The 113,688-nt window shown below is 73.1% G+C and carries 96 protein-coding genes and 1 pseudogene (1 of these 97 only partly in view); 35 read left to right on the forward strand and 62 right to left on the reverse strand.

The window, feature by feature from the left end; all coding sequences use genetic code 11:
• Positions 1-97 precede the first annotated feature (97 nt).
• Both ACIRS1_RS27980 and dapE read right to left on the reverse strand, forming a co-directional pair.
• Positions 98-907 carry a TIGR00730 family Rossman fold protein gene (locus ACIRS1_RS27980; protein ID WP_360213805.1) on the reverse strand — a complete coding sequence of 270 codons (810 nt, stop codon included), beginning with the start codon at positions 905-907 and terminating at the stop codon, positions 98-100.
• 123 nt (positions 908-1,030) lie between these two features.
• Positions 1,031-2,107 carry a succinyl-diaminopimelate desuccinylase gene (gene dapE / locus ACIRS1_RS27985; RefSeq protein ID WP_402844730.1) on the reverse strand — a complete coding sequence of 359 codons (1,077 nt, stop codon included), beginning with the start codon at positions 2,105-2,107 and terminating at the stop codon, positions 1,031-1,033.
• A 174-nt stretch (positions 2,108-2,281) separates the two neighbouring features.
• Between dapE and ACIRS1_RS27990 the strand changes: the two genes are divergently transcribed.
• Together ACIRS1_RS27990 and ACIRS1_RS27995 are read left to right on the forward strand one after the other, a co-directional pair.
• Positions 2,282-3,337 (forward strand): hypothetical protein, encoded by a 1,056-nt coding sequence (locus ACIRS1_RS27990; protein ID WP_360213801.1) that lies wholly within the window; start codon positions 2,282-2,284, stop codon positions 3,335-3,337.
• A 279-nt stretch (positions 3,338-3,616) separates the two neighbouring features.
• A complete protein-coding gene (locus ACIRS1_RS27995) occupies positions 3,617-4,384 on the forward strand; it encodes a hypothetical protein (protein WP_360213909.1) in 768 nt (255 codons plus the stop codon).
• A 75-nt stretch (positions 4,385-4,459) separates the two neighbouring features.
• On the opposite strand, the gene dapC is transcribed toward ACIRS1_RS27995, so the two are convergent.
• Positions 4,460-5,608: a succinyldiaminopimelate transaminase gene (dapC, locus tag ACIRS1_RS28000; protein ID WP_387904418.1), complete on the reverse strand. Its 1,149-nt coding sequence runs from the start codon at positions 5,606-5,608 to the stop codon at positions 4,460-4,462.
• Positions 5,609-5,628: 20 nt separating this feature from the next.
• Positions 5,629-5,955, reverse strand: coding sequence for a ferredoxin (fdxA, locus tag ACIRS1_RS28005; protein ID WP_030061559.1), 327 nt, complete (start codon positions 5,953-5,955; stop codon positions 5,629-5,631).
• 134 nt (positions 5,956-6,089) lie between these two features.
• On the opposite strand from fdxA, the gene ACIRS1_RS28010 reads away from it, so the two are divergent.
• On the forward strand, positions 6,090-7,121 hold the full coding sequence (locus tag ACIRS1_RS28010) for a GNAT family N-acetyltransferase (RefSeq protein ID WP_402844733.1): 1,032 nt from the start codon (positions 6,090-6,092) through the stop codon (positions 7,119-7,121).
• 67 nt (positions 7,122-7,188) lie between these two features.
• Entirely contained in the window at positions 7,189-8,061 is an 873-nt protein-coding gene (locus ACIRS1_RS28015) for a transglutaminase family protein (protein ID WP_402844735.1), read from the forward strand.
• Between the two features lie 23 nt (positions 8,062-8,084).
• Here ACIRS1_RS28015 and ACIRS1_RS28020 read toward each other — a convergent pair whose 3' ends face one another.
• From ACIRS1_RS28020 to ACIRS1_RS28040, 5 genes are all read right to left on the reverse strand, one after another.
• Positions 8,085-8,714 (reverse strand): response regulator, encoded by a 630-nt coding sequence (locus ACIRS1_RS28020; protein ID WP_402844737.1) that lies wholly within the window; start codon positions 8,712-8,714, stop codon positions 8,085-8,087.
• A gap of 55 nt (positions 8,715-8,769) precedes the next feature.
• Complete coding sequence (locus tag ACIRS1_RS28025; protein WP_402844739.1) at positions 8,770-10,026, reverse strand: sensor histidine kinase; 1,257 nt, start codon at positions 10,024-10,026, stop codon at positions 8,770-8,772.
• Positions 10,027-10,034: 8 nt separating this feature from the next.
• Positions 10,035-10,757: an ABC transporter permease gene (locus tag ACIRS1_RS28030; RefSeq protein WP_402844741.1), complete on the reverse strand. Its 723-nt coding sequence runs from the start codon at positions 10,755-10,757 to the stop codon at positions 10,035-10,037.
• A complete protein-coding gene (locus ACIRS1_RS28035) occupies positions 10,754-11,716 on the reverse strand; it encodes an ABC transporter ATP-binding protein (protein WP_387904426.1) in 963 nt (320 codons plus the stop codon). The genes ACIRS1_RS28030 and ACIRS1_RS28035 overlap by 4 nt, the downstream gene beginning before the upstream one ends.
• A 324-nt stretch (positions 11,717-12,040) precedes the next feature.
• Positions 12,041-14,194, reverse strand: coding sequence for a prolyl oligopeptidase family serine peptidase (locus ACIRS1_RS28040; protein WP_402844743.1), 2,154 nt, complete (start codon positions 14,192-14,194; stop codon positions 12,041-12,043).
• Positions 14,195-14,509: 315 nt separating this feature from the next.
• On the opposite strand from ACIRS1_RS28040, the gene ACIRS1_RS28045 reads away from it, so the two are divergent.
• The 5 genes from ACIRS1_RS28045 (at position 14,510) to ACIRS1_RS28065 (ending at position 20,581) form a co-directional block, all read left to right on the forward strand.
• Positions 14,510-14,704, forward strand: a complete 195-nt coding sequence (locus tag ACIRS1_RS28045) for a DUF2304 domain-containing protein (protein ID WP_360213783.1) — start codon at positions 14,510-14,512, stop codon at positions 14,702-14,704.
• A gap of 48 nt (positions 14,705-14,752) precedes the next feature.
• Positions 14,753-15,673: an N-acetyl-1-D-myo-inositol-2-amino-2-deoxy-alpha-D-glucopyranoside deacetylase gene (gene mshB, locus ACIRS1_RS28050; protein ID WP_402844746.1), complete on the forward strand. Its 921-nt coding sequence runs from the start codon at positions 14,753-14,755 to the stop codon at positions 15,671-15,673.
• Complete coding sequence (locus tag ACIRS1_RS28055) at positions 15,670-16,131, forward strand: DUF6113 family protein (RefSeq protein ID WP_360213779.1); 462 nt, start codon at positions 15,670-15,672, stop codon at positions 16,129-16,131. The genes mshB and ACIRS1_RS28055 overlap by 4 nt, the downstream gene beginning before the upstream one ends.
• Before the next feature lie 238 nt (positions 16,132-16,369).
• On the forward strand, positions 16,370-18,730 hold the full coding sequence (locus tag ACIRS1_RS28060; protein WP_402844747.1) for a peptidoglycan binding domain-containing protein: 2,361 nt from the start codon (positions 16,370-16,372) through the stop codon (positions 18,728-18,730).
• Between the two features lie 138 nt (positions 18,731-18,868).
• Positions 18,869-20,581, forward strand: coding sequence for an ABC transporter family substrate-binding protein (locus ACIRS1_RS28065; RefSeq protein WP_402844749.1), 1,713 nt, complete (start codon positions 18,869-18,871; stop codon positions 20,579-20,581).
• A gap of 93 nt (positions 20,582-20,674) precedes the next feature.
• Here ACIRS1_RS28065 and ACIRS1_RS28070 read toward each other — a convergent pair whose 3' ends face one another.
• The 23 genes from ACIRS1_RS28070 to ACIRS1_RS28180 form a co-directional block, all read right to left on the reverse strand.
• Positions 20,675-21,694, reverse strand: coding sequence for an ABC transporter ATP-binding protein (locus ACIRS1_RS28070; protein ID WP_402844751.1), 1,020 nt, complete (start codon positions 21,692-21,694; stop codon positions 20,675-20,677).
• On the reverse strand, positions 21,687-22,736 hold the full coding sequence (locus tag ACIRS1_RS28075) for an ABC transporter ATP-binding protein (protein WP_402844834.1): 1,050 nt from the start codon (positions 22,734-22,736) through the stop codon (positions 21,687-21,689). Before ACIRS1_RS28075 ends, ACIRS1_RS28070 begins: the two co-directional genes overlap by 8 nt.
• Positions 22,737-22,799: 63 nt before the next feature.
• Complete coding sequence (locus tag ACIRS1_RS28080; RefSeq protein ID WP_402844753.1) at positions 22,800-23,756, reverse strand: ABC transporter permease; 957 nt, start codon at positions 23,754-23,756, stop codon at positions 22,800-22,802.
• Positions 23,749-24,693 (reverse strand): ABC transporter permease, encoded by a 945-nt coding sequence (locus ACIRS1_RS28085; protein ID WP_360210804.1) that lies wholly within the window; start codon positions 24,691-24,693, stop codon positions 23,749-23,751. The genes ACIRS1_RS28080 and ACIRS1_RS28085 overlap by 8 nt, the downstream gene beginning before the upstream one ends.
• 122 nt (positions 24,694-24,815) lie before the next feature.
• Complete coding sequence (locus ACIRS1_RS28090; protein ID WP_360210806.1) at positions 24,816-26,462, reverse strand: ABC transporter substrate-binding protein; 1,647 nt, start codon at positions 26,460-26,462, stop codon at positions 24,816-24,818.
• 407 nt (positions 26,463-26,869) lie between these two features.
• The gene (locus tag ACIRS1_RS28095; RefSeq protein WP_402844754.1) at positions 26,870-28,111 is read right to left on the reverse strand and encodes an ABC transporter ATP-binding protein; all 1,242 of its coding nucleotides are present in this window, start codon (positions 28,109-28,111) and stop codon (positions 26,870-26,872) included.
• Positions 28,098-29,153, reverse strand: coding sequence for an ABC transporter ATP-binding protein (locus ACIRS1_RS28100; RefSeq protein WP_360210810.1), 1,056 nt, complete (start codon positions 29,151-29,153; stop codon positions 28,098-28,100). The genes ACIRS1_RS28095 and ACIRS1_RS28100 overlap by 14 nt, the downstream gene beginning before the upstream one ends.
• Positions 29,154-29,169: 16 nt before the next feature.
• Complete coding sequence (locus ACIRS1_RS28105) at positions 29,170-30,084, reverse strand: ABC transporter permease (RefSeq protein ID WP_360210968.1); 915 nt, start codon at positions 30,082-30,084, stop codon at positions 29,170-29,172.
• Between the two features lie 76 nt (positions 30,085-30,160).
• Positions 30,161-31,087: an ABC transporter permease gene (locus ACIRS1_RS28110; protein ID WP_360210812.1), complete on the reverse strand. Its 927-nt coding sequence runs from the start codon at positions 31,085-31,087 to the stop codon at positions 30,161-30,163.
• A gap of 102 nt (positions 31,088-31,189) precedes the next feature.
• Positions 31,190-32,809: an ABC transporter substrate-binding protein gene (locus ACIRS1_RS28115; protein WP_402844756.1), complete on the reverse strand. Its 1,620-nt coding sequence runs from the start codon at positions 32,807-32,809 to the stop codon at positions 31,190-31,192.
• Positions 32,810-32,988: 179 nt separating this feature from the next.
• Positions 32,989-34,005 (reverse strand): dipeptide ABC transporter ATP-binding protein, encoded by a 1,017-nt coding sequence (locus ACIRS1_RS28120; RefSeq protein ID WP_360210816.1) that lies wholly within the window; start codon positions 34,003-34,005, stop codon positions 32,989-32,991.
• Positions 33,998-35,047 carry an ABC transporter ATP-binding protein gene (locus tag ACIRS1_RS28125; RefSeq protein ID WP_360210818.1) on the reverse strand — a complete coding sequence of 350 codons (1,050 nt, stop codon included), beginning with the start codon at positions 35,045-35,047 and terminating at the stop codon, positions 33,998-34,000. The genes ACIRS1_RS28120 and ACIRS1_RS28125 overlap by 8 nt, the downstream gene beginning before the upstream one ends.
• Positions 35,048-35,066: 19 nt before the next feature.
• Complete coding sequence (locus ACIRS1_RS28130; protein WP_360210820.1) at positions 35,067-36,005, reverse strand: ABC transporter permease; 939 nt, start codon at positions 36,003-36,005, stop codon at positions 35,067-35,069.
• Positions 35,998-36,942: an ABC transporter permease gene (locus ACIRS1_RS28135; RefSeq protein WP_360210822.1), complete on the reverse strand. Its 945-nt coding sequence runs from the start codon at positions 36,940-36,942 to the stop codon at positions 35,998-36,000. Before ACIRS1_RS28135 ends, ACIRS1_RS28130 begins: the two co-directional genes overlap by 8 nt.
• Before the next feature lie 89 nt (positions 36,943-37,031).
• Positions 37,032-38,657, reverse strand: coding sequence for an ABC transporter substrate-binding protein (locus ACIRS1_RS28140; RefSeq protein ID WP_360210824.1), 1,626 nt, complete (start codon positions 38,655-38,657; stop codon positions 37,032-37,034).
• 429 nt (positions 38,658-39,086) lie between these two features.
• On the reverse strand, positions 39,087-40,991 hold the full coding sequence (gene typA / locus ACIRS1_RS28145; RefSeq protein ID WP_360210826.1) for a translational GTPase TypA: 1,905 nt from the start codon (positions 40,989-40,991) through the stop codon (positions 39,087-39,089).
• Between the two features lie 230 nt (positions 40,992-41,221).
• Positions 41,222-43,051 carry an ABC transporter family substrate-binding protein gene (locus tag ACIRS1_RS28150; protein ID WP_402844759.1) on the reverse strand — a complete coding sequence of 610 codons (1,830 nt, stop codon included), beginning with the start codon at positions 43,049-43,051 and terminating at the stop codon, positions 41,222-41,224.
• A gap of 84 nt (positions 43,052-43,135) precedes the next feature.
• Positions 43,136-45,628, reverse strand: a complete 2,493-nt coding sequence (locus ACIRS1_RS28155; RefSeq protein WP_360210970.1) for a SpoIIE family protein phosphatase — start codon at positions 45,626-45,628, stop codon at positions 43,136-43,138.
• A 388-nt stretch (positions 45,629-46,016) separates the two neighbouring features.
• Positions 46,017-48,752 (reverse strand): SpoIIE family protein phosphatase, encoded by a 2,736-nt coding sequence (locus ACIRS1_RS28160; protein ID WP_402844761.1) that lies wholly within the window; start codon positions 48,750-48,752, stop codon positions 46,017-46,019.
• Between the two features lie 201 nt (positions 48,753-48,953).
• Positions 48,954-49,370 (reverse strand): NUDIX domain-containing protein, encoded by a 417-nt coding sequence (locus tag ACIRS1_RS28165; RefSeq protein WP_387904450.1) that lies wholly within the window; start codon positions 49,368-49,370, stop codon positions 48,954-48,956.
• Positions 49,371-49,380: 10 nt separating this feature from the next.
• On the reverse strand, positions 49,381-49,590 hold the full coding sequence (locus ACIRS1_RS28170; protein ID WP_360210834.1) for an SPOR domain-containing protein: 210 nt from the start codon (positions 49,588-49,590) through the stop codon (positions 49,381-49,383).
• A 135-nt stretch (positions 49,591-49,725) separates the two neighbouring features.
• Positions 49,726-51,081, reverse strand: coding sequence for a DUF4190 domain-containing protein (locus tag ACIRS1_RS28175; protein ID WP_402844764.1), 1,356 nt, complete (start codon positions 51,079-51,081; stop codon positions 49,726-49,728).
• Between the two features lie 254 nt (positions 51,082-51,335).
• The gene (locus ACIRS1_RS28180) at positions 51,336-52,151 is read right to left on the reverse strand and encodes a methyltransferase domain-containing protein (protein ID WP_402844765.1); all 816 of its coding nucleotides are present in this window, start codon (positions 52,149-52,151) and stop codon (positions 51,336-51,338) included.
• Between the two features lie 158 nt (positions 52,152-52,309).
• Here ACIRS1_RS28180 and ACIRS1_RS28185 point away from each other — a divergent pair.
• Positions 52,310-53,439: pseudogene (locus ACIRS1_RS28185) on the forward strand (dihydrofolate reductase family protein).
• A 73-nt stretch (positions 53,440-53,512) separates the two neighbouring features.
• Entirely contained in the window at positions 53,513-54,178 is a 666-nt protein-coding gene (locus tag ACIRS1_RS28190; protein ID WP_402844767.1) for an HAD-IA family hydrolase, read from the forward strand.
• A gap of 18 nt (positions 54,179-54,196) precedes the next feature.
• Here ACIRS1_RS28190 and ACIRS1_RS28195 read toward each other — a convergent pair whose 3' ends face one another.
• The 3 genes from ACIRS1_RS28195 to ychF form a co-directional block, all read right to left on the reverse strand.
• Positions 54,197-56,026, reverse strand: a complete 1,830-nt coding sequence (locus tag ACIRS1_RS28195; RefSeq protein WP_402844769.1) for a caspase family protein — start codon at positions 56,024-56,026, stop codon at positions 54,197-54,199.
• A gap of 2 nt (positions 56,027-56,028) precedes the next feature.
• Complete coding sequence (locus ACIRS1_RS28200; RefSeq protein WP_402844771.1) at positions 56,029-56,478, reverse strand: hypothetical protein; 450 nt, start codon at positions 56,476-56,478, stop codon at positions 56,029-56,031.
• Positions 56,479-56,768: 290 nt separating this feature from the next.
• Positions 56,769-57,842, reverse strand: a complete 1,074-nt coding sequence (gene ychF / locus ACIRS1_RS28205; RefSeq protein ID WP_360210850.1) for a redox-regulated ATPase YchF — start codon at positions 57,840-57,842, stop codon at positions 56,769-56,771.
• A gap of 392 nt (positions 57,843-58,234) precedes the next feature.
• Here ychF and ACIRS1_RS28210 point away from each other — a divergent pair, with 392 nt between their 5' ends.
• Complete coding sequence (locus ACIRS1_RS28210) at positions 58,235-58,720, forward strand: DUF6542 domain-containing protein (RefSeq protein WP_402844773.1); 486 nt, start codon at positions 58,235-58,237, stop codon at positions 58,718-58,720.
• 29 nt (positions 58,721-58,749) lie between these two features.
• On the opposite strand, the gene ppgK is transcribed toward ACIRS1_RS28210, so the two are convergent.
• Positions 58,750-59,496, reverse strand: a complete 747-nt coding sequence (gene ppgK / locus ACIRS1_RS28215; protein WP_402844775.1) for a polyphosphate--glucose phosphotransferase — start codon at positions 59,494-59,496, stop codon at positions 58,750-58,752.
• 155 nt (positions 59,497-59,651) lie between these two features.
• On the reverse strand, positions 59,652-60,626 hold the full coding sequence (locus ACIRS1_RS28220; RefSeq protein WP_360210856.1) for a 4-hydroxy-3-methylbut-2-enyl diphosphate reductase: 975 nt from the start codon (positions 60,624-60,626) through the stop codon (positions 59,652-59,654).
• An 87-nt stretch (positions 60,627-60,713) separates the two neighbouring features.
• On the opposite strand from ACIRS1_RS28220, the gene ACIRS1_RS28225 reads away from it, so the two are divergent.
• The 4 genes from ACIRS1_RS28225 (at position 60,714) to ACIRS1_RS28240 (ending at position 64,429) form a co-directional block, all read left to right on the forward strand.
• Entirely contained in the window at positions 60,714-62,078 is a 1,365-nt protein-coding gene (locus ACIRS1_RS28225; RefSeq protein ID WP_402844777.1) for an APC family permease, read from the forward strand.
• Positions 62,079-62,154: 76 nt separating this feature from the next.
• Positions 62,155-63,378, forward strand: coding sequence for an exodeoxyribonuclease VII large subunit (xseA, locus tag ACIRS1_RS28230; protein WP_402844778.1), 1,224 nt, complete (start codon positions 62,155-62,157; stop codon positions 63,376-63,378).
• A 78-nt stretch (positions 63,379-63,456) separates the two neighbouring features.
• Positions 63,457-63,714, forward strand: a complete 258-nt coding sequence (locus ACIRS1_RS28235) for an exodeoxyribonuclease VII small subunit (RefSeq protein ID WP_360210862.1) — start codon at positions 63,457-63,459, stop codon at positions 63,712-63,714.
• A 112-nt stretch (positions 63,715-63,826) separates the two neighbouring features.
• Positions 63,827-64,429, forward strand: a complete 603-nt coding sequence (locus tag ACIRS1_RS28240; protein WP_402844780.1) for a malonic semialdehyde reductase — start codon at positions 63,827-63,829, stop codon at positions 64,427-64,429.
• A 147-nt stretch (positions 64,430-64,576) separates the two neighbouring features.
• Here the strand turns inward: ACIRS1_RS28240 and ACIRS1_RS28245 are convergent, their stop codons facing one another.
• Positions 64,577-65,113: a DUF4245 domain-containing protein gene (locus ACIRS1_RS28245; RefSeq protein ID WP_402844782.1), complete on the reverse strand. Its 537-nt coding sequence runs from the start codon at positions 65,111-65,113 to the stop codon at positions 64,577-64,579.
• 215 nt (positions 65,114-65,328) lie between these two features.
• On the opposite strand from ACIRS1_RS28245, the gene glpX reads away from it, so the two are divergent.
• The gene (gene glpX / locus ACIRS1_RS28250; RefSeq protein WP_360210868.1) at positions 65,329-66,369 is read left to right on the forward strand and encodes a class II fructose-bisphosphatase; all 1,041 of its coding nucleotides are present in this window, start codon (positions 65,329-65,331) and stop codon (positions 66,367-66,369) included.
• A 93-nt stretch (positions 66,370-66,462) separates the two neighbouring features.
• Here the strand turns inward: glpX and ACIRS1_RS28255 are convergent, their stop codons facing one another.
• Together ACIRS1_RS28255 and ACIRS1_RS28260 are read right to left on the reverse strand one after the other, a co-directional pair.
• Positions 66,463-66,870 (reverse strand): WhiB family transcriptional regulator, encoded by a 408-nt coding sequence (locus ACIRS1_RS28255; protein ID WP_387904535.1) that lies wholly within the window; start codon positions 66,868-66,870, stop codon positions 66,463-66,465.
• A 331-nt stretch (positions 66,871-67,201) separates the two neighbouring features.
• On the reverse strand, positions 67,202-67,945 hold the full coding sequence (locus ACIRS1_RS28260) for a DUF1707 domain-containing protein (protein ID WP_402844837.1): 744 nt from the start codon (positions 67,943-67,945) through the stop codon (positions 67,202-67,204).
• 205 nt (positions 67,946-68,150) lie between these two features.
• Between ACIRS1_RS28260 and ACIRS1_RS28265 the strand changes: the two genes are divergently transcribed.
• Entirely contained in the window at positions 68,151-69,818 is a 1,668-nt protein-coding gene (locus tag ACIRS1_RS28265; RefSeq protein WP_360210874.1) for a fumarate hydratase, read from the forward strand.
• A 175-nt stretch (positions 69,819-69,993) separates the two neighbouring features.
• Here the strand turns inward: ACIRS1_RS28265 and ACIRS1_RS28270 are convergent, their stop codons facing one another.
• Positions 69,994-70,752 carry a GntR family transcriptional regulator gene (locus ACIRS1_RS28270; protein WP_360210876.1) on the reverse strand — a complete coding sequence of 253 codons (759 nt, stop codon included), beginning with the start codon at positions 70,750-70,752 and terminating at the stop codon, positions 69,994-69,996.
• Between the two features lie 199 nt (positions 70,753-70,951).
• Here ACIRS1_RS28270 and ACIRS1_RS28275 point away from each other — a divergent pair, with 199 nt between their 5' ends.
• Complete coding sequence (locus ACIRS1_RS28275) at positions 70,952-71,284, forward strand: hypothetical protein (protein WP_402844784.1); 333 nt, start codon at positions 70,952-70,954, stop codon at positions 71,282-71,284.
• Positions 71,285-71,532: 248 nt separating this feature from the next.
• Here ACIRS1_RS28275 and ACIRS1_RS28280 read toward each other — a convergent pair whose 3' ends face one another.
• Positions 71,533-71,781: a hypothetical protein gene (locus ACIRS1_RS28280; RefSeq protein ID WP_402844786.1), complete on the reverse strand. Its 249-nt coding sequence runs from the start codon at positions 71,779-71,781 to the stop codon at positions 71,533-71,535.
• 220 nt (positions 71,782-72,001) lie between these two features.
• Between ACIRS1_RS28280 and ACIRS1_RS28285 the strand changes: the two genes are divergently transcribed.
• From ACIRS1_RS28285 to ACIRS1_RS28295, 3 genes are all read left to right on the forward strand, one after another.
• On the forward strand, positions 72,002-74,989 hold the full coding sequence (locus tag ACIRS1_RS28285; RefSeq protein WP_402844787.1) for an AfsR/SARP family transcriptional regulator: 2,988 nt from the start codon (positions 72,002-72,004) through the stop codon (positions 74,987-74,989).
• 470 nt (positions 74,990-75,459) lie between these two features.
• Positions 75,460-76,224, forward strand: a complete 765-nt coding sequence (locus ACIRS1_RS28290; RefSeq protein ID WP_402844789.1) for a class I SAM-dependent methyltransferase — start codon at positions 75,460-75,462, stop codon at positions 76,222-76,224.
• Between the two features lie 71 nt (positions 76,225-76,295).
• Entirely contained in the window at positions 76,296-78,137 is a 1,842-nt protein-coding gene (locus tag ACIRS1_RS28295; RefSeq protein ID WP_402844791.1) for a SpoIIE family protein phosphatase, read from the forward strand.
• A 128-nt stretch (positions 78,138-78,265) separates the two neighbouring features.
• On the opposite strand, the gene ACIRS1_RS28300 is transcribed toward ACIRS1_RS28295, so the two are convergent.
• A complete protein-coding gene (locus ACIRS1_RS28300; protein WP_402844793.1) occupies positions 78,266-80,446 on the reverse strand; it encodes an MMPL family transporter in 2,181 nt (726 codons plus the stop codon).
• A 154-nt stretch (positions 80,447-80,600) separates the two neighbouring features.
• Between ACIRS1_RS28300 and ACIRS1_RS28305 the strand changes: the two genes are divergently transcribed.
• Complete coding sequence (locus tag ACIRS1_RS28305; protein ID WP_360210888.1) at positions 80,601-81,227, forward strand: TetR/AcrR family transcriptional regulator; 627 nt, start codon at positions 80,601-80,603, stop codon at positions 81,225-81,227.
• A gap of 50 nt (positions 81,228-81,277) precedes the next feature.
• Here ACIRS1_RS28305 and ACIRS1_RS28310 read toward each other — a convergent pair whose 3' ends face one another.
• On the reverse strand, positions 81,278-82,228 hold the full coding sequence (locus ACIRS1_RS28310) for a LysR substrate-binding domain-containing protein (protein WP_387904476.1): 951 nt from the start codon (positions 82,226-82,228) through the stop codon (positions 81,278-81,280).
• A gap of 190 nt (positions 82,229-82,418) precedes the next feature.
• On the opposite strand from ACIRS1_RS28310, the gene ACIRS1_RS28315 reads away from it, so the two are divergent.
• From ACIRS1_RS28315 to ACIRS1_RS28325, 3 genes are all read left to right on the forward strand, one after another.
• Positions 82,419-82,970 carry a peroxiredoxin gene (locus ACIRS1_RS28315; RefSeq protein WP_030397082.1) on the forward strand — a complete coding sequence of 184 codons (552 nt, stop codon included), beginning with the start codon at positions 82,419-82,421 and terminating at the stop codon, positions 82,968-82,970.
• A 3-nt stretch (positions 82,971-82,973) separates the two neighbouring features.
• Complete coding sequence (locus tag ACIRS1_RS28320; RefSeq protein ID WP_360210892.1) at positions 82,974-83,516, forward strand: alkyl hydroperoxide reductase; 543 nt, start codon at positions 82,974-82,976, stop codon at positions 83,514-83,516.
• Positions 83,517-83,735: 219 nt separating this feature from the next.
• Entirely contained in the window at positions 83,736-84,056 is a 321-nt protein-coding gene (locus ACIRS1_RS28325) for a hypothetical protein (protein ID WP_360210894.1), read from the forward strand.
• On the opposite strand, the gene ACIRS1_RS28330 is transcribed toward ACIRS1_RS28325, so the two are convergent.
• The 4 genes from ACIRS1_RS28330 to ACIRS1_RS28345 all read right to left on the reverse strand — a co-directional run bounded on the left by ACIRS1_RS28330 (position 84,043) and on the right by ACIRS1_RS28345 (position 89,621).
• Complete coding sequence (locus ACIRS1_RS28330; protein WP_402844796.1) at positions 84,043-85,560, reverse strand: AI-2E family transporter; 1,518 nt, start codon at positions 85,558-85,560, stop codon at positions 84,043-84,045. The two genes, ACIRS1_RS28325 and ACIRS1_RS28330, sit on opposite strands and share 14 nt — an antisense overlap.
• 476 nt (positions 85,561-86,036) lie before the next feature.
• Positions 86,037-86,777: a transglycosylase SLT domain-containing protein gene (locus ACIRS1_RS28335; protein WP_402844797.1), complete on the reverse strand. Its 741-nt coding sequence runs from the start codon at positions 86,775-86,777 to the stop codon at positions 86,037-86,039.
• A 451-nt stretch (positions 86,778-87,228) separates the two neighbouring features.
• A complete protein-coding gene (locus tag ACIRS1_RS28340) occupies positions 87,229-88,563 on the reverse strand; it encodes a PhoH family protein (protein ID WP_360210900.1) in 1,335 nt (444 codons plus the stop codon).
• A gap of 263 nt (positions 88,564-88,826) precedes the next feature.
• A complete protein-coding gene (locus ACIRS1_RS28345) occupies positions 88,827-89,621 on the reverse strand; it encodes an isoprenyl transferase (RefSeq protein WP_360210902.1) in 795 nt (264 codons plus the stop codon).
• 381 nt (positions 89,622-90,002) lie between these two features.
• Here ACIRS1_RS28345 and ACIRS1_RS28350 point away from each other — a divergent pair, with 381 nt between their 5' ends.
• A complete protein-coding gene (locus ACIRS1_RS28350; protein ID WP_360210904.1) occupies positions 90,003-91,610 on the forward strand; it encodes a carbohydrate binding domain-containing protein in 1,608 nt (535 codons plus the stop codon).
• A gap of 177 nt (positions 91,611-91,787) precedes the next feature.
• On the opposite strand, the gene ACIRS1_RS28355 is transcribed toward ACIRS1_RS28350, so the two are convergent.
• Positions 91,788-92,498, reverse strand: coding sequence for a prepilin peptidase (locus tag ACIRS1_RS28355; RefSeq protein ID WP_402844799.1), 711 nt, complete (start codon positions 92,496-92,498; stop codon positions 91,788-91,790).
• A gap of 97 nt (positions 92,499-92,595) precedes the next feature.
• Between ACIRS1_RS28355 and ACIRS1_RS28360 the strand changes: the two genes are divergently transcribed.
• Both ACIRS1_RS28360 and ACIRS1_RS28365 read left to right on the forward strand, forming a co-directional pair.
• Positions 92,596-93,324, forward strand: coding sequence for a hypothetical protein (locus ACIRS1_RS28360; RefSeq protein ID WP_402844800.1), 729 nt, complete (start codon positions 92,596-92,598; stop codon positions 93,322-93,324).
• A gap of 99 nt (positions 93,325-93,423) precedes the next feature.
• The gene (locus ACIRS1_RS28365; protein WP_360210910.1) at positions 93,424-94,638 is read left to right on the forward strand and encodes a pyridoxal phosphate-dependent aminotransferase; all 1,215 of its coding nucleotides are present in this window, start codon (positions 93,424-93,426) and stop codon (positions 94,636-94,638) included.
• A gap of 232 nt (positions 94,639-94,870) precedes the next feature.
• Here ACIRS1_RS28365 and ACIRS1_RS28370 read toward each other — a convergent pair whose 3' ends face one another.
• Positions 94,871-96,697: a phosphoenolpyruvate carboxykinase (GTP) gene (locus ACIRS1_RS28370; protein WP_402844802.1), complete on the reverse strand. Its 1,827-nt coding sequence runs from the start codon at positions 96,695-96,697 to the stop codon at positions 94,871-94,873.
• Between the two features lie 276 nt (positions 96,698-96,973).
• On the opposite strand from ACIRS1_RS28370, the gene ACIRS1_RS28375 reads away from it, so the two are divergent.
• The gene (locus ACIRS1_RS28375) at positions 96,974-97,663 is read left to right on the forward strand and encodes a hemolysin III family protein (protein ID WP_402844804.1); all 690 of its coding nucleotides are present in this window, start codon (positions 96,974-96,976) and stop codon (positions 97,661-97,663) included.
• Here ACIRS1_RS28375 and ACIRS1_RS28380 read toward each other — a convergent pair.
• The 3 genes from ACIRS1_RS28380 to ACIRS1_RS28390 all read right to left on the reverse strand — a co-directional run bounded on the left by ACIRS1_RS28380 (position 97,634) and on the right by ACIRS1_RS28390 (position 100,039).
• Positions 97,634-98,209, reverse strand: coding sequence for a hypothetical protein (locus ACIRS1_RS28380; protein ID WP_402844805.1), 576 nt, complete (start codon positions 98,207-98,209; stop codon positions 97,634-97,636). The two genes, ACIRS1_RS28375 and ACIRS1_RS28380, sit on opposite strands and share 30 nt — an antisense overlap.
• Positions 98,210-98,521: 312 nt before the next feature.
• Positions 98,522-99,370, reverse strand: a complete 849-nt coding sequence (locus ACIRS1_RS28385; protein ID WP_402844806.1) for a hypothetical protein — start codon at positions 99,368-99,370, stop codon at positions 98,522-98,524.
• Positions 99,371-99,379: 9 nt separating this feature from the next.
• Positions 99,380-100,039, reverse strand: coding sequence for a papain-like cysteine protease family protein (locus ACIRS1_RS28390; protein ID WP_402844808.1), 660 nt, complete (start codon positions 100,037-100,039; stop codon positions 99,380-99,382).
• A 262-nt stretch (positions 100,040-100,301) separates the two neighbouring features.
• Here ACIRS1_RS28390 and ACIRS1_RS28395 point away from each other — a divergent pair, with 262 nt between their 5' ends.
• The gene (locus tag ACIRS1_RS28395) at positions 100,302-101,234 is read left to right on the forward strand and encodes a hypothetical protein (RefSeq protein ID WP_402844838.1); all 933 of its coding nucleotides are present in this window, start codon (positions 100,302-100,304) and stop codon (positions 101,232-101,234) included.
• Positions 101,235-101,380: 146 nt separating this feature from the next.
• On the opposite strand, the gene ACIRS1_RS28400 is transcribed toward ACIRS1_RS28395, so the two are convergent.
• Entirely contained in the window at positions 101,381-103,051 is a 1,671-nt protein-coding gene (locus ACIRS1_RS28400) for an alpha/beta hydrolase (protein ID WP_402844810.1), read from the reverse strand.
• 90 nt (positions 103,052-103,141) lie between these two features.
• On the opposite strand from ACIRS1_RS28400, the gene ACIRS1_RS28405 reads away from it, so the two are divergent.
• Positions 103,142-103,498 (forward strand): hypothetical protein, encoded by a 357-nt coding sequence (locus tag ACIRS1_RS28405; RefSeq protein WP_402844812.1) that lies wholly within the window; start codon positions 103,142-103,144, stop codon positions 103,496-103,498.
• 9 nt (positions 103,499-103,507) lie between these two features.
• Here the strand turns inward: ACIRS1_RS28405 and ACIRS1_RS28410 are convergent, their stop codons facing one another.
• From ACIRS1_RS28410 to mca, 4 genes are all read right to left on the reverse strand, one after another.
• Positions 103,508-104,377, reverse strand: a complete 870-nt coding sequence (locus tag ACIRS1_RS28410) for a GNAT family N-acetyltransferase (RefSeq protein ID WP_402844813.1) — start codon at positions 104,375-104,377, stop codon at positions 103,508-103,510.
• Between the two features lie 88 nt (positions 104,378-104,465).
• Positions 104,466-106,514, reverse strand: coding sequence for a thioredoxin domain-containing protein (locus ACIRS1_RS28415; protein ID WP_402844815.1), 2,049 nt, complete (start codon positions 106,512-106,514; stop codon positions 104,466-104,468).
• Between the two features lie 115 nt (positions 106,515-106,629).
• Positions 106,630-106,821, reverse strand: coding sequence for a hypothetical protein (locus ACIRS1_RS28420; RefSeq protein WP_360210928.1), 192 nt, complete (start codon positions 106,819-106,821; stop codon positions 106,630-106,632).
• 49 nt (positions 106,822-106,870) lie between these two features.
• Entirely contained in the window at positions 106,871-107,776 is a 906-nt protein-coding gene (gene mca, locus ACIRS1_RS28425) for a mycothiol conjugate amidase Mca (protein ID WP_402844818.1), read from the reverse strand.
• A 258-nt stretch (positions 107,777-108,034) separates the two neighbouring features.
• Between mca and ACIRS1_RS28430 the strand changes: the two genes are divergently transcribed.
• A complete protein-coding gene (locus ACIRS1_RS28430; protein WP_360210932.1) occupies positions 108,035-108,448 on the forward strand; it encodes a DUF4307 domain-containing protein in 414 nt (137 codons plus the stop codon).
• 266 nt (positions 108,449-108,714) lie between these two features.
• Positions 108,715-109,215, forward strand: a complete 501-nt coding sequence (gene greA, locus ACIRS1_RS28435; RefSeq protein ID WP_360210934.1) for a transcription elongation factor GreA — start codon at positions 108,715-108,717, stop codon at positions 109,213-109,215.
• A gap of 159 nt (positions 109,216-109,374) precedes the next feature.
• Here greA and ACIRS1_RS28440 read toward each other — a convergent pair whose 3' ends face one another.
• The 3 genes from ACIRS1_RS28440 to ilvA form a co-directional block, all read right to left on the reverse strand.
• Positions 109,375-110,232 carry an ABC transporter permease gene (locus ACIRS1_RS28440; protein WP_360210936.1) on the reverse strand — a complete coding sequence of 286 codons (858 nt, stop codon included), beginning with the start codon at positions 110,230-110,232 and terminating at the stop codon, positions 109,375-109,377.
• Positions 110,233-110,234: 2 nt separating this feature from the next.
• Positions 110,235-111,311, reverse strand: coding sequence for an ATP-binding cassette domain-containing protein (locus tag ACIRS1_RS28445; RefSeq protein WP_402844820.1), 1,077 nt, complete (start codon positions 111,309-111,311; stop codon positions 110,235-110,237).
• 295 nt (positions 111,312-111,606) lie between these two features.
• Positions 111,607-112,818: a threonine ammonia-lyase gene (gene ilvA, locus ACIRS1_RS28450; RefSeq protein ID WP_360210940.1), complete on the reverse strand. Its 1,212-nt coding sequence runs from the start codon at positions 112,816-112,818 to the stop codon at positions 111,607-111,609.
• 186 nt (positions 112,819-113,004) lie between these two features.
• Between ilvA and ACIRS1_RS28455 the strand changes: the two genes are divergently transcribed.
• Entirely contained in the window at positions 113,005-113,508 is a 504-nt protein-coding gene (locus tag ACIRS1_RS28455) for a MarR family transcriptional regulator (RefSeq protein ID WP_360210942.1), read from the forward strand.
• A gap of 82 nt (positions 113,509-113,590) precedes the next feature.
• On the opposite strand, the gene ACIRS1_RS28460 is transcribed toward ACIRS1_RS28455, so the two are convergent.
• Positions 113,591-113,688 carry the 3' end of a cystathionine gamma-synthase gene (locus ACIRS1_RS28460; protein WP_360210944.1) on the reverse strand. It continues 1,057 nt past the right edge of the window, so 98 of the gene's 1,155 nt are visible here — the last part of the coding sequence; its start codon lies beyond the right edge, outside the window — the gene reads right to left on this strand; it ends in the stop codon at positions 113,591-113,593.

Here is a 113,688-nt window from a genome sequence, read left to right on the forward strand (position 1 = left end):
CCCCTCAAACGCGCCCAACACCGCAACTGGCCACCACCACAACCAGCAACAGTCACGATCAGCCAGCGAGACACGAATTAAGTCACCGGCATTGGGCCTAGATCTCGTTCACCGGCCGGCGGGCGTCGGCGAGGATCTTCATGACCTCGTCGATCTCGTCGGTGATGTGGAAGAGCTCCAGGTCGTGCGGGGCCGCCTTGCCCTGGGCGACCAGGGTGTTCTTCAGCCACTCGTAGAGGCCGCCCCAGTACGCGCTGCCGAAGAGGATCACCGGGAAGCGGGTGACCTTCTTGGTCTGCACCAGGGTGAGCGCCTCGAACAGCTCGTCGAGCGTGCCGAGCCCGCCGGGCAGCACCACGAAGCCCTGGGCGTACTTCACGAACATCGTCTTGCGGACGAAGAAGTAACGGAAGTTCAGCCCGAGGTCGACGAACTCGTTGAGGCCCTGCTCGAAGGGCAGCTCGATGCCGAGGCCGACGCTCAGCCCGCCGGCCTCGGAGGCACCGCGGTTGGCGGCCTCCATGGCGCCCGGGCCGCCGCCGGTGATCACCGCGTAGCCGGCCTCGGCGAGGGCCCGGCCGATGGCCACGCCGGCCTCGTACTCGGGCGAGTCGGCCGGGGTCCGGGCCGATCCGAAGACGCTGATCGCGGGCGGGAGTTCGGCGAGGGCGCCGAAGCCCTCGACGAACTCGGAGGTGATCCGCAGCACCCGCCACGGATCGGTGTGCAGCCAGTCGGTCGGACCGGTGGTGTCCAGCAGGCGCTGGTCCGTGGTGCTCGTGCCGACCTGGTCCCGGCGCACCAGCACCGGCCCCTTCTGCTTCTCGGGCCAGGCCTTCTTCTTCCGCGGCGCGCCGACCTGCTCGGGGCCGTGTCCGTAGCTCTTCTCGTCTCCTGTGCCTGTCATGACGAAACCCTACGCCCGGAGATCCCCGTTTTCAGGCAACGGGGGAAGGTCGGTTGGACGACCGGAAGATGGCGTTCGACCGATGAGCGGCCGGTCCGACCAGCCGCTCGTCGGTCCGTCCGTTCAGCTGGTCAGCCAGGCCCGCAGCCGGTCCTCGACCTCGGCGATGGCGCTCAGCGAGCAGTGCTCCTCCCGCTTGTGCGCGAGGTTCGGGTCGCCGGGGCCGTAGTTCACCGCCGGGACGCCGAGCGCGCTGAACCGGGCGACGTCCGTCCAGCCGAACTTGGCCCGCGCCTGGCCGCCGGTGGCCGCCAGGAAGGCCTGCGCGGCGGGCTGGGACAGCCCGGGCAGGGCACCCGGGGCGAAGTCGGTCACGGTCAGCTCGAAGCCGTCGAAGACCTCGCGCACGTGCTTCTCCGCGTCCGCCTCGCTGCGGTCCGGCGCGTAGCGGAAGTTGACCGTCACCACGCACTCGTCCGGGATGACGTTGCCGGCCACGCCGCCGTCGATCCGCACCGCGTTCAGGCCCTCGCGGTACTCCAGGCCGTCGATCTCCACCCGGCGGGGCCGGTACTGCGCGAGCCGGGTGAGCACCTCGGCGGCGTGGTGGATGGCGTTGTCGCCGAGCCAGCTGCGGGCCGCGTGGGCGCGCACCCCGGTGAGCCGGACCTGCGCCCGCAGCGTGCCCTGGCAGCCGCCCTCGACGACCGCGCCGCTGGGCTCCATCAGCACCGCGAAGTCGGCCGCCAGCCAGTCCGGGTGCTCCTTGGCGAGGTGGCCCAGGCCGTTGCGGTGGGCCTCCACCTCCTCGCAGTCGTAGAACACGTAGGTCAGGTCGCGGTTGGGGTCGGTCAGGGTCGCGGCGAGGCGCAGCTGGACGGCCACGCCGGACTTCATGTCCGAGGTGCCGCAGCCGTAGAGCAGGTCGCCCTCGACGTACGAGGGCACGTTGTCGGCGATCGGCACGGTATCCAGGTGGCCGGCGAGCAGGACGCGCTCCGACCGGCCGAGGGTGGTGCGGGCCACCACGTTGTTGCCGTACCGGTCCACGGTGAGGTGCGGGTGGCCGCGCAGGGCGGCCTCCACGGCGTCGGCGAGCGCCTGCTCGTCGCCGCTCACCGACGGGAAGTCGACGAGCCGGGCGGTCAGCGCACCGCCGTCGAGGGTGAGGTCCAGGGGGGTCGGGTTCGAGCTGCTCATGCCGCCAGCCTAGGCCGTGCCGCGCGGCGGCCCCGTGCCCGTCCGTGGCCGTCCGTGGTCGTTCCGTGGTGGTTCCGTGACGCGCAACCGCGGCGGAACGGCAACCGGGGGCGCCGCACACCCGTCCGAGTGGGTACGGTGTCGGATCAAGGTGCAGGCGCGAGAGGGGCGACGGTGGCCAGGAAGAGGAGCAGCGAGGAGCCGGGCGACGAGGCGGCGCCCGCCCGCCGCGGGCCGCTGCGCGCGCTGCTGTTGGTGATCGTCGGACTGCTCGGCCTGGCGCTGGTCGCGGGCCTGGCCGTGGTCGGCATCTGGTGGTTCGGCTTCAAGCCGGGCGAGTCCGAGGGCTGCACGGTGAAGACCGCGGCCGGCAGCGGCACCCTGGAGCTGCCGCAGGCCGCCAACGCCGCGACGATCGCCGCGGTGTCGCGCTCGCGCGGGCTGCCGGACCGGGCCACCGCGATCTCGCTGGCGACCGCCATGCAGGAGTCCAAGCTGCGCAACCTCGCGGGCGGCGACCGGGACTCGATCGGCCTGTTCCAGCAGCGGCCGTCGATGGGCTGGGGCACCCCGGCGCAGATCGCGGACCCGGTGTACGCGACCAACAAGTTCCTGGACGGCCTGGTGAAGGTCCCCGGCTACACCCGGCTGCCGCTGACCGACGCCGCGCAGGCGGTGCAGAAGAGCGGCTACCCGCAGGCGTACGCCAAGCACGAGACCAAGGCGACCCTGCTCACCTCGGCGCTGGCCGGCCGGGAGCCCGCGTCGTTCTCCTGCATCGTGCACGACTACACCAAGCCCGACCCGGAGGACTCCGCCTCCCCCACGGCGGGCGCCTCCGCCACCCCGGCCGCGGCGCCGGACCGGGCCCAGGTGCTGTCCGACCGGGTGCGCCGGGAGTTCGGCCGCACCGTCACCCCGGCCACCGGCTACACCTCGACCATCAAGGGCGCCGAGAACGCCGTCTCGCTGACGCCGGACCCGGCCACCGCCGCGCTGACCTCCTCGGCGGACGCCGTGACGGACGGCGGGGTGAGCGCCGAGCGGGCGAGCGGCTGGGAGGTCGCCCACTGGGCGGTGGCCCAGGCCCAGCAGCTGGGCGTGGCGACGGTCGCCTACGACGGGAAGATCTGGCGCAAGAGCAAGTCGGCGGACGGCTGGCAGCCGCAGACCTCCGGGACGTCGACCAAGCTCGTTCAGGTCACCCTCGCCGCGCCGGACAAGGGTTGACGCACTGACGTACGGGTTGCCGCCGGACGGGTGAAGTTGGTCAACCCCGGTGGACCGGCTCCGCCCCCGGCGGGCCCCGGTGGAGAACCGTCACTCCCCTTGTCCGGCGCCGGGTCCACGGCCCCGCCGGGGCCCCACCGGGCCCGACCCACGCAGTCCTACGATCCGATGGTCAGCCAGAAACTTTCCTCACCCGGGCCGAAACCTTCCGGCTCCTCGAGCGGTAACACCGTCGTCCGCCCGGCGGACGGGACGGACCCAGACCCTTCGAGGAGCCCCATGTCTCACCCCCTCACGCGCCGGATCGCCCAGGCCGCGCTGCTCGTGGCGGCCGGCGCGACCCCGCTGGTCGCGGCCGGCTCCGCGTCCGCCCTGGGCGGCGACGCCCTGCTGCCCAAGAGCGACCTCGCCGCCCCGCTGGGCCAGCTGACCAACACCGACACCGGTTCCACGCTCCAGCACACCACCCACCAGCTGGGCCAGGCCGCGGGCACCACCGGCGCCGCCACCGTGGCCGCGGGCGTACCGGCCTCCGCCGACGCGGCCGGCAACATCGTCGCCCACCAGCTCCCCGAGGCGAACGAGAAGGCCAGCTCGCTGACCGCCCCGGTCGACCAGACCGCGGCCACCACCGGCCAGCTGTCCGCCGTCACCCCGAAGGTCGCCTCCGCACTGGCCGGCAAGCTCGGCGAGGCCGTCACCGGCAAGGGTGCGGGCACCCGCAGCGCCGCCGCCAGCCCGGTCGGCGGGCTCGCCCAGTCCGGCTCCGTCGCCCAGGGCCTGCCCGGCGCCGGCCAGCTCACCCAGGCCGTCCCGAGCACCAACGCCGTCACCGACGCGCTGCCGCTCGGCTCCGTCGAGCGCGCGCTGCCCGCCCTGCCCGCCACGGACGTCCTGGGGCTGGCCGAGCACGGCTCGGCGAACCGCCTGGGCGGCGCCGACCTCGGCCCGAACAACCCGCTCTCCGGCCTCACCAACGCCCTCGGCCCGGTCGGCGGCCTGCTCGGCGGCGTCAACGGCGGCAGCATCAGCGGCCTGCCGCTGTAGTCCGTCCCTCCGCACCGCGGGGGAAGCGCAGAGGGGGCCGGTGTCGGATCGACACCGGCCCCCTCCCGCGCGGGATCAGCGCGCCGCGTCCAGGCGCGCCACCGCGGCGGTGACCCGCTCGTCGGTCGCGGTGAACGCGACCCGGACGAAGCGCTCACCGGCCGGCCCGTAGAAGTCACCGGGCGCCACCAGGATGCCCAGCGCGGCCAGTTCGGCCACCGTCTCCCAGCACGGGCGGTCCTGCGTCGCCCACAGGTAGAGGCTCGCCTCCGAGTGCTCGATCCGGAAGCCGTAGGCCTCCAGTGCCGTCCGCAGCGCCGAGCGCCGGGCCGCGTAGCGCTCGCGCTGCTCGGCCACGTGCGCGTCGTCCGCCAGCGCCGCGACGGTCGCCGCCTGGACGGGGGCGGGCACGATCATGCCGCCGTGCTTGCGCACCTCCAGCAGCTCCCTGACCACCACCGGGTCGCCCGCCACGAAGGAGGCGCGGTAGCCGGCCAGGTTGGAGCGCTTGGAGAGCGAGTGGACGGCCAGCAGGCCCTCGTGGTCCGCGCCGCAGACGTCGGGGCGCAGCACCGAGACCGGGTCGGCGGACCAGCCCAGCTCCAGGTAGCACTCGTCACTGACCAGCAGCGCCCGGTGCTCCCGGGCCCACTCCACCGTGCGGCGCAGCTCATCCGCGGACAGCACCCGGCCGGTCGGGTTGGACGGCGAGTTCACCCAGATCAGGCGTACCCGGGAGCCGTCCAGCTCGTCCACCGAGTCGTACTCGACGGGCTCCGCGCCGCACAGCCGCGCGCCGACCTCGTAGGTCGGGTAGGCCAGCCGCGGGTAGGCGACCTGGTCGCCGGGGCCGAGGCCGAGCTGGGTCGGCAGCCAGGCCACCAGCTCCTTGGAGCCGACGGTCGGCAGGACGGCCTGCGGGCCGATCTCGGCGCCGCAGCGGCGGTGCAGCCAACCGGCGATCGCCTCGCGCAGCTCCACCGGGCCCCAGACCGTCGGGTAGCCGGGCGTGTCCGTGGCGGCGGCCAGTGCCTTCTGGACCACCTCGGGGACCGGGTCCACCGGGGTGCCCACGGAGAAGTCGCAGAGGCCGTCCGGGTGGGCCAGGGCGGTCGCCTTGTACGGCTCCAGCTTGTCCCAGGGGAAGACCGGGAGGAGGTCTGAAACGCGGCGCGCCGCCCCCGGGTGGCCCGGGAACGGCGCGCGCGTGCTGTTGGTGCTCACAGCTCAGTTGCCACCGATCGTCAGTGGTCGGCGTTCTGCGGCGGCAGAGCGGCGATGAACGGGTGGTCTCGCTCGATCAGGCCCAGCTTCGAGGCGCCACCGGGCGAACCCAGGTCGTCGAAGAACTCGACGTTCGCCTTGTAGTAGTCCTTCCACTCCTCGGGAGTGTCGTCCTCGTAGAAGATCGCCTCGACCGGGCAGACCGGCTCGCAAGCGCCACAGTCGACACACTCATCCGGGTGGATGTAGAGCGATCGCTCGCCCTCGTAGATGCAGTCAACCGGGCACTCTTCGATGCACGCCTTGTCCTTCACGTCGACACAAGGCTGCGCGATGACGTAGGTCACGCTGTCGTTCCTCCTCGGAAGGGCCGCCGTGGCGGCCCGTTCTGTTCTGCTCGCGTGCGCGGTGAGCGCGGCGTCGTCGATGCCCGCCCCTAGTATCGCGGGTCGGAGACGGCAAATGCACAGGAGGTGCCCAGATGACGGCAGGCGGCCCGGTCCAGGACCGTCCGGAGGTCCGGATAGACCGCTCTGACGTGGGACGACGCGTGTCCGTCCGGCGCCTCTCGGAGTTCGTCGACGGCCGCCCGGTGTTCCGGGATTCGATCGGCGTGCTCACATCGTGGGACGATCATGGACTGACGGTCGTTCCGCGCACCGGCGAGCCGGTCGCCTTCGCCGAGAAACTGCTGGTCGCGGGCAAGGTCGTGCCCCTCTTCCCGGCCCGCCGAGCCCCGCTGCCCGCCGCCGGCCCCATCGAACTCCAGCGGACCGCCGCACGCGGCTGGCCCGCCGTCGAACAGGAGCCGCTCGGCGAGTGGACGCTGCGCGCCTCGGCCGGGTTCACCCGCAGGGCCAACTCCGTCCAGGCCCTCGGCGACCCGGGGCTGCCCACCGCGGACGCGCTCGCGGCGGTCCGCGCCTGGTACGCGGCGCGCGGGCTGCCCGCCCACGTCGAGGTGGTCGAACCCGGCGCACCGCAGGACCTGCGCGCCGAACTCGACCGGCTGGGCGCCGGGCACGCGCCCACCCTGGTCCGCACCGTCCCGCTGGCCGGCCTCGCCCGGGCCGGGTCCGGGCACGACCGGGTGCGGCTCTCCCGGACCGCCGACGCGGCGTGGCTCTCGCTGTACCGGCGGGTGACCGGGGACCCGGCCCTGGAGGAGGCCGCGTCGCGGGTGCTGCACGGCGGCCCGTCGGTCTGGTTCGCCACCGTGCCCGGTGCCCCCGGGCAGCCGCCGCTGGCGATCGGGCGCTGCGTCGTCGACGGACCCTGGGCGGGCTTCGGCGCGGTCGAGGTCGCGCCCCGCGCCCGGCGGGCCGGGCTGGCCACGGCCGTGATGGCGGTGCTCGCCTCCCGGGCCGCGGAGGAGGGGGCCGCCGGCGGGTACCTGCAGGTCGAGGCCGACAACACCGGGGCGATCGCGCTCTATGACGGACTCGGCTTCACGACCAGTCACACTTACCACTACACCCTGCTCCCCGAGGGCCGGCACCACCCGTCCGAGTAGCCCGCGCCGTTCGACCCGCCCGTCCGTCCGCTTGCCCGCCCGCCGTACGAAAGCCGTCGCCGTCACCGTGACCGAGCAGAGCAGAGACCGCTTCCGGACCGTCGCCCGCTCCGAGCACCCCGACCCGGTGCTGCTCTGCCTGTTGGCCGCGGCCGAACACGGCCCGGTCCTCGACCCGGACGACCCCGGCGAACCGCCGAGCGTGGACGCCCTGCTCGCCGCCTGCGAGGCCGCGCTCGACCGGCACGCGAGCGCCGTCCGGCTCGCCGTCGCCCAGCGCGCCCCCACCGGGCCCGAGGAGACCGCCGCCCTGCTCGCCGCCGTCCTCGGCGGGCGGGAGCGGTTCCACGGACGGCAGTCCGACTACCGGCGGCTGGAGTCCTCCCTGCTGCCCGACGTGCTGCGGCGGCGGCGCGGACTGCCGATCATGCTGTCGCTGGTGTGGACGGCGGTCGGGCGGCGGGCCGGGCTCGCCGTCCACGGCATCGCCCTGCCCGGCCACTTCATCGTCGCCGTCGGCTCCCCCGGCGGCGGCGAGGAGTACGTGCTCGCCGACCCCTTCCACGGCGGGCGGCTGCTCGATCCCGACGACGCCGAACGGCTGGTCGCCGCCGCCGGGCAGGACTTCAGCCCCGCCCTGCTCACCCCGGCCCAGCCGCTCGACATCGTGCTGCGGGTGCTCGGCAACATCCGCGCCTGGGCCGCCGAACGCCCCGAACACGCCCGCACCCAGCTCTGGGCCACCGAACTCGCCCTGCTGCTGCCCCGCCACCCCGCCCAACTGCGCCTCGAACGCGCCGAACTGCTGGTGCGGACCGGCGACTTCCTCGGCGGCTCGGCCGAGATGGACGCCTACGCGCAGATCCTTGACGCCTTCGACCCGGACACCGCCGTCAAGGTCCGCCAGGAGGCCCGGGCGGCCCGCCACCGGCTCAACTGACGGCGGCCGGCCGGGGTCGGGCCCTACAGCCAGCCCTTCTCGCGGGCGATCCGGACCGCCTCGGTGCGGTTGCGGGCCGCGGTCTTCTGGATCGCCATCGAGAGGTAGTTGCGGACCGTCCCCTCCGACAGGTGCAGCCGCTGCGCGATGTCCGCGTTCACCGCACCGTCCGCGGCCGCGCCCAGCACGTCGCGCTCCCGTGAGGTCAACGGGTTCGCCCCCTCGGCGAGCGCGGCCGCGGCCAGCACCGGATCGATCACCCGCTCCCCGCGCAGCACCCGGCGGATCGCCTCCGCCAGCTCCGAGGCCGGCGCGTCCTTCACCAGGAAGGCGTCCGCGCCCGACTCCATCGCCCGCCGCAGGTACCCGGGCCGGCCGAAGGTCGTCGCGATCACCACCCGCGTCCCCGGAGCCGCCCGGCGCAGCTCGGCGGCCGCCTCGATGCCCGTCAGCCCCGGCATCTCGATGTCCAGCACGGCGACCTGCACGTCGTTCGCCAGCGCCGCCGCCACCACCTCGTCCCCGCGGCCGACCTGCGCGACGACGTCGATGTCCCCCTCGAGGCCGAGCAGGGCCGCCAGCGCCTCCCGGACCATCCCCTGGTCCTCGGCCAGCAGCACCCGGATCGGGGCCCCGTTCTGAATGTCACTCATGCCCCGACCTTAGGGCTTGCGCGGCCCCGCCCGTAGGGGCGGTTCCGGGCCCGCGCTACGCCCTCTCGGAGGCCTCGGGGACGACGGCGACGGTGCGCAGCGGCACCGAGGCCCGCAGCCGGAACCCCCTGCCGCGCGGCCCCGGGCCGGTCCGCAGACGGCCGCCGACCAGGGCCAGCCGCTCCTCCAGCCCGGAGAGCCCGTTCCCGGCCTGGGACTTGCCCGGTCCGCGCCCGTCGTCGGCGATCTCCAGGACGGCGTAGCGCTCGCCGCCGCCCTCCCAGCTCTCGTCGGCGGTGACGGTGCAGACGGTGGCGCCCTCGCCGTGCCGGACGATGTTGGTGACGGCCTCGCGCAGCGCCCAGGCCAGCGCGCCGGCCTCCTCGTCGGCCAGCCCGGGCCAGGCGTCGACGAGCTCCGGCGCGACCTCCAGCCGGACCTGCGCGGCGGCCAGCGCCGTGCGCGCGGCGGCGAGTTCGACCGGCATGGTGGGGCGGCGGAAGCCGGTGACCGCCTCCCGGACGTCGATCAGCGACTGCCGGGCGACCTGCTCGATGTCGGCGACCTGCGTCCGCGCCGCCTCGTCCTTGCCGGCGTCCAGGAAGCGCCCGGCCAGCTCGCTCTTCAGCGTGATCAGCGACAGCGAGTGCCCGAGGAGGTCGTGCAGGTCGCGGGCGAGGCGCAGCCGTTCCTCGGAGGCGGCCAGGTGCGCGACCGCGGCCCGCGCCTCGCGCAGCTCCTTCATGGTGGCGACCAGCCGCTGCAGGCCGGTCATCGCGGCGCCGGAGAGGAAGGCGCTGAGGGTGAAGGTCGAGACGTTGTCGACGCCCGCGTGGATCAGCAGTCCGACCACGGCGGTGAGGCCGGCCATGCCGCCGAGCGCGGGCAGCGCGTAGCGCGGCGGGGTGACGATCGCGACGCACACCGAGGCGTAGATGAAGAGGGTGAGGAACGCTCCGCCGAGCGCGAAGGAGGAGGCGGTCGCGAGCGCCACCATGACCGCGACGATCGCCCGGCAGGCCCGCGGCCGCATCCCGGCCGTCGAGCGGAAGATCACCAGCAGGACGTAGCCCGCCACGAAGAACGCCAGGCAGCCCCAGCCGAGCACCGTGCCGGCCGGGCCGTGGCCGCCGTGCAGCAGGTCGCCCACCGGGTAGGCGAGGTAGATCATCCACAGCAGCATCCAGGCGACCTTGACCAGCAGCTGCCGGCGGGTCTCCACCGGGGAGCCGGGGACGTTCATGAACGACGCGCGCGCCGGGCCCGCGTCCGGGGTCTCGTCGGACGGGTGGGCCTGGCGCGTGTCGTTCATGGCGGTCATCATGCCTGTCGGGTGTCGCGGCGGTACAGGGCCGCCGCGGCCGCGACGAACACCGCGAGGAAGGCGAGCAGCCCGGCGACCGCGGCGGTGTCCAGGGAGTGCCCGGGCTGGGTGAAGGTGGCCAGCTTGTTGTACAGGTAGACCGGGTTGAACCGGGCGAACCTCTCCAGCGAGCCGCTCACCGGGAACCACGTCCCGCCGAACAGCGCCATCACCATGTAGGTGATCATCACGATGGTCTGCACCGAGTCCGGCGCCGCGGCGTACCCGAGCGCCACCCCGAGCGCCGCGAACACGAAGCTGCCCAGCCACAGCGCGGCCGCCAGGCCGGCCCACTGCGCCGCGCCCAGCGACACGCCCTGGCTCGCGCCGACCGCGAAGACCACCAGGATCGCCGGCAGCGTGGTCACCGAGCTCGCCGCGATCTTGCCGAAGGTGTACGCCCGGCCGGGCAGCGCGGTCAGCCGCAGCTGGCGCACCCAGCCGCTCTTGCGCTCCAGCGAGATCCGCTGCGCGCTGCCGGTCAGCACCGCCCCGACGGCGCCGAAGGTGGCCATCGAGACCATGAAGTAGGTCTTCACCGGCAGGCCGCCGGCCTGCGCGGTGGAGCCGTAGGCGTGGATGAAGAAGAAGTACATCAGCGCCGGGTAGGCGATCGTGAAGAGCAGGTAGCGCCGGTTGCGGAGGGTCCGCAGGATCTCCAGCCGGATCAGGGTGGTCATCGCGCGTTCTCCTTCGCGGCCTCGTGCTGGTCCTGCTCGCCGGTGATGGTCAGGAATGCCTGTTCCAGGCCGAGGCCGGTGACCTCCAGCCCGCGCGGGTACAGGCCCGCCCGGTAGAGCCCGGCGACGCTGGCGTCGGCGTCCGCGGTCCGGATCCGGACCGTCCGCACCCCCGGGACCCGGGCGGTGACGTCCAGCGACCGGACGCCCGGCAGGGTGCGCAGCACGCCCTCGTCGAAGCGGGCGGCGGCCTCCGTCAGGTCCGCGTCGTGGAGCTCGAAGGCGATCCGGCGGGCCCCGGCGCGCGCCTTGATCTCGGCGGAGCTGCCGTCGGCGATCAGCCGGCCGCGGTGCAGCACGAGGACGCGGTCGGCGATCGAGTCCGCCTCCTCCAGGTAGTGGGTGGCGAACAGCACCGTGCGCCCGGCGTCGGCCTGAGCCCGCATGCTCGCCCAGAACGCCTGCCGGACGGTCACGTCCATGCCGGTGGTGGGTTCGTCCAGGACGATCAGGTCGTTGTCCCCGGCGATCGCGAGGGCGAAGCGGACCCGCTGCTCCTGGCCGCCGGACAGCTTGTCGACCCGCCGTTCCGCGATGTCCGCGATCCCGGCGTCGGTCAGCACCTCGGTGACCGACCGGCCGCGCGGGTGGACGTCACAGGCGAGCCGGACCAGCTCGCGGACCTTGACGTCGGCCATCAGCCCGCCGCTCTGCAGCATCGCGCCGACCCGGCCGGCCGTGACGGCCTCCCGCGGCGTGCCGCCGAACAGCGTGACGCTGCCCTGGTCGGGCTCGCGCAGGCCGAGCAGCAGGTCCAGGCTGCTGGACTTGCCGGCGCCGTTCGGGCCGAGCAGGGCGACCGTCTCGCCCGCCCTCAGCACGAGGTCGAGGTCGTCCACGGCGCGTACCCGTCCGTAGCTCTTCCCGACGCCGCGGAAGGCTGCCACCTCGGTGCCCATCGCCCGGCTCCTCTCCCCTGGTGGTGTCACTGTCGTTCGCACCGCTTCAGAGTCCCGCGCGGGCGGGGGTGGTCGGCAGTGTGCGCCGTCCCGGCTTCGACATGACGGATGTCATGCCGGTGGCCGGCACCCCGGGCGGGGTGCCGGCCACCGTTGCGCCGTTCGGCGGCCCCCTGTCGGACCCGGGGGCTAGCGTGTGGTCACGTCGAGGCCGGACTGGTCGCCCGTCCGGGCACACGCGGCCAGGGGGGAGCGGCAGGGCCCCGCGGCACCGTACGCGAAGGGCCCCGGCGCCCTGTTCCGACCCCGCTCCCCCTCATCCGCTCACAGCCCCAGCGAGCGCTTCACGAAGTCGACCTGGAGCAGCAGCAGATTCTCCGCGACCTCCTCCTGCGGCGTCATGTGGGTGACGCCGGACAGCGGCAGCACGGTGTGCGGGCGGCCGGCCGCGAGCAGTGCGGAGGAGAGCCGCAGGGTGTGCGCGGCCACCACGTTGTCGTCCGCCAGACCGTGGATGATCATCAGCGGCCGCTCCAGCGCGGCGGCGTACCCGGTGAGCGAGTTGGCGGCGTACACCTCGGGCCGCTCGGCGGGGTGGCCGAGGTAGCGCTCGGTGTAGTGGGTGTCGTACAGCTCCCAGTCGGTCACGGGCGCGCCGGCGACGGCCGCGTGGAAGACGTCCGGACGGCGCAGCACGGCGAGCGCGGAGAGGTAGCCGCCGTAGGACCAGCCGCGGATCGCGACCCGTCCGAGGTCCAGCGGGAACTCCCCGGCGAGCGAATGGAGCGCGTCGACCTGGTCGTCCAGGGTGGCTCCGGCGAAGTCGAAGGCGATCGACTTCTCCCAGGCCGGGCCGCGCCCGGGGGTGCCGCGCCCGTCGGCGACGACCACGGCGAAGCCCTGGTCGGCGAACCACTGCGAGTTGAGGTGCGGGTTGTGCGCCTGGACGACGCGCTGGCCGTGCGGGCCGCCGTACGGGTCCATCAGGACGGGCAGCAGGCCGTCCCGCTCGCGGTCGTAGCCGGTGGGCAGGAAGACGGCGGCCGGGATGCGGCGCTCGCCCGCGAAGCGGAAGACCGGGCGGGCGCTGATGACCGGGGTCTCGGCGTACGAGGCGATGACGGCCACCTCGTCGACGACCACGCCCTCGGGCAGGTCCCGGGCGACGGTGACCAGGCTGCCGGGCAGGTCGGGCTCGGCGGTGGCGCGCACGGTGATCCCGCCGGCGTGCACGGCGCTGGTGACGGAGGTGAACGGCCGGCCGTTGGAGGACTCCCAGCCGAGCCGCTTGCCGTCGTGGCTGATCCGGCCGACGGCGATCCAGCCGGGCTCCGGGTCGGTCTCCGCGGCGCCGCCGGAGGCGGTGAAGAACACCTCGTCGTCGGTGACCGCGACGACCGACCGCAGGTGCAGGTCGGCCCCGGTGACGGTCTCCTCGCCGATCACCAGCGCACGGGCCTCACCGACGTCGGCGATCCGGACCAGCTTGCCGTCCGGCGTCCAGGCCGGGACGCCCGGGAACAGCTCCAGCCAGGCGTCGTCGCGCTCCTCCAGCAGCACCTCGGTGGCACCGGTGGCCGGGTCCAGGCCGAGCAGCAGCTGGCTGCGCTGGTCACGGGCCTGGACGAGCAGCAGCGGCGCGCCGCCCGCGGACCAGTGCACCCGGGCCAGGTACGGGAAGGCCGCGCGGTCCCAGCGCACCTCGGTGCGGTCGCCGTCCAGGTCGACCAGCCAGAGGCCGACCTCGGCGTCGGCGGTGCCGGCGGCCGGGTAGGCGACCTCGGCGGGCTCGCGCTCGGGGTTGGCCGGGTCGGCGATCCACCAGCGGCGCACCGGGGAGTCGTCGGCGCGCTCGACCAGCAGCCGGTCGCCGTCCGGGGACCACCAGAAGCCGCGGTCGCGGTCCATCTCCTCCTGGGCGATGAACTCGGCCTGGCCCCAGGTGACGTTCGGGCCGTCGGGCTCGGCGAGCACCCGGTCGCCGGTGCCGTCGGTGCGGGTGATCCGCAGTTCGCCGGCGGTGTTGGCGTAGGCGACGTGGACGCCGTCCGGGGAGACCCGCGGGTCCAGCAGCGGTCCGGCGGCGGGCAGTTCGGCGGTGTCGCCGGTGGTCAGGTCGGCGGTGAACAGCCGGCCGGAGAGCGCGAAGGCGGCCAGCCGGCCGGCCGCGTCCAGCGCGTACCCGACGATGCCGGCCGATCCCTCGCGGCTGCGCTCGCGGCGGGCCTTCTCGGCGGGCGAGAGGTCCTCCTCGCCGCCGCCGAGCAGCACGGCCGGGTCGGCGGCGATCCGCTCCTCGCCGGTGCCGGTGTCGAGGCTCCAGAGCAGGTTGGCCCGGTCGCCGCCGGCGCGGGAGCGCAGGAAGACGACCCGCGAGCCGTCGGGTGCGACGGAGAAGGAGCGGGGCGCGCCGACGGTGTAGCGCAGGGTGCGCGCGTACTGCCGGGGGAAGGTGTCCGCAGGGGTGTGGGTGGTCATGGCACCAGACCCTACGACGGCGGACTCCCGCCCGCCGGAAGCCCGGTGATCACTCGTTCGGAGCACCCTCGCCGAGGACGCCCCGGAGGGCCCCGCACCCCCTCCGACCGGCCCGTGCGCCCCACCGGTGCCACCGTGCCCCGGCGCGCGGGGACTCACTGAATGTAATGCTCCCCTTACCCATCGGGTAAGACTGGCTCAGGCGAGTGATCGTCGGGCCCCGTCCCGGGCCCCGGTCACCCGACCGCAAGTCCCGCACGGTCCCACCGCCGCCCTCCTCGGGGGCGGCGCACCCGAGAAGGGGTGTGAGCCGACATGGCTTTGTCCGTCTCCGCAGCCATGCTGATGCTGGTCATCGTGGTGGTGCTGATCCGCCGCTCCGGGCTGAAGCTCGCGCACGCGATCGTCTGCGCGCTGCTCGGCTTCTACCTGGCGTCCAGCTCGATCGCGCCGTCGATCAGCCAGTTCACCAGCAACCTCGCCGGGATGATCAACGGCCTGAAGCTCTGACCCCCGCCCGGCCCGACCCGCGACCGGCCGGTCGTTAGGCTTCCTCCCATGACCGCGACTACCGGCCGCCGCCTGCTCCTGGTGCACGCCCACCCCGACGACGAGTCGATCGGCAACGGCGCCACCATGGCCCGGTACGCCGCCGAGGGCGCCAGCGTCACCCTGGTGACCTGCACCCTCGGCGAGGGCGGCGAGGTGATCCCCCCCGAGCTGGCCCACCTGACGGCCGATCGGGACGACACCCTCGGCGCGTACCGGATCGGCGAGCTCACCGAGGCGATGCGCGCCCTCGGCGTCACCGACTTCCGCTTCCTCGGCGGCCCGGGGCGCTACCGCGACTCCGGGATGATGGGCGTGCCCGACAACGACGTGCCCGGCTGCTTCTGGCAGGCCGACGTGGACGAGGCGGCCGGCCACCTCGTCGCGGTGATCCGCGAGGTCCGACCGCAGGTGCTGGTCACCTACGACGAGGACGGCGGCTACGGGCACCCGGACCACGTCCAGGCGCACCGGGTCGCGATGCGCGGGTACGAGCTGGCGGCCGACCCGGCCCACCGCCCGGAGCTGGGCCCGGCCTGGCGGATCGCCAAGGTGTACTGGAACCGGATGCCCCGCTCGGTGATCGAGGCCGGGCTCGCCGAGACGGCCGCCCGGGCGCCGTTCCCCGGCGTGGCCGCCCCGGCCGACGTCCCGGGGGTGGTGGCCGACGAGCTGGTCACCACCGTCCTGGACGGCGCCGCGCACGCCGGGCGCAAGGCGGCCGCGATGGCCGCGCACGCCACCCAGATCACCGTGGCCGGCCCCTTCTTCGCGCTCTCCAACGACCTCGGACAGCCGCTGGTCGCCACCGAGTACTACCAGCTGGTGCGCGGCCAGGCCGGCCCCGGCCGACCCGAGGACGACCTGTTCGCGGGCCTGGCGCCCGACCCCGAGCCGCTGCACACCACCGCCGAGGAGAGCACCCGATGACCGAGCCCGCCACCGCCCGGGCGCCGCGCCGCTCGATCCCGGCGATCGTCCTCGGCACCCGCGACGAGCGGTTGGCCGAGCCTCAGCCCCCGCGCGCCGCCCGCATCGCGGCCTACCTGCTGTTCTTCCTGCTGGGCATCGCGGTGTCGGTCTGCGGATCCTTTGTGCAGGCCTTGTGGCCGCCCGTGGGAGTCCTGTTGGCACTCGCCGCGACCGGCGCCACCTTCTACGCGGGCCTGCGGGTCACCGGCACCCGGCTCGGCGCCGCGATGCCCGCGGCCGGCTGGTTCCTGGCGATGCTGCTGCTGATCGTGCCCCGGCCGGAGGGCGACAACGTGCTGTGGTCCAACGCCACCTCGCTGGCCTGGCTGTTCGCCGGCTCCGTCCTCGGCGTGATCTGCGCCACCCTGCCCACCCGCACGAGCTGGTTCCCGGGCGTGCCGGCGCCACCGCGCTGACCCCGCCCACGGGGCGCGAACGGGGCTGCGCACGACGCGCAGTCAGGACCACACGGCCGTACTCTCATAACGGAGGAACCGGACGTATCAGGATCTGTCCGAAGCCGTTCGCCGCTCAGTTCTTCCCAGTATGGTGGTCCCGCAGAACGCCGTACCCGACCGCCGCCCGCCCAGGCCCGGCGACCACGAACCGCGGTCGCGCCGCACGGCCCGCCCGCGAACCCGGAGCAGAGCAGCATTGAGCAGCCGCGAATCTGACAACGCCCACCCGACGCCGCGGCGTACGGGGCCGGACGCCTACCCGTCGGGCACCCCGCCCTACGGCACACCGGGGCTCCCCGGCGGCGACCGGGCCGCGGCCGCCCAGGGCGCCGCGTCGGGCGCCGAGGACGACGGCCCCAAGACCGAGACCACGCTGACCACCCGGGTCCGGATCAACATCCCGGGCTCGCGCCCGATCCCGCCGGTCGTGGTCCGCAGCACCGTCAAGAACGAGGACGGCGGCTCCGGCGAGGACGCCCCGGCGGCCGCCGAGCCGGGCGGCCCGCGGCGCCGTTCCGCGCCCGCCTCCCCCGTCCTCGGGGTGATGGAGGGTGACACCCGCACGGCCACCCCGCCGAACCTGCCGCCGGAGTGGCAGATCCCGCCGATCCCGCCGGCGACCTCCGAGTCCGAGTCCACCGGTGCCTGGTTCCGGCCGCGGCAGAAGAAGGCCGGCGAGCCGGCCCCGGCCGCCGTCGCCGCCGGTGCCCCGGGCACCGCGGAGGCCCCGGCCGCACCCGCCGGCGCCGAGCCGCGCGCGAAGGCCGCCCCGGCCGCCGCCGCCCGGCCGAGCGGCTCCCGCCCCGCGGCCGCCCAGGGCGCGGCCCGCCCGAACGGCCGTCCGGTGCCCGCGCAGGCGTCGAACCCGGCCGGTCCGCAGGCCCCCGCGGAGGAACCCGGCGTCTACGAGGCCGCCGCCCCCGTCGCCGACCCGTTCGCCCCGGCGGCACCCGAGGCCGGTGCCCGCGGCCAGCGCGGCGCCCGCCCGCAGAACGGCGCGCAGCCCAACGGCGCGCGGCCGAACGGCACCCAGCCCAACGGCGCGCAGCCCAACGGCGCCCCTCGGGGCGGCCGACCGGCCGGCGGCCCGCAGCAGGGCCCGCGCCCCGGCGCCCACCCGCAGGGCCCGGCGGCCGGCGAGGCCAACCCGGAGGACACCTCGGTCGACGGCTTCCGGCCGATCCGCGAGAACACCCCGCCGCCCGGCGCCATATCCGGCCTGCCGCAGAACGGCGCCGCGCACGGCGGCGAGACCCGCCCGCAGCCCGGCCTGTTCGCCTCGGCCCCGGCCGGCGCCGACCCGTTCGCCACCAAGCGCCCGGGCCAGGACGCCTTCGCCCCGCAGCACCCCGGCCAGGACGCCTTCGCCGCCCCGGCCCCCGGCGGACTCTTCCCGGGAGCGCCCGGCGCGGCCCCGGGCCGCCCGCAGCAGGCCGGCCAGGACCCGGAGGCCACCGAGTTCACCCCGCTGCCGACTCCCGGCCCGCACCCCGACGGCGCCCAGCCGCACCCGGCCCAGGGCAGGCCCGCGCCGGCCGGTCCGGCGGCGGCCAAGCCGGCGCCGCAGCCGGCGAAGGCCGAGCCCGCCAAGGGCAAGCGCGGCGGTTCCGGCAAGAAGCTCGTCAAGCTGGCCGTCTACGGCGTCGGCGGGGTGCTGTTCCTCGGCGCCGCCGCGTACGGCACCGGCCTGATGCTCAACCAGTCCGACATCCCCAAGGGCACCGTCGTACTCGGCACCGACATCGGCGGCAGCAGCCGCGACCAGGCCATCCACCAGCTCGACGAGACCGTCGGCAAGGCCGGTCAGCAGCCGCTCAAGCTGAAGGTCGGCGACCAGGTGCTGGACCTCGACCCGACCGTGGCCGGGCTCGCCTTCGACACCACCGGCACCGTGGACGGCCTCGCCCAGCACAGCTACAACCCGGTGGACGTCATCAAGTCCCTCCAGGGCGGCACCAAGGCCGTCGCCCCGGAGGTCAAGGTCGACCGGGCCAAGCTGAAGGCCGCCCTGGACACCCTGGCCGCCGGCTCGGGCTCCGGGCTGCAGGAGGGCTACGTCAAGTTCGCCGACAACGGCGACCCGGTCGTCGTGCCCGGCCGGGCCGGCCAGGCCGTGGACTCGGCGAGCGCCCTCGACGTGGTCGAGCAGGCCTACCGCGACCGCGCGGCCGGCAAGCCCGACCAGCCGGTCGCCCTCGCGGTGACGGCCGCCCAGCCCAAGACCTCCGCGCAGGCGCTGCAGGCCGCCGCCGACAGCCTCGGCAAGTCCGCGGTCAACGGCAACATCCACGTCCTGGTCGGCGCCAAGAAGTGGGACTTCGGGCCGAAGAGCGCCGCCAAGGCGCTGACGCTCGTCCCGGACGCCTCCGGCAAGATCGTGCCCAAGTGGGACCTCGACGCGCTGAAGGCCCAGCTGGACGGCGTGTTCGACAAGGTGAAGGTCAAGAAGAACGGCCAGACCGCCGTGCTCACCCCGCAGGACGTCGCGGACGCCCTCACCCCGCTGCTCGACAAGAGCGGCGACAAGGACCGCACCTTCAAGTTCACCGCCGCCTGACGCCGCGCGGCACCCGTCCAGGGGCGGGCCGGCTCCCTCCGATCCGGAGGAGGCCGGCCCGCCCCTCGACAACTCCACCTCCCGGTCAGCAAGATGTGACGCCACACCTTCCGCCACAGCCACCTCGGGAGCACGCCGATGAGCCGCCGCCTCCACCACCGGACGGCCGTACTCGCCGGTCTCACCGCCCTCTCCCTCTCGCTGGCGCTCTGTTCGTGCGCGTCCGGTCAGGGCGGAGGCTCCGCCGACGGGCTGCCGGCCGCCGGCACCCCCAAGCTGACCTCGATCGACGTCAACCCGCGTGACCGCGCCCAGCTGCGCCAGGGCGGCACCCTCAACCTGGCGATCGCGCAGTTCTCCCGGCAGTGGTCGCCGATCCACGCCGACGGCAGCGAGTCCTCGACGATCAGCGTCACCAAGCCCCTGCTGCCGACCTTCTTCCGCTCCGACGCGGCCGGCACCCAGACCGTCAACCCGGCCTACCTGCAGGACGCCCACGCGGAGCAGCGGGACGGCCGGCAGGTGGTCGTCTGGACGCTCAACCCGAAGGCCCACTGGTCCGACGGCACCCCGATCACGTGGCGCGACATCGAGGCCAACTGGCGCGCCCTGAACGGGAAGGACCCGGCCTACAAGTCGTCCAGCAGCACCGGCTTCGAGCTGGTCTCCTCGGTCGAGCGCGGCAAGGACGACTTCCAGGCCGTGATGACCTTCGACCGCCCGTTCTCCGAGTGGCAGTCGATGTTCAACGGCGCCGCCAACGCGCCGCTGCTGCCGGCGAGCCGGGTCGCCACCCCGGACCAGTTCAACTCCGCATACCTGGACGCGATCCCGGTCACCGCCGGCCCGTTCAAGGTGGAGCAGCTGGACCGCGCCGCGCAGACCGTCACCCTGGTCGCCGACCCGGGCTGGTGGGGCGACAAGCCGGTGCTGGACCGGATCGTGTTCCACGCGATGCTGCCCAACGCCATGGCCGCCGCCTTTGCCAAGGGCGAGATCGACCTCTTCAACAACGGCCCCGACGTGGCCGGTTACCAGACGATCAGGAACACCAAGGGCGCCGCGGTGCGCCGGGCCGGCGGGCCGGACTTCCGCCAGTTCACGCTGAACGCCCGCACCCCGGCGCTCAGCGACGCGACCGTCCGCCAGGCCGTCTTCCAGGCGATCAACCGGGACACCGTCATCCGCGCCGACCTCAACGGTCTGGACTGGCCCGCCGTCCCGCTCAACAACCACCTGCTGGTCGCCAACCAGAACGCGTACCGGGACAACTCCCTCGGCCTCAGCCGCTACGACCCCGCCGAGGCCGCCCGCAAGCTGGACGCGGCCGGCTGGAAGCTCGACGGCGACGTGCGGAAGAAGGACGGCCGCGAGCTGAACCTGCGGATGGTCATCCCGGCCGGCGTCACCCAGGCCCAGAACGAGGCCGCCACCACCACCAGGATGCTCAAGGACGTCGGCGTCAAGGTCACCACGGTGACCGCCGCCGCCAACGAGTTCTTCGACCGGTACGTCAACCGCGACGACTTCGACATCACCGCCTACTCGCTGCTCGGCACGCCCTTCCCCGCCAGCGGCAACCGCGCCAACTTCGTCCAGAACGGCGGCACCAACCACGTCGGCGCCGGCAGCCAGGCGGTGGACGCCGCCCTCGACCGGGCCGCCGCGGCACCGGACGCCGCCACCGCGTCCGAGGCGATCAACCAGGCCGACGGCGAACTGTGGAAGGTGGCCGGCGTGCTCCCGCTCTACCAGCGCCCGCAGCTGTACGGCGCCCGCGCCAACCTCGCCAACATCGGCGCGCAGGGGCTGTCCGACATCGTCTGGGAGAACGTCGGCTTCGAGCGCTGAGCCCGGCCGGGGCGGCCGACGCGCACACCGCCGGACCGGCCGGGCCCCGGGTGCCGTTCGCACCCGGGGCCCGGCCGCTCGCGCGGGCCGGTGTCAGCCCGTCCCGATCACGTCCCGGACCTCGGCGAAGTGGCAGGCCGACTGGTGCGCGGCCGGGCCCTCCAGCAGCGCGGGCACCGCGAGCAGCGGGACCTCGGTGGAGCAGCGCTCCTCCGCCTTCCAGCAGCGGGTGCGGAAGCGGCAGCCCGACGGCGGGTTGGCCGGCGAGGGCAGGTCGCCGCTGAGCAGGATGCGCTCGCGCTGTTCCCGCCCGGTCGGGTCGGGCACCGGGACGGCCGACAGCAGGGCCTGGGTGTACGGGTGCGTCGGGTAGGAGTAGATCTCCTCCTCCGTACCGATCTCGACCATCGTGCCGAGGTACATCACCCCGACCCGGTCGGAGATGTGCCGGACGATCGAGAGGTCGTGCGCGATGAACATGTAGGAGAGCCCGAAGTCGCCCTGCAGCTGCTCCAGCAGGTTGATCACCTGCGCCTGGACGGAGACGTCCAGGGCGGAGACCGGCTCGTCGCAGATGATCAGCTCCGGTTTGAGCGCGAGGCCGCGGGCGATGCCGATGCGCTGGCGCTGGCCGCCGGAGAACTGGTGCGGGTACCGGTTGATGTACTCCGGGTTCAGCCCGACCACGTCCAGCAGGTCCTGGACGGCCTTGCGGCGGTCGCCCTTGGGCGCCACCTCGGGGTGGATCTCGAAGGGCTCCCCGATGATGTCGCCGACCGTCATCCGCGGGTTCAGCGAGGTGTACGGGTCCTGGAACACCATCTGGATGTTCCGGCGAACGGCCTTCAGCCCGGCCCCGGACAGCCGGGTGATGTCCTCGCCCTTGAAGAGCACCCGGCCGGCCGTGGCCCGCTCCAGGTTCATCAGCACCTTGGCCAGCGTGGACTTCCCGCAGCCGGACTCGCCGACGATGCCCAGCGTCTCGCCCTTCACCAGGTCGAAGCTGACCCCGTCGACCGCCTTCACCGCACCGACCTGCCGCTTGAACAGGATGCCCTGGGTCAGCGGGTAGTGCTTGACCAGGTCCCGGACCTCCAGGATCGGCTCAGCCATGGAGGGTCTCCTTCCAGAAGTGGCAGGCGCTGCGGCGGCCCGGCAGGTCGGCCCCGTCGGCGTCCAGCACCGGGACCAGCGACGGGAGTTCGGTCAGGCAGCGGTCCCGCGCCCGGTCGCAGCGCGGGTTGAACGCGCAGCCCTGCGGGATCCGCAGCAGGCTCGGCGGCAGGCCCTTGATCGCGTAGAGGTTCTGGCCCTTCTGGTCCAGCCGCGGGATCGAGGTGAGCAGGCCGCGGGTGTACGGGTGGGCGGGCCGGGCGTAGAGCTCGTGCACCGGGGCGGTCTCGACGATCCTCCCCGCGTACATCACGGCGATCTTGTCCGCGACGTCGGCGACCACGCCGAGGTCGTGGGTGATCAGGATCAGCCCCATGTGGAACTCGTTCTGGAGCTCGGCGAGCAGGTCCATCACCTGGGCCTGGACGGTGACGTCCAACGCGGTGGTGGGCTCGTCCGCGATGATCAGGTCGGGCTCCATGGAGAGCGCCATGGCGATCATGATGCGCTGGCGCATGCCGCCGGAGAACTGGTGCGGGTAGTCGCCGACGCGCTGCCTGGCGGCGGGGATGCGCACCCGCTCCATCAGCTCGACGGCCTTCTCCTTCGCCTCCTTGCGGGTGGCCCCCTGGTGCACCCGGAACATCTCGCCGAGCTGGTAGCCCACGCTGAGCACCGGGTTGAGCGAGGAGAGCGCGTCCTGGAAGATCATCGCGATCTTCCGGCCGCGCACCGCCCGCCGGGCCTTGGCGCCCATGGTCAGCAGGTCCTGACCGCGGAAGAGGATCCGGCCCGCCGTGATCCGCCCCGGCGGCATGTCGAGGATGCCCATGATCGCCTGCGCGGTCACCGACTTGCCCGAGCCGGACTCCCCCAGCACCGCCAGCGTCTCGCCGGCCGACACCGAGTAGCTCACCCCGTTGACGGCCTTGGCGACGCCGTCCCGGGTGTGGAACTCGATGTGCAGGTCGTCGACCTCCAGCAGCGGCGTGCCGGGCACCAGGTGCTCCCGTCCGCCGCCGATCACCTGGACCGCGTCCATCCGCGGCCCGCCGTCCCTGCTCCCGGACGGCTTCGTCAGGTCAGCCATGGTTCGCGGCCCTCCTCAGCGCAGTTTGGGGTCGAGGGCGTCGCGGACCGCGTCGCCGAGCATGATGAACGCCAGCACGGTGATGCTCAGCACGGCCGCCGGGAAGAGCAGCACGTGCGGGGCGTTCAGGAAGCGGGACTGGGCGTCGCTGATCATCAGGCCCCAGGAGATCGCCGGGGACTGGATGCCGATGCCCAGGTAGGACAGCGCCGCCTCGGCGCCGATGTAGACGCCGAGGTTGATGGTGGAGACCACGATCACCGGGGCCACCGCGTTCGGCAGGATGTGCCGGGTGACGATCCGCCGGGTGCCGGCCCCCAGCGCGCGGGCCGCGACCACGTAGTCGTTGTGCTTGTTGGAGATCACCGCCGAGCGCATCAGCCGGTAGATCTGCGGCCAGCCGAGCACCGCCATCACCGCCGAGACCGTCCAGGCGTTGCCCTTCTGCCAGGTCGACATGATGAGCATGCCGCCGAGCAGCAGCGGGATCGCGAAGAAGATCTCGGTGACCCGGGAGAGCAGGCTGTCCCAGAAGCCGGCCAGCCAGCCCGCCAGCAGACCGAGGGTGCCGCCGACCAGGACCACCAGCGAGGTGGTCAGGAGGCCGACGATGATCGAGTTGCGGGCGCCCCAGACCGTCCGGGTGTAGATGTCGCAGCCCTGGACGTCGAAGCCGAACCAGTGATCGGCGCTGGGGCGCTTCAACGAGGAGGAGAGTTCGCAGAAGCCGGCCGAGTTCGGGTCCTGGTCGGTGAACAGCTGCGGGACGACGGCCAGCGCCACCATGAACAGCACCAGCAGGCCGCCGATGATGAACAGCGGGTTGCGCCGCAGGTCGTACCAGGCGTCGGTCCAGAGGCTGGCCACCCGCTCCTTGCCGGCCGCGGCCGGGGCGGCCGGGGCCGCGACGTCCCCGCCGGCCTGCGCGGGGATCGACACCTTCACGTCCTCGTGCTTCGTCGGCTCACTCATAGCGGATCCTCGGGTCAAGAACGGCGTAGAGCAGGTCGACCACCAGGTTGGTGAACAGGTAGACCATCACCAGGGCGCTCACCACGCCCACCACGATGGTCCGTTCGCGCAGGTAGACGGACTGGAACAGCTGGTGGCCGATCCCGGGGATGTTGAAGATGCCCTCGGTGATCACCGCCCCGCCCATCAGTCCGCCCAGGTCCATGCCGAGGAAGGTGATGATCGGGATCAGCGCGTTCCGCAGCCCGTGCCGCACCACCACCCGCACCGGACTCAGGCCCTTGGCCACCGCGGTGCGGACGTAGTCGGCCCGCATCACCTCGATCAGGCTGGTCCGGGTGAGCCTGGCGATGTACGCGAGCGAGGTGGACGCCAGCACGTAGGCCGGCACCAGGTACGAGCGGAACCCGGCGTCCTCGTTGAAGGAGACCGGGAAGAAGTCGATGCCGTAGTCGCGGTTGAGTTTCACCCCGAGCAGCAGCTGGAGCACGAAGCCGATCACGAAGGTCGGGATGGAGATGACCATCAGGGTCGAGATCAGCACCAGGTTGTCGATGAAGCGCCCGCGCCGCAGCGCGGCGACCACGCCGGCCACGATGCCGATGACCATCTCCACGCCCAGCGCGGTCAGCGCCAGGTTGATCGTGTACGGGAAGGCCCGCGTCATCACGTCGACCACCGCGTTGCCGCGGTAGTCCTCACCGAAGTCGCCCTTGAACAGCCCGATCAGGTAGTGCCAGTACTGGACGAAGAACGGGTCGTCCAGGTGGTACCGGTCGCGCAGGATCGCCACCACGGTGGGGTCCGCGCGCTTCTCACCGGCCAGCGCTTGGATGGGGTCGCCAGGCAGCAGGAAGACCAGTGCGTAGATCAGGAACGTCGCGCCGAGGATCACGGGTAGGGCCTGGATGACCCGGCGGACCACATAGCGGCCCATGCGGCCTCCTCACGGTTGGGGGCAGGCCACTGACGGGCGGTGCGGGGGTTTCCCGCACCGCCCATCGGTGGTGCCGGTCGTGGGCTCCTCCCGCCCGCCGGGGGCGGGAGGGTGACGTCGGATCAGGCGAGCTCGACGCTGGCCAGGTCGATCCGGTTCTGCGCGTCCACGATCACGTTCTTCACGGCCTTCGTGTAGGCCGAGGAGAGCATGTAGGTGTAGACCGGGATGTACGGGAGGTCCTTGATCAGGATGTCGTCGGCCTGCTGGTAGAGCTTGATGCCCTCGTCGTCGGTCTTCGCGCCGTCGGCCTTGGCGAGCAGCGCCTCGAAGTCCTCGTTGACGTAGCCGCCGTAGTTGGAGCCGTTCTCGATGGCGACCTTGGAGAAGATCGGGCGCAGGTAGTTCTCGATGGACGGGTAGTCCATCTGCCAGGCCATCCGGAAGGCGCCCGAGTACTCCTTCTTGCCCAGGGCGTCGAGGATCTTGCCGAACTTCTCGAACGGCTTGAAGGTGACCTCGATGCCGAGGTTGTTCTTCAGCTGGTTGCCGACGGCCTCGATCCACTCCTTGTGGCCGCCGTCCGCGTTGTACCCGATCTCGAGCTTGTTGCCGGGCAGGCCGCCGGACTGGGTGTAGAGCTCCTTGGCCTTCGCCGGGTTGTACTTGGCGGCGTCGCCGAGGGCGCCCTGGCGGTAGCCGGGGATGATCGGGCTGATGAAGTCCGAGGCCGGCACGCGGGTGCCGGAGAAGATCGTCTTGCAGATCGCGTCGCGGTCGATCGCCATCGAGATCGCCTTGCGCAGGTCCGCGCTCTTGAACGCCGGGTTGGTCGAGATCGGGAATCCGAGGTAGCCGACACCGGATTCCGGCCGGTAGATGTACCGGTCGCCGAACTCCTGGGAGACCGTCGCGAGCGCCGAGATCGGCAGCTTGTTGGTGATCTGGATGTTGTCCGCGCGGAGGTCGTTGTACGCGGTTTCCAGCTTGTCGTAAATCTTGAACGTGACCGAATCCAGCTTCGCCTTTCGGTCGAAGGACGGGAAGTTGTCGTACCGCTTGATCTTGATCTGCTTGTTGTGCTCCCAGGCGCCGTCCATCTGGAACGGACCGTTTCCGATCGGCTTGTCGCCGAACGCCTTCGGGTCCGCGAAGAACGCCTTCGGCAGCGGGTAGAAGGCGTTGTACCCGAGCATGGTCTTGAACTGCGAGAACGGCGCCTTGAGGGTGACGGTGAAGGTCTTGTCGTCGACCACCTTCAGGCCCTTGAGCTCGGTCGCGGTCGGCTTCTTGTCCTTGCCCGGGGCGAGGTCCTCGGAGCCGAGGATCTTGTCGTAGAACGGCAGGCCCTGCGCGGCGTTGTCCTGGTTGGCGCCCCAGTTCCAGGCGTCCACGAAGGACTGCGCGGTGACCTTCTCACCATTGTGGAAGGTGTAGCCGTCCTTGAGCTTGATGGTCCAGACGGTGGCGTCCTGGGTCTCGATCGACTCGGCGACGCGCAGCTTGGGCGCGGTGGTCTTGGGGTCGTACTCGACGAGGCCGGCGAAGAGCGCGAACTCCACCTGCGCGCCCTCGGACTCCGCGGTGTTCTGCGGGATCAGGCCGTTCTGCGGCTCACCCGACTCGATGCTGATCGAGCCGCCGGTCTTCCCCGTGCCGCCGCTCGCCTGCTCCGAGGACTTCTTGTCGCTGCCGGTGCTGCACGCGGAGATCGCCAGTGCCGCACACGCCGCGAGCGCGGTCAGACGCATCGTCTTGGTGAGCCTCATTCAACTGCTCCTCGATTTAGGGGCTTACGAACGAACGGCGCCCCGCCACTCGGTGTGCCGGGCATGGCGGAGGTCGACATCAGGGCCGATCCACACAGTTGGCGAGGTGACCGCTGATACGCGCAGAGCAACTATCGATCAACCGACCCCCCTTGCGGAATCCACGTCACGTCTCTTTTCAATTACATGCTCAGGCCAGGCCGGACAATGCTCGCCAAATTCCCGCATATCGAAAACGGAATCACCCACTCCGGGCGCCGAATAGCGAACACCGGATGCCGGTATTCGCGCGTTTACGAGGAGTAATGATCTTTCCGGCGGTATTTCCGCAGCACAACGCGAGGGCGCGCCCTCGATCGAGGACGCGCCCTGGATGCCTCGCCGCGCCGGCGGCGTCAACCGAATCGTTACCCGGGCGGACCGCTCCCCGGCCCGTCCTCCTCCCCGCCCTGCGGGCCCGGCTCGTCCTGCGGGCCCTGCCCGCCCGGCCCCTCGCCGCGCTCCGCAGCGCTCTGCCCGATCTCGCGCTCCGCAGCGCTCTGCCCGATCTCGCGCTCCGCAGCGCTCTGCCCGATCTCGCGCTCCGCAGCGAAGTGACACGCCGAGTCGTGCCGCGCCGCCCCCTCCAGCCACGACGGCGAGGTCAGCAGCGGCGTCTCGGTCGCACAGCGGTCCTGCGCCTTCCAGCACCGGGTGCGGAAGCGGCAGCCCGAGGGCGGGTTGGCCGGCGAGGGGACGTCCCCGGTGAGCACGATCCGGTCCCGGGACTCCCTGGCCGTCGGGTCGGGCACCGGGACGGCCGACAGCAGGGCCTGGGTGTACGGGTGGGTCGCGTGGTCGTAGATCTCCGCGTCGCTGCCGATCTCGACCATCCTGCCGAGGTACATCACCCCGACCCGGTCGGAGATGTGCCGGACGATCGACAGGTCGTGCGCGATGAACATGTACGACAGGTTGAAGTCGCCCTGCAGCTGCTCCAGCAGGTTGATCACCTGCGCCTGGACGGAGACGTCCAGCGCCGAGACCGGCTCGTCACAGATGATCACCTCCGGCTTGAGCGCCAGCCCCCGGGCGATGCCGATGCGCTGGCGCTGGCCGCCGGAGAACTGGTGCGGGTACCGGTTGATGTACTCCGGGTTCAGCCCGACCACGTCCAGCAGGTCCTGGACGGCCTTGCGGCGGTCGCCCTTGGGCGCCACCTCGGGGTGGATCTCGAAGGGCTCCCCGATGATGTCGCCGACCGTCATCCGCGGATTCAGCGAGGTGTACGGGTCCTGGAACACCATCTGGATGTTCCGCCGCACCGCCTTCAGCCCGGCCCCGGACAGCCGGGAGATCTCCTCGCCCTTGTACTTCACGGATCCGCCGGTGGCCGGCTCCAGGTTCATCAGCACCTTGGCCAGCGTGGACTTCCCGCAGCCGGACTCGCCGACGATGCCCAGCGTCTCGCCCTGCATCAGGTCGAAGCTGACCCCGTCGACCGCCTTCACCGCGCCGACCTGCTTCTTGAAGACGATCCCCTTGGTCAGCGGGAAGTGCTTGACCAGCTCCCGCACCTCCAGGATCGGCTCCCCGCGCGGCACGGCCTGGGCGAAGGCGGCCTCCGCGGGCACCGCACCCAGTGCGCTGGCTCCGTTAGCGCTGCTCATGGAGGGTCTCCTTCCAGAAGAAGCAGGCACTGCCCCGCCCGGTCACCGGGGCGCCGTCGTCGTCGGTGACGGGGAACAGCTCCGGCACCTCGGCCCGGCAGCGGTCCTGCGCCCGCGGGCAGCGCGGGTTGAACGCGCAGCCCTTGGGGATCCGCAGCAGGTTGGGCGGCAGGCCCTTGATCGCGTAGAGCTCCTGGCCCTTCTGGTCCAGCCGGGGGATGGAGTCCAACAGGCCACGGGTGTACGGGTGCGCGGGCCGGGCGTAGAGCTCGTGCACCGGGGCGGTCTCGACGATCCGGCCCGCGTACATCACGGCGATCTTGTCCGCGACGTCGGCGACCACGCCGAGGTCGTGGGTGATCAGGATCAGCCCCATGTGGAACTCGGCCTGCAGCTCCGCGAGCAGGTCCATCACCTGGGCCTGGACGGTGACGTCCAACGCGGTGGTGGGCTCGTCCGCGATGATCAGGTCGGGCTCCAGGGCCAGCGCCATGGCGATCATGATGCGCTGGCGCATGCCGCCGGAGAACTGGTGCGGGTAGTCGTTGACGCGCTGCTTGGCGGCGGGGATGCGCACCCGGTCCATCAGCTCGACGGCCTTGTCCTTGGCGTCCTTGCGGGACGTCCCGTGGTGGGCGCGGAACATCTCGCCGAGCTGGAAGCCCACCGTCAGCACCGGGTTGAGCGAGGAGAGCGCGTCCTGGAAGATCATCGCGATCTTCTGCCCGCGGATCTTCCGCCGCTCCTCCTTGCCCATCTTCAACATGTCCTGGCCGCGGAAGCGGATCTCACCGCGCGGGATGCGGGCCGGCGGCATGTCCAGGATCCCCATGATCGCCTGTGCGGTCACCGACTTGCCCGAGCCGGACTCCCCCAGCACCGCCAGCGTCTCCCCGGCCCGGACGCTGTAGTTGACCCCGTTCACCGCTCTGGCGACGCCGTCCCGGGTGACGAACTCGACGTGCAGGTCCCGCACGTCGAGCAGCGGCCCCTCGTACGGCGCCTCGCGCGCGGGCCTGGTGGCGTCCACAGCTGTAGTCACGATGCGTTCCCCTCGCTCAGCGAAGCTTCGGGTCGAGGGCGTCGCGCACCGCGTCGCCCATCATGATGAAGGCCAGCACGGTGACGGAGAGCGCCGCGGCCGGGAAGAACATCACGTACGGCGCGGTGCGGATCACCTTCTGGGCGGAGGAGATGTCGATGCCCCAGGAGATGGTCGGGTCCTGCAGGCCGATGCCGAGGAAGCTCAGCGTGGCCTCGGTCGCGATGTACCCGCCGAGCGCGATGGTGGCGACCACGATGACCGGCGCCACGGCGTTGGGCAGGATGTGCCGGAGCATCAGCCGCCCGGTGCCCGCGCCGAGCGCCCGCCCGGCCACCACGTAGTCGGCCTGTTTGACGGTCAGCACGGCGCCGCGCATCACGCGGGCGATCTGGGTCCAGCCGAGGACGACCAGGGCGAAGACCACGGCCCACACCGTGCGGCTGGAGAAGCCGTTCAGCAGGACCAGGGCGCCGAGTAGCAGCGGGATGCCGAAGAAGATGTCGATGATCCGGGAGAGCACCGCGTCCACGGCGCCGCCGAAGTAGCCGGCGACCATGCCGGTCAGCCCGCCGAGCAGGGTGACGCCGGCGGTCACGAAGATGCCGACCGTGATCGAGGCGCGGGCGCCGTACACCACCCGGGCGTAGATCGAGCGGCCCTGGGCGTCGTAGCCGAACCAGCCGGCCCCGAAGAAGTCGGTCCAGTCCGGGCGCTTGAGGTAGTCGTGCACCAGGTCGGCCTTGCGCGGGTCGGCGTCGGTGAACGCCCACGGGAAGATCGACATGATGATCAGCAGCAGGATCAGGACGGTCGAGATCAGGAAGACCGGCCGCCGCCGCAGGTCGCGCCAGGCGTCGCCCCAGAGGCTGCGGGCCTCCTCCCGTTTGGCCGGGTCGGCCTCGATCAGGGTCTCCTGCTCGACCGCCATGCCCTGCTCGCCGGCGAAGTCGAGGTGCGAGACCCCGGGCTTGGGGTGCGGCTCGTACGAGTCCTCGTCGTGGATGTCAGGCATAGCGGATCCTCGGGTCCAGGACCGCGTAGAGCAGGTCGACGAGCAGGCTGGCGACGAGGTAGACGATCACCAGGACGGTGACGATGCCGACCACCGTCGGGCCTTCCTTCTGGTTGATCGCCCGGTACAGGACGTTGCCGATGCCCTGCACGTTGAAGATCCCCTCGGTGACGATGGCGCCGCCCATCAGCGCGCCGAGGTCCGTGCCGAGGAACGTGACCACCGGGATCAGCGAGTTGCGCAGCAGGTGGCGGGTGATGATGGTCCGCCGGGGCAGGCCCTTGGCGACCGCCGTGCGCATGTAGTCGGCCCGCAGGTTCTCGCCGATGGACGTGCGGGTGAGCCGCGCCACGAACGCGAGCGAGAGCGAGCCGAGCACGATCGCGGGCAGGATCAGCTGGGAGATGTCGGTGGAGTCCTGCACGGTCGGGGTGACCCAGCCCAGGTTGGTCGCGAAGATCGTCTGGGCGATGTAGGCCAGCACGAAGACCGGGATCGAGATCACCAGCAGGGTGAGGACCAGCACCGCGGTGTCCCGGATGCTGCCGCGCCGCAGGCCGGAGACGACGCCGAGGAGCAGGCCGAAGATCACCTCGAAGCCGAAGGCCAGCAGGGCGAGCCGGATGGTCACCGGGAAGGCGTCCGCCATGATGTCGGTGACGGGGCGGCCGGTGAAGCTGGTGCCGAAGTCGCCCTGGAAGAGGTTGCCCATGTAGTGCAGGTACTGCTTCCAGACCGGCTGGTCGAGGTAGTACTTGTGTTTGATGCTGGCCACCACCGCGGGGTCGGCGGCCTTCTGGCCGAACAGGGCCGAGACCGGATCGCCCGGCAGCGTGTAGACCATCAGGAAGATCAACAGCGTGGCGCCGAAGAACACCGGGATCATCTGCAGCACCCGCCGCAGTACGTAACTGCCCATCCGAGCCTCCTTCCTAGGTGCGCGACCGGCCGGGACGGTCGGCCGGGAGGGCCGGGCCCCGCCCTCCGTGCGGGGAGGGCGGGGCCGGCGCGGGGGGCCTGGTCAGCCCTTGACCTCGACCTGGGTCCAGGCCGGGTTGCCGAAGGAGTCGAACATGACGTTCTGCACGTTGGTGGAGTAGCCCGAGTTGGTGCGGTAGTACCAGAGCGGGATGGCGGGCATCCCGCTCGGCAGCACCCCCTCGGCCTGCTGGTAGCCGGTCACCGTGTCGGAGATGTTGGGGGCCTCGTCCGCCTTGGTGGCGTCCGCGTCGAACTGCGGGTCGCTGTAGCCGAAGTCGTTGGACGCGGCGCCGGTGCGGTAGACGTCGGACAGGAAGTTGGCGTTCAGCGGGTAGTCCTGCACCCAGCCGGTCCGGAAGGCGCCGGTGACCTGGTGCCCGGTGATCGCCGCCCGGGCCGTCTTGAAGTCGGGCTTCGGGTCCCCGGTGCACTCGACGCCGGTGTTCTGCCGGATCGAGTTGCAGACCGCGTCGACCCACTCCTTGTGGCCGCCGTCCGCGTTGTACGTGATGGTCAGCTTGTTGCCGGGGACACCGCCGCCCTCGGTGATCAGCTGCTTGGCCTTGGCCGGGTCGAAGTTGCAGAAGTCGCCGCAGGTGCCGGCCTTGTAGCCCTCGACGCCGTCGGCCACCCAGGCGGAGGCGGGTGCGCGCGACCCCTGCAGCACCGTCTTGGTGATGGTGTTGCGGTCGATCGCCATCGACAGGCCCTGGCGCACCTTGGCCTTCTCCGGCGGGGCCCAGTCGGCCTGGTAGAGCGGGAAGCCGATGTTCTGGATGGCGCCCTGCGGGGAGTCGATCGCGCGGTCCCCGAGGTCGCTCTTGTAGGTGGCCAGCGCGGACGGCGGCACCTGGTCCATCACGTCGAGGTTGTTGGACTGCAGGTCCGCGTAGGCGGCCTCGGACGTGTTGTACATCTTGAAGACGACGCCGCCGTTCTTCGGCTTGTCCACGCCCTGGTAGTCCGGGAAGGTCTTGGTGACCACCTGCTGGTTGTGCGACCAGCTGACGAACTGGTACGGGCCGTTGCCCACCGGCTTCTGGCCGTACCCGGCCGGGTCGTTGAAGAACCCGTCCGGCAGCGGCGAGAAGGCGATGTAGCCGAGCTTGTACTCGAAGTACGAGACCTTGTTGACCAGCTTGATGGTGAAGCCCAGGTCACCGGTGACGGTCAGGCCGGACATCTTGGTGGTGGTCGGCTGGCCGCTGGCCGGGTGGACGTCCTTGTAGCCCTCGATGTCCGAGAACCAGGAGCTGTTGATCTGGTTGTTGCTGGCGGTCGCCGCCCAGTTCCAGGCGTCGACGAAGTTCTTGGCGTGCACCGGGGTGCCGTCGTGGAACTTCCAGCCGTCGTTCAGGGTCACCGTGAAGGTCTGCGAGTCGCTGGTGTCGATCGACTTCGCCACCTGCATGCGGATCTTCGCGTTGCTCGGGTCGTAGTCCACGAGCCCCTTGAAGAGGTTCTGGATGATGCGACCACCGCCGACCTCGTTCGCGTTGGCGGGCTGCAACGGGTTCTGCGGCTCGCTGCTCTGGTAGCTGAAGGTCTTGCTGGTGTCCGACGAGCTGCTGCCTCCGCCGCCGCTGCTGCACCCGGTGGCCACTAGGACCACGGATGTCGCAGCGGCGAGGACCCAACGAACGCGGGCGGCTACGGGCATGGAGGTCCCTCCTCATGGTGTGTGTCGCATCACACCCCATGAGAAGCGCGCCCCGGCGACGGCGCGAGTCGGGTACCCCCGGACGGGTGCAGGACCCCGCCTGCCGAGTTGACGGAACGACGGAAGGGCCCGCGGCGCGTGGCCGCGGGCCCTTCCGGGTGCCTCGTGAGGAGCGGGGATCAGGCGGCGGCCGTCTCCCGGACCTCGGCGAAGTGGCAGGCCGACTGGTGCGCGGCCGGGCCCTCCAGGACCGAGGGCACCGCGAGCAGCGGGACCTCGGTGGAGCAGCGCTCCTCCGCCTTCCAGCAGCGGGTGCGGAAGCGGCAGCCCGACGGCGGGTTGGCCGGCGAGGGGATGTCGCCGCTCAGGATGATCCGGTCGCGCGACTCGCGCGCGGTCGGGTCCGGCACCGGCACGGCGGACAGCAGCGCCTGGGTGTACGGGTGGGTGGCGTTCTCGTAGATCTCCTCGTCGCTGCCGATCTCGACCATCTTGCCGAGGTACATCACGCCGACGCGGTCGGAGATGTGCCGGACGATCGAGAGGTCGTGCGCGATGAACATGTAGGAGAGCTCGAAGTCGCTCTGCAGCTGCTCGAGCAGGTTGATCACCTGCGCCTGGACGGAGACGTCCAGGGCGGAGACCGGCTCGTCGCAGATGATGATCTCGGGCTTGAGCGCGAGGCCGCGGGCGATGCCGATGCGCTGGCGCTGGCCGCCGGAGAACTGGTGCGGGTACCGGTTGATGTACTCCGGGTTCAGACCCACGACGTCCAGGAGGTCCTGGACGGCCTTGCGGCGGTCGCCCTTGGGCGCCACCTCGGGGTGGATCTCGAAGGGCTCCCCGATGATGTCGCCGACCGTCATGCGCGGGTTCAGCGAGGTGTACGGGTCCTGGAACACCATCTGGATGTTGCGGCGGACGGCCTTGAGGCCGGCACCGCTGAGCTTGGAGATGTCCTCGCCCTTGAAGAGCACCTGGCCGGAGGTGGCCCGCTCCAGGTTCATCAGCACCTTGGCCAGCGTGGACTTGCCACAGCCGGACTCGCCGACGATGCCGAGCGTCTCGCCCCGCATCAGGTCGAAGGAGATGCCGTCGACCGCCTTGACCGCGCCGACCTGCTTCTTGAAGAGGATGCCCTGGGTCAGCGGGTAGTGCTTGACCAGGTCCTTGACCTCCAGGATGGGCTCAGCCATGGAGGGTCTCCTTCCAGAGGTGGCACGCGCTGCGGCGGCCGGTGAGCTCCTTGCCGTCCTTGTCGGTCACCTGGTGCAGCGCCGGGATCTCCGTGCGGCACAGGTCGGTGGCGACGTCACAGCGGGGGTTGAACGCACAGCCGGCCGGGACCTTCAGCAGGTTCGGGGGCAGGCCCTTGATCGCGTAGAGCTCCTGGCCCTTCTGGTCCAGGCGCGGGATCGAGCGGAGCAGGCCCTTGGTGTACGGGTGCGCCGGGTTGGCGTACAGCTCGCGCACCGGGGCGGTCTCGACGATCCGGCCCGCGTACATCACGGCGATCTTGTCCGCGACGTCGGCGACCACGCCGAGGTCGTGGGTGATCAGGATCAGGCCCATGTTGTACTCGGCCTGCAGCTCGGCGAGCAGGTCCATCACCTGGGCCTGGACGGTGACGTCCAGGGCGGTGGTGGGCTCGTCCGCGATGATCAGGTCGGGCTCCATGGAGAGCGCCATGGCGATCATGATGCGCTGGCGCATGCCGCCGGAGAACTGGTGCGGGTAGTCGCCGACGCGCTGCCTGGCGGCGGGGATGCGCACCCGCTCCATCAGCTCGACGGCCTTCTCCCGGGCCTCCTTCTTGGAGGCGCCGCGGTGCACCCGGAACATCTCGCCCAGCTGGGCGCCGACGGTCATGACGGGGTTGAGCGAGGACAGCGCGTCCTGGAAGATCATCGCGATCTTCTGGCCGCGGATGAGCCGGCGCTCCTCCTCCTTCATGGCCAGCATGTCCTGGCCGCGGTAGAGGATCTGGCCCTGGCTGATCTTGCCGGGCGGCATGTCCAGGATGCCCATGATGGTCTGGGCGGTCACCGACTTGCCGGAGCCGGACTCGCCGAGCACCGCGAGGGTCTCGCCGGCGGCCACGGAGTAGTTGACGCCGTTCACGGCCTTGGCGACGCCGTCCCGGGTGTGGAACTCCACGTGGAGGTCCTTGACCTCCAGCAGCGGGGTGCCGATTTCGAGCCGGCCGCTCTTCTGGTTCTTCTCGATCACGGTGGTCATCGGGTCGTCACCTCTTCTCTCAGCGGAGCTTCGGGTCGAGGGCGTCGCGGACCGCGTCGCCGAGCATGATGAAGGCCAGCACGGTGACGCTCAGGACCGCAGCGGGGAAGAGCAGCACGTGCGGGGCCGCCAGGAAGCGCACCTGGGCGTCGCTGATCATCAGGCCCCAGGAGATCTCCGGGGACTGGACGCCGATGCCCAGGTAGGACAGCGCCGCCTCGGCACCGATGTAGACGCCCAGGCTGATCGCGGCGACGACGATGACCGGCGCGATGGCGTTCGGCAGGATGTGCCGGAAGGTGATCCGGCCGGCGCCGGCGCCCAGGGCGCGGGCGGCCATCACGTAGTCGTTGTTCTTGTTGGCCAGCACCGAGGCGCGCATGATGCGGAAGATCTGCGGCCAGCCGAGGACGGCCATCACCAGCGAGACGGTGTAGGCGTTGCCCTTGCCGAGCATCGACATGATCAGCATGCCGCCGAGCAGGGTCGGGATCGAGAAGAAGATCTCGGTGAAGCGGGACAGGATCGAGTCGATCACCCCGCCCTTCCAACCGGCCAGCAGGCCCAGCAGCGAGCCGACCAGGGTGACCGTGGTGGTGGTCAGGATGCCGACGATGATCGAGTTGCGGGCACCCCAGATGGTGCGGGTGTAGTTGTCGCAACCCTGGACGTCGTATCCGAACCAGTGCTCGGCGCTCGGACGCTCCAGCGAGTGCGACAGGTCGCACGCACCGTTGGAGAACGGGCTGCCGTCGGTGAACCACTGCGGCACGATCGAGATGACGATCAGCGCCAGCACCAGCACGCCGCCGATGATGAACAGCGGGTTGCGGCGCAGGTCGCGGACGGCGTCCGACCAGAGGCTGGCGACGCGCTCCGGCTTCGCCTTCGCCGGCGCGGCCTTCGGGCTGTTGTCCCCGGCCGGCGCCGAGGCGTCCTTGGTGATGGTCTCACTCATAGCGAATCCTCGGGTCGAGCACGGCGTACAGCATGTCCACGAGCAGGGTGGTCACGAGGTAGATCATCACCAGCAGCGTGACGACGCCGACGATGATCGTGCCCTGCTTCTGGTACACGGCCTGGGCGAGCAGACCGCCGATGCCGTGGATGTTGAAGATCTTCTCGGTGATCACCGCGCCGCCCATCAGGCCACCGAGGTCGGCGCCGAGGAACGTGACGATCGGGATCAGCGCGTTGCGCAGGGCGTGACGGCCGATCACCCGACGGCGCTTCAGACCCTTGGCGACCGCGGTGCGGACGTAGTCCGCGCGCATGGTCTCCATCAGGCTGGTGCGGGTCAGACGGGCGACGTACGCCAGCGAGAGCGAGGCGAGCACGAAGGCCGGCAGCAGGTAGGCCCGCAGGCCGTCGTCCTCGTTGAACGAGACCGAGAAGAAGTCGATGCCGTACGAGTTCTTCAGCTGGACGCCGAGCACCAGCTGGAGGATGAAGCCCGTGACGAAGACCGGGACGGAGATGACCAGCAGCGTGCTGATGAGGACCAGCTGGTCGAGGAACTTGCCCTTGCGAAGGGCCGCCATGACGCCCGCCGCCACACCGACGACCGCCTCGATGATGAATGCCACCAGGGCGAGGTTCATGGTGTAGGGGAACGCGTCGCCGATCATTTCGCTCACCGAGCGACCGGTCAGGCTCTCACCCAGGTTGCCCTGGAAGACGCCCGAGATGTAGTTCCAGTACTGAACGAGGAACGGGTCGTTCAGGTGGTACTTCTGACGGATCATCTCCGCCACGATCGGGTCGGCACGCTTCTCGCCCGCCAGGGCCTGCACCGGGTCACCGGGCAGGTAGTGGACGAGCGCGTAGATCAGCAGCGTCGCGCCGAGCAGGACAGGGATTGCCTGTATCAGTCGGCGGATCACATAGCGGCCCATCAGACCTCCATACTTTCGGACAAGGAAGGGAGGCGGGCAGAGCCGGACTGTGGTCCGGTCCACCCGCCCCCATTCGTCTGACTACCGGATCAGCCGGCCAGCTCGACTTCGGCCAGGTTGTAACGCGACTGGGCGTCGGTGTCGAAGTTCTTGATCTTCTTCGTGTACGCCGCCGAGGCCTGGTAGCTGTAGACCGGGATGTACGGCATCTCCTTGATGAGGATGTCGTCGGCCTGCTGGTAGAGCTTGATGCCCTCGTCCTCGGTCTTCGCCTGGTCGGCCTGGTTCAGCAGGTTCTCGAAGTCCTCGTTGACGTAGCCGCCGTAGTTCGAGCCGCTCTCGATCGCGACCTTCGAGAAGATCGGACGGAGGTAGTTCTCGATCGACGGGTAGTCCATCTGCCACGCCATGCGGAAGGCGCCCTGGTACTGCTTGGCCTGCAGCGCGTCCAGGATCTTGCCGAACTTCTCGAACGGCTTGAAGGTGACCTCGACGCCGAGGTTCTTCTTCAGCTGGTTGCCGACGGCCTCGATCCACTCCTTGTGGCCGCCGTCGGCGTTGTAGCCGAGCTCCAGGGTGTTGTTCGGCAGACCGCCGGCCTGGGTGAAGAGGTCCTTGGCCTTCGCCGGGTCGTACTTGCAGGCGTCGCCGCAGGCGTCCTTGCGGTAGCCGTTGATCAGCGGGCTGATGAAGTCCGAGGCCGGGACGCGGGTGCCGGCGAAGATCGTCTTGGTGATCTGGTCCCGGTCGATCGCCATCGAGATCGCCTTGCGGATCTCGGGCTTGGCGTAGGCCGGGTTGTAGGCGATCGGGAAGCCGATGTAACCGACGCCCGACTCCGGCTTGTTGATGTAGCGGTCACCGAACTCGCTGGCCACGGAGGACATGGCGGAGATCGGGAGCTTGTTGGTGGCCTGGATGTTGTCGGCGCGCAGGTCGTTGTACGCGGTGTCCAGGTTGTCGTAGATCTTGAACGTGACGTTCTGCAGCTTGGCCTTGGTGCCGCCGTAGTTGTCGAATCGCTTGATCTTGATCTGCTTGTTGTGCTCCCAGGCGCCGTCCATCTGGAACGGGCCGTCACCGATCGGGTTCTCGCCGAAGGCCTTCGGGTCGGCGAAGAACGCGTCGGGCAGCGGGTAGAACGCGCTGTAGCCCAGCATGGTCTTGAACTGGGAGAACGGGTTCTTCAGGGTGACGGTGAAGGTCTTGTCGTCGACGACCTTCAGGCCCGACAGCTCGGTGGCGGTGGGCTTCTTGTCCTTGCCCGGGGCCAGCTGCTCGGAGCCCTCGATCTTGTCGAAGAACGGCATGCCCTCGGCGGCGTTGTCCTGGTTGGCGCCCCAGTTCCAGGCCTTCACGAAGGACTTGGAGGTGACCTTCTCACCGTTGTGGAAGGTGTAGCCGTCCTTGAGCTTGATCGTCCAGACCTTGGAGTCCGTGGTCTCGATCGACTCGGCCACCTGCAGGCGCGGGGCGTTGGTCTTCTTGTCGTAGTCGACCAGACCGGTGAACAGCGCGTAGAGGACCTGGTTGCCCTCGGACTCGGCGGTGTTCTGCGGGATCAGACCCTTCTGCGGCTCACCGAGCTGGACGGCGATGCTGCCGCCGCCGGACGCGGCCTTGTCGCTGCTCTTCGAGCTCGTGCTGCAAGCGGTCGCCGCAAGGGCGATCGCGGTAGCCGCGACAACCCACTTGGTCGTGGTTGCACCGCGCATGGGGGATGCCTCCTGAAATCGACTATCCAACGAGGAGAGCACCGCGGAAGGTTGATACCGGATCCGCTGTGCCGTCCGCGCTCGTGGTTTCGGCGCGCACCCCTGCGCGTTAACCCTTGACCCGAGCCTGACTGGCTCCACTATCCGTCACGCACGGACACGAAAGTGACCAATGCCGATCTCAATTAGGTCACATGAACGGTCGGTAAGTTTCGAAAACCGGACATAAGAGACATAGTCAGACAGGTACCAAACGGACAGTCGTCATGCATGACGGAGTGTCGTGTTCGCTCAGCGGACACCCGGCTGTGGTAAGCGATATTCCGTTTATACGCGCGTCGACAACTTGCGGTAGTTGAAAAAGTTCGCCCCCCTCTCCATCGGAAAGGGGGGCGAACTTTCGGCCAAAGGCCGTTCAGGACGACCTGATCACGCCTTCTTGGCGCGCGAAGCGGTGCGCCCGCGGTCCTTCTGGTCCAGCACGACCTTACGGATGCGAACCGTCTCCGGGGTCACCTCGATGCACTCGTCCTCGCGGCAGAACTCCAGCGACTGCTCCAGCGAGAGCTTGCGCGGCGGGACGATCGACTCGGCGACGTCGGCGTTCGACGACCGCATGTTGGTGAGCTTCTTCTCCTTGGTGATGTTCACGTCCATGTCGTCGGAGCGCGAGTTCTCACCGACGATCATGCCCTCGTACACCTCGGTGCCCGGCTCGCAGAAGAGCACGCCGCGCTCCTGCAGGTTGGTCATCGCGAAGGCGGTCACCACACCGGCGCGGTCGGCGACCAGCGAGCCGTTGTTGCGGGTGGACAGCTGGCCGAACCACGGCTCGTGGCCCTCGTGGATCGAGTGCGCGATGCCGGTGCCGCGGGTGCTGGTCAGGAACTCGGTGCGGAAGCCGATCAGGCCGCGGGACGGCACCACGAACTCCATCCGGACCCAGCCCGAGCCGTGGTTGGACATGTTGTCCATCCGGCCCTTGCGGACGCCCATGAGCTGCGTGACCGCCCCCATGTGCTCCTCCGGCACGTCCACGGTCAGTCGCTCGACCGGCTCGTGGGTCTTGCCGTTGACCTCCTTGGTGACCACCTGCGGCTTGCCGACGGTCAGCTCGAAGCCCTCGCGGCGCATGGTCTCGATCAGGATGGCCAGCGCCAGCTCACCGCGGCCCTGCACCTCCCAGGCGTCCGGGCGCTCGGTGTCCAGCACGCGCAGCGACACGTTACCGATCAGCTCGCGGTCCAGGCGGTCCTTCACCTGGCGGGCGGTGACCTTGCGGTCCACCTTGGCGCCGGACTTGGCGTCCGCGCCCTTGCCGCTGCCGCCGCGGCCGACCAGCGGCGAGGTGTTGGTGCCGATGGTCATCGAGATGGCCGGCTCGTCCACCGTGATCAGCGGCAGGGCGATCGGGTTCTCGGTGTCGGCGAGGGTCTCGCCGATCATGATCTCGGAGATGCCGGCGACGGCGCAGATGTCACCCGGGCCCGCCACCTCGGCCGGCTTGCGGGTGAGCGCCTCGGTCATCAGCAGCTCGGAGATGCGGACGTTCTGGATCGAGCCGTCGCGCTTGATCCAGGCCACGGTCTGGCCCTTGCGCAGCTCGCCCTGCTCGACGCGCAGCAGCGCGATGCGGCCGAGGAAGTTGTCGGCGTCGAGGTTGGTGACGTGGGCCTGCAGCGGCGCGTCCTCCTCGTACGTCGGCGCGGGGACGTGCTCCAGCAGGGTGGAGAAGAACGGCTCCAGGCTGGTGCTGTCGGCCGGGACGGTGCCGTTCTCCGGCTTGGTCAGCGAGGCGACGCCGTCACGGGCGCAGGCGTAGACGATCGGGAACTCGATCTGGTCCTCGTCCGCGTCCAGGTCCAGGAACAGGTCGTAGGTCTCGTTGATGACCTCGTCGATCCGGGAGTCCGGGCGGTCCGTCTTGTTGATGCAGAGGATGACGGGCAGGCGCGCGGTGAGCGCCTTGCGGAGCACGAAGCGGGTCTGCGGCAGCGGACCCTCGGAGGCGTCGACCAGCAGGACGACCGCGTCCACCATCGACAGACCGCGCTCGACCTCGCCACCGAAGTCGGCGTGGCCCGGGGTGTCGATGATGTTGATGGTGATCGGCGCGCCACCGTCCTTGGGGTGGTACTTGACGGCGGTGTTCTTCGCGAGAATGGTGATGCCCTTCTCGCGCTCCAGGTCGTTCGAGTCCATCATCCGGTCGTCCAGCTGCTGGTGGGCGGCGAAGGCGCCGGCCTGCTTCAGCATGGCGTCGACCAGGGTGGTCTTGCCGTGGTCGACGTGGGCGACGATGGCGACGTTGCGGATGTCGTTGCGCGTGGGCATGCCTAGCTGATTCTCCCGGAATCGTGGGTTGCGGCGCCCGGCCGCGAGACGCCGACCTGCGATCCCTGTTGATCGCCGCCGCCCGTTCCGCCTGCTACTACCGGTCCACCCGCCGGGCATATGGACATGCCTCGGCTTCCTCCTATCGTACGGGGAACCGCCCAGGTGAGCAGAAACGACCAGGTCGGGCGGGATCAAGATCACAGCTGGATCACGTCCGGGGCCCCGTCCTAGGCGTTCCGGCCGATGTCCTGGAAGCGCGGCCAGGCGAAGCCCCAGGCGCCGGCGCCGGCGAGGTCCGTGCGGACGCCGACCAGCTCGGGCCGCTGGTAGAGGGGCACCGAGTGCCCGAGCTGCCAGATCCGGACGTCCGCCTCCTGGAGGAGGTCGAGGCGGGCGGCGGGATCGAGTTCGGCGGCGGCGCGGTCGAAGAGCCGGTCGATCTCCTCGGTGCCGCTACGGCCGTAGTTGCCGCCGGGGTCGAGGGCGCCGTCGGCGTCGGGCCGGGGCTTGGCGTAGGCGGGCCGCTGCTCGCCCGCGGGGCTGGCGCCGGCCGGCCAGGAGAACAGGGCGAGGTCGTAGTCCCCGGCGGCGAGGTGGTCCCGGACGAAGGTGTCGGCGGGCGCGGTGACCGCCCGCACCGCCACGCCGGACTCGGCGAGGTCGGCGGTGAGCGCCGCGGCGGTGCGCCCGGCGGTCGCGGAGCCGGCCGGGACGAGCAGGGTGAGGGCGAGCTCCCGGCCGTCCTTGACCCGGGTGCGGCCGGCGCCGGGGCGCTTCCAGCCGGCCCGGTCGAGCAGCCGGGCGGCGGCGTCGGGGCCGGCGGCCGCGCTGTTGTCGCGGTAGCCGTCCTGGTCGCCGGCGAGCAGGTGGCTGCCGAGCGGGGCGGCGGGCAGGCCGAGCGGGCCGAGTGCCGCCTCGGCGATCCGCCGACGGTCGACGGCGCGGACGAGGGCGCGGCGCAGGGCCGGGTCGGTGAGCGGGGCGCGGGCGGCGTTGAGGGTGAGCTGGGTGAGCGAGGCGGCGGCGGCCCGGTGGACGGTGACGCCGGGCAGCGCCTCGGCCCGCCGCAGGGCCCCCGCCGCCGCCTCCGGTGCGGCGGCGGGCGGCACGGGGGCGGGCGGCACCGCGCCGGGGACGGGTACGGGGGTGAGCCCGGCCGGGGCGGTGGCGGGCGCGGGCGCCGCCCGGTCGACCGCGGTGGTGAGCGGGGCGATGTCCAGCCGGTCCTGGTCGAGGGCGTCGAGGCGCCGCTCGGGCGGCGTGGCCAGGAAGTCGATCCGGTCGGTCTTCGGCCGGTCGCCCCACCACAGCGGGTTGCGGACGACGGTGACCGTCCCGCCGGCGGCGTCGTAGCGGGACACCGCGTACGGACCGGCGGTCGGGTGGGGCCCGCCCGTCAGCGGCCGGTTGAAGGCGTCCGCGGTGGCGGTCTCGGCGGCCGGGTAGAGCGGGCCGAACAGGGCGCGCCACTCGGCGCAGGGCCGCCGGAAGGTGACCCTGACCTCGTGCGGGTCGGCGCCCGCGGTGATCGAGTCGATGGCGTCGTACCCGGCCGGGTGGGCGCCCCGGTAGGCGGGGTCGAGGCCGGAGAGGGCGGCCCGCTGCGCGGTGAGGTCGGCGGCGGAGAGCGGGGTGCCGTCGCTCCAGACGGCGTGCCGGTTGAGCCGGTAGGTGACGACCTGGGGCAGCCGCCCGGGCGGGGTGGACTCGGCGCCCTCCAGGTAGTCCGGGTCGGGGACGAGCCGGCCGTGCTCGTCGGGCCGGAACAGCGAGGGGTAGAGGGCGTGGGCGAGCAGCGCCGAATCGGCGGTCGCGGCGTCCTGGTAGACGTCGAGGGTGGCCGGGACGCCGTCGACGGCCCAGCGCAGCGTGCCGCCGTCCCGCACGTCGGTGCGGTCGGCGGGCCGGACGTCCCCGGTGCTGGTGGTCGGGTCGGCCGAGGCGGGTGCGGGGGCGGGGGCCGGGGTGCGGGCCGGGGCCTGGTCCTCGGAGCAGCCACCGAGGACGGCGGCGAGCAGCAGCGCGGCGGCTGCGGCGATGAGCTGGCGGACGCGCATGGCGGCCATGGAACGCCGACCGGGCGCCCCGCCCGGGGCCGACACGGCGGCCGCCGGGCGACTGCACCCGGACGGCCGATCCCGCTACAGCCCCAGCTCGAACCAGACGATCTTGCCCTTGGGCGTGCGCCGGCTGCCCCAGCGCTCGGCCAGCAGGCTGACCAGCTGCAGGCCGCGCCCGCCCTCGTCGGTCTCCTGGGCGCGCCGCTGCCGGGGCTGGGCGTAGCCGTCGTCCCAGACCTCGCAGACCATGCTGCGCTCGCGCAGCAGTCGCAACCGGATCTCGCCCCGGCCGTGCTTGAGCGCGTTGGTGACGAGTTCGCTGACCAGCAGTTCGGTGGTGTCGACGAGCTCGTCCAGGCCGCGGGCGAGCAGCCAGCTGCAGGCCAGTTCGCGGGCCTTGGCGACGGAGGTCGGCTCGGGCGGCAGGAACCAGTTGCCGACGGCGTCCTCGGGGAAGGCGTGCACCTTGGCCATCAGCAGGGCGATGTCGTCCTCACCGTGGTGCGGGTTGAGCTCGCCGAGGACGTGGTCGCAGAGGTTCTCCAGGCTCCGGCCCTCGGCGGAGAGCGCGGTGCGGAAGGCGCGCAGGCCCTCGTCCAGCTGGTGCTTGCGGCTCTCCACCAGGCCGTCGGTGTAGAGGCCGAGGACGGCGCCGTCGGGGAGGGTCAGCTCGACCTCCTCGAAGGGCTCGCCGCCGACGCCGAGCGGCAGGCCGGGCGGTACGTCGAGCATCCGGGCGGGTTCGCCGGGGCTGAGCAGGACGGGCGGCAGGTGGCCGGCGTTGGCGAAGACGCAGCGCCGGGTGACGGCGTCGTAGACCGCGTAGACGCAGGTGGCCAGGTAGACCTCGCGGGCCTCCTCGTCGGCCGTGGAGGTGAGCCGGCCGTACTGGGTGGGCGGGCTGGCGGGCGCGGAGTCGTCGCCGAGGCCGCGGGCGATCTCGTCGAGGGCGCCGAGCACCTCGGCGGGGTCGAGGTCGAGCATGGCGAGGGTGCGGACGGCGGTGCGCAGCTGCCCCATGGCGACGGCCGCGCGCAGGCCGCGGCCCATGACGTCGCCGATGACGAGGGCGGTGCGGTTGCCGGGCAGCGGGATGACGTCGAACCAGTCGCCGCCGACCTCGGTGTTGTTGTTGCTGGGCAGGTAGCGGCAGGCGATCTCCAGGCCGCTGGCGGCCGGGTTGCCCGGGGGCAGCAGGCTGCGCTGGAGGATCAGGGCGCGCTCGTGCTCGCGGCGGTAGAGCCGGGCGTTGTCGATGCAGACGGCGGCGCGGGCGACGAGTTCCTCGGCGATGGCGACGTCGCGCGCGTCGAAGGGCTCGCTGCCGATGGCGCGGGACAGCTGGACGAGTCCGAGCACCTGGTCGCGGGCGACCAGCGGGACGATCAGCGTGGAGCGCAGCAGCGGGTCGGGGCCGGGCTCGGGGATGACGCTGCGGCCGGTGCGCAGCGCCCTGGCGTGCGGGGAGCGGCGCGGGTAACAGAGGGTCCCGCCGGCTTCGGCGATGGGCAGGCCGGTGACCGAGCCGAGGACGGAGGAGGCTCCGCCGACGACGCTGGAGACGGCGACCCGGCGCAGTTCGCCGCTGCCGTCGGTGAGCACGGTGTCGCCCAGGCGGCCGGCGCTGGGGACGGTCTCGCCGGAGAGCAGTGCGGTGTAGAGGTCGACGGTGGCGAGGTCGCAGAACGGCGGGACGACGACGTCGAGCAGTTCCTTGGCGGTGGTCTCCAGGTCGAGGGTGGAGCCGATGTGCGCGCTGGCCTCGTTGAGCAGGGCGAGGTTGCGGCGCACGCCGTCGGCCTCGCGCTCGGCGACGTGCCGGCTGGTGACGTCGGAGACCTGCCCGGCGACGCCGATGGGCTGTCCGGCGGTGCCGTTGAGCCGGTACAGCGAGACGGCCCAGAGCCGGTTGCCCTCGCGGGTGGGGACGGCGCCGTGGAAGCGCAGGTCGAAGACGGGTTCGCCGGTGGCGAGGACCTTGCGCAGGGCGGCGGTGAGCCGGTCGGCCTCGGAGGGCGGGAAGAGGTCGTGCGGGGTGAGGCCCTCGAGGTCGGTGGGGGCCAGGCCCATGCCGGAGGCGAAGGCGTCGTTGACCCGCTGCAGGCGCAGCCGGTCGTCGAACAGGATGAAGCCGGTGGGCGTCTGTCCGAAGACGGCCTCGGAGGCGGCGAGGTCGGTCTCGATGCGGCGCAGCCGGCCGAGGTCGACGGCGAGGCAGGTGGCCCCGGCGGTGGGCAGGGCGCTGTCGGGCATCAGGTAGAGCTCGGCGAGGCCCTCGCCGCCGGCGGCGTCCCGGTAGGGGGTGGTGCCGACCCACTCCTCGCCGGCCAGGGTGCGCTCCAGCCGGGCGCGGCCGCGCTGCCAGAGTTCGCGGGGGACGAAGGTGGTGATCGGGTCGGCGCCGACGGCGTCCGGGGCGGGGACGCCGAAGAACTCGGCGGCGCGCTCGCTCCACTGGCTGATCCGCCCGTCGGGGCCGATCGCGAAGGTGGCGACCCGGATGTAGTCGTAGATCGAGCCCGGGTCGCCGGCACCCCACGGGTGGCCGTCGGCCGCCGGGCGGCCGGTGCGGATGCGGCTCGCGCCGTCGCCGCCCGCCTGGGCGGCGCGCACGGGCAGCTGTGGTGCGCCGACCTGCCCGGGCACGGCGGCATGACCGCTGCTGCTCGGCGCGTTCCGCGCCGGGGTGCTGTTCAACGGACCGACCCCTCCAACCCGCGACCGTCCGGATGTCGAGAAGACCGAGTATTCATCATCGAGGGGTACGTTCACACGCCCTCAACATCACAACATCAGATCGGGCGAAGGTTTTTGTCCTACCGCCCGCGCAACCACAATGCCACGCCCGCGCCCCCTTCCGGAGCGCGCGCTCCCCCCGGCCGCCTACCGGCACGTGCCGCACTGTTCTCCTCGTCTCCGGCCCGGCTCGCGCACCCTCGGTGGTCCGCTCGCCGCGCCCCGCTCACGACCCGTCGGGCTCATTACCCGGCAGCGCCTGCTCGAACCAGACGACCTTGCCGATCCCCTCGGCCCGGGCGCCCCAGCGCAGGGCCAGCCGGCGGACCAGCTCCAGGCCCCGGCCGCCCTCGTCGGCCTCGGCCGCGTGGCGCTCCCGGGGCGGGTCGGGCAGCGGGTCGGAGATCTCGACCAGCAGCGTCTCGCCGAGGGTCAGGCGCACCCCGATGGGGGCGCTGGCGTACCGGACGGCGTTCGTGACCAGCTCGCTGACCAGCAGCTCGGCGACGTCGGTGAGCTGCTCGACGCCCCACTCCGCGAGGGTGGAGCGCACCAGCCGGCGGGCCCGGGAGACGGCGGTGGGCTCGGCCGGCAGGGTCCAGCCCGCGGTCGGGGTGCCGGCCTGTCCGTGGCCGAGGCGGGCGAGCAGCAGCGCCACGTCGTCGGGCTCGCGGCCCTGTTCCATGGTGTCCAGCACCGCCTCGCAGGCGGCCTGGATGGAGGCGTGCGGGGCCTGGAGGACGGTGACCAGCCGGCCGAGGCCCACGTCGAGGTCCTTGTCCCGGGACTCGACGAGGCCGTCGGTGCAGAGGGCGAGCAGGCTGCCCTCGGGGATCTTCAGCTCGACGGACTCGAACGGGACGCCGCCGACGCCGAGCGGGGCGCCGGAGGGCAGGTCGAGGATCCGTCCGGTGCCGCCGGGCAGCGGGCCGCCGGTCCGGGTCGGTTCCTCGCCCTCCTCGCCCGGCACCACCAGGACGGGCGGGATGTGTCCGGCCTTGGCGACGGTGAGCCTGGCCGTCCCCGGGTCGAACACGGCGTAGACGCAGGTGGCGAGCAGGGCCTCGTCCGGCCCCTGGGCCAGGTCGTCGGCCAGCTCGTGGACGTGCCGCAGCAGGACGTCCGGCGGCAGGTCGAGGGCGGCCAGCACCCGGACGGCGGTGCGCAGCCGGCCCATGGTGGCCGCGGCCCGCAGGCCGTGGCCCATCACGTCGCCGACCACCAGGGCGGTGCGGTCGCCGGGCAGCGGGATGACGTCGAACCAGTCGCCGCCGACCTCGGTGCCGCTGCTGCCGGGGACGTACCGGTAGGCGACCTCGACGCCGGTGGGCTGCGGGACCTGCTGCGGGAGCAGGGTGCGCTGGAGGGTGAGCGCGGCGGTGCGCTCGCGGGCGTAGAGGCGGGCGTTGTCGAGCGAGCTGCCGGCCCGGTCGGCCAGCTCGACGGTGAAGGCCAGGTCGTCCCGGTCGAAGCCCTCGCGGTAGCCGGCCCGGCTGACCAGCAGCAGGCCGATCACGATGCCGCGGGCGCGCAGCGGCACGACCAGCATCGAGTGCACGCCCAGGTCGTGCGCGGCCTGCATCTTCGGATCGCCCGGGTAGGTGACGTCGTCGAGCTGGTCGGCTCCGGAGAGCAGCTCGGGGACGCCGGTGCGCAGCACCCGCCCGCAGGCGGAGTCCTCGGCGAAGGTGATCCGGGCGCCGCGGCGGAGCATGACCTCGACCTCGGGGCCGTCCTGGACGGAGGCGGTGCCGAGCTGGAGCAGCGAGGTGCGCCGGTCGTGGCCGTGTCGGGGCAGGTCGTCACCGTGCGCGACGGCCTGCAGCAGGATCACCGCGGAGTGGTCGGTGAGGCGGGGGACGACGGAGCTGGCGAGTTCCTGGGCGATCCGGGAGGCGTCGAGCAGGTCGCCGACCCGGGAGCCGAACTCGTTGAGAAGCGAGAGCCGGCGCCGGGCGTGCTCGACCTTGGCGACGGCCCGGTAGCGCTCGGTCACGTCCATCACGGTGCCGGAGATGCCGAGCACCCGGCCGGCGCGGTCGGTCATCCGGCTGTAGGAGATCGAGCGGTAGCCCGAGCGGGCGGTGACCGGGGAGGCGAGGGTGACGTCGATGACGGGCTCGCCGGTGGCCAGCACTTGGCGCTGGATGGCGGTGATCTCGTCGGCGGCCCGTTCGGGGAGGGTCTCGCCGGTGGTCCGGCCGACGTGGTCGTCGGTGGCGACGCCGTTCATCTCGGCGAGGGTCTGGTTGACGGCGGTGTAGCGCAGGTCGGTGTCCAGGATGGCGATGCCCAGCGGGGACTGCTCGAACAGGGCGTCGCGGACGGCGAGGTCCCGCTCGACGGCCCGGACGGCGGCCGCCTCGGCCAGGCTGACCTGCAGGAACGGGGTGCCGTCGCCGTCCACCAGGAGGGAGATCCGGGCCTCGACGGCGACGGGTGCGCCGTCCCGGTCGCGCAGTTCGGCGTTGCCCGCCCAGCGGCCGTTGCGCAGGGTGTCCTGGACCGCGGAACGGATCCGGGAGACCTGCTCCTGGTCGGGGATCAGCTCCTCGATCCGGCGGCCGACCAGCAGCTCGTTCGGCCAGCCGAGGAGTTCCTCGGCCGCCGGGCTCCAGAGGACCACCCGCCCGGCGGTGTCCAGGATCGCGATGGCGACCTTCAGCATGTCCAGCAGGCTGCCCTCGGTCGGTGCGCCGGGGCCGCGCGGGGCGTCCGAGGGGCCGCCGGGGAAGGGCCGGCCGGGGCGGCTGCGCAGGCCGGGCCGGACGCCCGGGTCGGGCACGGCCAGGGCCGGGCCCGGCTGCTCGGGGCCCGGGACGTCGGGGCCCTCGCCGGTCTCCCGCCGGCGGCGGCCGACCGGGGGCTGCGGGGTGCCCCGGCGCAGCCGGGCGCGGGCGGCGGCGCTCCCTGCGGCGCCCGGCCGCCGTGCTCCCGCGCCGCCGTTCCCGGTACTCGACACCGACGGGGCCTCCGGCTCTGGTCGGGATCGGCGTCGCCGGCTGGGGCGGCTCACCGATGGTGACGAATGGTCCCGAAACGTGACATACCCAGCAGGACCCAGGCTATCCCGGACGGCGGGTCGTCTTGTCCGATTGACCTACCCCGTGCCCAGCGCGTCGCACCCCGACACGCGGGCGGGCGCACCGGTCGGTCCGTCGGGTCAGCCGGCCAGCAACCGGGCGACGTGCGGCAGGACGTCCCGGTCGTGGTCGATCCAGTCGACGCCCTCCAGCTCGGCGGGCCCGAGCCAGCGCAGCTCGTCGTGGTCCTCCAGCGGACGCGGGTCACCGGCGAGCAGCTCGGCCGCCCAGAACCGCAGCTCCAGGCCCGGCCGGACGGTCCAGGCGCCCGGCAACCGCCGCAGCGCCCGGGCCCGGACGCCCAGCTCCTCCAGGAGCTCCCGCTCCAGCGCCTGCGCCTCGGTCTCGCCCGGCTCGGCCTTCCCGCCCGGGAACTCCCAGCGCCCGGCCACCGACGCGGGCGCGCTGCGCCGGGCGGCGAGCACCCGCCCGCGGTGGATGAGCGCGCCGCCGACGACGATCCTGGTTCCGGTGGGGGTTCCGCTGGCCTGGTCCATGGCCCCGACCCTACGGCGTGGGCGCGCCCGCCCCCGGCCGGCCCGGGCCCCGGTCGCCCCCGGGCGCACCCGCGGCCTCGTCCTCGACCCAGTACAGCTGCTTGTGGCCGCGGGCCTCGAACTCGGCCGCCAGCCGTTCCGCCTCGGCCCGTTCCAGCCCCCCGGCGACGAGGTAACGGTTGCCGTTGTCGTCCTGGCGCATCACCCGAAAGGCGTCCATGGCGGGAGCGTATCCCCGGCCGGCGTGGGGGTCGGGCCGGGGATCCGCCGCCGCGAGGCTACGCACGGCGCGCTACCGGCGGGTACGGGCGGTGTTAACGGCGGGTAACCGAATCCGCCGCGGGCGGGCGGCGGCTCAGACCTGGAGGTCGGGCACCTGCTCGCCGGTGGACAGGCCGAGCCCGCGCCGGATCTCCACGCTGAGCGGCACCGTCTTGGTCACCAGCGCCCTGGCCCGGCGGACGTCGCCCTCCAGGTCGGCGCCGGCGGCCGCGGCGTCCCAGGAGCCGGCGGCCGCCCGCTGGGCGGCGGCCAGCCGGTCGACCGTCGGCTTGACCTCGGCCGGCCACCCGGTCGAGTCCTTGCCCAACGCCGTAGCCTCGGCGTGCGAGGCCAGGGCCATCAGCCGGGCCCAGTCCCGGTACTCGGACGGCGCGTCGGCGACGGACTTCTTCGGCTGCTTCCCGTAGACGTCGTTGAAGCCGCGGACGGCGTCCAGGTAGGCCAGCTGGGCGGGGGTCAGCTTGCTCCGGTCGGTGCGGACCGTCCCCAGGTGGTCCCCTCCGCGGTCCTCGAAGGCGCAGGTCACGTAGCGCTCGCCGGACTTCCAGTTGCCCTGGGTCGGGTAGAGGTAGACGTCGTCCATGCCGTCCGGGACGGCCCACTGGTCGAGCGCGTAGTCGTCGAGCACCTTGCGGCACAGCTCGGCGGCCACCTCGCGGACCCGGCTCTCGCCCGGGTAGGACGGCCCGTGGGGGGAGGGGATCATGGCCGTCCCGGCCACCTCGCCGTGGTGCAGGGCGGAGCACGGCACCCGGCGCACCCAGAACAGCGTCTCGTCGCCGCCCGAGGGATCCCTCCGGCTGCCGTTCTCGGGGGTGTTGTAGCAGTCCCCGGACTTGAGCGCGGCCCAGGCGACCGAGCCGGCCGGGGCCTTCGGGGGCCGGCCCGACCGGTCGTCCGGGCCGTCGACGGACAGCCCGACGACGGCCAGGGACATCAGCGCCGTCCCGACCCCGCCGAGCACCAGGCCGGTCAGCGCCATCCCGAAGCCGCGCTCGCCGCGGCGGTTGATCTGGACCAGCCCGATGATGCCGAACAGCAGGGCCAGCGGCGCCACCAGGACCAGGCCGGTGACCAGGGAGGCGGCCGCGAAGCCGTTGGTGGCGGGGGCGGCCTGGGGGTAGGCGAAGCCGGGCTGGAAGCCGGACTGCGCGGCCGGGGGCACCGCGGCCCAGCCGCCACGGGTGGGCGGCGCGGGCGCGGGCTGGGGGGCCGGCCACGGCGCGGCGGGCGCGGGGGGCCCGGCGGGCGCGGCCCACGGGTCGGCGGACGCGTCGGCGGACGCGGACGGCTCCGGGGCGGACGGCTCCGGGGCAGCGGTGGGCACGGGCGGGGCGGGCTGGGCGGGTGCCGCGTCGGCCGGCTTGCGCAGGTCCACCACGGCGGGCTCCGGCCCCGACACGGGCGGCTCGGACTCAGGCTTGGACACGTGGACTCCCCCGGCCCGCCGGTACGGGCATCAGCTCGACAGTGCGACTCGTCGGCCCGCCCCCGGCAGCGGGCCGGAGCGGCCCGAAGGAGTCCGGGTCGAGCGGACGCGCGACTTTATCCGATCTTTCCGAACGTCCGCGCGAACGTTTTCCCCGGTCCGTCGCGCACCGGGCGGCCGACGGCCGCCACGCGCCGGCCGCGAGAGCACCCGCCCGGCCGGCCGCGCCGCCGGCCACGCAGTCAGCCGCGTCGTCAGCCGCGCGCCAGGATCTCGCCGTGCAGCATCGAGAACCAGCCGTCGTCCTCGGCGGTCCACTCCCGCCAGCCGGCCGCGATCGACTCCAGCTCGGCCCGGTCCGCCAGCCCCCGTTCCACCGCCGCCCGGCCGATCGCGGTGCCCGTCACCCGGTCCGCCCACATCCCGCCCCACCAGGCCCGCTGCCCGGGCGTCGCGTACGTCCAGGTGCTCGCGCCCGCCGCGACCTCGGCGAAGCCCGCCGCCCGGGCCCAGGACAGCAGCCGCCGCCCGGCGTCCGGCTCGCCGCCGTTGGCCCGGGCGATCCGCTCGTACAGCTCCAGCCAGCGGTCCAGCGCCGGCGCCTCGGGGAACCAGGTCATCGAGGCGTAGTCGACGTCCCGGGCCGCGACCACGCCGCCCGGCGCCGACACCCGGCGCATCTCCCGCAGCGCGGTGACCGGGTCGGCCACGTGCTGCAGCACCTGGTGGGCGTGCACGACGTCGAACCCGCCGTCCCGGAAGGGCAGCCGGTGCACGTCGGCGACCTCGAAGACGACGTTGGCCAGGCCGCGTTCGGCCACGTACCCGGCGGCCTGCGCCAGCACCTCGGCGGAGGTGTCGACGGCCACCACCCGCCCGGTCGGGCCGACCAGTTCGGCCAGGTCGGCGGTGATCGTGCCGGGGCCGCAACCGATGTCCAACAGGACCTGCCCCGGGCGCAGTTCGGGCAGCAGGTAGGCGGCGGAGTCGGCCGCCGTCCGGGAGCGGTGCGAGCGCAGCACGGCCTCCTGGTGGCCGTGGGTGTAGACGACGGGCTGCTGTCCGGTCATGGGGTCCCCCCTGGGACGTGGTCGGTTCCGCGACACTCCGAACGCTAGCCGGTCATCCACATTCCGAGAAGATTCGTCTCATTCATCGAACACTCGACCGCCCCGGCCCCCACGCCGGCCGTACCGTGGAGGCCCACCCGACAGAACGGTCACCCGCCATGCCCGGCCAGCGCCCCTTCGTCCTGCTGAGCGCCGCCGTGTCGCTCGACGGACACCTCGACGACGCCTCCCCCGAACGCCTGCTGCTCTCCAACCGGGCCGACTTCGACCGGGTCGACGCGGAGCGCGCGGCCGCCGACGCCGTCCTGGTCGGCGGCAACACGCTGCGCACCGACAACCCGCGCCTGCTGGTCAACGACCCCGACCGCCGGGCCGCCCGGCTCGCGGCCGGCCGCCCCGCGTACCCGTTGAAGGTCACGCTCAGCGCGAGCGGCGCCCTCGACGCCGGCCTGCGCTTCTGGCACACCGGGGGCGCCAAGCTCGCCTACACCACCGACGCCGGCGCGGCGGTGCTGCGCCCCCGCCTGGACGGCCTGGCCGACGTGGTGGCGCTCGGCGGGTCGGTGGACCTCGGCACGGTGCTGGACGACCTGGGCGCGCGGGGGGTTCGCCGGCTGATGGTCGAGGGCGGCGGCGGGGTGCACACCCAGTTCCTCGCGCAGGGGCTTGCCGACGAACTGCAGCTGGCCGTCGCCCCGCTGCTGGTCGGCCAGGCCGGGGCGCCGCGGTTCGTCCGCCCGGCCGCCTTCCCCGGCGGCCCGGCCCGGCGGATGCGCCTGCTGGAGGCGCGTACGGTGGGCGACGTCGTCCTGCTCAGGTACGCCCCGAAGGAGTCCGCCGCGTGACCACCGACCTCGACCACCTGCGCCGGGCCGTCGAACTCTCCCGCAGCTGCCCGCCGTCCGAGACCGCCTTCTCGGTCGGCGCGGTGATCGTCGACGCCGACGGCGAGGTGCTGGCGGAGGGCTACAGCCGGGAGGTCGACGCGCACGCCCACGCCGAGGAGGCGGCCCTCGGCAAGCTCCCGGCCGACGACCCGCGGCTGCGCGGCGCGACCGTGTACAGCTCGCTGGAACCGTGCGGCCGACGGGCCTCGCGGCCGGTGCCGTGCGCCCGGCTGCTCATCGCGGCGGGCGTGCCGCGGGTGGTGGTGGCGTGGCGCGAGCCGGACCTCTTCGTCACCGACTGCCAGGGAGCCGTACTGCTGGAGGCGGCGGGGGTCGAGGTGGTGGAGCTGCCGGAGCTCGCCGAGGAGGCCCGGGCGGTCAACGCCCACTTGCTCGGATGATCTTTTGTATCATCAAGGAACAAACGACTCAGCCCTGCGTCGTCCGTCCGCCGCGCCCGCGAGGAGCCTCCCCATGCCCGCCGCCCCGATCCAGCTGACCGCCCACGCCCTCCTCCTCGACATGGACGGCACCCTGGTCAACTCCGACGCCGTCGTGGAGCGGTGCTGGGGCCGCTGGGCCGAACGGCAGGGCCTCGACCCCGCCGCCGTCCTGGCCGTCGCCCACGGCCGCCAGGGCCACGCGACCATGGCCGCCCTCCTCCCCGACCGCCCCGTCGAGGTCAACCTCGCCGAGAACCGTCGGATGCTCGCCGAGGAGCGCGCCGACACCGACGGCGTCGTCCCCGTGCCCGGGGCGCCCGCCTTCCTGACCGCCCTCGCCGACCTGCCGCACGCCCTGGTCACCTCCGCCGACGAGCCACTCGCCACCGTCCGGATGGCCGCCGCCGGCCTGCCGCTGCCGCCCGTCCTGATCACCGCCGAGTCCGTCGGCGCCAGCAAGCCCGACCCGGAAGGCTTCCTCAAGGGCGCCGCCGCCCTCGGCCACGACCCCGCCGACTGCCTCGCCTTCGAGGACTCCGGCGCCGGCATCGAGGCCGCCCGCGCGGCCGGCGTGCGCGTCGTCGGCATCGGCCCGCGCGCCCTCGCCCACCGCCCCGACGCCCACGCCGACACCCTCCGGGACGTCACCGTCACCGCCGGCCCGGACGGCACCCTGACCGTCACCGTCCGCCGCTGACCGGTGCGTCCGGCGCGGTCACCCGCGCTGGATGCCCGCCGCGTCGAGCAGCAGGCCCTTGCGGCCGCTGCGCAGCTGGGCGACCAGGGCGGTGCCTCGCTGCTCGACGGCCAGGTACCAGATTCCCGGCAGCAGGACTCCGACCGGCTCCCGGGCCGTCGCCCCGAACAGCGGACGCACCTCCGGAACCGCGAACCAGAACGGCTGGAAGTCCGGGCTCGGACCGGTCGCCGAAGCGGCATCGATCAGCTTGGACAGCCGGCGCACGTCCCCGGCGCGGCCCTTGGTCCCCCGCCGGGCGCCGTGCGTCGTACGGAGCAGCCCCCGGGCGGTGGCCGACGCCTGGACGAGCAGGCCCTGGCCCCGATGCTGCAGGGCCAGGTAGCACCGCCCCGCCTCCAGCACCCCCACCCTGCGGTCCGAACCGTCCTCCGCCATCAACGGGTGGTGTTCCAGCGGCAGCACGAACCAGAACGGCACGAAGTCGACCTCCCCGGCCTCCGCGTGGTCAGTGCCGTCCCGCTGGATCCCGCTCAGGTCGAGCAACAGTCCCTGCGTTCCGTCCGGGAGCTGGACGACCAGGGCGGCCCCCCGCTCCTCGACACCGAGGTACCAGGTGCCCGGCCGGACCTCGCCCACCGGATTCCACGACCCGTCCAGCGCGAGCAGCGGACGGGTCGCGGGCACCGCCAGCCAGTACGGCGCGAACTCCGGCTCCCCGTCCTCCGGTTCCGCGCCCTCCGGCTCCGCGGCCTCCGGCGGGTCGGCGTTGCCGTTCTGGATCCCGTCGACGTCGAGCAGGAACCCCGTCGTGCCGTCCGCCAGCTGCACCCGCAGGGCGCCGCCCTGCCCGTCGACGGCCAGGTACCACGTCCCCGGCTCCACCACACCGACGGGCTCCAGCGAGCCCTCCCCGAAGAGCTCGCGCGCCACCGGCACCGCGAGCCAGAACAGCGCGAAGTCCGGATCCGGCTTGGCCGCCAGCACCGCCACCAGCCGGGCCGCCTGACGCAGCTTCTCCCGGGCGTCCGCCTCCGCCGTCCGGCGCCGCTCCTCGCCCGCGCGCCGTTCGCCGTGCCCCGGCGCGCCGCTCGGCGCCGGCCGCACCGCGGCGGCCCGGTTGCGGGCGATCGCGATCCGGCTGCCGTCGTCCCGGCTGCGCTTCTGCGGTATCGGCCGGGACTTCTCCGAGAGCCGCTGCGCCAGCTGCCGGAAGAGGGTCTCCATGTCGAGCAGGTCCGGCCCGCCGGGCAGCCCCGCCTCCAGCAGCCCGATGAGCTCCCCGCTGAAGGCCGTGTAACGCTCCCCGGGAGGCGCGAGGGCGGCCCTGGTCGCCGAGGTCGCGGTGAGCACCACGCTGCCGTTGATCACGGCCTGGTCGGCGATGTGCTCACCCGCGCTCATCGCGCCGGCCAGCGCCCGCCCGCTGTAGCAGCAGTCCAGCATCACCACCGTGCGCCGGGCCCGGGCCTGCGGGTCGAGCACCGCGCGCCGCAGGGACTCGTACCGCAGCGCGGTGTACTCGGAGTCGCGGACGGTGTCCGGCAGGGTCAGGTGCAGCTCGTCCGTGTAGTCGTCCGTCAGACCGTGGCCGGCGTAGTAGACCAGCAGGGTGTCGGTGGCCTCGCGCGCCTTCTCCCGGACGGTGTCCAGCACCTGCCGCGCGCTGCCCGGCTGGGAGATCACCGTGCACGCCCCGGCGGGCAGCCCCCACACCGCCGGGTCGGTGAGCACCCTGTGCAACGCCTCCAGGTTCGCCGCCACGGCCGGCAGCCCGTCCAGGTGGAGGTAGTCGTGGACCCCGATGAGCACGGCCGCCGACCGGCCCGGGTCCGCCAGTGCGGCCACGGCTACTCGGCGTCTCCGGTCGCCGGGACCGGCGCCGCAGCGCCCGGCCGTGCCGGCTGGGCCGGGAGCCCGGGCGGAGCGGGCCGCTCCAGCTGCTCCAGCTGCTCCAGCTGCTCCAGGATCCGGCGGACCTCCTCGGCGGAGCCGCCCTCGACCACCACGGTGGCGCCGCCGCACTCGATCCGCACCCGCGGCCTCCCCCGGCGCGCGTCCCGCCAGGTCGCCACGGCGGTGACCAGGCCGGCCAGCGCGATGCCGTTGGCCAGCACCACGTTGACGACCTCCAGCACCTCCCCCATCCGGCCCTCCGCCGGATCGGCCGCCCCGGCCCGCACCTCACTGCCCCGCAGTTCGGGCTCCGCCAGCAGCCACCGGCGCAGCGAGCCCGCGGCCTCGGCCTGCTCGCCCTCCCGCCCGTCCCCCGCCGGCTCGACCGCGAGCGCGACCTCCACGCCCAACACCTCTCCCCCACAGCCCGGTTGTCCGCTTCAGCGTAGAGGAACCCCCGCCCGCCGGACCGCCCTTCACCGGATCCCGAACGACCGAAGGCCCCACCCCCGACCGGTCGTCCACGTGGGACACCGGCCCACCGTCCACAAGACCTGCTCACCACCGCGGCCCCGCACCGGAACATCCGGCACCCGTCCGGCACGGGCAACGCCGAAGGGGCCGGACTCCACGGAGTCCGGCCCCTTCCCCCGTGCTGCCTGCGGCGTCAGCGACGTGCCGCCGCGCCGGCCGCTCAGACGTTGAAGCGGAACTCCACCACGTCGCCGTCCTGCATGACGTACTCCTTGCCCTCGATGCGGGCCTTGCCCTTGGAGCGGGCCTCGGCGACGGAGCCGGTCTCGACGAGGTCGGCGAAGGAGATGACCTCGGCCTTGATGAAGCCCTTCTGGAAGTCGGTGTGGATGACACCGGCCGCCTCGGGGGCCGTGGCGCCCTTCTTGATGGTCCACGCGCGGGTCTCCTTGGGACCGGCGGTGAGGTAGGTCTGCAGGCCGAGGGTGTCGAAGCCGACCCGGGCGAGGGTGGCCAGGCCGGGCTCCTCCTGGCCCATCGACTGGAGGAGCTCCAGCGCCTCGGCGTCGTCCAGCTCGATCAGCTCGGACTCGATCTTGGCGTTCAGGAAGATGGCCTCGGCCGGGGCGACCAGCGCGCGCTGGGCGTTCTTGAAGTCCTCGTCGGCCAGCTCCTCCTCGTCCACGTTGAAGACGTAGAGGAAGGGCTTGGCGGTCAGCAGGTGCAGCTCGCGGATCGGGGCGGTGTCGAAGCCGGCCTCGAAGAGGGTCTTGCCGGTCTCCAGGACGGCCTGCGCGGCCTCGGCGGCGGCCAGCACCGGGGCGGTGTCCTTCTTGAGGCGCGCCTCCTTCTGGAGCCGCGGCAGGACCTTCTCGATCGTCTGGAGGTCGGCCAGGATCAGCTCGGTGTGGATGGTCTCGATGTCGTCCTTGGGCGACACCTTGCCGTCCACGTGCACCACGTCCGGGTCGGTGAAGGCGCGCACGACCTGGCAGATCGCGTCGGACTCGCGGATGTTGGCGAGGAACTTGTTGCCCAGGCCCTCGCCCTCGCTGGCGCCGCGCACGATGCCGGCGATGTCGACGAAGTCGACGGTCGCCGGGAGGACGCGCTGGGAGCCGAAGATCTCGGCGAGCTTGGCCAGGCGCGCGTCCGGGACGCCGACGACGCCGACGTTCGGCTCGATGGTGGCGAACGGGTAGTTGGCCGCCAGCACGTCGTTCTTGGTCAGGGCGTTGAACAGGGTCGACTTGCCGACGTTCGGCAGGCCGACGATTCCGATCGTGAGCGACATGAAGCGCAGTCCCGTGGGCTTGGAGGAGTTGGGTCGGCACCGTACGGGCCGACCCCCAAGTCTACGGGCAGCTCCTCACCGCCCGGTCGCCGCCGGGAGGGGCTCGGGTCCGGTGGTCACGGTGCGCCGGCGGGGCCGGACGGGTCGGGGCCCTGATCGACGGTCACATCAGTACCCGGTCCGGGGACACGGGACAAGACCTGAACGGTCCATTACACAGTGTGGCGATGATCGGACCGTACGTTGGGCGGGTGGAGCAGAGCATCCGTACCCAGCCGCCAGGGCCCAGACGCCGACCGCCGAACGGCGCGGCCGGGGCCGCCGTCCCCGGTCCAGGCCGGGCTCCCGAGACCTCCGGACCCCCCGGCGCCCCCGCCTCCCGGCTGCGCCCCGTGGCCGACGCGCCCGCCACGGGCCGCCCGGCCGCGCCCGGGCCGCGGTTGCGCCTGCCCCTGCGCGGGCGCTCCGCGCCCCGGCTGTACGGCCGCCGCAGGACCGGACGGCCGACCCGGCTGACGGCCGTCGGCACCGGCGTGGTCGCGGTGCTGGCCACGCTCGCGGTGGCCGGCCTGGACCGGCTGCTGTTCGACGGGCTCGGCTGGCTGTTCGGCCTGGGCTACCTGGTGGTCTGCTTCCAGCTGGCCGTCCGGGTGCGCTACGCCGACCTGCTGGCCGCGCCGATCAGCGGGCCGATCGCGTTCGCCCTGGCGCTGCTGGCGTTCGGGCCGGTCGGCTCCTCCGGGGTCACCGCCCAGGTGGTGGCACTGGCGACCGGGCTGGCGCTGCGGGCCGGCTGGCTGTTCTCCGGCACCGGGCTGGCCGCGCTGATCGTGCTCGCCCGGTTCGTGGCCCAGCGCCGGATCCACCGCTCCCGCTGAGCCCGGCCCGCGGCTGCCGCGGGCCGGGCTCAGCCCGCCGCCCGGGCCGCTGCCATGGCGGCGCCGACGATGCCGGCGTCGTTGCGCAGCTCGGCGGGCACCACCCGGGCCTCCCGGTGGCGCAGCAGCGGCAGGAACTTCTCGTGCTTGCGGCTCACCCCGCCGCCGATCACGATCAGCTGCGGCGAGAACAGCATCTCGACCAGGTCCAGGTACTCGTCGACGCGCCCGGCCCACTGCTCCCAGCTCAGTCCGTGCCGCTCCTTGGCGGCCGAGGAGGCCCGGCGCTCGGCGTCCTTGCCGCGCAGTTCCAGGTGGCCCAGCTCGGTGTTGGGCACCAGCGCGCCGTCCACGAAGAGCGCGCTGCCGATGCCGGTGCCGAAGGTGAGGACCAGCACCACGCCCGACTGGTCGTGGCCGGCGCCGTGGGCCGTCTCGGCGATACCGGCCGCGTCGGCGTCGTTGAGCACCGTCGCCGGCAGGTCCAGCGCCTCGCGGAAGAGGCCCTCGGCGTCCAGGCCGATCCAGCCCTTGTCCACGTTGGCGGCGGTCCTGGTCCGGCCGCCGACCACCACGCCGGGGAAGGTCAGCCCGACCGGGCCCTGGTGGTCGAAGTGGCGGACCACCTCGCGGACGGCGGCGACCACGGCCTCGGGTGCGGACGGCTGCGGGGTGAGCACCTTGTGCCGCTCCTGGGCCAGTGCGCCGCGGCCGAGGTCGACCGGGGCGCCCTTGATGCCCGAACCGCCGATGTCCACGCCGAATACCGCCGTCATCACGACCACCCTCCACCCGTGGCGGCGGACCCGCTTGTCCACAGCCTGTGCACAAAGTTACGAGAGCGGGTTCGGCCGCGCACAGCGAAGGGACGGGTCCGGGACGCGACGGAGCCCGGCCCCCCTCGGGGTGCCGGGCTCCGTGCGGAGGCGGACTACAGCTTGCCGGCGGCCTCGGACCGCAGGTCGCGGCGCAGCTCCTTGGGCAGCGAGAAGGTGAGGTGCTCCTCGGCGGTCTTGACCGTCTCGACGGTGTCGTAACCGCGCGCGGCCAGCCACTCCAGGACGCCCTCGACGAGGATCTCCGGCACCGAGGCGCCGCTGGTCAGACCGACCGTGGTGACGCCCTCCAGCCAGGCCTCCTGGATCTCCTCGGCGAAGTCCACCAGGTGGGCGGCGCGGGCGCCGTACTCCAGGCCGACCTCGACGAGGCGGACGGAGTTGGAGGAGTTCCTGGAGCCGACCACGATCAGCAGGTCGGTGTCGGGCGCCATCTGCTTCACCGCGACCTGGCGGTTCTGGGTGGCGTAGCAGATGTCGTCGCTGGGCGGGCTGACCAGCGCCGGGAAGCGCTTCTTCAGCTCGCCGACGGTGGCCATGGTCTCGTCCACGGACAGCGTGGTCTGGGACAGCCAGACGACCTTGGACTCGTCCCGGACCCGGACGTTGGCGACGTCCTCGGCACCGTCCACCAGGTGGATGCGGTCCGGCGCCTCGCCCATCGTCCCGACGACCTCCTCGTGGCCCTCGTGGCCGACCAGCAGGATGTCGAAGCCCTCGTCGGCGAAGCGCACGGCCTCCTTGTGCACCTTGGTGACCAGCGGGCAGGTGGCGTCGATGGTGGCGAGCTTGCCGGCCTTCGCCTCGTCGTGGACGGACGGGGCGACGCCGTGCGCGGAGAAGACGACGATCGAGCCCTCGGGCACCTCCTCCGTCTCGTCGACGAAGACGGCGCCCTTCTTCTCCAGGGTCTGCACCACGTACTTGTTGTGGACGATCTGCTTGCGGACGTAGATGGGCGCCCCGTACTGCTCCAGGGCCTTCTCAACGGCGATCACGGCGCGGTCGACACCCGCGCAGTAGCCCCGGGGGGCGGCGAGCAGGACACGGCGCTGCGCGGTGTTGGACATGGGTCCATCGTACGGGCGGCGGCGAGCCGCGCCGACGTGAGGCGCCTTCCGGACGGACCCGGTCGTCGGTGCTCAAATGTGGTGTCTATGAGCTCCACGAGCGATCAGGCGCCGCCGGGCGCCCTGCGGCGCAGCCTCGGCGTCCGCGACCTGGTGGTCTACGGCCTGCTGTTCATCGCCCCGATGGCACCGGTCGGCGTGTTCGGCGTGCTCGACGCCAGGAGCCACGGGGCCGTCGCCGCGGTCTACCTGGTGGCGACGGTGGCGATGGGCCTGACCGCCTTCTCGTACGCCCAGATGGTGCGCGCGGTGCCGCAGACCGGCTCGGTGTTCGCCTACGCGCGGGCCGGGCTGGGCGAGGGGCCGGGGTTCATCGCCGGCTGGATGGCGATGCTCGACTACCTGCTGATCCCGGCGGTCGCCTACCTGTTCTCCGGCATCGCCCTGCACTCGCTGGTGCCCGGGGTCTCCCGGTGGGTCTGGACGGCGCTCGCGGTGCTGGTGACCACCGCGCTCAACCTGGTCGGGGTGCGGACGGCGGCGGTGGTCGGCTTCGCGGTACTCGCGATGGAGCTCGCGGTGCTGGCCGTGTTCCTCGCCGCGGCCGTGGTGGCGCTGGTCCAGGACGGCCCCCGGCGGGGCTGGGACACCCCGTTCACGGCCGTCGGCGGCTTCTCGCTCGCCGCCGTGCTCTCCGCGGTGTCCGTCGCGGTGCTGTCCTACCTGGGCTTCGACGCGATCGCGACCTTCGTCGAGGAGGCGGTCGGCGCCTCGGCGGCCGTCGCCAGGGCGGTGCTCTGGTGCCTGGTCCTGGCCGGGGTGCTGTTCGCCGCGCAGACCTACCTGGCGGCGCTCCTGGAGCCGACGACCCCGCAGCAGCTGGCCGCCGACCCGGCTGCCCAGGGCTCGGCCTTCTACGACACGGTGGAGAGCGGCGTCGGGCACTGGCTGCACGTCCTGGTGGCGGCCGGCAAGGCCGTCGGCGCGGCCTTCGCGGCCCTGGCCGGGCAGGCGGCCGCCGGGCGGCTGGTCTACGCGATGGCCCGGGACGGCCGACTGCCGCGCGCCCTCGGCCCGGTCGACCCCGCCAGCGGCGTCCCGCGCCGGGCGCTGCTGACGGCCGCGGTGATCACCATGGCCGCGGCGGTCTGGGCGGCGAACCGGGACGACGGGCTGGACCAGCTGACGTCGGTGGTCAACGTGGGCGCGCTGACCGCCTTCGCGCTGCTGCACGCCTCGGTGATCGGCTGGTACACGGTGCGGCACGGCTCGCGCGACCGGCTGCGGCACCTGGTCGCCCCCGGGCTGGGGATCGCGGTGATCTGCGCGGTGGTCTACGAGGCCTCGGCGACCGCGCAGCTCGCCGCCCTGATCTGGCTGGCGGCCGGGCTGGTGGTGCTGGGCGTGCAGGGCTCCACCGGGTCGGGCGGGCCGGTCGGCGGCCACCGCTGAGCCCGCCCCGCCCGGCCGCCCCGGCACCGGCTGTCGGGCCCCGGGCCTGTCCGACGGGACCGCTAGCCTCGTACGCATGGCCAACACCAGCTCCCCCGAAGCCCCGCTCCCGGTCGGCAAGGTCTCCGCGCTGATCGGCGGCTGGATCGACCGGCTCGGGGCGGTGTGGGTGGAGGGGCAGATCACCCAGCTGAGCCGCCGGCCCGGGGCGGGCGTGGTGTTCCTGACCCTGCGCGACCCGCAGGCGGACGTCTCGCTCACCGTGACCTGCTTCCGTTCGGTGTTCGACCAGGTCGCGGAGGTCGTGCAGGAGGGCGCGCGGGTCGTCGTGCACGCCAAGCCGGAGTGGTACGCGGCGCGCGGGCAGCTGTCCCTGCGGGCCTCGGAGATCCGGCCGGTGGGGCTGGGCGAGCTGCTGGCCCGGCTGGAGCAGCTGAAGCGCCGGCTCGCCGGGGAGGGCCTGTTCGAGGCCGGGCGCAAGCGGCCGCTGCCGTTCCTCCCGCAGTGCGTCGGCCTGGTGACCGGGCGCGGCTCTGCGGCCGAGCGGGACGTGCTGGAGAACGCCCGGCGGCGCTGGCCTGCGGTCCGTTTCGAGGTGCGCAACGTCCCGGTGCAGGGGGTCAGCGCGGTGGAGCGGGTGAGCGCGGCCGTCCGGGAGCTGGACGAGCACCCCGACGTGGACGTGATCATCGTGGCGCGCGGCGGCGGCAGCGTCGAGGACCTGCTGCCGTTCTCGGACGAGGGGCTGGTGCGGCTGGTCGCGGCGGCCCGGACGCCGGTGGTCAGCGCGATCGGGCACGAGCCGGACCAGCCGCTGCTGGACTTCGTCGCCGACCTGCGGGCCTCGACCCCGACCGATGCCGCCAAACGGGTGGTTCCGGACGTCGGCGAGGAGCTGGCCAAGGTCCGCCAGCTGCGCGACCGGGCCCGCCGGCACGTCCTCGGCCGGGTCGACCGCGAGCAGCACGGGCTGGACGGCCTGCGCAGTCGCCCGGCGCTGGCCGCCCCGCAGCGGATGCTGGACGGGCGCGGCCAGGAGGTCGAGGCACTGCTGGAGCGGGCCCGGCGCACCCTGCGCCACCGGCTGGACCACGCGCAGAGCGACCTCGGGCACACCCTCGCCCGGGTGGTGGCGCTCTCCCCGGCGGCCACCCTGGAGCGCGGCTACGCGGTGCTGCAGCGGGCGGACGGCACGGTGGTGACCGACCCGGGGCAGGTCGCGGCCGGGGAGGGGCTGCACGCCCGGGTGGCGGCCGGCTCCTTCGGCGTCCGCGTGGAGGCGCCCGCCGAGGGGGACTGAGCCGGTCGGCCCGGCCCGGGGCCTCCGGTTCGTCCGGTCGCGGCCGTTCTGTCGGCGCCAGCCCCTACGCTGGCACGCATGGCAGATCAGCAGGAGCAGCAGGCCGCGGCGGCGCCGACCCCGGACGACGCGCTGGGCTACGAGCACGCCCGGGACGCACTGCTGGACGTCGTCCGGCAGCTGGAGAACGGCGGGACGTCGCTGGAGGAGTCGCTGGCCCTGTGGGAGCGCGGCGAGCAGCTGGCGAAGGTCTGCCAGCGCTGGCTGGACGGCGCCCGCGCCAGGCTGGACGCCGCGCTGGCCGCCGAGGAGGGCGGGCCCGCGGCCGGGGAGTGACGCGGCTCACACCACCCCGGGGAATCGTTGAACGTTCACCCATGTTGGGATGATGTGACCGGCTCCGGCCGGACACTCCGACGAACCCCTCCCGCATGAGGTGCAGACAAGCATGACCACCGAAGCCCTGGTACTCGACGCCGCCGCTCAGGACCTGCTGTTCCGCGAGGCCCGCACCGCGAACACCTTCACCGACGAGCCGGTCTCCGAGGAGCAGGTCCAGGCCATCTACGACCTGGTCAAGTTCGGCCCGACCGCCTTCAACCAGCAGCCGCTGCGGGTGGTCCTGGTCCGCTCGACCGAGGGCCGCGAGCGCCTCGTCCAGCACCTCGCGGACGGCAACAAGGCCAAGACCGCCGCGGCCCCGCTGGTCGCCATCCTGGCCGTGGACAACGAGTTCCACGAGGAGCTGCCGACCCAGCTCCCGCACTTCCCGCAGGCCAAGGACGTGTTCTTCTCGGAGCGCAGCGTCCGCGAGCAGTCCGCCACCCTGAACGGCGCCCTGCAGGCCGCCTACTTCATCATCGGCGTGCGCGCCGCCGGCCTGGCCGCGGGCCCGATGACCGGCTTCGACGCCGAGGGCATCAACAAGGAGTTCTTCGGCGACGGCGAGCACTCGGTGCTGGCCGTGGTCAACATCGGCAAGCCGGGCGACGACGCCTGGTTCGCCCGTTCGCCGCGCCTCGCGTACGACCAGGTCGTCACCACGGTCTGATCCGCCGCACGCACGAGGGCCCGCACCGGTTCGTCCGGTGCGGGCCCTTCCGTGTGCGCACGGGGGCGCCGGGGGTCGCACGGGGGTCCGGGAGGGCGCCCGCCGGGGCGCACCCGGCCCCTCCGGGCCCGCCGCGGGGCCCCGCGGCTACTTGAGCGCCTGCGCCAGTTCGGCCAGCTCCTCGTAGGAGGCGGTGCCGGTGAGCACCGTGGTCGCGCCGTCGGACTGCACGACCAGCGCGCGGGACTTCTCGCCCTGCAGGCGCTCCCAGGTCCGCCCGGCCACCTCCGAGGTGCCGTCCGGCTTGGCGCCCGCGGCCTTCGCGCCGACCAGCACGTCGCGCGGGACGTCGCTCTGCTCGACCGCCGCGTACTGGCCGGACGGCGTGACGAAGCCCAGGTGCCAGGCGTTGCCCTGGCCCTTGCCGTTCGCGGCCGGCTGGTAGCCGACCGAGGTGGCCCGCCACTGGTCGGGGAGCCCCTCGGGCGAGAGCAGCCGGTAGGGCGCACCGCGCTTCGCGGAGGCCGCCGCCACCTTGTACTCGACCACGTGCACCGGGTCGCCGTCCGCGTCGTGCGGCAGGAACAGGTACCCCACCCAGACCACGACGCCGACGGCCAGCATCGACAGGACCATGTCCCGCACGGTCTGCCGGCCCCTCATGCCCTTGCTCTCTCCAGCCACCCCCACATGGTGACTCATCCACACACCGCCCCGGCCACCCGGGGTGCCCACGAACGGGTGAAGCGGGACGAACCGCCACCCTCCGCACCCGGGGGGCGACCCGCGCCACAGACAGTCATCTCGTGGGCAGATACGATCGCAGGACCCTCACCACGGCGTTCGACCAGGCAGTAGTCGGGCGCTCACTGGCCGTCGCGTACAGAGAGGTAACGACGATGACCACGCAGTACCCGCACCACCTTCCCAGCGCCCTTGAGGTCGCGCCGGAGGCTCCCGACCGGAACCTCGCGCTCGAACTCGTCCGGGTCACCGAGGCGGCCGCGATGGCCGCCGGCCGGTGGGTCGGCCGTGGCGACAAGAACGGCGCCGACGGCGCCGCAGTCAAGGCGATGCGCACCCTGGTCTCGACCGTCTCGATGAACGGCGTCGTCGTCATCGGCGAGGGCGAGAAGGACGAAGCCCCGATGCTCTACAACGGCGAGCGGGTCGGCGACGGCACCGGCGCCGAGTGCGACGTCGCGGTCGACCCGGTCGACGGCACGACGCTGACCGCCAAGGGCATGAACAACGCCGTCGCCGTCCTGGCCGTCGCCGACCGCGGCACCATGTTCGACCCCAGCGCCGTGTTCTACATGGACAAGCTGGTGGCCGGCCCCGAGGCCGCCGAGTTCGTCGACATCACCGCCCCGCCGGCCGTCAACATCCGCCGGGTCGCCAAGGCCAAGGGCAGCGCCGTCGAGGACGTCACGGTCGTCGTCCTCGACCGCCCCCGCCACGACGGCCTGGTCCGGGAGATCCGCGAGGCGGGCGCCCGGATCAAGTTCATCTCCGACGGCGACGTCGCCGGCGCCATCATGGCCGCCCGCGAGGGCACCGGCGTCGACCTGCTGATGGGCATCGGCGGCACCCCCGAGGGCATCATCGCGGCCTGCGCCATGAAGTGCATGGGCGGCGTGATCCAGGGCCGGCTGTGGCCCAAGGACGACGCCGAGCGGCAGAAGGCCCTCGACGCCGGCCACGACCTGGACCGGGTGCTCACCACCAACGACCTGGTCAGCGGCGAGAACGTGTTCTTCGTCGCCACCGGCATCACCGACGGCGAGCTGCTGCGCGGCGTGCACTACCGCTCGGAGACCGCCACCACCAGCTCGCTGGTGATGCGCTCCAAGAGCGGCACGATCCGCGAGATCAACTCCGTCCACAAGCTGTCGAAGCTGCGGGCCTACAGCGCGATCGACTTCGACCGCGCCAACTGAGACCCGGACGACCGCGGCCCCGGCGGAATCCCCCTCCGCCGGGGCCGCGGCGCGTCCGGCCGCGATGCCCGCCCCGGGGCCCGGCCCGCGCCGTCAGCCGGCTATCCGCCGCTGCCCCGCCGCCACCCGCGAGGCCTCCCGCAGCTCGGCGTCCCGGCGCCGCCGCCGGGCCAGCACCACCCGCCGCTCGGCCGCCGTCAGCCCGCCCCAGACGCCGTACGGCTCCGGCTGGGCGAGCGCGTGCTCACGGCACTCCAGCAGCACCGGACAGCGGGCGCACACCTGCTTCGCCTGCTCCTCGCGCGACAGCCGCGCCGCCGTCGGCTCCTTCGAGGGCGCGAAGAACAGCCCGGCCTCGTCCCGACGGCAGGCCGCCCCGGTGTGCCACGGGTTGTCCTCGCCCGACCCCGGACCGCCGGCCGGGCCGGGCCCGCCAGGGGACCCCGCGGCAAGGCCCTGGGAACCCGGCCCGCCCGGGGGCTGCGGCTGCCGCCTGGCCACCGGAGGTCGCTCCAGCAGCTGCGCGGCGGCGACGGGCGAGGTGGTGCGGGACTCGATCGGATGCAGCACGGCCGTACTCCTGACGAGACTCTCGGACACGGGGAAGCTCGCTCCCCTGCCCGGCTGCGAGCCCCCGCTGTCCAACCCCCGAACCGGCCGCTGGGCCGCCTCCGGTGTGCAGCCGTACAAGAAGCGATGTGCGGAAGGAACTACCCCGCCGAACGCGATTCATGCACACTGCACGCAATCGACTACACAGCGCACCCGTAGCAACGCCGAGCGCCCGACCGGGAGTTGATTTCCGGTCGGGCGCCGAGTGGGACAACCCCGGCTATTCCGTGCCGAGTTGCTTGCGCACCCACTCCTTGAGCTTCTTGCCGCGCCGCGGCTTGGCCTCGCAACCACCGAAGACCGCAACGCCCTTGACCCGCACCACCGGCGCGTACGGATCCGCCGCCGTCTGCTCCCGGACGTCGAACCCGCCGAAGATGCCGACACCGCTGCCGTGCAGGCTCACGTTCTCCGGGACCCGGATCTCGACCCCGCCGAACAGCGCGGTCACCTCGATCTCCACCTCGGGCGACTCGAACACCGCGTCCGTCAGGTCGATCTCCACGCCGCCGAAGGCCGCGAAGGCCCTCAGGTGCGAACCCACCCGCCAGCGGCCCTTGCGGGAGGCTCCGCCGAAGACCGCCACCATCGACGGCGACTCCTGGCGCGCGGGCGGCAGCGCGGGGGCCACCGGGCGCGGTGCCGGGGCCTCCAGCGGGGGCTTCTCGAACGACAGCGGCCGGTGGCCGGGGAGGTCCCGGGTGAGCGGCACCAGGTCGCCGAAGGTCTTGGCGGCGTACGCGGCCCCGATCCGCTCCGCGTGCTCCTCCGCGTCCAGCCGGCCCTCCGCGTAGGCGTCCCGCAGGAGCTCCGCGATCCGCTCGCGGTCGGCGTCGGACACCCGCAGGTCCGCCTGCGCGACCGGCGCGTGCAGCGCCTGGGGCTGGGCTTGGGCCTGCGGCTGGGGCCGCGGGGCCGGCGCGCGGTCCGGCTGCGGCTCCGGTCGGGTCTCGGGCTTGGTCATCGGCACGGGCGCCGGCACCGGCGGCTGCCCCGGATCGTCCTGCGGCGGCGAGTTGTCCACGGCGCAAGCCTAGTCGCTCGCACTCCTGACCGAGTGAGCCCCGTCACGCAGGCTGCCCTGTCCGCATGCGACGCAAGGCCGGGTCCTACCCTGGATGGTGCTTCGCCGACGCAGCCGGATCACTGGAAACCTAAGGACCGCCCCCATGGCTCCCACGCCAGACTTCGAGTACAGCGACCTGCTCCCCCTGGGCGCTGACCCGACCCCGTACCGCAAGCTCACCTCCGAGGGTGTCTCCACCTTCGAGGCCGGCGGTCGCACCTTCCTCCAGGTCGAGCCCGAGGCGCTGCGGCTGCTCACCGCCGAGGCGATGCACGACATCTCGCACTACCTGCGCCCCGCCCACCTCGCCCAGCTGCGCCGCATCCTGGACGACCCGGAGGCCAGCCCCAACGACCGCTTCGTCGCGCTCGACCTGCTGAAGAACGTCAACATCTCGGCCGGCGGCATCCTCCCGATGTGCCAGGACACCGGCACCGCCATCGTCATGGGCAAGCGCGGCCAGAACGTGCTCACCGAGGGCGGCGACGAGTCCGCCATCGCGCGGGGCGTCTTCGACGCGTACACCAAGCTCAACCTGCGCTATTCCCAGATGGCCCCGGTGACCATGTGGGACGAGAAGAACACCGGCAACAACCTGCCGGCCCAGATCGAGCTGTACGCCACCGACGGCGACGCGTACAAGTTCCTCTTCATGGCCAAGGGCGGCGGCTCCGCCAACAAGTCGTACCTGTACCAGGAGACCAAGGCCATCCTGAACGAGGCGAGCATGCTCTCGTTCCTGGAGCAGAAGATCCGCTCCCTCGGCACCGCGGCCTGCCCGCCGTACCACCTGGCCATCGTGATCGGCGGCACCAGCGCCGAGTTCGCGCTCAAGACCGCCAAGTACGCCTCCGCGCACTACCTGGACAACCTGCCGACCGAGGGCGACGCCAGGACCGGGCACGGCTTCCGCGACCTGGAACTGGAGGCCAAGGTCACCGAGCTGACCCAGAAGATCGGCATCGGCGCCCAGTTCGGCGGCAAGTACTTCTGCCACGACGTGCGCGTCGTCCGCCTGCCGCGCCACGGCGCCTCGCTGCCGGTGGCCATGGCCGTCTCCTGCTCCGCCGACCGCCAGGCACTCGGCAAGATCACCGCCGAGGGCGTCTTCCTGGAGCAGCTGGAGACCGACCCGGCCAAGTACCTGCCGGACACCACCGACGAGCACCTCGACGACGACGTCGTGCGCATCGACCTCGACCAGCCGATGTCGGCGATCCGCGGCGAGCTGTCCAAGTACCCGGTCAAGACCCGGCTCTCGCTCACCGGCACCCTGGTCGTCGCCCGCGACATCGCGCACGCCAAGATCAAGGAGCGCCTGGACGCCGGCGAGGGCATGCCGAAGTACCTCCAGGACCACCCGGTCTACTACGCGGGCCCGGCCAAGACTCCCGAGGGCTACGCCTCCGGCTCCTTCGGCCCCACCACGGCCGGCCGGATGGACTCCTACGTCGACCAGTTCCAGGCCGCCGGCGGCTCCATGGTGATGCTCGCCAAGGGCAACCGCAGCAAGCAGGTCACCGACGCCTGCGCCCAGCACGGCGGCTTCTACCTCGGCTCCATCGGCGGCCCGGCCGCCCGCCTCGCCCAGGACTGCATCAAGAAGGTCGAGGTCCTGGAGTACGCCGAGCTCGGCATGGAGGCCGTCTGGCGCATCGAGGTCGAGGACTTCCCGGCCTTCATCGTCGTCGACGACAAGGGCAACGACTTCTTCCGGGAGACCACCGAGGGGCCGCTGATCACCAACCTGCGGGTCCGCTCCAAGGAGTAGCCCCCCGCCAGCCCCACCGCCGCCCCGGCCGCACCACGCGCCCGGGGCGGCGGCGTTCCGGGGGGGGGCGGGCCGGTGCGGGCCGGTGCGGTGCGTCGGACGCGTGCGGGCGTGCGGGCCGGCGCGTCGGGCCGGGCCGGGGCCGGGCCCGGGCCCGGGCCCGGGCCTGGGCGGCTCAGGCGTCGAAGTCGTACTCCAGGACGTAGGAGGCCGCGTCGAGGATCATCTCGTTGAGCTCGACGACCTGGCCCTCGTCGGCGAAGGCGGTCCGGCAGATCAGGATGACCGGGGTTCCGGCGGAGAGCTCCAGCCGGGCACCCTCCTCGCCGCTGGGCATCCGGGAGCGGACCTCCTCGCGGAAGTGGACGGGCTTGGCCCCTATCTCGGCCAGGCGCGCGTAGGTGCCGCCTGGGCCGGTGTCCTCGCGGGTGATGGCCGTGCCGGCGACCAGCCCGGCCGGCAGGTAGGAGGTCGACAGCAGCACCGGCTTGCCGTCCAGGACGAAGCGGCGGTGCCGCACGCACATCGGCGCGCCGGGGTCCACCCCCAGCACCCCCGCCACGTGCTCGGGCGCGCCCAGTTCGGTGACCGACACCTGGTCGACCACCAGCGACCGGTTGTCGATGTCGGCCGACCATATCGACCGGCCCGACCCCCACTGCCCCTGCGCCAGCCGCTGGATCCCGCGCCGCCGCAGCGGCCGGAAGTCCCGCACGAAGACCCCGGCACCCCGGCGCGCCTCGGCGATGCCCTCGCTCTGCAGCACGCCCAGTGCCTGGCGGGCCGTCATCCGGGCGACGCCGTACTCGTCCATGAGGTCGTTCTCGCCCGGCAGCCGGTCCCCGGCCCGGTAGCGGCCGGTGCCGATGGCCGCCTTCAGCGAGTCGGCGATCCGCTGGTACTTGGGCTGCTTGTCGCCACTGCTGCCGGTCATCGCCGCTCCCTCTCCCTCGGACAAATCCTAGGCGCGCCCGCGGCCGCCGGTAAGGAGATACGACCGTTGACATCTCTAGAGATATTAGCTTCTCTAGAGATGCTGGGTAGTCGCCGAGCAGCACCACACACGCACGGACAGCGACCAGGGGGCGGCCCCACCCGGCGCCGCACCCGCACCAGAGCAAGGGAGCAGTGCGGTGAGCACCCGTCAACGCGACGCCGCGGCCTACCGGCCGCACGTGGGTGAACTCGTCCTCGACCGGAGGACCGGACGCACCGGCATCTACATGGACACCCTCGGCGGAGAGCACTACCTGCGCCCCGAGACCGGCGGCTGCGAGTGGACCGCCGAACCGGGCCACCTCTCCCCCGCCCCCACGAGCCCACCCGCCACCGACGACCCCGACCCCGAGCCCGCGAGACGGCCGCCGGGCCGGCCGAGGGACCCGGACGGGGGTGCCGGCGCCGCCCGCACCCCGCCCCTCTCGCACCTCCGCGCCCGACTGACCCCTCCACCGCGATTCGCCTGAATACGATCAGCATCGGCGAATACGGGGATATCCACACAAAGAGCAACATTTCGGACCACGCAATGGCCCGGTGAATCAGAAATTCCGGAACCCCCGGAGGCCGCCCCGCCGCGCACGTTACGGATTACCCCCGTCACCATCCGTGCGCCGCGGGCCGGAATCGGCCACCCGGCTCCCGGAATCCGGTATTCCCCCCATAACGGCCGGTGCCCCCGCCCCACACGGGGACGGGGGCACCGGCCCGCCGGTCACGGACGGCTGTTGATGGCGCCGAGCGGCTCGAAGGGCTCGCCGGGCTTGCCGTCGGCGTGCTCCGGCTCCACGACGTCGCCGCCGAAGAGCTCCTGCGGGTCGACGTGCTTCTCGTCCGACGGGACGACGTGTGCGGCGACGGCGGCGGCAGCGCCGGCCACCGCCTCGGTGCCGGTGGGACCGGTCGCGCCGGCCACCTCCGCGTGCGGCTCGGCCGACGGGGTGGTGGGTTCAGTCTCAGCCATGGGCTGGTGCCTTTCAGGTCTTCGGGATCTGCTTGCGCCCGACGGGCTTGACCCAGGCGCCCGGACAGTATCGTAGGAGCCGTTAAATGTCTTATAAACATCGCGCCCTGGGTGCCGATCTCCAGCGTTTACAGCCGTCCGCCTAAGCTGATCCGACCGCGGCGCGGCGTTCGGCACCCCGCGCACAGAACGCGCCCGCCACAGGTCACCGGGGGAATTCATGGAGCATCAGGAAACGCCGCACAGCGACGCGCTGCGCTTCCAGGTGCTCGGCCCGATGCAGGCGTGGCGCGGCTCGCAGCCGCTGGCGCTCGGCTCCCCGCAGCAACAGGCGGTGCTGACGTCACTGCTGCTGCAGCAGGGCCGCCCGGTCGCGACGCACGACCTGGTCGACGGCATCTGGGGCGAACGGCCCCCACCTCAGGCGATCGCCGCCCTGCGCACGTACGTCTCCCGGCTCCGCTCCGTCATCGAGCCCCACCGGGAGATCCGCACGCCGGCCGGGATCCTGGTCTCCGTGAGCGACGGGTACGCCCTGCGAATCCCGGGTCGGGCGATCGACCTCGCGGTGTTCGAGGCCACCGTCGCCGAGGCCGCCACCGCCCGGGCGGGCGGCGACCTCTTCGAGTCCCACCGGCTGCTTCAGTCCGCCCTCGCCCTGTGGAGCGGACGCCCGCTGGCCGGTGTGCCGGGGCCGTACGCCGACACCCAGCGACAGCGGCTGGCGGAGCGCCACGTGTCGGTCTGGGAGGAGTGCTGCGCGGCCGCCCTGGAGATCGGCCTGCACACCGAGGTCGTCGCCGAACTGAGCTCGCTCACCGCCGAACACCCGCTGCGCGAGCGCCTGCGGGAGCTGCTGATGCTGGCGCTCTACCGCTGCGGCCGGCAGGCCGAGGCCCTGGGCGTCTACACCGACACCCGCAAGCTCCTGATCGACGAGCTGGGGGTCGAACCGGGGGCCGGCCTGTCCGCCATGCACGCCCGGATCCTGGCCGCCGATCCGGCGCTGAGCGCTCCCGCGCCGACCCGCTCCGGCGGCGGCGAGGCCCGGGAGAGCGGCCCGGCCCGGATCCCTGCGCCCGCTCAGCTCCCCGCCGACGTCTCGGACTTCAGCGGCCGCTCCGACCTGGTCAACGAGCTGACGGCGGTCCTGCGCAGCGCGACCGGCCAGGCGGTGGTGGTGACCTCGCTGGCCGGCATCGGCGGCGTCGGCAAGACCACGCTCGCCGTCCACGTGGCGCACAGCGTGCGGGCCGAGTTCCCGGACGGGCAGCTGTACGTCGACCTGCGCGGTGCCGGCGCCTCCCCGGCCGACCCGGCGGTCGTGCTGGGCGATTTCCTGCACTCCCTGGGCGTGGCCGAGGTACCCGACTCCCTGGAGCAGCGGTCCGCGCTCTACCGCTCCCTGCTGGCCACCCGGCGGATGCTCATCCTGCTCGACAACGCGCAGGACGCCGACCAGCTGCGCCCGCTGATCCCGGGGGTGTCCGGATCCGCCGTCCTGGCGACCAGCCGCTCCCGGCTCGCGGGCATCCCCGGCGCCCATCTGGTGGACGTCGAGGAGCTGACGCCGGAGGAGGCGCTGGCGCTGTTCTCGGCGATCGTCGGCGCCGACCGGGTCGGCTCCGAACCCGAGGCCTCGCTCGCCGTGGTGACCGCCTGCGGCTTCCTGCCGCTCGCGGTCCGGATCGCCGCCGCCCGGCTGGCCAGCCGGCCCCGCTGGAGCGTGTCCGACCTCGCCCGCCGCTTAGCCGACCAGCGGCGGCGACTCGACGAACTCCAGCTGGGCAACCTCGCGGTGGAGACCACCATCGGCCTCGGGTACGGCCAGCTCCGGCCGGACGAGGCCCGGGCGTTCCGACTGCTCTCGCTGGTGGACTCCCCCGACCTGCCGCTCGACGCCGTGGCGGCGATGCTCGGCCAGGACGAGCTGCGCGCCGAGGAACTGGCCGAGGCGCTGGTCGAGGCCAACATGCTGGAGTGCTTCACCCCCGGCCGCTACCGCTACCACGACCTGCTGAGGCTCTACGCCCAGCGGCAGAACGAGAAGGCCGCCGACACCGCGGAGCAGGAGCGGGCAGTGCTGCGGCTGCTGGCGCACCTCCTGCCGACCATGCACAACGCCGCCCGGATGATCGAGCCGGACGACCAGCTGCCCGAGCCGTTGGACGGCGTGGCCGCCCCCGGCCTCGCGCTGCCCACCGCGGACGAGGCCCAGCGGTGGCTGCGGGCCGAGGTGGGCATGCTGCTGAGCACGGTGGAGGCCGCCCTGGGTGGCCCGTCCGCCCAGCTCCGACCAGCCCTGGACCTGCTGATCGCGCTCAACAGCATCGTGGAGGACCCGACCCACGCGGCCCGAGCCCGCCGACTGCTGGAGATCGCGGACTCGAACGCCCGGTCGCACGGCGACACGCAGGCGCTGGCCCGGGTGCACTTCGCGCTGGGCACCCTCGAGTACTTCAGCAACGACTTCCAGAGCGCCGAGCGCTCGCTCCGGCAGAGCCTGTTCTTCCAGGGGCCGGAGGACGTGACGGTGCTGCGGTCGATGGTGACCAACACCCTGGGCATCATCCTGAGCATCGCCAACCGCAGCGCGGAGGCGCTGCCCTTCTTCGAGCAGGCGCTCGGCATCAGCCGGGTCGTCGGAGCGCCGATCGGCGAGGCGCGGCTGCTGGGCAACATCGCGCGGGCGCAGCTGGACATCGGGCAGCCCGCGGAGGCGGTGCGCTCGGTGGAGGAGGCGGTCGCCACCGCACGGCGGTCGGCCAACGGCCCCTGCCTCGCGGACACGCTCTACCAGTTGGGCGTGGTGCTGTCCTCGACCGGTTCACAGGCCGAGGCGGTCGCGCACCTGCGGGAGTCCTTCGCGCTCTACCAGGCACAGCAGAACCGGCTGCGCGAGGGCTACGCGCTGGCCCGGCTGGCGGTGAGCCTGCTGGCCTGCGAGCAGCCGGCCGAGGCGGCCGAGGCGGCCGGCGACTCGCTGGCCATCGCCCAGGAGATCGACGGCGCCTACTGCCAGGGCCTGGCGAACGCCGCGCTCGGCGAGGCGCTGCTGGCGCTCGCGCAGCCCGCGCGCGGGCTGGCGTGTCTGCAGGAGGCGCACGCGATCTTCACGCGGCTCGGTGTGCCTGAGGCCTCCCCCGTGGCGGCCCTCATCGAACGACAGCACACCGAGCCCCTCCCTTCCCCTCCCCCCGCGCCGTAGGCCTCCGCCCCCCAGCGGAGTTCCTCCCCCGATCCGCGCGTCGGCGCTCCCGCAGCCCCCCGGCTGCGGGAGCGCCCTCAACGCTTCCCCGGCGCTGGACTCCACTCTGCACCGGGGCGATTGACGTTCGATAAACGTCCGATTGTCAGCCTGCGGATCGGCGACATCGCAGGTCAGCGGCCTCACCACGGCGCGCCATGCGGCGTGCGGCGCCGGTCCGCACCACCCTGGCCCGCACCGTCGTGCTTCCGCAAGCCCGTCCACACCGGCCCAAGCATGACGAGTTGGCCGGAAAGGGACCCCATGGCACGGTGATCGCGCATATTCTCGGATGCCAGTACACACACGAGTGTCTGCCGACACCGTGTGGGCCGGCGAGGCAGGGCGGGCGCCGGGGCGGACGGCGGCCCGGACCCGTGCGGCCGCGTGCAGCCGCCCGGAGGCCACGGGTGGAAGGGTGCCTCTCAATCGTGACGACCGGACAGATATCCGACGCGTTCCCCGTCGACGAGGACGCGGGTGACGACGATCCCGACCTGCGGCGGCGCCGGGCCGCGCGGGCCCTCCAGGCGGTCGCCTTCGACACCATCGGAGCCGGGTACGGCGACGCCTTCCCGGCGAAGGACGGCCAGCTGGCCTGCGGGCAGCGGCTGCTGACCGAGCTCGAACCGGGTGCCCCGGTCCTGGACGTCGGCTGCGGGACGGGTGAGCCGACGGTACGCCAGCTCACCGCCGGCGGCCTGCGGGTCACCGCGGTGGACCTCTCGGACGTGATGCTCGCCCTGGCCGCGGAGGCCCGCCACCCCGGCGAGCACCCGCCGGTGTTCCATCGCATCGACCTCTTCGATCTGGCCACCGAGCGCGCCGAGCGGGTCTGGGGCGCCCCCGGGCTGGGGCCCTCGGGCCGGGGCGGGTTCGCCGCTGTCACCGCGTTCTTCTCGCTGATCCTGCTGCCCCAGGACGAGATCCCGACGGTGCTCGGCCGGCTGCGCGAACTCCTGCGGCCGGGGGGCCTGCTGGCGCTCGGCATGGTCGAGGCCGACCTGGATCACGTTCCGCTTCCGTTCCTTGGCAGAGAGCTGCGGATCAGTGGGTATCTGAGGGAGGATCTGGAGCGGGTTCTGGTCGCGGCGGGCTTCTCCGTCGAGGAGTGCTCGGGGCACCCGTACGCGCCGGCCAGTACCACGCTGCCGCCGGAGGAACAGCTGTTCCTGTGCTGTCGACGCGTCGGCTGATCGACCGCGGGACCAGGAAAGCCAGCCAGCACCACACCTCACAGCACCCCTCGAGTCCAGGACAGGCAGCCGTGCGCGACCAGCTCAAACCAGAGGCCGGACAGTCGCCTGCCCTCCCGCACCCGCGGGGCGCCGAGCCGGCCGCGCCCGGCGCCATCCCACCGGCCGCCGCCGGGCCGGCCCGCGACGACGTGGCGGACCGCCTCGGCTACCTCGACTCGGCGACCCGCCGGATCAACAGCGCGCTCGACCTGTCCGCGACGCTGCGCAACATCGGCCGGGTGCTGGTCCCCACGCTGGCCGACGCCGCCGTGATCCACCTGCGCGACCCGCTGCCCAACGTCGAGCGCGAACCGGGCTTCCCGGACGAACTGCGGATCCACCACAGCACCGGCACCCGGATCGGACGGCGCGGGCGGCCCGGCGGTGTCGACGAGCGGAACCGGTCCCGCTACGGCTTCCGCTCGACCGCCGACACCGGCCCGGCCACCCCGGTGACCCGCGGCGGAGTGCTCGCGCACACCCTGCTCAGCAGGCGTCCCGCCGAGCCCGCGGTGCTCGGCAGCCCCGGCGCCGAGCGCACCGCGACGCTGTTGCGCGAGCTGTACGGCACCCGCGGGCCGGCCCGGCTGGCACCCGGCACCTCGGTGCTGGCGCTGCCGCTGCGCGGCCGCAAGGCCGTCCTCGGCCTGCTGGTGCTGATCCGCCGGCCCCCTGAACGCACCGGCCGGCCGGGCTTCGACGCCGCCGACACCGCGACCGCGGCGCACCTCGCGACCCAGGCCGGGCTGGCCGTGGACACCGCACTGCGGTACGCCCGCGAGTGGGAGATAGCCAACGAACTCCAGCGCAGCATGCTGCCGTTGCGGCTGCCGCAGCCGCACGGTGTCCGGATCGCCCAGCGCTACCTGCCGGGCGAGCGCGGCGCGCAGGTCGGCGGCGACTGGTACGACGCCGTGCCGCTGCCCGGCAACCGGGTCGCCCTGATCGTCGGCGACGTGATGGGCCACTCACTCACCTCGGCCGCCATCATGGGCCAACTGCGCACCAGCGCACAGACCTTGGCCGCCCTCGACCTGCCGCCGCACGAGGTGCTCTACCACCTGGACGAGCAGGCCCAGCGGCTCGGCCGCGAGCAGCACCTGGCGACCTGCGTGTACGCGGTGTACGACCCGATCGCCAACCGGGTGGTGCTGGCCAACGCCGGACACGTCCCGCCGGTGCTCGTCCGACCGGACGGGACAGCCGAGTTGGTGGAGCTGGACTCCGGGGCGCCGATCGGGGTCGGCGGCGTGGACTTCAACTCCGTCGAGCTGCCCGCACCGCCCGGATCGGCCCTGCTGCTGTTCACCGACGGCCTGGTGGAGACCCGCAGCCGGGCGATCAGCGACGGCCTGGAGGTGCTCCGCGCCCGGATCGCCGCCGCCCGCTGGCAGGCCCCCGAACAGCTCTGCCAGGAGGCACTGCGGATCCTCCCGCCGGGCGACCGCGGCGACGACATCGCCCTGCTCGGCGCCTGCTTCGACGGCATCCCGGCCGGGGACGTCGCCCACTGGTACCTGCAGCCGCGCAACGAGACGCCCGGCCGGGCCCGTCGGCTGGCCGCGCACACGCTGCGCCGCTGGGGGCTCGGCTCGCTCAGCGAGGCGACCGAGCTGATGGTCAGCGAGCTGGTGACCAACGCCGTCCAGCACGCGACCCGGCCGGTGACCCTGAGCCTGGTGCGCACCACCCGGCTGCGCTGCGAGGTCGGCGACGACAGCCCGCTGCTGCCGAGGCCGCGCCGGACCGGGCCGGACGACGAGCGCGGCCGCGGGCTGCAGATCGTGGCCAGGTGCGCGGACCGCTGGGGGGCCACCCGGCTGGGCACCGGCAAGGTGGTCTGGTTCGAGCAGCGGTTGCCGCAGGGCTGAGCGCCCGGGCGGCCGCGACCGCCCGAGCGCCCCGGCGCCGAGTCGGACCCGGTACCCGCCCGGCCTCCGACAGTGCCGCACCCGCCCGGCCTCCGACGGCGGCGCTGACGCCCGGACCCGGCGCCCGCTCAGACCCGGACCGGCTCCTCCGCGGGCCGCCGCTCCAGCTGCGCGACCAGCTGCTCACCCTCCATGTCGACCCGCGGCACGACCCGCTCCAGCCGCTTCGGGAACCACCAGGCGGCCCGGCCGAACAGCGCCATCGCGGCCGGCACCAGCGCCATCCGCACCACGAACGCGTCCACCAGCACGCCCACCGCGAGGGCGAAGCCGATCGGCTGGACGATCGGGTCGTGGCCGAAGACGAACGAGCCGAACACCGACACCATGATCAGCGCGGCGGCCGTGACCACCCGGGCGCCGCCCCGCACCCCGGCCACCACGGCCTCGCGCGGCGCCTTGCCGTGGACGTACTGCTCCTTCATCCCGGAGACCAGGAACAGCTCGTAGTCCATCGCCAGCCCGAACAGCACGCCGATCAGCAGGATCGGCACGAAGCTCACCACCGGCCCGACCTTCGGCACGTCGATCAGGCCGTCCAGCCAGCCCCACTGGTAGACCGCGACGACCGCGCCGAGCGAGGCCGTGACGCTGAGCAGGAAGCCGGCCACCGCCTTCAGCGGGACGAGCACCGAGCGGAACGCCAGGGCCAGCAGCACCACCGCGATCCCGACGATCACCGCGAGGAACGGCGGCAGCGCCTGGCCGAGCTTGGTGGAGACGTCGATGTTGGCGGCGGTCGTGCCGGTGACGGCGATGTCCGCGCCGGTCGCGGCCCGCAGCGGAGCGCGCTGGTCGCGGATCTCGTTGACCAGGGCCCTGGTGTCGGCGTGGTCCGGGCCGGTCCGCGGGATGACGGTCAGCAGCGCGGTGCGGCCGGTGCCGTCCGCGGACGGGGGCAGCAGCGTCTGGACGCCCGGGAGGGTCTGCAGCTTCGCCGCGACGCCCTGGACCGCCTGCTGCGGCTGCGGGGTGCCGTGGGCGTCCACCACGACCACCAGCGGGGCGTTGAAGCCCGGCCCGAAACTGCCGCCGACCAGGTCGTAGGCCTTGCGCGCGTCGGTACCGGCCGCCATCGAGCCACCGCCCGGCAGTCCCAGGCTGAGGCTCGCGGCGGGCACCGCGAGGGCGCCCAGGCCCGCCAGGCCGACGAGCAGCACGGCCAGCGGGCGACGGACCACGAAGCGGGCCCAGCGCTCGCCCAGGGTGGTGCGGCCGCCGGTGCGCGGCGCCCGCCGCCACACCGGGAGCCGGTCGATGGCGCGGCCGGCGAAGCCGAGCAGCGCGGGCAGCAGGGTGATCGCGACCAGGACGGCCACCACGACGGCGCCGGAGGCGGCCAGGCCCATCACGGTGAGGAACGGGACGCCGGCGACGGCGAGTCCGGCGAGCGCGACGACCACGGTCAGGCCGGCGAAGACGACCGCGCTGCCCGCGGTGGCGGTGGCCCGGGCGGCGGCCTCCTCGGGCTCCAGCCCCTCGTCGAGGTGGCGGCGGTGGCGGGAGAGGATGAACAGCGCGTAGTCGATGCCGACGGCGAGGCCGACCATCAGGGCCAGTACCGGGGCGGTGGTGATGATCTCGAAGGAGCCGGACAGCGCCATGATCCCGGCCATCGCGACGCCGACCCCGACCAGCGCGGTCAGCAGCGGCAGACCGGCGGCGACCAGCGAGCCGAGGGTGACCACCAGGACGACCCCGGCGACGGCCAGGCCGACCGCCTCGCCGCCGTCGACCTGGGCCATCCGGTTGTAGGCGTCGCCGCCGAAGGCGACGTCCAGCCCGGCCGAGCGGGCCGGTCCGGCGGCGGCCCGGACGGCCTCGCGCTGCTGGTCGGTGACGTCGGCGAGCTTGTGGTCGAAGGAGACCAGGGCGATCACGACCCGGCCGTCCGGCGAGACGGCGCCGGTGGCGTACGGGTCGGGCACGGCGGCGACGCCCGGGACGGCGGCGATCCGGCCGACCGCCTCGCTGACGGCCCGGCCGGCCCCGGGTGCGGTGGCGCCGCCGGGGGCGGGGGCGGCGAAGACCACCTGGGCGGAGCCGTGGCCCTGCTCCGGGAAGGTGTCCTTGATCCGGTCCAGGGTGGTCTGCGCCTCGGTGCCCGGCACCTTGAACTCGTCGCTGGTCTTCCCGGCGAACGCTCCCGCGGCCCCGCCGATCGCGATCAGCACGGCGATCCAGACGGCCAGCACGGCCCGTCTCCGCCGGAAGCAGTGGCGGCCCAGTCGGTACAGGTACGTGGCCATGGGTGACCCCTCGGTCAGGTCGTCGGGCAGGCGGGCGCCTGGACGGTCGCGTCCCACCGTACGCGCAAGTTTGTCGGGTGACCAAGTTGACCGACAGGATCGATCGACAGAATCATTCGACGCGGTTGACCGACCATGGCGCTACCCTGGCTGGATGGCTCACGTCCCCGCCTCCGAACGCCGCCCGCAACTGGTCCAGGCCGCCCTCGACCTGATGACCCGGGAGGGCGTCGCCGCCGGCAGCACCCGGGCGATCGCGGCCGAGCTGGGCGTGGCCCAGGCCACGGTGCACTACACCTTCGGCACCAAGAAGGACCTCTACCGGGCCGTGGTCGAGCAGCTGACCGCGGAGTTCATCGGCCACGTCCGCGCCGCCTACCCGGGCGACGGCACCTTCGGCGAGCAGGTCGGGACGCTGGTCCACGCACTCTGGGAGAGCTCGACCGGCGAGGACGGGCGCTGCGTGCTGCTGAGCGAGTTCGCCGCACTGGCGATGCGCGACCCGGACCTGCAGGAGATCATGCGGGCGCTCCAGCACGGGATCGAGGGCACCGCGGCGGAGATGCTCACCGCGCTCGCCGAGGCCCACGGCCTCGACCTGGCGATGCCCGCCCGGGAGATCGCCGTCCACTTCCTCACCGGCTTCGACGGCCTGACCGACCGCTACCTGGCCCTGCGCGCCCCCGGCGAGCAGCCCGACCAGGACACCCTGCGCGCCCTCGACCTGCTGGTGGCCACCACCGTCGGGCTCTGCCTGGGCGCCCCGGCCGCGATCCGCTAGACCCGCCCGGCGCCGGCCGCGCGTCGACAGCCCGGGCGCCGGGCGCAGCGTCAGGAGGCGATCCGGACCGGGAGGTCGGCCAGCACCTCGCGCAGCGCGGCACCGAAGCGCTCGTACTCGGCACTGCGCGCCGAGCCCGGCCGGGTGGCCAGGCCGATCCGGCGGCCGGGCGCCGGCGCGGCGAAGCGGACGGCGGCCAGCCGGTCGGTGCGGCCCGCCTCGACGTCCAGCGCGGTGGCGGGCAGCAGGGTCACGCCGAGCCCGCCGGCCACCAGCTGGACGAGGGTGGACAGCCCCGCCGCACGGGTGGTGGAGCCGGACGGGTCGGCGCCGACCTCCCGGCAGATGTCGAGGGCCTGGTCACGCAGGCAGTGACCCTCCTCCAGCAGCAGCACGTCCAGGTCGAGCAGGACGTCGCGCGGGACGTCGATCCGCCCGGCGAGCGGGTGCCCGGGCGGGGTGACCAGCACGAAGTCCTCGTCGAACAGCGGGATGTCCCGGGTCGGCGAGGCGCCGCCGGCCGGGAGCGCGAGCAGCAGGACGTCGAGGCGTCCGGCGGCCAGCCCCTCCAGCAGCGAGGGGGTGCGCTCCTCGTGGACGTGCAGCTCCAGCTCCGGGAAGCGGTCGCGGACCAGCCGCAGTACCGTGGGCAGCAGGTAGGGCGCGACGGTCGGGATGACGCCGAGGTGCAGGGGGCCGGTGAAGGGCCGGCGGGCGGCCTCGACCTCCTCGGTGAGGGCCTGCAACGAGGCCAGCACCCGACGTGCGTGCGCATGCACCCGCTCCCCCAGTGGGGTGACGATCACCTTGCGCGTCGTACGCTCGACGAGCTGCGCGCCCAGCGCCTCCTCGAGCGCGGCGACCGCGCCGGACAGGGCCGGCTGGCTCGTCCCGGTGGCCGCCGCGGCCTCCCGGAAGTGCCGGTGCTCGGCGACCGCGACGAAGGCCCTGAGCTGGGCGACGGTCGGCGTCCGGGGGCTGCGGGTTGTGGCGCTCGCCACAGACCGCTCGGGTCTCGCGGCGGCGGGACGGCGACTGCGGGGCTTGGACGTGGGAGGTTCGGTACTGATAGCCATCTCCGATCAGACACATCCAGTCTAGCTATTTCCCCGATCAGTCCACGATGTGGAAACGTAGGACGTGTCCGGAATCCGGACAAACGCCCCTCATCTCACTTCAGGAGAAGCGAACGTGCTCACGATCGGTGACAAGTTCCCCGAGTTCGAACTCAACGCCTGCGTCGACCTGGACGCCGCGAACGCCTTCGCCGAGATCAACCACAAGTCCTACGAGGGCAAGTGGAAGATCGTCTTCTTCTGGCCGATGGACTTCACCTTCGTCTGCCCGACCGAGATCGCCGCGTTCGGCAAGCTGAACGACGAGTTCGCCGACCGCGACGCCCAGATCCTCGGCGTCTCCGGCGACTCCGAGTTCGTGCACCACGCCTGGCGCAAGGACCACAAGGACCTGCGCGACCTGCCCTTCCCGATGCTGGCCGACGTCAAGCACGACCTGATGCGCGCCTGCGGCGTCGAGGCCGCCGACGGCACCGCCCAGCGCGCGGTGTTCATCGTCGACCCGAACAACGAGATCCAGTTCGTCATGGTGACCGCCGGCTCGGTCGGCCGTAACCCCAAGGAGGTCCTGCGGGTGCTCGACGCCCTCCAGACCGACGAGCTGTGCCCGTGCAACTGGACCAAGGGCGAGGACACCCTCGACGCCCAGGCCCTGCTGGCGGGCTGACCCATGGCCCTCGACGACCTCAAGGCCGCCCTCCCGGACTATGCCAAGGACCTCAAGCTCAACCTGGGCTCGGTCATCGGCAACTCCGACCTCCCCGCCCAGCAGCTCTGGGGCACCGTGCTGTCCTGCGCGATGGCCACCCGTAGCGCCGGCCTGCTGCGCGAGCTGGAGCCCGAGGCCAAGGCCAACCTCTCCCCGGAGGCGTACACCGCCGCCAAGGGCGCGGCCGCGATCATGGGGATGAACAACGTCTACTACCGGACCCTGCACCTGCTCTCCGACAAGGAGTACAGCACGATGCGGGCCGGTCTGCGGATGAACATCATCGGCACCCCGGGCGTCGAGAAGGTCGACTTCGAGCTCTGGTGCTTCGCGGTCTCGGCCATCAACGGCTGCGGCCAGTGCCTCGACTCGCACGAGGCCGTGCTGCGCAAGGCCGGCGTCGAGCGCGAGGTCGTCCAGGCCTCGATGAAGATCGCCGCCGTGCTGCAGGCCGTGGCCGGCGTCCTCGACGCCGAGGCCGCCCTCGCCACCGTCGACGCCTGACGGATCGTGCACCCGGCCCGACGGGCCCCTTCCGGACACCGTGTCCGGAAGGGGCCCGTCGGCGTTCCCGGACGGTTCCCGGGCCCGGTCCGGACCGCACCCGGACCGCCCCCGGCCGCGGCCCGAGCGGTCCCGGACCGGAGCCGGCCGACCGGAACCGGGGCGGCCGGAACCGGCGTGTAGGCAACGGAAGATCGACTCCGGGGGGAGAACAGCACCGTGTCCGACCTGAGGGAACTGCCGCCCGGCTCGGCCTGGCCGACCTTCGCCTGGATCTCGTGGGGCCTGGTCGCGGTCGCGATCGGGATGTGGCTGCCGATCGCGTTCATCTGGACCGACTTCGGCCACGGCCCGGTCGTCGCCCTCGGGCTGCTCGCCCCCGTCGCCGGCCCGCTGGGCGGGGCCCTCCTCGGCTGGGCCCTCACCGCGTTCACCCCCGCCCGCACCCGGGCCCGCGCGGTGCGGGTGGCCCTGGTCGGCGAGGCCGCGCTGCTGGGCGTCCTCGCGGTGCCCTTCGTCCCGGTCCTCAGGGGCTGGTGACCGGCGCCGCCTCCGGGTGCGCGGTGGGCGGGTGCCCGGCCGCGGAGTCCGCGCCGGAGGCGTTCGGACCCGACGCGTTCGCCGCGGCGCTGCGGCCGGCCGCCTCCCGGGCGGCCTCCAGCGCGGTGAAGACCTCCTGCCCCGCCTCGTTGCGGCGGCGCAGGTGGGTGACCACGGTGTTGGTGACGGCGATCAGCGGGACGGCGACCACCGCTCCGCCGATGCCGCCGATGATGCCGCCCGCCGCGACGCCGAGCACCACGCCCAGCGGGTGCACCCGCACCGCGCGGCCGAGGATCAGCGGCTGGAGGATGTGGCTCTCGATCTGCATCACCGCGACCAGCACGACCAGCACCATCAGCGCCGTCCACGGCCCCTGGGTGACCAGGGCGATCAGCACCGCCACCGTCCCGGTGACCAGGGCGCCGACCAGCGGGACGAAGGCACCCAGGAAGATGATCACGGCCAGCGGCATCGCCAGCGGCACCCCGAGCAGGTCGATCCCGACGCCGATGCAGACCGCGTCGATGAAGGCCACGCAGACGGTGCCGCGGACGTACGCGGTGAGCGTCGCCCAGGCCTTGGGCCCGGCCCCGGCCATCGCGAACCGGGAGTGCCTGGGCAGGCCGCGCAGCGCCCAGTTCCAGATCCGGCCGCCGTCGTAGAGGAAGAAGAAGGTGGTGAAGAAGGTCATCAGCACCGCCGTCAGCACCTCGACGGCGATCTGGGCACCGGTGATCGAGGCCGAGGTCAGCTGGTCGGTGTTGGTGGTGATGGCCTTGGTGATCTGGTTCGCGAAGTCGGTGATCTGCTGCTGGGTCAGGTGCAGCGGCCCGGTGATCATCCAGTCGCGCAGCTGGTTGACGCCGTCCTTGACCTGGGTGGTCACCTTGGACAGGTTCGTCGTCACCTGCCAGACCACGAACCAGCCGACCAGGCCGATGCCGGCCAGGCCGCTGAGGAACACCCCGCCCGCCGCCAGCGAGCGCGGCACCCCGCGCCGGCGCAGCCAGGAGACCGAGGGCTCCAGCAGCGCGGAGATCAGCAGGGAGGCCAGCACCGCGAAGGCGACCAGCCGCAGCATGTCGACGATGTAGAAGACGGCGTAGAGCGCGGCGCCGAGCAGCAGCAGCCGCCAGGTCGACTCGGCGGCCACCCGAAGGCTCCACGGCACCGCCTCGGCGGGGGTGGCGGGCCGGCCGGGGTGGTACTCCCGCCCGAGCCCGGCGTGCGCGACCGGCACGGGTGCGACGGGGGCCGCGGTGGGCGCGGCTCCGGCCGACGCGGGGGCCTGGGCCGGGGCCGGCGGCAGGTCCGCGGGCCGGGCGGGTTCGATCCGGGGGGCCGGAACGGGCTCGGGCGCGCCCGCCAGTTCGGGGACGGCGAGCTCGTGCGGGTCGGCCGCCATCGCGGCGCGCCGGCGCCGTTCGATGACGGCGGCCGCGCTCGCCACCACGGCCATGCCCTTGGCCACGGCCTTGAAGGCCTTTCCGCCCCGTGCCATCCCCGTTACCGCCGCTCCCCTGCCGAACCGCCGCCGCCGGCGGAACGCCGTGGGTCCCGCCACGGCCGTCAGGGATGACGCTACCCGGCGGTGGCCCGGGGAGTCCGGCCGCCGGTGGGTTCGGCCCGAACAATCTCACCGGCAAACCTGGACAAAAGACCAGGTTTCAGATGGTTTCGGATGCGCAGCGCGGGGGAGGAGTCGGGCGAGACCCCGGGGAACACGGAGTCGCCCCCCGCGAGCCAACCGTCGGCGGACCGGCCGGTGCGGGAAGCAACCAGGACCCCTTCCCGCGCCCCGCGTCCGCACCCGGGCCCGCACCGCCCGTGGGCGCACTGGTCAGCGCAGCCCGGGCGGCGCGGCCCGACTCCGCCCCGAGGGCCCGACGGCCGCACGACGCGACGGCCCCCGGCCATCCGTCCTGCGGGACGGACGGCCGGGGGCCGTCGGGAGTGCACGCCGTGGCGGCGGTGCTCCTAGTACCAGTTGTGGGCCTGCCAGAACGACCAGGCGCCGCAGGGGCTGCCGTAGCGGCTGTTCATGTAGCTCAGACCCCACTTGATCTGGGTGGCGGGGTTGGTGCGCCAGTCGGCACCGGCGGAGGCCATCTTGGTGCCGGGCAGCGCCTGGACCAGACCGTACGCACCGGAGCTCTTGTTGGTCGCGGTGTAGTCCCAGCCGCTCTCGCGCTTCACGATCTGGCTGAAGCACTGGAACTGGGTGTCGTCGCCGACGATCTGCCGCGCGGTGTCCTGGACGGAGCCGGGGCTCACCGAGACGGGCGGGGTGCTGCTGTCGACGGCGGCCATCGCCGACCGGGCCTTGGAGCGGTTCGCGGCGGCCTCGTCGGCCTTGCGCTTGTCGTCGGCCGCCTTGGCCGCCTTGTCCGCGTCGGCCTTGGCCTGGGCGTCGGCCTTCGCCTGGGCGTCCGCGGCGGCCTTCTGGCGCGCGGCCTCCTCGGCGGCCTTCTGCTCGGCAGCGGCCTTGGCCGCAGCGTCGGCCGAGGCCTGCTGGGCGGAGGCCTGCTGGCCGATGTTGTCACTGATGGTCTGCGCCTGGGCGCCAGAGGGGACTTCGGCAAGCAGGGTCGCGCCGGCGACGTCGACCGTCTGCGTCGTCTTGCCCTCGCTGCCCGAGGCCACACCCACGACGGCACCGACTGCGGTGACGGCGGTGGCGGAGGCCACAGCGACTCCCCGGACCGAGATCCGAGTCACATGGATTCCTTCCAGCATCGCCCACGCGTGACCGTGCGGGCGCAACATGCCCCTTGGCACTGACCTCCGCAGGTGCTCTGGTCACGGGAGGTGCTGGCCCGGCGTCCGGCCGAGGTGAGGCGACCGGGCGTTGGAATCGGGCGGCGTACGGCTCATCGGTGTTCAATTGTCTGTCCACCGACCGGAGTTGGTGGACCATCCGGGGCCTGACTTCCGGGGTCCGGAAGTCCTGCCGCACCGTACGCGGGGCCTGACAGAACCCTCACCATGCCGTACCCGGCACTGTCGACGCAATTCCCGCCCGCGTGGCGCATGTCACATTCACCGCACGGGAGTTCTCCGGACAGAAAGCACTCGATGTGATGAAAGGGACGGGGGCCCGCTCCGTCAGGAGCGGGCCCCACGCCACGAGTTGACCTTATTGTCCTACTATGCCCCGATCAGGGCGGAATCACGGGCTGATGTCCTCCAGCATCTCCGTGACCAGCGCCGCGATCGGCGAACGCTCCGACCGCGTGAGCGTGATGTGCGCGAAGAGTGGATGCCCCTTCAGCTTCTCCACCACCGCGACCACGCCGTCGTAGCGGCCGACCCGGAGGTTGTCCCGCTGTGCCACGTCGTGGGTGAGCACCACCCGCGACCCCTGGCCGATCCGGGACAGCACCGTCAGCAGGACGTTGCGCTCCAGCGACTGGGCCTCGTCCACGATCACGAAGGCGTCGTGCAGCGAGCGCCCCCGGATGTGGGTCAGCGGCAGCACCTCCAGCATCCCCCGGGAGATGACCTCCTCGATCACGTCCGGGGTGGTGACGGCGGAGAGGGTGTCGAAGACCGCCTGCGCCCAGGGGCTCATCTTCTCCGTCTCGGAACCCGGCAGGTAGCCGAGCTCCTGCCCCCCGACCGCGTACAGCGGCCGGAAGACCATCACCTTGCGGTGCTGCCCCCGCTCCAGCACCGCCTCCAGACCGGCGCACAGCGCCAGGGCGGACTTGCCGGTGCCGGCCCGTCCGCCCATCGAGACGATCCCGACGTCCGGGTCGAGCAGCAGGTCCAAGGCCACCCGCTGCTCGGCGCTGCGCCCGCGCAGCCCGAAGGCCTCCCGCTCGCCGCGCACCAACCGGACCCTGCCGTCGCCCGTCACCCGGCCGAGCGCCCGGCCGCGTTCCGAGGTGAGCACCAGCCCGGTGTGGACCGGGAGTTCGGCGGCCCCCTCGACGTCCACCGCGGCGTCGTGGCCGGCCGCGAACAGCGCGTCCACCTGATCGGCCTGGACGTGCAGCTCGGACATGCCCGTCCAGCCGGAGGTGATCGCGAGCTCGGCCCGGTACTCCTCGGCGAGCAGGCCCACCGAGCTGGCCTTGATCCGCAGCGGCAGGTCCTTGGAGACGACGGTGACGTCGTACCCCTCGGCCTGCAGGTTGCGGGCGACCGCGAGGATCCGGGTGTCCGCCTCGCCCCCGCCGGACCGGTAGCCGGCCGGCAGTATCGACAGGTCGGAGTGGTTGAGCTCGACCCTGATGGTGCCGCCGAGCTCTCCGACCGGGATCGGCTCGTCGAGCCGGCCGTGGCGGATGCGGTAGTCGTCGAGCAGCCGCAGCGCCTGGCGGGCGAAGTAGCCCAGCTCCGGATGGTGCCGCTTGGCCTCCAGCTCGGTGACGACGACCACCGGCAGGACGACCTCGTGCTCGTCGAAGCGGGTCATGGCGAGCGGGTCCGCGAGGAGCACGCTGGTGTCGAGAACGTACGTGCGCCGGTCTGGTGTCCGGCGGCTCTTGGAACTGACCACTAGGCCTCCAGAGCGGATGACCCTGCGTCATCCGCGGCATGCCGGCCCCCGCTGCCCCGGTGGCCTCGGGACCGGACTGAGTGGAGTATTCCCAGGCGAGGGGCGGTGCATTCGCGTCCCCGGCGAACTGACGGATCATTGCCGGTGAACGTTTGGCCTCGCGCCGCGCGCGGGTAGGCCAGCCCTACGGCGGTCACTTCGCGCCGACCCGCCCCGGGGAGCCCGGCCGCGGGCCCCGGAGGCCGGATCCCCTGGTCGGGCCGCTACAGGCCGAGGCGGCGGTTCCGCTGCTCGTAGGCGCGCAGCGCCCGCAGGAAGTCGACCTTGCGGAAGGCCGGCCAGTACGCCTCGCAGAAGTAGAACTCGCTGTGCGCGCTCTGCCAGAGCAGGAAGCCGGACAGGCGCTGCTCGCCCGAGGTGCGGATGATCAGGTCGGGGTCGGGCTGGTTGCGGGTGTAGAGGTGCTCGGCGATGTGCTCGACGTCGAGGATCTCCGCCAGCTCCTCGATCGAGGTGCCACGCCCGGCGTGCTCCTGGAGCAGCGAGCGGACGGCGTCGGCGATCTCGTGCCGGCCGCCGTAGCCGACGGCGACGTTGACGGTGATGCCGTCGATGTCGGCGGTCTCGTCGGCGGCGCGCTTGAGCACGTCGGCGGTGTGCTGCGGGAGCAGGTCCAGCGCGCCGACGGGGTGGACCTTCCAGCGGCGGGCGGAGGCCAGGCCGGTGACGGCGTCCTCGATGATCCCGAGCAGCGGCACGAGCTCGTCGGCCGGCCGGTCCAGGTTGTCGGTGGAGAGCATCCACAGCGTGACGACCTTGACGTGCGTCTCGTCGCACCAGCCGAGGAACTCGCTGATCTTGTCGGCGCCGCGCTGGTGGCCGTAGGCGGTGGAGCCGCCGGTCGCCTTCGCCCAGCGGCGGTTGCCGTCGAGGATCACGCCGATGTGGTGCGGGGTGCGGGCCAGGTGGACCTCGACCCGGCGGCCGTAGAGCCCGTACATCCCGCCCAGCAGGGTGCGCAGCCCAGGCGTCCGTTCGGCGACATCGCGCAGACCCATGTTTTCCGGACCCCTCCGTACTCGTTCAGCTGGTGCGTCACCACCCCGGCGCAGCCTACTCCGGCAGGCAGGCGCACGGTAAAGCCGCAGGTAGCGGTCTGGTCACGGTCCTGTGCGGAGTCTGTTCCGGCGGGCGCGCCGGGCTCGGCCGGGGATGGTTCGTCGGCGGACACGGAACGGTCTCCGAATCCTTAAGGGACCCGTAAGCCGACCGCCCGATGCTTGACGACCCGCAATGGTCTAGTCCAGCTTGTGACCCAGGACGGAACGAACCCCACGGATCCCGTCCCGCCCGAGCCCCATCGCGGACCTCCCCTCCCCCACACGCGGCCGCCGCGCCCCCCACCGCGGCGGCCGCTCCTCCCCCAGGAGCGTCACCCCATGGCCCGTTCGCTGAACCAGCCCGCGCACAAGCGCCGGCGCAGCACCCTCCCGGCCGTCGCGGCTGGCGCCACCGCCCTCGCCCTGGCCGGCGGCGGTCTGGCCCTCTTCGCCGGGGGCGCCAACGCCGCGGTCGGCAACCTGGTCACCAACGGCGGCTTCGACGGCGGGCTCGGCGGCTGGAACTGCGCCGGCGCCGCCACCACGGTGTCCTCCCCGGTCCACTCCGGCACCGGCGCGCTGCAGGCCACCCCGGGCGCCGGCGACACCGCCGAGTGCACCCAGACCATCAGCGTGCTGCCCAACACCAGCTACACGCTGAGCGCGTGGGTCCAGGGCCCGTACGTCTACCTCGGGGCCCGCGGCACCGGCGGCACCGACCCGTCGACCTGGTCGAACCAGAACAGCTGGAACCAGCTGTCCACCACCTTCACCACCGGCGCCAGCGCGACCAGCGTCACCGTCTACCTGCACGGCTGGTACGGCCAGAGCGCCTACCTCGCCGACGACGTCGCACTGGCCGGCCCGGGCGGCACCTCCACGCCGAGCCCGACCGCCACCCCCACCCCGTCGCCGACGGCCACCGCCACCGCCACCGCCACGCCGACGAAGACGGCCACGCCGACCCCGACGGCCACCGCGACCCCCACCCAGACCGCGACGCCGACCCCCACCGCCACCGCGACCGCCACCACCCCGCCCGTCACCGGCCTGCCCGCGCACGCGGTCACCGGCTACTGGCAGAACTTCGACAACAACTCGACCCCGCAGCGCCTGAGCGACGTCCAGAGCGCCTACGACATCATCGCGGTCTCCTTCGCCGACGCCGTGCCCACCCAGACCGGCGCGATCAGCTTCACCCTGGACCCGGGCCTGTCCAAGGCCCTCGGCGGCTACACCGACGCGCAGTTCCGCGCCGACGTCAAGGCCAAGCAGGCGGCCGGCAAGAAGGTGATCCTCTCCATCGGCGGCCAGAACGGGGCGATCACCGTCGGCGACGCCACCGCCGGGAACAACTTCGTCAACAGCGCCTACGCGATCATCAAGGACTACGGCTTCGACGGCATCGACGTCGACCTGGAGAACGGCGTCCAGGCCGGCCCGCTCGGCAACGCGCTGCACGCCCTGCAGGCCAAGGTCGGCCCCGGCTTCGTCCTGACCATGGCGCCCGAGACCATCGGGATGTACAGCACCGCCGGCGCCTACTTCCAGCTGGCGCTGAACACCAAGGACATCCTCACCGTCGTCAACACCCAGTTCTACAACTCGGGCGGCATGAACGGCTGCGACGGCAAGGTCTACAACCAGGGCACCATCGACTTCATCACCTCGCAGGTCTGCACCCACATCCAGGGCGGCCTGCGGCCCGACCAGGTCGGCATCGGCGTCCCCGCCTCCACCCGGGCGGCCGGCGGCGGCTACGTCTCGCCGACCGTGGTGAACAACGCGCTGGACTGCCTGGCCACCGGCAACAACTGCGGAAGCTTCGTCCCGCCGGCCAAGTGGCCGACCATCCGCGGCGCGATGACCTGGTCCACCAACTGGGACGCCAACAACGGCAACGCGTTCTCCAACGCGGTCGGCCCGTTCGTCCACAAGATGCCGTAATTCCCGGGGCCTGTCGCCCCACCCCGTCGTCCCGCCCGGGGCGGACCGGGGGGGCACTCGGTGGACGGGGCACCGGGGACAGGCCCGCGGCGCGCCGCTCCTCGAGGGTGGAGCCCGCGCGCCGGCGGCGGGGCCCGCCGTACCCACGCGGTACGGCGGGCCCCGCCGTGTCCGTCGCTACCCGGCCAGCACCGCCAGCAGCGCGCCGAGCAGCAGGAACGGCCCCACCGGGACGTCGAGTCCGCGCACCGGCCGGCGGCGCGCCAGCTCCACCGCGGCCCGCAGGCTCGCCCAGAGCCCGGCCAGCACCACCGCGGCCAGCAGTCCGCCGGCCGCCGCACGCCACCCGAACCAGCCGAGCAACCCGCCCAGGGCGAACCCCAACGGGGAGTCACCCGGGCCCAGGGCGCCCAGCCAGACGGCCAGTTCGAGCAGCGCACCGACCGTGCAGGCCACCAGCAGGCAGCGCAGCAGCACCCCGGGGCGCCCCTCCGCCAGCGCCGCCACCGCCAGCAGCACCGCCACCCCGCCGGCCAGCGGCAGGGTCAGCGGGTACGGCAGCCGGCGCACCCGCGCGTCGACGAACCCCAGCACCACGCCCAGCAGCGCCGTCCAGCCCAGCGCCGCGGCCGACGGCCCGTCCGCCGCACGCGCCACCGCGACGGCGACGGCCGCCACCACCAGCTCCACCGACCAGGGGCCCGCGCCCAGCCGGCCGCGGCAGCCCGGGCAGCGCCCGCCCGGCGGCAGCAGGCGCACCTCCCGCCCGCACAACGGACAGGCGGCGCACCAGGGTTCACCTTCGGGAACGGCGAACCGGGCGACCAGGCCGCGCACCAGCGGAGCCACCAGAAAACCGGCCAGTACCGCGCCGGCTGCGGCTAGCATCACCGGCGCACCCCCTCTCGATCGCGCCCGCACGGCCGTGCGGCGCCCGGCGACGGGGCGGGACGCACGGACCACATCATCCAACGGGGGAACGACCGTGAAGAAGACCCGATCCACCCGCGCGCTCGCGGCCGGCCTGCCGGCGGCGGCACTCGTCCTGGCGGTGTCGGCCTGCGGGCCGGAGAACGCCGACCCGGTGGCCGACCCGACCGCGCCGGCCGCCGTGACCACCGCGCCCGCCACCGCCCCCTCCTCGGCCCCGGCCGCTCCCCCGCCCGCGGCCTCCTCACCCGCAGCCTCCGCCCCGTCCGGTGGAGGAGCTCCGGCCGGCGGGGGCGGCCCGCAGCCGGCCGCGACCGCCGGCGGCGGCAACGTCACCCAGGTGAGCTACGACCGCCCGCTGCCGCTCGGCGCCACCGGCCGCTACGTCGGCAAGAGCTCGGTGGTGGACGCCTCGGCCGTCTCGGTCGTGAAGGGCACCGCCGCCGAGATCGCCCCGTTCCACCTCCCCGCGGCGAGCACCGACGGCAAGACCCCCTACTACGTCACCGTCACCTTCACCAACCGCACCGGCGCCCCGCTGGGCGAGGACGCCTACATGATGCGGGTCTGGGTGAAGCCCCGGGACCACTCGGCGGGCGCACTGCCGGCCGCGACCCTGCAGAAGGCGATCCCGCAGTGCGACACCCGGTCGCTGGTCCCGCTCGCCGACGGGCAGTCCGTGAAGCTGTGTGCCGTCTATCTCGTTCCGAACGAGACCCCGCCCAGCTTCCTCACGTACGGGAACATCCTGGACACCGCGCCCCTGGTTTGGAAGGTCGGCTGACACCCCGGCCTGCTGATCCAAGGGGGCCGTTCGAGCGGGCTCGGCGCGTGTCCCCGGACGCGCGCCGAGGTGCCGCAGGTGCCCCTAAAGTAGGCAGGCATGCAGGTCATCCAGTCCAGCAAGCTCGCCAATGTCTGCTACGACATCCGCGGCCCGGTGCTCGACGAGGCGATGCGGCTGGAGGAACAGGGCCACCGCATCCTCAAGCTCAACACCGGGAACCCCGCCACCTTCGGCTTCGAGGCACCGCCGGAGATCCTCCAGGACATCCTGCGCAACCTCGCGTCCGCGCACGGGTACGGCGACTCCAAGGGCCTGCTCTCCGCGCGCCGCGCGGTGGTCATGCACTACGAGGAGCGCGGCCTGCACGGGCTGAGCGTCGAGGACGTCTTCCTCGGCAACGGCGTCTCGGAGCTGATCCAGCTCGCCATGACCGCGCTGCTGGACGACGGCGACGAGGTGCTCGTCCCGGCCCCGGACTACCCGCTCTGGACGGCGTCGGTCTCGCTGGCCGGCGGCACCGCGGTGCACTACCGCTGCGACGAGCAGTCCGAGTGGTACCCGGACCTCGCCGACATCGAGGCCAAGGTCACCGACCGGACCCGGGCCATCGTGGTGATCAACCCGAACAACCCGACCGGCGCGGTCTACCCACGCGAGGTGCTGGAGGGCATCGCCGAGATCGCCCGCCGGCACCAGCTGGTGGTCTACGCCGACGAGATCTACGACAAGATCCTCTACGACGACGCCGAGCACGTCCCGCTGGCCACCCTCGCGCCCGACCTCTTCTGCGTCACCTTCAACGGCCTGTCCAAGGCGTACCGGGTCGCGGGCTTCCGCTCCGGCTGGATGGTGCTCTCCGGCGACCGGCAGCGGGCCCGCAGCTACGTCGAGGGCCTGACCGTGCTCGCCTCGATGCGGCTGTGCGCCAACATGCCCGCCCAGCACGCGGTGGCCGCCGCGCTCGGCGGCCGGCAGTCGATCCGCGACCTGGTGCTGCCCGGCGGGCGGCTGCTGGCCTCGCGGGACGCGGCCTACCGGCTGCTCAACGAGATCCCGGGGGTCAGCTGCGTCAAGCCCAAGGGCGCGCTGTACGCGTTCCCCCGGCTGGACCCCAAGGTCTACAAGATCAAGGACGACGCGCAGATGGTGCTGGACCTGCTGCGCTCCCAGCGCATCCTGCTGGTCCAGGGCACCGGCTTCAACTGGCCCGAACCGGACCACTTCCGGCTGGTCACCCTGCCGCGGGCGGAGGAGATCACCGACGCGGTGACCAGGATCGGCGACTTCCTGAGCGGCTACACCCAGCCCTGAGGGACCCGCCTCGAAGGACGCCCCTCGAAAGGACGCCTCGAGAGGACCCCGCCAGGGCGACGCCCGCGGGGCGCCCCGCGGGCGCCCCGGAAAAGCACTACGGCCGGAGTCCCGGCCCGGACGGTCTCCTTGGTCGGGGAAAGACCGTCCGGCGGAACTCCGGCCGTCCTGTCGCTCGGCGGGTGCGCGGTTCGTGCCGCGCCCCCGCCTCTCGCTCGGCTGAGGCTCAGGCTCAGCCGAGGCGCGCGACCAGGCTCCGGTACTCGTCCCACAGCTCCTTCGGGGTGTGCTCGCCGAACAGCTCCAGGTGGGCCGGCACGAGTGCGGCCTCCTGGCGCCAGATGTCGGCGTCCACGGTGAAGAGCAGGTCGAGGTCCTCCTTCGAGAGGTCCAGGCCGCCGAGGTCGAAGCCCTCGACGGTCGGCAGCACGCCGATCGGGGTCTCGACACCGTCGCCGGTCCCCTCCAGGCGCTCGACGATCCACTTCAGCACGCGGCTGTTCTCGCCGTAGCCGGGCCAGACGAACGAACCCTCGGCGTTCTTGCGGAACCAGTTGACGTAGTAGATCTTCGGCAGCTTGTCGGCGTCCGCCTGGGCGCCGACCTTCAGCCAGTGGGCGAAGTAGTCGCCCATGTTGTAGCCGCAGAACGGCAACATCGCGAACGGGTCGCGGCGCAGCTCGCCCACGGTGCCCTCGGCGGCGGCGGTCTTCTCGGAGGCGATGTTGGCGCCGAGGAAGACGCCGTGCTGCCAGTCGAAGGACTCCGTCACCAGCGGGACGGCGGTGGCGCGGCGGCCGCCGAACAGGATCGCCGAGATCGGCACGCCCGCCTGGTCCTCCCACTCGGGGGCGATGGTCGGGCACTGCGCGGCCGGGACGGCGAAGCGGGCGTTCGGGTGGGCGGCCGGGGTGCCGGACTCCGGCGTCCAGTCGTTGCCGCGCCAGTCGGTGAGGTGCGCCGGGGGCTCCTCGGTCAGGCCCTCCCACCACACGTCGCCGTCGTCGGTGAGGGCGACGTTGGTGAAGACCGTGTTGCCCCAGAGGGTGTCGATGGCGTTGGCGTTGGTGTCCACGCCGGTGCCGGGGGCGACGCCGAAGAAGCCGGCCTCGGGGTTGATGGCGTAGAGCTGGCCGTCGGCGCCGAAGCGCATCCAGGCGATGTCGTCGCCGATCGTCTCGACCTTCCAGCCCGGGACGGTCGGCTGGAGCATCGCCAGGTTGGTCTTGCCGCAGGCCGACGGGAAGGCGGCCGCGACGTACTTGACCTCGCCCGACGGCGGGGTCAGCTTGAGGATCAGCATGTGCTCGGCCAGCCAGCCCTCGTCGCGGGCCATGGTCGAGGCGATGCGCAGCGCGTAGCACTTCTTGCCGAGCAGGGCGTTGCCGCCGTAGCCCGAGCCGAAGGACCAGATCTCGCGGCTCTCCGGGAAGTGCGAGATGTACTTGGTGCTGTTGCACGGCCACGGCACGTCCGCCTGGCCCTCGGCCAGCGGGGCGCCGACGGTGTGCACGGCCTTGACGAAGTCGCCGTCCTCGCCGAGCTGGTCCAGCACGGCCTTGCCCATGCGGGTCATCACGCGCATCGACACGGCGACGTAGGCGGAGTCGGTGATCTCGACGCCGTAGGCGGCCAGCGGGGAGCCGACCGGGCCCATCGAGAAGGGCACGACGTACATCGTGCGGCCCTTCATCGAACCGCGGAACAGGCCGTTCTCGCCCTGGAAGACCTCCCGCATCTCGGCGGGGGCCTTCCAGTTGTTGGTCGGGCCGGCGTCCTTCTCCTGCTCGGAGCAGATGTAGGTGCGGTCCTCGACGCGCGCCACGTCCGTCGGGTCCGAGGCGGCGTAGTAGGAGTTGGGGCGCTTCTCCTCGTTGAGCTTCTTGAAGGTGCCCTGAGCCACCAGCAGGTCCGCGAGGCGCTGGTACTCCTCGTCGGAGCCGTCGCACCACTCGACGCGGTCCGGCTGGGTGAGCTCGGCGATCTCGCTCACCCACGCCAGCAGGCGCTGGTGACGGGTGGGCGCGGAGGCGCTGAGAGCAGAGATCTCGTACGACACGATCGCTCCGTTTCACGCCATCTCGGCGAGGAGATGGCGTAGCGGGGGTCTGAGGGTGCTTGCAGCGTAGCTCCGGCCTCGGGGCCGAATCACGGCGCGAAGGCGAAATTGACGCATCTTTTACTACAGTAAGTATGATTACCAGCCAGTAACGAGCCACCCGCGCCGCGCCCCGGGCGCCTCCACCCCCTCTCCGAATGCTCCAAAACGTCCAAGAGTGACGATCGCCACTTCACTACGGGCCAGTAACCTACGGCCCCGTAGGTAACGGGTAGCATGCAGCGCATGACTGCTGAGCTCCTCGGGAGCACGGAGAGTGAGAGCACCGAGCACAAGCCGAAGTGGCGCGGCTGGCTGCACGCCGGCATGTTCCCCGCCACCGTGGCCGCCGGGATCGTGCTGATCTGCCTGGCCGAATCCACGCCGGCCCGGATCGCCTGCACCGTCTACTCGGTCAGCGCCTGGCTGCTGTTCGGGGTGAGCGCGGTCTACCACCGCTTCGACTGGGGGCCGCGCGGCGACGCCGTACTGCGCCGGCTCGACCACGCGAACATCTTCCTGATCATCGCGGGCACCTACACGCCGTTCACGATGCTGCTGCTCAAGGGCGCCGCCCAACAGGTGCTGCTCTGGGCGGTCTGGGGCGGCGCACTGGCCGGGATCGCGTTCCGGGTGTTCTGGGTCGGCGCGCCGCGCTGGCTGTACACCCCCGTGTACCTCGCGCTCGGCTGGGCCGCCGTCTTCTTCCTGCCCGACTTCCTCAAGGCCGGCGGAGTCGCCGTCCTGGTGCTGATGATCGTCGGCGGGGTGCTCTACAGCATCGGCGGCGTGGTGTACGGGCTCAAGCGGCCCGACCCCTCACCCCGCTGGTTCGGCTTCCACGAGGTGTTCCACGCCTTCACCCTGGGCGCGTTCATCGTGCAGTACGTCGGGGTCTCACTGGTGGCGTACAGCGCGGCCGGCTGAACCCGGCGCACCACGGCGGGCGGCCGTCCGGTCCACGGACCGGGTGACCGCCCGTTCCGCCGTCCACGGGCGCTCGTACGGCGCCCGGCCCTGCGGGCGGCGCGGGTACGGCGGGCGGTCGACCGGGCCGACGTCGGGACCGGCCCCCGCGTGCGGCTCGGCGTCCGGGCCGGGGACGGGCGCGGGGCCGGACCACGGGGCCGGGCCCGCCTGCGCCTGCGAGCGCGGAGCCACCACCGGCCGGGCGGCACCGCCGCGCGCCTGCCGGGCGTCCAGCGCCTCGCGGGCCCGGCGGCAGCGCTCGCAGTGCGCGGCGTCCGGGCTGGCGGCGGAGGACCGGTGACCGCGCGGGGCGGGTTCCCGGTGCATCGCACGCCACCTGCGACCGACGTGCACCATCACCAGCAGCACCTCGACCCCGGCGACCGCCAGGACCAGCGCCGCCCCGTTGATCAGGTAGGCCGCGACCACGGCGAGCGCGGACGCCACCACCACCACCGCGCCCCACACCTGGGCACTCGACTGCCTGTCATCCCTGTCGGCCACTGCGGCTCCCCTTTCCCGGCGCCGGGCTCGTGGTCGGCTCCTGCCGCCCCACCCCTTCCCCGCTCTCGGCACACGCCGGCCCGCACTGACCGACCGCCACATCGTATCTACCGTCCGTCACCCGGAACCGCCCCCGGGCGGCGAACGACAGATCAACGTTGCGTCAATTCCTCGTGCGGAAGCTGCACTTCCAGGACACATCACGGAGCGCACCCGGCCGGTCACCCGGCCGCCGTCACCCTTCGGACACGACGACGGGGCCCGGCCGTGTCGGCCGGACCCCGCCCGTCCCGCGTGCGGCGCATCCAGGGGCTAAGCCCGGACGCCCGCCCTCCGCCGCCGCAGGGCCGCGCCCGCACCCGCGAGCGCGGTGGCGCCCAGGGCCGCGGCCGCCGTCACCGCCGGCAGCGCCGAACCGCCGCCCGCCGCCCGTTCCGGACCGGCCGCCAGCGGGTAGCCGCCGCCGTCACCCGCCCGGTCGTACGCCGAGCCGGGCAGCTTGTCCCCGTACCGCTGGTGCACCAGCTGCTGGTACGCGGCCAGCGACACCCCGCCCGCGCCCACCGAGCGCCGCGCCTCGTCGTCCAGCGGCAGCACCCGGCCGTCGCGCAGCACGTACCAGGCGTTGACCTGCGGCTCGCGGAACGCGGTGCCGCCGCCACCGCTCGCCGCCTTCGCCGCGTAGTCGCCCTCGTCACCGCCGGACGCGATGTTGACGACCCTCCAGGCACCGCCCCGCCGGACCGTCCACACCGAGGCCGTCTGCCCGTCCGCCGCGACCACCGTGCTCGCGGTGAACTCGGCCTTCGCCACCGGCACGCCCGCGGCGCCCGCCACGAAGGCCGCGTCCAGGGTGTAGACCGGCACGGTGTCGCCGGTCAGCCGCGGCGCGGCCGCGCCGGCCGCCCGGGCCTCCTCCGCCGCGCCGAGGGTGAGCTGCCCGGTCGGCGGGACGCCCCTGCGGGCGAAGAAGTGGCCCACCCGGTCCAGGACCGCCTGGTCCTGGACCGCGCTGCGGGCCCCGGCCAGGTCGGCCGCGGACAGCGGCGCCGGGGCGCCGGCCGGGGAGCCCGCGTGCGCGGCCGGCGCGAGCGCCAGCCCGAGACCGGCGGCGAGCAGGGCGGTGACGGCGGCCCGACGGGCCCTTCCGAGGTCAGTCATGGTCGCCCCTCACGCGCCGATCCGGTACAGGGAGTGGGTCCACGAGAACGTGTCGTTGTTCACGTAGTACCAGTAGTCCGCCCAGTTGTAGCGGTAGTTGGACGGCCACGGGTCGCCCCAGTACACCCAGTTGTTGCCGGTGTCGTAGCCGTAGACGACGTGCATGTGACCACCGCCGGAGCTCCACTGGATGCGCGTCTCGATCGGCCGGTCGGCGTCCACCTCGGCCTGCACCGTGCCATAGCGCAGGTACCCGGTGACGTACGAACCCGGGTTGACGCCGATCCGGCTCAGGCCGTTCTGCACGTCGCCCAGGGTGGCCTGGCTGTTGGGGCAGCCGGAGTTGCCCGAGCGGCCGAACGCGGCGTTGCAGAACTGGTTCTGGCTGTAGGAGTAGCCGAACCAGGTGGCGATGGTGTTCCCGCTCGCCGCCCAGCACCAGTTGGTCTGCTGCTGTTGCTGCATGGTGATGTTGAGCTTCTTGTAGGTGCCGGCCAGGTCGGCCGTGCTGCCGGGTGCGGCGGCCTGCCGGACCCGGGCCGCGGCCCGGTCGGCGGTGGGGGTCGCGGCGGCCGTGGGGGTGGTCGCCGCGACGGTCAGCGCCGGGCCCAGCACGCCGAGGGCGAGCAGTGAGACCGCACGGCGCAGCCGTATGCGTGGAACTGGCATGGGGGAGGTGCCTCCTTGCACGAGCGAAGCGAAGTGCTGTGTGGGGGCGCGGTCCGGATCGCGCCATGAGCATCGCGCCGTGGCCGGATCCGGTCAACGGCCTTCGAGGCCAACCGAGTTCGGGTGTGAACGGGAGGTCCCCGGTGTGAACGCCACCCCGGAAACCCCCGCGCGACGAGCCGGAACCGGTGACAAACCCCCGACCGGATGTGAATATTCACGGTCAAACACGGTCTGCCCACCCCCACACCAGGAGGCCGTCATCCACCGCACCGACCAGGCCGACCTCGCAGCCGCCCTGCGCACCGGCCCCTTCCACCTCGCCCTGCGCACCGCCATCGCCACCCGCGGCCTCGCCCTCCACCGCATCCGCCGCCACCTCGCCCTGCGCGGCGTCCACGTCGGTCTCACCAGCCTCAGCTACTGGCAGCAGGGCCGGCGCCGCCCCGAACGCCCCGAATCGCTCCGCGCCGTCGCCGCCCTCGAAGAGGTCCTCGACCTCCCCGACCGCTCCCTCACCCGGCTGCTCGGCCCCCGCCGCGCCGCCGACACCACCCCGGCCGGACCGCCCGTCCGCCCCTACCGCGACCTCATCTCCCCCGCCACCGCCGTCGACGACCTGCTCGCCACCATCGCCGGCCCCCGCGACACCGGCCTGCACACCATCACCCACATCGAACGCGTCCGCCTCGACCCCGACCGCCAGATCACCCGCCGCGACTCCCAACACGCCCTGCGCGCCCACCGCGACGGCACCGACCGCTACCTCGCCCTCTACCAGGGCGACCCTGGCTGCGACATCACCGGCGTCGGCGTCCGCGCCGAGGAGAACTGCCGCCCCGGCCGGATCCGCCACGACCGCGCCCACCACCTGCTCGTCGCCGAACTCCTCCTCGACCGCCGGCTGCGCGCCGGCGACACCCACCTCCTCGGCTACGGCTTCGACGACGCCCCCTCCCCCGACCCCAGCTGCGAGTACGTCCGCGGCTTCAACTCCGGCGCCGGCCAGTACGTCCTGCAGGTCACCTTCCACCCCGCGGCCCTCCCCGTCCGCTGCCACCGCTTCGCCCTGCACTCCCCCGGCGGAACGCCCTACGAGACCGAGGAACTCACCCTCGACGGGCACCACTGCGTCCACCTGGTCGCGACGGCGCTACGGCCGTGCATCCTCGGGATCCGGTGGGACTGGGCGTGACGGCGCCGACCGGTACGACCCGTACGGCCGCCGCCGCGCCCGGGGGCGCCCGGGTGCCCGCCACCCGGGCGTCCGCCGCCCCGGCTCCGCCGCCCGCCCGGTCGTCAGCACCCGTTCGTCAGCGCCCGTTCGTCAGCGCCCGCCCGTCAGCGCCCGCCCGTCAGACGGACGTCGCCGCTGCCCGTGACGATGGCCGCGACGTTGCCCAGCGAGGGCCCGCCCCGGCCGGTCAGGTACTTGGTGTGGGCGTCGACGGGGTTCCCCCGGCTCCAGTCGTCGACGGTGAAGCGGTTCGCACCGAAGTGCCTGCTGGCCGGATCCCGCCCGAACCAGCGTTCGTCCGGATCGATGCTCAGCCTGGACGGGGTGTGCGTCACCACGTCGTTGTCGGCCGCACCGACCCAGACCCGGCCCGGGGGCAGCCCCAGGTCGGAGGCCCGGTCCGCGCCGACGCCCGGACTGCCGAGGAGGACCACGTCGTCGGGGGGCGAGTCCGGCGACCCCGGCCCGGCCGCCAGCCCGGCCGCCCGGCCCACCAGGTACGAGCCGTAGCTGTGCCCGACCGCGGTCACGTGCGGCGGGCGGACCCCCTCGTTGCTCGCCCGCAGCCCGCTCAGGAACCTCGCGTACGCCGGGGCGCCGTCCTTGCCCGCCCTGGTGGAGGCGGCCCCGAAGTCGGCCCCCGGCGGGTCGTAGCCGAGCCAGACGATCGAGGCGACCGCGCGCCCCGCCGGGGCCCTGGCGCCGGCGGCGCGGTAGAGGCTCAGCGCGTTCTCCGCCTCGTTGGTGCCGTCGTGCACGTTTCCCGCCGTGCCCAGGCTCTCGGTGGTGGCGGTGATCCCCGGCACGTAGACGGCGATGTCGGTGGCGGTGTCCGGATTCCCGTAGGAGAGGATCGCCCGCCCCCGGCCCGCTTCGCCGAGGCCGAGCAGATAGAGCGGCGGCTCGCCCCGGCCCGTTCCGAGCCGGTCGGCGACGGGCCCGTAACGGGCGAGGGCCGCCCGGTCGCCGGGGGTCGGCGGCAGGCCCGCCGCAGCCCTGTCCCGGGCGGCCCTCAGGAGGGCCTCCAGCCGCGCCCGGTTCACCTGGTCCCGCACCTGCGCGGGGACGCCGTCGAGGTTGCCGAGCTCCTCCGGGTGGTGGTCGAGGAACCACTGCCGCCCCTGCGGGCCGAGGCCCTGCCACCAGGAGCGGACCTCCGTCGGCGTCGCGCCCCCGGCCGGCATGTTCCGCCTCCAGAGCGGGTCGGCACGCTCCTCCCGGAGGACGTCCGCGGCAGCCGTCCGCCCGTCCAGACCGGACGCGTCGTTCGCCTGGCGCGCGAACCGGTCGAGCTCCGCGGCCAGGCCCTCGTCGGCCCTGGTCGCCGCGGACAGCGCCGAGCCGATCCGCCGGGCGATGTCCTCGGCGGCGGCCTTCTGCCGGGCTTCCCAGCCGACGGCCCGGAAGGGGTTGTCCGGCACTGGCCGGCTCACCGCGCCCGCGCCGTCGACCGCGAAGCCCTCGGCCCGGGCGTCCGCGAGCGCCTGGTGGAGCGTGCCCTGGGCGAGGGCCAGGGAGTCGGCGCAGGCGCGCAGTTCCCGGCCGATGCAGCCGAGTTCGGTCATCGCCGCGTCCAGCTTGCCGGTGACGCCGTCCAGGACGGTCGCCGCGGCGGTGGCCGCCGGGCCGCTCCACCCGGACCTGCGGACCCGATCGGCGGTGCCGCCCCTCCAGTCGGCGACGTGCCGGGCGTACGCCCGGCAGAGCGCGTCGTACGCGTCCGCCGCGGTGTGGAGGTCCGCCAGGCCGGCGTCCCTCAGGCCCGCGAGGTCCATCCCCCATCCCCTTTGTCGACACTACGTGCCCGCTCGGGTACACACGGCTACCATAGCGCCCGCGACCGACACCGCCGGCAAGGGGACGCGATGGCACCACACCCGGGATTCACCGTCAGGCCGGGCGAGTTGACCGCGGCCGGGCACAACGCGCTGACCGTCGCCGGCAAGGTGCCGGAGGAGACGGCGAAGCTGGCGGAGCCCGGCGCGAGGGCGGCCGGGAGCCTGCCCGGCTGGCGGGCGGGAGCGGCGCTGCAGGGGTGCGGCGCCGCCTGGACGGCGCTGCTGGACGGCCTCGCCGGCGACATGCGGGCGGCCGGAGCCAACCTGCTCACCTGCGCACGGGCCTACCAGGACTCCGACCACCTGCCCGCGCCCGGGGCGACCGGCGCCGCCGACCCCTTCGGCACGAAGCTCGCCGACGGGCGCCCAACCGACGGCGCGTGACGGGCGGTCCTAGGTGTTCTGACCCGCGAAGTCCACGCTCAGGCAGTCCTCCACCGCCCGGTAACCGATCTGCTGGTCAATGGAGTTGCTGGTCGGATTGGCCAGGTCGGTGTACAGCAGCACCTCGGCGGCGCCCAGGGCGAGGGCGTGGGCGGAGGCGGCGGCGGTGACGGCGCTGGCGTAGCCGCGTCCGCGCCGGTCGACGGGGGTGTAGACGGGCCCGATCCGGGACATCCCGGCGATCACCGGGCTGCTGCCGGCCAGGGCGACCGGGCTGCCGTCGTCCTCCCACAGGTGCAGTCCGCCGGCGGCGATCCGGTCGTCGACCGCCTGGGGGACGTCGGGCAGCAACACGCCGGCCTCGGCCAGGAACTCGTCGTACCAGCGGATCGCCAGCTCGCGGTCGGCCGGTTCGGCGAGCCGGGAGCGGCCCGCGGGCGGTCGGGGCGGTCCGCTCGGCTCGACGAGCCGGTACAGCCGTTCCTCGCCGCGGACGGTGTGCCCGGCGCCGGTGGCGGCGGTCCACGCCGCGGCGAAGGCGCGGACCGCCGCCGTCGAACCGCTGACGCCCCCGAACCGGGTAACCGCCGCTCCTGCGGAGGCGAGTTCGGCGGCGAGCGACGCCGCCGCGGCCGTCGGCATCAGGGCGAGCCGGGGCTCGAACGGCGGCGTCTGGAGGAAGGCGCCCTCGACCGGTCCGCCTGTCCGGGGCCGCCACCAGCCGAAGACCGGCGGCTGCGGCCCGAACGCGTCCGGGCCGCGCTCGACGAGCCGGTGCACGACCGTGAGCAGGACCGTGTTCTGGGCCGGGTGGGCGGCGAGGAAGCCGCCCGCCTGGTCGCGGAAGTCGTCGAGGGAACTGCTCAAGGTCCAGGCCATGACGCATTCTCGCCCCACCGGGCCCTGGCCCTCCAACGATTTGGCCCGCACCCGCCGTCCGCCGCCCGCGCCCGGTGCGCACCCGCCGCTACGGCTCCACGACCACGCCGAGCCGCGACGCGAGCTCCGCCGGATCGGTGGTGGGCGCCTCGCAGGCGAAGTGCCGGCAGACGTACGCCGCCGGCGCCCCGCCGACCAGCGGCCGGTCCGCGAGCAGCGGGACCTCCGCCCCGTCGCCCGGCGCGCCCACCGCGACCACGGCCCCCGGCGCGGTGGCGAGGAGCGCGGCGCGGCGCAGCGCGTCCGTCGCCGGGTCGCCCGCCGGGCCGACCACGGCGATCTCGCGCGGCCCGTCGAGCAGCGCCTCGGCGACGGCGAGGCCCCAGCCGATGAAGCGGGGCGCCCGCGCGGCGAGCGCTCCGACGATGCCGAGGGCCCGTTCGGCGGCGGTCCGGTGCCGGTCGGAGCCGGTGTAGGCGGCGTAGCCGAGCAGGGCGCCGGCGGCGGCCGTCCAGCCGGAGGGGGTGGCGTTGTCGGTCGGGTCCTGGGGGCGCCGGATGAGCTCCTCGGCGTCGTCGGCGGTGTCGTAGAGCGCGCCGGACGCCTCGTCGGTGAAGTGCTTGAGGACGGTGTCGAGGAGCGCGCCGGCCAGTTCGAGCCACTCGGCCTCGCCGGTGACGGCGTACAGCGCGAGGAAGCCCTCGGCGGTGTCGGCGTAGTCCTCGAGGACGCCGGCGTTGGTGCCGGCCCGGCCGTCCCGGGAGGTGCGCAGCAGCCGGCCGTCGGGGGTGAGGTGGACGGCGAGCAGCAGGTCGGCGGCGCGTTCGGCGGCCTCGACGAGGTCGGGGCGGTCGAGCAGTGCGCCGGTCTCGGCGAGGGCGGCGATCGCCAGGCCGTTCCAGGCCGCGACGACCTTGTCGTCGCGGGCGGGTGCGGGCCGTTGGGCCCGGGCTTCGAACAGGCGGGCCCGCAGGGCCTCGTACTCGGCGAAGTCCTCTGGCTCGGACAGGAGTTGGAGGACGGAGGTGCCGTGCTCGAAGGTGCCCTCGGCGGTGACGGCGAAGAGCCGGGCGGCGGTGGCCGCGTCGGCGGGTCCGAGCAGGTCGACCAACTGGCCTGGCTCCCAGACGTAGTACGCGCCCTCGACGGACTTCCCGGTCTCCTCGTCGAAGCTGTCGGCGTCCAGGGCGGAGGCGAACGCCCCTTCGGGGGTGCGCAGTTCGCGCAGCAGGAAGTCTGCGGTGGCGAGCGCGACCCGGCGGGCCCGGTCGGATCCGGTGGCCCGCCACAGGTGCAGGTAGGCGCGCAGCAGCAGGGCGTTGTCGTACAGCATCTTCTCGAAGTGCGGTACCACCCAGCCGGCGTCGACCGAGTACCGGGCGAAGCCGCCGCCGAGCTGGTCGTGGATCCCGCCGCCGGCCATCGCCTCACCGGTGCGGACGGCCATCTCCAGCGCCGCCTCGGAGCCGGTGCGGGCGTGGTGGCGCAGCAGGAACTCGATCACCATGGCCGGCGGGAACTTGGGCGCGCCGCCGAAGCCGCCGCGCCGCTCGTCGAACTCCCGGGTGAGCGCGACCAGGGCCTGGTGCAGGTCCGCGTCGGCGGGCGGGTGGTGGGCCCCGGCGGAGTAGACGGCGGCCCGCTCGGCGAGGTCGGCCCGGATCCGGCCGGCGACCTCGGCGACCTCCTGGCGCCGGTCGCGCCAGGCCGCGTCGACGCCCTCGAGCACCTGACGGAAGGACGGCATGCCGTGCCGGGGCTGCGGCGGGAAGTAGGTGCCGAAGTAGAACGGCTCCTTGTCGGGGGTGAGGAAGACCGTCATCGGCCAGCCGCCCTGCCCGGTCGCGGCCTGCACCGCCTCCATGTAGACGGCGTCGACGTCGGGCCGCTCCTCCCGGTCCACCTTGACGGCGACGAACCGCTCGTTCAGGTACTCGGCGAGCCCGGCGTCCTCGAAGCTCTCGTGCGCCATCACGTGGCACCAGTGGCAGGCCGCGTACCCGACCGACAGCAGCACCGGTACGCCGCGGCGCCGCGCCTCCTCGAAGGCCTCCACCCCCCACGGCCACCAGTCGACCGGGTTGTCGGCGTGCTGCAGCAGGTACGGCGAGGTCGCGTCCGCGAGACGGTTCGGCATGGCCCCCATCCTCGCGCATCCGGCCCCGGGCAGGCGGCAGGTCGGGCCGGTACGGGGCGGGGCCGGCGCGGGCCGGCGGGTGCGGTGTCCGCGCCCGCCGGGCGGGCGGGGCCCGCTACTCCTTGGGGGCCTCCGGCTCCTCCACGAAGTCGACCTTCTTGAACTGCCGGTTCATCGACTTGGCCAGGAACCAGGTGGCCACGCCGAGCGCGGCGAAGACGACGAAGCCGAGGAGACCGGGGGTGACCTTGGCGTCGTCGACGGCGAGGTCGGCGGCGAGGTGGACGAGGTTCACGGGGGCGCTCATATCTCTATGGTGGCCCGGCTCACGGGGAGCCGGGCCATCGGGGGGTGGTTCAGTCGCGCGTGTCGGCGACGTCGGCCGCCAGCGTGGGGGTGCGCAGGCCGGCGAACAGGTCGTCCTCCGGCAGGTCCACATCGATCAGGGTACGGGCGAGCTCGTAGTCCTCGGTGGGCCAGACCTCGCGCTGGACCTCCAGCGGGACGCGGAACCAGGGCCCGTCCGGGTCGATCTGGGTGGCGTGGGCGATCAGGGCGCGGTCGCGGGTCTCGAACCAGTCGTCGCAGCGCACCCGGGTGGTGATCTCGCGCTCCTTGCGGCCGCTCTTCTCCCAGCCCGCGATCCACTCGCCGTAGGGCGAGTCGTGGCCGTGCTCGGTGAGGTACTGGTGCAGCGCGCGGATGCGGCCCATCGGGAAGCCGTGGTTGTAGTAGAGCTTCAGCGGCTGCCAGGGCTCGCCGGCCGCCGGGTAGGCGTCCGGGTCGCCGGCGGCGTCGAAGGCCCGCATGGTGATCTTGTGGGTCATGATGTGGTCGGGGTGCGGGTAACCGCCGTTCTCGTCGTAGGTCGTGATGACCTGCGGTTTGAACTCCCGGATCAGCCGGACGAGCGGCTCGGCCGCCTCGTCGACGTCCTGCAGGCCGAAGCAGCCCTCGGGCAGCGGGGGCAGCGGGTCGCCCTCGGGCAGGCCGGAGTCGACGAAGCCCAGCCAGTCCTGCCGGACGCCCAGGATCGCCCTGGCCTCGTCCATCTCCTTGCGCCGCACCTCGTGGATGTTCTCCTCGATGTACGGGTCCCCCTGCAGCTTGGGGTTGAGGACCGACCCGCGCTCGCCCCCCGTGCAGGTGACCACGAGCACGTCCACACCCTGCTCGACGTACCTGGCCATGGTGGCCGCGCCCTTGCTGGACTCGTCGTCCGGGTGGGCGTGCACCGCCATCAGTCGCAACTGCTCAGTCAACGCCTTGCGTTCCTTCCACATCGTCGGGCGTTCCGCGAAAGTCCGGACCCGCCCACCGTACGAGCGCCCGCCGTGCGGGCCGCTCACCTCGGGGCCGCGCGGCCGCCGGACCGGCCCGCGAAGCGACCCCGGCGCGACCGAGCCCCGCCCCCGCCGGACCGGCCGCGGGCGTGCCCCTCCTATAGTGACGGACTGGAGGAGCGTCGCATTCCCCCGCACCACCCGCGCGGCCCCTCCCCCAGGAGAGGACCGGGTCGGATGAACGCGAGCACCACCACCCCGCAGCTGCCCGAGGGGCGCTACGGCCGGAGCGGCGACCGTGACTCGGACCGCCGGCTGAAGGCGGTCGGCGCGGTGTGCGGCGTGCTGGGCCTGGGCCTGGTGGCCTGGCTGGGCGGTTCCTACCTGATGCGCGAGACCGCGATCAACGGCTCGGTGCCGACCTTCCAGGCGGTCTCCGACTCCGAGGTGCAGCTGCACCTGGCGGTGCGCAAGAGCGACGGGACGGCCGGCAGCTGCACCGTCCGCTCGCAGGGCAGGGACGGCGCGGTGGTCGGGGTCGCGGACTTCCCCGTCCCGGCCGACGGTTCCAGCTACGACGCCGTGGTCACGCTGCGCACCACCGCCCGCGGCAGTACGGCCGAGCTGCTGGGCTGCACGCCGGCCAAGTAGGACCGTCGGCGCATATTCGACGGGGCGAGCGGGCATCCGTAGGAAGTCCCGCACCCCGTTCTGTACACCGTGGCGCAACGCCGACGTCAATGGCGCGCCAACGACCCTCCCGCTTGTCGGCAGGACTTGTTAGGCTCGTGGTTTCGCCCCTTCCGCACCGGATGGTACGGGAGCGGGCGTTGCTTTGTAGTTACGACCGTTATCACCACCAACCCTGCTGACGACTCACACCCTCAGCACAGCCCCAGCACCTACGAGGAGCACCCGTGACCCAGACCAGTGAGAACGTGACCTGGCTCACTCAGGCCGGCTACGACCAGCTCAAGGCCGAGCTGGATCACCTGACCGGGCCCTGGCGCATCGAGATCGCCCAGAAGATCGAGGCGGCGCGCGAGGAGGGCGACCTCAAGGAGAACGCCGGCTACCACGCGGCCAAGGAGGAGCAGGGCAAGTACGAGCTGCGCATCCGCCAGCTGACCCAGCTGCTGGAGCGCGCGAAGGTCGGCGAGGCCCCGGCCGACTCGGGCGTGGTGGCCCCGGGCATGGTCGTCACGGTCGCCTTCGACGGCGACGAGGACGACCTCATGGAGTTCCTGCTCGCCTCCCGTGAGGTGGCCGGCTCCGACACGCTGGACGTCTACTCGCCGCAGTCGCCGCTGGGCCGCGCGATCGACGGCAAGAAGATCGGCGACGAGGCCACCTACGACCTGCCGAACGGCAAGCCGGCCATGGTGAAGATCGTCAAGGTCGTGCCGCACGCCGGCTGATCCGGCCGCCGCACGACGAGGGCGGCCGCGGGGTCCGGGACCCCGCGGCCGCCCTCCGGCGTGTCGGACACGTCCGGCGCGCCCGGTGCGCCCGGTGCGCCCGGCACCGCCGACCCGGACCGCGCGGACGGCGCGCCCGGTGCGTCCGACGTGGACGGTTCAGCCGACGGCCGAGCGGTACTTGCGCACCGACAGCCAGGAGAACACCGCGGTGATGACCAGCGACCACAGCACCGAGACCAGGCTCGCGTGCTGCATCGGCCAGGCGGAGTCCACCGGGCCGACCTGGTTGCCGAACAGGTCGCGGCAGGCCTGCACGGTGGCGCTGAACGGGTTCCAGTAGGCGATGCCCTGCAGCCAGCCCGGCATGGAGCTGATCGGCACGAAGGCGTTGGAGACGAAGGTCAGCGGGAACAGCCAGATCAGGCCGGCCGAGGTGGCCGCCTCGGGGCTGCGCACCGACAGGCCGATCAGCGCGCCGATCCACGAGAACGCGTAGCCGAGCAGGAGCAGCAGGCCGAAGGCGCCGAGCGCGCTGAGCACCCCGTTGTGGATCCGCCAGCCGACCAGCAGCGCGACCAGCGCCAGCACGACGAGCGTGAACGCGGTCTGCACCAGGTCCGCCATGGTGCGGCCGACCAGCACCGCGGAGCGGGCCATCGGCAGCGAGCGGAAGCGGTCCACCAGACCCTTGGTCATGTCCTCCGCGATGCCGGCGGAGGCGCCGGCGGTGGCGAAGGTGACGGTCTGGGCGAAGATGCCGGCCATCAGGAACTGGATGTACGAGTCGGAGCTGGCGTTCGTCCCGGGGATCTGGATCGCGCCGCCCATGACGTACGAGAACAGCAGCACGAACATGACGGGCTGCATGAGCCCGAAGACGACGATCTCCGGGATGCGGGTCATCCGGCGCAGGTTGCGCTTGGCGACCACCCAGGAGTCGTGCATGGTGGCGGCGACGCCCCGGCGCTGCCGGGGGACGGCCGCGCCGATGGCGTGCTCGGTGGCGGTGCTCATCCTCAGCGTCCCTTTCCGGCCGTGACGGCCCGCTCGTCCGACCCCGGGCCGTCCGCGCCGTCCTCGTCGGCGGACTCCCGGCCCTTGCCCCGGCCGCCCCGGCCGCGGCCCCTGGCGTCGCCGCCCTCCTCGTCCGCCGACTCGGCGACGTGGCCGGTGAGGGTGAGGAAGACGTCGTCCAGGGTCGGGCGGCGCAGGCCTATGTCGTCGATCTCGATGCCGCGCGCGTCGAGTTCGCGGATGACGTCGGCGAGCACCCGGGCGCCGCCGCTGACCGGCACGGTGATCCGCCGGGTGTTCTTCTCCACCGCCGGATCGCCGAGCGCGTAGCCGGACAGGGCCGCGACCGCGTCGCCGACCAGGCCCGCCTCGTGCACGACGACCTCGATGCGCTCCCCGCCGATCTGCGCCTTGAGCTGGTCGGCGGTGCCGCGGGCGATCACCCGGCCGTGGTCGACCACGGCGATGTCGTGGGCGAGCCGGTCGGCCTCCTCCAGGTACTGGGTGGTCAGCAGCAGGGTGGTGCCCTGCTCGACGAGGGTCTCGATGACCTCCCAGAGCGCGAGCCGGTTGCGCGGGTCCAGCCCGGTGGTCGGTTCGTCGAGGAACATCACCGGCGGGCGGACGACCAGCGCGGCGGCGAGGTCCAGGCGGCGGCGCATGCCGCCGGAGTAGGTCTTGGCGGTGCGGTCCTTGGCCTCGGCGAGGTTGAACCACTCCAGCAGTTCCAGGGCGCGGGCCTTCGCGTCGCGAGCACTCATCTGGTACAGCTCGCCGACCATCTGGAGGTTCTCGAAGCCGGTCAGGTACTCGTCGACCGCCGCGTACTGGCCGGAGAGGCCGATCAGGCTCCGGACCTTGTTGGGCTGCTTGAGCACGTCGACCCCGGCGACCACCGCGCGGCCGGAGTCGGGCCGGAGCAGGGTGGTGAGGACGCGGACGGTGGTGGTCTTCCCGGCGCCGTTCGGGCCGAGCAGCCCGAGCACCGTGCCCTCGGGGACGTCGAGGCTGACGCCGTCCAGGGCTCGTACGTCGCCGAAGGTCTTCACCAGGTTCTCGGCTTGGATGGCTGGCGCCATGGCCTGCCTCATCTCCTCGGACGAATATGGGCGATCTGTCCCACTCTGCCCCGTTTTCGGGTCCCCGGGCGACTCGGTTTTCGCCCCTCGGGCACAGAACGCGATGTATCGCGAGTCTGGCAGCACGCGATATATCGCGTCAAGGGAGAAAGCTCCGCCATCGTGACAGAGACCACTGACATCCACCCCGCGCAGTCGGAACGGCGACCGCGGTCGGAACGGGCGGCGACGACGCGCGCCGGGGCACGGCCCACCGCCCGGCCGCCGGGCCGCAGCGGCTCGACCGCCCGGCCCCTCAGTCGGAGACGACGAACCCCGCGTCCCGCAACTCGCCCACCACGGCCGCGCAGTGCTCCGGCCCCTTGGTCTCCAGGTGCAGGTCCACCTCGACCTCGGCCAGCCCCAGCCGCGGGTCGATCCGCACGTGCGCGACGTCCAGCACGTTGGCGTCCAGCCCGGTCAGCACGGCCAGCAGGTCTGCCAGCGAGCCCGGCTTGTCGGCCAGCCGCACCCGAAGCGACAGGTAGCGTCCGGCCGCCGCCAGGCCGTGCCGCAGCACCCGCTGCATCAGCTGCGGGTCGATGTTGCCGCCCGACAACACCGCCACCACCGGGCCCTCGAAGGAGTCCGGCCGCTCCAGCAGCGCCGCGATCGGGGCCGCCCCGGCCGGCTCGACCACCAGCTTCAGGCGCTCCAGGCCGAGCAGCAGGGCCCGGGACAGCGCGTCCTCGGAGACCGTCCGGACGCCGTCCGCCAGGGTGTTGACCACCTCGAACGGGATGTCGCCGGGCCGGCCGACCATGATCCCGTCGGCCATCGTGGCGAAGTGCTCCAGCGACACCGGCCGCCCGGCCGCCAGCGAGGGCGGGTACGCGGCCGCGCCGGCCGCCTGCACCCCCACCACCCGGACGTCCGGCCGCAGCGGCTTGACCGCCGCCGCGATCCCGGCCAGCAGCCCGCCGCCGCCGACGCCGACCAGGATGGTGCGCACCTCGGGGCACTGCTCGAGGATCTCCAGCCCGACGGTCGCCTGCCCGGTGACCACGTCCCAGTGGTCGAAGGGGTGGATGAACACCGCGCCGGTCGCGTCCGCGTACCGCTGCGCGGCCTGCAGCGCCTCGTCCACCGTCGCGCCGTGCAGCCGCACCTCGGCACCGTACTCACGGGTGGCCGAGACCTTGGGCAGCGGCGCCGCGACCGGCATGAACACGGTCGAGCGCACGCCCAGCAGCGCGGCCGCCAGTGCGACCCCCTGCGCGTGGTTCCCGGCGCTCGCCGCCACCACCCCGCCGGCCCGCTGCACCGGCGAGAGCCCCGCGATCCGGACGTACGCCCCGCGCAGCTTGAACGAGCCGGTGCGCTGCAGGTTCTCGCACTTCAGGTGGACCGGCGCGCCGACCAGCCCGGACAGGTGCCGGCTGCCCTCCATCGGCGTCACCCGGGCGACCCCGGCGAGCATCTTCTGGGCCCCGCGGACGTCGTCGAGGGTGAGCGGCCAGTTGTGCATGCCGCCAGCCTAGGACGCGTCCGACGGGCGCGCTCCGAGGCCCGGCCCGAGGCCCGGCCCGCCGCTCGGCCCGGATCCGGCCGCGGTGCACGCAATCCGGGCTGTCGGGCCTGTTCCCGGGCCCGCCCGGCCCGCGTACGCTGCTGCTTCTGAGCCTCTCTCACCGCACGACGATCGTGAGCCGCGATGACGACGACCTCGCCCCAGGCCACCGACCGCACCGACCCCGTGCACGCCCGGCTCCAGTACCAGCTGGCGGTGTTCGCCCGCCGCATGGAGCAGGTCCGGACCTCCGGCGGCGTCGGCGCCCTGGACCGCGCGGCCTACCTGCTGCTCGACCGCCTGGAGCGGCACGGGCCGGCCAACGTCAAGGCGCTGGCCGAGGCCCTCGGCGTGGACTCCTCCACGGTGACCCGGCAGGTCGCCCCGCTGGTCGCGGGCGGGCTGGTCGGCCGGGTCCAGGACCCGGCCGACCGCCGCGCCGTGCGTCTCGCGCTGACCCCGGTCGGCTCCGGCCGCCTGGCCGAAGTCCGCGACGGGCGGGCCGAGTTGGCCCGCCGCCTGGTGGCGGACTGGCCGCCCGAGGAGCAGCAGGCGTTCTGCGTCCTGCTGGCCCGCTTCAACCACGCGATGGAGTCGTACACCGCGGACCAGCAGGGCCAGCAGGAGGGCGGCCCGGGCACCCCCTGACCTCCGGCCCGGGCACGCCCTGCCCCCGGGCCGGACACGCCCCGGCCCCCGGGCGGCGCCCCGGGGCCGGACCCGCCGGGCCTCAGCCCAGCGCCTGCTTGAGGTCGGCGAGCAGGTCGTCGATCGACTCGATGCCGACCGAGACGCGCACCAGGTCGGCCGGCACCTCCAGCGCCGAAC

It is taken from the genome of Kitasatospora sp. NPDC101176 (assembly GCF_044768035.1).
Classification (GTDB): Bacteria; Actinomycetota; Actinomycetes; order Streptomycetales; family Streptomycetaceae; genus Kitasatospora.

What these genes read in the sequence shown, in the direction of transcription:
- ACIRS1_RS28140 (WP_360210824.1), bottom strand. Translation starts at nt 38,657, where the DNA reads ATGCGCGGTGCAACCACGACCAAGTGGGTTGTCGCGGCTACCGCGATC.
- ACIRS1_RS28055 (WP_360213779.1), top strand. Translation starts at nt 15,670, where the DNA reads ATGACCGAGCCCGCCACCGCCCGGGCGCCGCGCCGCTCGATCCCGGCG.
- ychF (WP_360210850.1), bottom strand. Translation starts at nt 57,842, where the DNA reads ATGTCGCTCACGATCGGAATCGTCGGCCTGCCGAACGTCGGCAAGTCG.
- ACIRS1_RS28415 (WP_402844815.1), bottom strand. Translation starts at nt 106,514, where the DNA reads ATGCCGAACCGTCTCGCGGACGCGACCTCGCCGTACCTGCTGCAGCAC.
- ACIRS1_RS28070 (WP_402844751.1), bottom strand. Translation starts at nt 21,694, where the DNA reads ATGGCTGAGCCGATCCTGGAGGTCCGGGACCTGGTCAAGCACTACCCG.
- ACIRS1_RS28035 (WP_387904426.1), bottom strand. Translation starts at nt 11,716, where the DNA reads ATGGGCACCGAGGTGGCAGCCTTCCGCGGCGTCGGGAAGAGCTACGGA.
- ACIRS1_RS28075 (WP_402844834.1), bottom strand. Translation starts at nt 22,736, where the DNA reads ATGGACGCGGTCCAGGTGATCGGCGGCGGACGGGAGCACCTGGTGCCC.
- ACIRS1_RS28135 (WP_360210822.1), bottom strand. Translation starts at nt 36,942, where the DNA reads ATGGGCCGCTATGTGATCCGCCGACTGATACAGGCAATCCCTGTCCTG.
- ilvA (WP_360210940.1), bottom strand. Translation starts at nt 112,818, where the DNA reads ATGCACAACTGGCCGCTCACCCTCGACGACGTCCGCGGGGCCCAGAAG.
- ACIRS1_RS28170 (WP_360210834.1), bottom strand. Translation starts at nt 49,590, where the DNA reads ATGGACGCCTTTCGGGTGATGCGCCAGGACGACAACGGCAACCGTTAC.
- ACIRS1_RS28280 (WP_402844786.1), bottom strand. Translation starts at nt 71,781, where the DNA reads ATGGCTGAGACTGAACCCACCACCCCGTCGGCCGAGCCGCACGCGGAG.
- ACIRS1_RS28285 (WP_402844787.1), top strand. Translation starts at nt 72,002, where the DNA reads ATGGAGCATCAGGAAACGCCGCACAGCGACGCGCTGCGCTTCCAGGTG.
- ACIRS1_RS28345 (WP_360210902.1), bottom strand. Translation starts at nt 89,621, where the DNA reads ATGGGTCTGCGCGATGTCGCCGAACGGACGCCTGGGCTGCGCACCCTG.
- ACIRS1_RS28020 (WP_402844737.1), bottom strand. Translation starts at nt 8,714, where the DNA reads ATGAGTGACATTCAGAACGGGGCCCCGATCCGGGTGCTGCTGGCCGAG.
- ACIRS1_RS28065 (WP_402844749.1), top strand. Translation starts at nt 18,869, where the DNA reads ATGAGCCGCCGCCTCCACCACCGGACGGCCGTACTCGCCGGTCTCACC.
- ACIRS1_RS28420 (WP_360210928.1), bottom strand. Translation starts at nt 106,821, where the DNA reads ATGAGCGCCCCCGTGAACCTCGTCCACCTCGCCGCCGACCTCGCCGTC.
- dapE (WP_402844730.1), bottom strand. Translation starts at nt 2,107, where the DNA reads ATGAGCAGCTCGAACCCGACCCCCCTGGACCTCACCCTCGACGGCGGT.
- ACIRS1_RS28260 (WP_402844837.1), bottom strand. Translation starts at nt 67,945, where the DNA reads ATGACCAAGCCCGAGACCCGACCGGAGCCGCAGCCGGACCGCGCGCCG.
- typA (WP_360210826.1), bottom strand. Translation starts at nt 40,991, where the DNA reads ATGCCCACGCGCAACGACATCCGCAACGTCGCCATCGTCGCCCACGTC.
- ACIRS1_RS28090 (WP_360210806.1), bottom strand. Translation starts at nt 26,462, where the DNA reads ATGAGGCTCACCAAGACGATGCGTCTGACCGCGCTCGCGGCGTGTGCG.
- ACIRS1_RS28445 (WP_402844820.1), bottom strand. Translation starts at nt 111,311, where the DNA reads ATGGCGCCAGCCATCCAAGCCGAGAACCTGGTGAAGACCTTCGGCGAC.
- mshB (WP_402844746.1), top strand. Translation starts at nt 14,753, where the DNA reads ATGACCGCGACTACCGGCCGCCGCCTGCTCCTGGTGCACGCCCACCCC.
- ACIRS1_RS28180 (WP_402844765.1), bottom strand. Translation starts at nt 52,151, where the DNA reads ATGACCGGACAGCAGCCCGTCGTCTACACCCACGGCCACCAGGAGGCC.
- ACIRS1_RS28455 (WP_360210942.1), top strand. Translation starts at nt 113,005, where the DNA reads ATGACGACGACCTCGCCCCAGGCCACCGACCGCACCGACCCCGTGCAC.
- ACIRS1_RS28045 (WP_360213783.1), top strand. Translation starts at nt 14,510, where the DNA reads ATGGCTTTGTCCGTCTCCGCAGCCATGCTGATGCTGGTCATCGTGGTG.
- ACIRS1_RS28270 (WP_360210876.1), bottom strand. Translation starts at nt 70,752, where the DNA reads ATGACCGGCAGCAGTGGCGACAAGCAGCCCAAGTACCAGCGGATCGCC.
- ACIRS1_RS28330 (WP_402844796.1), bottom strand. Translation starts at nt 85,560, where the DNA reads ATGGCACGGGGCGGAAAGGCCTTCAAGGCCGTGGCCAAGGGCATGGCC.
- ACIRS1_RS28030 (WP_402844741.1), bottom strand. Translation starts at nt 10,757, where the DNA reads ATGACCACCCTGATCCGGCTGGAGATCCTGCGGACCCTCCGCAACCGG.
- ACIRS1_RS28265 (WP_360210874.1), top strand. Translation starts at nt 68,151, where the DNA reads ATGGCTCCCACGCCAGACTTCGAGTACAGCGACCTGCTCCCCCTGGGC.
- ppgK (WP_402844775.1), bottom strand. Translation starts at nt 59,496, where the DNA reads ATGACGGCGGTATTCGGCGTGGACATCGGCGGTTCGGGCATCAAGGGC.
- ACIRS1_RS28405 (WP_402844812.1), top strand. Translation starts at nt 103,142, where the DNA reads ATGGCACCACACCCGGGATTCACCGTCAGGCCGGGCGAGTTGACCGCG.
- ACIRS1_RS28105 (WP_360210968.1), bottom strand. Translation starts at nt 30,084, where the DNA reads ATGGCGGTCGAGCAGGAGACCCTGATCGAGGCCGACCCGGCCAAACGG.
- ACIRS1_RS28110 (WP_360210812.1), bottom strand. Translation starts at nt 31,087, where the DNA reads ATGGGCAGTTACGTACTGCGGCGGGTGCTGCAGATGATCCCGGTGTTC.
- ACIRS1_RS28410 (WP_402844813.1), bottom strand. Translation starts at nt 104,377, where the DNA reads ATGGCCTGGACCTTGAGCAGTTCCCTCGACGACTTCCGCGACCAGGCG.
- ACIRS1_RS28095 (WP_402844754.1), bottom strand. Translation starts at nt 28,111, where the DNA reads ATGAGCAGCGCTAACGGAGCCAGCGCACTGGGTGCGGTGCCCGCGGAG.
- ACIRS1_RS28080 (WP_402844753.1), bottom strand. Translation starts at nt 23,756, where the DNA reads ATGAGTGAGCCGACGAAGCACGAGGACGTGAAGGTGTCGATCCCCGCG.
- ACIRS1_RS28190 (WP_402844767.1), top strand. Translation starts at nt 53,513, where the DNA reads ATGCCCGCCGCCCCGATCCAGCTGACCGCCCACGCCCTCCTCCTCGAC.
- ACIRS1_RS28400 (WP_402844810.1), bottom strand. Translation starts at nt 103,051, where the DNA reads ATGGACCTCGCGGGCCTGAGGGACGCCGGCCTGGCGGACCTCCACACC.
- ACIRS1_RS28025 (WP_402844739.1), bottom strand. Translation starts at nt 10,026, where the DNA reads ATGAACGACACGCGCCAGGCCCACCCGTCCGACGAGACCCCGGACGCG.
- ACIRS1_RS28300 (WP_402844793.1), bottom strand. Translation starts at nt 80,446, where the DNA reads ATGGCCACGTACCTGTACCGACTGGGCCGCCACTGCTTCCGGCGGAGA.
- ACIRS1_RS28165 (WP_387904450.1), bottom strand. Translation starts at nt 49,370, where the DNA reads ATGGACCAGGCCAGCGGAACCCCCACCGGAACCAGGATCGTCGTCGGC.
- xseA (WP_402844778.1), top strand. Translation starts at nt 62,155, where the DNA reads ATGGCCAACACCAGCTCCCCCGAAGCCCCGCTCCCGGTCGGCAAGGTC.
- glpX (WP_360210868.1), top strand. Translation starts at nt 65,329, where the DNA reads ATGACCACGCAGTACCCGCACCACCTTCCCAGCGCCCTTGAGGTCGCG.
- ACIRS1_RS28085 (WP_360210804.1), bottom strand. Translation starts at nt 24,693, where the DNA reads ATGGGCCGCTATGTGGTCCGCCGGGTCATCCAGGCCCTACCCGTGATC.
- ACIRS1_RS28355 (WP_402844799.1), bottom strand. Translation starts at nt 92,498, where the DNA reads ATGCTAGCCGCAGCCGGCGCGGTACTGGCCGGTTTTCTGGTGGCTCCG.
- ACIRS1_RS28220 (WP_360210856.1), bottom strand. Translation starts at nt 60,626, where the DNA reads ATGTCCAACACCGCGCAGCGCCGTGTCCTGCTCGCCGCCCCCCGGGGC.
- ACIRS1_RS28385 (WP_402844806.1), bottom strand. Translation starts at nt 99,370, where the DNA reads ATGACTGACCTCGGAAGGGCCCGTCGGGCCGCCGTCACCGCCCTGCTC.
- ACIRS1_RS28375 (WP_402844804.1), top strand. Translation starts at nt 96,974, where the DNA reads ATGCAGCGCATGACTGCTGAGCTCCTCGGGAGCACGGAGAGTGAGAGC.
- ACIRS1_RS28120 (WP_360210816.1), bottom strand. Translation starts at nt 34,005, where the DNA reads ATGGCTGAGCCCATCCTGGAGGTCAAGGACCTGGTCAAGCACTACCCG.
- ACIRS1_RS28430 (WP_360210932.1), top strand. Translation starts at nt 108,035, where the DNA reads ATGAACGCGAGCACCACCACCCCGCAGCTGCCCGAGGGGCGCTACGGC.
- ACIRS1_RS27995 (WP_360213909.1), top strand. Translation starts at nt 3,617, where the DNA reads ATGTCTCACCCCCTCACGCGCCGGATCGCCCAGGCCGCGCTGCTCGTG.
- ACIRS1_RS28040 (WP_402844743.1), bottom strand. Translation starts at nt 14,194, where the DNA reads ATGACCACCCACACCCCTGCGGACACCTTCCCCCGGCAGTACGCGCGC.
- ACIRS1_RS28010 (WP_402844733.1), top strand. Translation starts at nt 6,090, where the DNA reads ATGACGGCAGGCGGCCCGGTCCAGGACCGTCCGGAGGTCCGGATAGAC.
- ACIRS1_RS28440 (WP_360210936.1), bottom strand. Translation starts at nt 110,232, where the DNA reads ATGAGCACCGCCACCGAGCACGCCATCGGCGCGGCCGTCCCCCGGCAG.
- ACIRS1_RS28130 (WP_360210820.1), bottom strand. Translation starts at nt 36,005, where the DNA reads ATGAGTGAGACCATCACCAAGGACGCCTCGGCGCCGGCCGGGGACAAC.
- ACIRS1_RS28240 (WP_402844780.1), top strand. Translation starts at nt 63,827, where the DNA reads ATGACCACCGAAGCCCTGGTACTCGACGCCGCCGCTCAGGACCTGCTG.
- ACIRS1_RS28235 (WP_360210862.1), top strand. Translation starts at nt 63,457, where the DNA reads ATGGCAGATCAGCAGGAGCAGCAGGCCGCGGCGGCGCCGACCCCGGAC.
- ACIRS1_RS28125 (WP_360210818.1), bottom strand. Translation starts at nt 35,047, where the DNA reads ATGACCACCGTGATCGAGAAGAACCAGAAGAGCGGCCGGCTCGAAATC.
- ACIRS1_RS28150 (WP_402844759.1), bottom strand. Translation starts at nt 43,051, where the DNA reads ATGCGCGTCCGCCAGCTCATCGCCGCAGCCGCCGCGCTGCTGCTCGCC.
- ACIRS1_RS28225 (WP_402844777.1), top strand. Translation starts at nt 60,714, where the DNA reads ATGAGCTCCACGAGCGATCAGGCGCCGCCGGGCGCCCTGCGGCGCAGC.
- ACIRS1_RS27980 (WP_360213805.1), bottom strand. Translation starts at nt 907, where the DNA reads ATGACAGGCACAGGAGACGAGAAGAGCTACGGACACGGCCCCGAGCAG.
- ACIRS1_RS28320 (WP_360210892.1), top strand. Translation starts at nt 82,974, where the DNA reads ATGGCCCTCGACGACCTCAAGGCCGCCCTCCCGGACTATGCCAAGGAC.
- ACIRS1_RS28350 (WP_360210904.1), top strand. Translation starts at nt 90,003, where the DNA reads ATGGCCCGTTCGCTGAACCAGCCCGCGCACAAGCGCCGGCGCAGCACC.
- ACIRS1_RS28115 (WP_402844756.1), bottom strand. Translation starts at nt 32,809, where the DNA reads ATGCCCGTAGCCGCCCGCGTTCGTTGGGTCCTCGCCGCTGCGACATCC.
- ACIRS1_RS28390 (WP_402844808.1), bottom strand. Translation starts at nt 100,039, where the DNA reads ATGCCAGTTCCACGCATACGGCTGCGCCGTGCGGTCTCACTGCTCGCC.
- ACIRS1_RS28365 (WP_360210910.1), top strand. Translation starts at nt 93,424, where the DNA reads ATGCAGGTCATCCAGTCCAGCAAGCTCGCCAATGTCTGCTACGACATC.
- ACIRS1_RS28305 (WP_360210888.1), top strand. Translation starts at nt 80,601, where the DNA reads ATGGCTCACGTCCCCGCCTCCGAACGCCGCCCGCAACTGGTCCAGGCC.